Annotated in this window: 108 protein-coding genes, 1 tRNA gene, 1 pseudogene and 1 riboswitch; of the genes and pseudogenes, 52 read left to right on the top strand and 58 right to left on the bottom strand. The window is 60.1% G+C overall.

Annotation, left to right across the window (positions count from 1 at the left end):
- From ACIOYV_RS08815 to dapA, 3 genes are all read right to left on the bottom strand, one after another.
- On the bottom strand, positions 1-689 hold a 689-nt coding region (locus ACIOYV_RS08815), incomplete at its 3' end, for an MBL fold metallo-hydrolase (protein WP_401322937.1).
- A gap of 6 nt (positions 690-695) precedes the next feature.
- Positions 696-1,811: an outer membrane protein assembly factor BamC gene (gene bamC, locus ACIOYV_RS08820; protein WP_401322940.1), complete on the bottom strand. Its 1,116-nt coding sequence runs from the start codon at positions 1,809-1,811 to the stop codon at positions 696-698.
- Between the two features lie 17 nt (positions 1,812-1,828).
- Positions 1,829-2,707 (bottom strand): 4-hydroxy-tetrahydrodipicolinate synthase, encoded by an 879-nt coding sequence (gene dapA, locus ACIOYV_RS08825; protein WP_054046701.1) that lies wholly within the window; start codon positions 2,705-2,707, stop codon positions 1,829-1,831.
- A 328-nt stretch (positions 2,708-3,035) separates the two neighbouring features.
- Between dapA and ACIOYV_RS08830 the strand changes: the two genes are divergently transcribed.
- On the top strand, positions 3,036-3,596 hold the full coding sequence (locus ACIOYV_RS08830; protein WP_054046705.1) for a glycine cleavage system protein R: 561 nt from the start codon (positions 3,036-3,038) through the stop codon (positions 3,594-3,596).
- A 10-nt stretch (positions 3,597-3,606) separates the two neighbouring features.
- Positions 3,607-4,080 carry a peroxiredoxin gene (locus ACIOYV_RS08835; RefSeq protein WP_401322944.1) on the top strand — a complete coding sequence of 158 codons (474 nt, stop codon included), beginning with the start codon at positions 3,607-3,609 and terminating at the stop codon, positions 4,078-4,080.
- A gap of 126 nt (positions 4,081-4,206) precedes the next feature.
- Here ACIOYV_RS08835 and ACIOYV_RS08840 read toward each other — a convergent pair whose 3' ends face one another.
- Together ACIOYV_RS08840 and ACIOYV_RS08845 are read right to left on the bottom strand one after the other, a co-directional pair.
- Positions 4,207-5,277, bottom strand: a complete 1,071-nt coding sequence (locus ACIOYV_RS08840) for an AI-2E family transporter (RefSeq protein ID WP_163908934.1) — start codon at positions 5,275-5,277, stop codon at positions 4,207-4,209.
- 31 nt (positions 5,278-5,308) lie between these two features.
- Positions 5,309-5,548, bottom strand: a complete 240-nt coding sequence (locus ACIOYV_RS08845; protein WP_054046711.1) for a sulfurtransferase TusA family protein — start codon at positions 5,546-5,548, stop codon at positions 5,309-5,311.
- A 98-nt stretch (positions 5,549-5,646) separates the two neighbouring features.
- Between ACIOYV_RS08845 and ACIOYV_RS08850 the strand changes: the two genes are divergently transcribed.
- Entirely contained in the window at positions 5,647-7,080 is a 1,434-nt protein-coding gene (locus tag ACIOYV_RS08850; RefSeq protein ID WP_401322949.1) for a M48 family metalloprotease, read from the top strand.
- Positions 7,081-7,154: 74 nt separating this feature from the next.
- Here the strand turns inward: ACIOYV_RS08850 and ACIOYV_RS08855 are convergent, their stop codons facing one another.
- The 4 genes from ACIOYV_RS08855 to rpoE all read right to left on the bottom strand — a co-directional run bounded on the left by ACIOYV_RS08855 (position 7,155) and on the right by rpoE (position 10,993).
- Entirely contained in the window at positions 7,155-8,579 is a 1,425-nt protein-coding gene (locus ACIOYV_RS08855; protein WP_401322952.1) for a DegQ family serine endoprotease, read from the bottom strand.
- Positions 8,580-8,825: 246 nt separating this feature from the next.
- On the bottom strand, positions 8,826-9,785 hold the full coding sequence (locus ACIOYV_RS08860; RefSeq protein ID WP_401322955.1) for a MucB/RseB C-terminal domain-containing protein: 960 nt from the start codon (positions 9,783-9,785) through the stop codon (positions 8,826-8,828).
- 8 nt (positions 9,786-9,793) lie between these two features.
- Positions 9,794-10,381 (bottom strand): sigma-E factor negative regulatory protein, encoded by a 588-nt coding sequence (locus tag ACIOYV_RS08865; protein WP_123507596.1) that lies wholly within the window; start codon positions 10,379-10,381, stop codon positions 9,794-9,796.
- 30 nt (positions 10,382-10,411) lie between these two features.
- On the bottom strand, positions 10,412-10,993 hold the full coding sequence (rpoE, locus tag ACIOYV_RS08870) for an RNA polymerase sigma factor RpoE (RefSeq protein ID WP_007944079.1): 582 nt from the start codon (positions 10,991-10,993) through the stop codon (positions 10,412-10,414).
- Positions 10,994-11,552: 559 nt separating this feature from the next.
- On the opposite strand from rpoE, the gene nadB reads away from it, so the two are divergent.
- Entirely contained in the window at positions 11,553-13,169 is a 1,617-nt protein-coding gene (gene nadB / locus ACIOYV_RS08875) for an L-aspartate oxidase (protein ID WP_163908931.1), read from the top strand.
- On the opposite strand, the gene ACIOYV_RS08880 is transcribed toward nadB, so the two are convergent.
- Both ACIOYV_RS08880 and ACIOYV_RS08885 read right to left on the bottom strand, forming a co-directional pair.
- Positions 13,138-13,590 (bottom strand): protein YgfX, encoded by a 453-nt coding sequence (locus tag ACIOYV_RS08880; RefSeq protein ID WP_401322959.1) that lies wholly within the window; start codon positions 13,588-13,590, stop codon positions 13,138-13,140. The genes nadB and ACIOYV_RS08880 overlap by 32 nt on opposite strands.
- Positions 13,574-13,828 (bottom strand): succinate dehydrogenase assembly factor 2, encoded by a 255-nt coding sequence (locus tag ACIOYV_RS08885; RefSeq protein WP_007944081.1) that lies wholly within the window; start codon positions 13,826-13,828, stop codon positions 13,574-13,576. Before ACIOYV_RS08885 ends, ACIOYV_RS08880 begins: the two co-directional genes overlap by 17 nt.
- A gap of 148 nt (positions 13,829-13,976) precedes the next feature.
- Here ACIOYV_RS08885 and ACIOYV_RS08890 point away from each other — a divergent pair, with 148 nt between their 5' ends.
- Both ACIOYV_RS08890 and ACIOYV_RS08895 read left to right on the top strand, forming a co-directional pair.
- Positions 13,977-14,918, top strand: a complete 942-nt coding sequence (locus ACIOYV_RS08890; RefSeq protein ID WP_401322962.1) for a YgfZ/GcvT domain-containing protein — start codon at positions 13,977-13,979, stop codon at positions 14,916-14,918.
- A 36-nt stretch (positions 14,919-14,954) separates the two neighbouring features.
- A complete protein-coding gene (locus tag ACIOYV_RS08895) occupies positions 14,955-15,776 on the top strand; it encodes an HDOD domain-containing protein (protein WP_401322964.1) in 822 nt (273 codons plus the stop codon).
- 89 nt (positions 15,777-15,865) lie between these two features.
- On the opposite strand, the gene ACIOYV_RS08900 is transcribed toward ACIOYV_RS08895, so the two are convergent.
- Both ACIOYV_RS08900 and ACIOYV_RS08905 read right to left on the bottom strand, forming a co-directional pair.
- The gene (locus tag ACIOYV_RS08900) at positions 15,866-17,254 is read right to left on the bottom strand and encodes a sensor histidine kinase (protein WP_054046729.1); all 1,389 of its coding nucleotides are present in this window, start codon (positions 17,252-17,254) and stop codon (positions 15,866-15,868) included.
- Positions 17,247-17,918 (bottom strand): response regulator, encoded by a 672-nt coding sequence (locus ACIOYV_RS08905; protein WP_054046730.1) that lies wholly within the window; start codon positions 17,916-17,918, stop codon positions 17,247-17,249. The genes ACIOYV_RS08900 and ACIOYV_RS08905 overlap by 8 nt, the downstream gene beginning before the upstream one ends.
- 390 nt (positions 17,919-18,308) lie before the next feature.
- Here ACIOYV_RS08905 and ACIOYV_RS08910 point away from each other — a divergent pair, with 390 nt between their 5' ends.
- The 4 genes from ACIOYV_RS08910 to ACIOYV_RS08925 are packed head-to-tail and all read left to right on the top strand — an operon-like array spanning position 18,309 to position 22,350.
- Positions 18,309-19,286, top strand: a complete 978-nt coding sequence (locus ACIOYV_RS08910) for a tripartite tricarboxylate transporter substrate binding protein (protein WP_163908927.1) — start codon at positions 18,309-18,311, stop codon at positions 19,284-19,286.
- A 59-nt stretch (positions 19,287-19,345) separates the two neighbouring features.
- Entirely contained in the window at positions 19,346-19,804 is a 459-nt protein-coding gene (locus ACIOYV_RS08915) for a tripartite tricarboxylate transporter TctB family protein (protein ID WP_054615871.1), read from the top strand.
- 1 nt (position 19,805) lies between these two features.
- On the top strand, positions 19,806-21,320 hold the full coding sequence (locus ACIOYV_RS08920) for a tripartite tricarboxylate transporter permease (protein ID WP_054046736.1): 1,515 nt from the start codon (positions 19,806-19,808) through the stop codon (positions 21,318-21,320).
- Positions 21,313-22,350 (top strand): AbrB family transcriptional regulator, encoded by a 1,038-nt coding sequence (locus ACIOYV_RS08925; protein WP_401322968.1) that lies wholly within the window; start codon positions 21,313-21,315, stop codon positions 22,348-22,350. Before ACIOYV_RS08920 ends, ACIOYV_RS08925 begins: the two co-directional genes overlap by 8 nt.
- Before the next feature lie 87 nt (positions 22,351-22,437).
- Here the strand turns inward: ACIOYV_RS08925 and ung are convergent, their stop codons facing one another.
- On the bottom strand, positions 22,438-23,130 hold the full coding sequence (ung, locus tag ACIOYV_RS08930; protein WP_163908925.1) for a uracil-DNA glycosylase: 693 nt from the start codon (positions 23,128-23,130) through the stop codon (positions 22,438-22,440).
- Between the two features lie 132 nt (positions 23,131-23,262).
- Between ung and ACIOYV_RS08935 the strand changes: the two genes are divergently transcribed.
- Positions 23,263-24,375, top strand: a complete 1,113-nt coding sequence (locus ACIOYV_RS08935; protein ID WP_401322971.1) for an enoyl-CoA hydratase/isomerase family protein — start codon at positions 23,263-23,265, stop codon at positions 24,373-24,375.
- Between the two features lie 63 nt (positions 24,376-24,438).
- Here the strand turns inward: ACIOYV_RS08935 and ACIOYV_RS08940 are convergent, their stop codons facing one another.
- Both ACIOYV_RS08940 and ACIOYV_RS08945 read right to left on the bottom strand, forming a co-directional pair.
- Positions 24,439-24,828 carry a hypothetical protein gene (locus tag ACIOYV_RS08940; RefSeq protein WP_401322974.1) on the bottom strand — a complete coding sequence of 130 codons (390 nt, stop codon included), beginning with the start codon at positions 24,826-24,828 and terminating at the stop codon, positions 24,439-24,441.
- 200 nt (positions 24,829-25,028) lie between these two features.
- Positions 25,029-25,295 (bottom strand): hypothetical protein, encoded by a 267-nt coding sequence (locus ACIOYV_RS08945; protein WP_290027559.1) that lies wholly within the window; start codon positions 25,293-25,295, stop codon positions 25,029-25,031.
- 273 nt (positions 25,296-25,568) lie between these two features.
- A riboswitch (guanidine-I (ykkC/yxkD leader) is annotated at positions 25,569-25,669 on the top strand.
- 63 nt (positions 25,670-25,732) lie between these two features.
- On the opposite strand from ACIOYV_RS08945, the gene ACIOYV_RS08950 reads away from it, so the two are divergent.
- From ACIOYV_RS08950 to ACIOYV_RS09005, 12 genes are all read left to right on the top strand, one after another.
- Positions 25,733-26,800, top strand: coding sequence for a putative urea ABC transporter substrate-binding protein (locus ACIOYV_RS08950; protein ID WP_401322977.1), 1,068 nt, complete (start codon positions 25,733-25,735; stop codon positions 26,798-26,800).
- Positions 26,801-26,816: 16 nt separating this feature from the next.
- The gene (locus ACIOYV_RS08955) at positions 26,817-27,632 is read left to right on the top strand and encodes an ABC transporter permease (RefSeq protein WP_054046747.1); all 816 of its coding nucleotides are present in this window, start codon (positions 26,817-26,819) and stop codon (positions 27,630-27,632) included.
- Positions 27,629-28,417 (top strand): ABC transporter ATP-binding protein, encoded by a 789-nt coding sequence (locus tag ACIOYV_RS08960; protein WP_265043821.1) that lies wholly within the window; start codon positions 27,629-27,631, stop codon positions 28,415-28,417. The genes ACIOYV_RS08955 and ACIOYV_RS08960 overlap by 4 nt, the downstream gene beginning before the upstream one ends.
- A 13-nt stretch (positions 28,418-28,430) precedes the next feature.
- Positions 28,431-29,156, top strand: a complete 726-nt coding sequence (locus tag ACIOYV_RS08965) for an urea amidolyase associated protein UAAP1 (RefSeq protein WP_054046751.1) — start codon at positions 28,431-28,433, stop codon at positions 29,154-29,156.
- Between the two features lie 11 nt (positions 29,157-29,167).
- Positions 29,168-29,809, top strand: a complete 642-nt coding sequence (locus ACIOYV_RS08970; protein ID WP_054046753.1) for an urea amidolyase associated protein UAAP2 — start codon at positions 29,168-29,170, stop codon at positions 29,807-29,809.
- Positions 29,810-30,117: 308 nt separating this feature from the next.
- On the top strand, positions 30,118-33,747 hold the full coding sequence (uca, locus tag ACIOYV_RS08975; protein ID WP_401322981.1) for an urea carboxylase: 3,630 nt from the start codon (positions 30,118-30,120) through the stop codon (positions 33,745-33,747).
- 24 nt (positions 33,748-33,771) lie between these two features.
- A complete protein-coding gene (gene atzF, locus ACIOYV_RS08980) occupies positions 33,772-35,544 on the top strand; it encodes an allophanate hydrolase (RefSeq protein WP_401322983.1) in 1,773 nt (590 codons plus the stop codon).
- A 192-nt stretch (positions 35,545-35,736) separates the two neighbouring features.
- A complete protein-coding gene (locus ACIOYV_RS08985; RefSeq protein WP_401322985.1) occupies positions 35,737-37,224 on the top strand; it encodes a diguanylate cyclase domain-containing protein in 1,488 nt (495 codons plus the stop codon).
- Positions 37,217-37,435, top strand: a complete 219-nt coding sequence (locus tag ACIOYV_RS08990; protein WP_401322987.1) for a cysteine-rich CWC family protein — start codon at positions 37,217-37,219, stop codon at positions 37,433-37,435. Before ACIOYV_RS08985 ends, ACIOYV_RS08990 begins: the two co-directional genes overlap by 8 nt.
- A 34-nt stretch (positions 37,436-37,469) precedes the next feature.
- Positions 37,470-38,162, top strand: a complete 693-nt coding sequence (locus ACIOYV_RS08995; protein ID WP_401322990.1) for a pseudouridine synthase — start codon at positions 37,470-37,472, stop codon at positions 38,160-38,162.
- 312 nt (positions 38,163-38,474) lie between these two features.
- Positions 38,475-39,359, top strand: coding sequence for an alpha/beta fold hydrolase (locus tag ACIOYV_RS09000; protein WP_054046765.1), 885 nt, complete (start codon positions 38,475-38,477; stop codon positions 39,357-39,359).
- A 172-nt stretch (positions 39,360-39,531) separates the two neighbouring features.
- Positions 39,532-39,605: transfer RNA gene (locus ACIOYV_RS09005), tRNA-Gly, on the top strand.
- 103 nt (positions 39,606-39,708) lie between these two features.
- Here ACIOYV_RS09005 and ACIOYV_RS09010 read toward each other — a convergent pair.
- Complete coding sequence (locus ACIOYV_RS09010; protein ID WP_401322993.1) at positions 39,709-40,167, bottom strand: hypothetical protein; 459 nt, start codon at positions 40,165-40,167, stop codon at positions 39,709-39,711.
- Between the two features lie 499 nt (positions 40,168-40,666).
- On the opposite strand from ACIOYV_RS09010, the gene ACIOYV_RS09015 reads away from it, so the two are divergent.
- The 3 genes and pseudogenes from ACIOYV_RS09015 (at position 40,667) to ACIOYV_RS09025 (ending at position 42,350) form a co-directional block, all read left to right on the top strand.
- Complete coding sequence (locus ACIOYV_RS09015; protein WP_054615884.1) at positions 40,667-40,930, top strand: hypothetical protein; 264 nt, start codon at positions 40,667-40,669, stop codon at positions 40,928-40,930.
- 70 nt (positions 40,931-41,000) lie between these two features.
- Positions 41,001-41,273, top strand: a pseudogene (locus ACIOYV_RS09020) (type II toxin-antitoxin system HicB family antitoxin); the annotation flags it as partial.
- Positions 41,274-41,621: 348 nt separating this feature from the next.
- The gene (locus ACIOYV_RS09025; protein ID WP_401322996.1) at positions 41,622-42,350 is read left to right on the top strand and encodes a class I SAM-dependent methyltransferase; all 729 of its coding nucleotides are present in this window, start codon (positions 41,622-41,624) and stop codon (positions 42,348-42,350) included.
- A 158-nt stretch (positions 42,351-42,508) separates the two neighbouring features.
- Here the strand turns inward: ACIOYV_RS09025 and tam are convergent, their stop codons facing one another.
- Entirely contained in the window at positions 42,509-43,279 is a 771-nt protein-coding gene (gene tam / locus ACIOYV_RS09030) for a trans-aconitate 2-methyltransferase (RefSeq protein WP_401322998.1), read from the bottom strand.
- 394 nt (positions 43,280-43,673) lie between these two features.
- Here tam and ACIOYV_RS09035 point away from each other — a divergent pair, with 394 nt between their 5' ends.
- The 3 genes from ACIOYV_RS09035 to ACIOYV_RS09045 all read left to right on the top strand — a co-directional run bounded on the left by ACIOYV_RS09035 (position 43,674) and on the right by ACIOYV_RS09045 (position 45,448).
- The gene (locus ACIOYV_RS09035) at positions 43,674-44,177 is read left to right on the top strand and encodes an inclusion body family protein (protein WP_163908912.1); all 504 of its coding nucleotides are present in this window, start codon (positions 43,674-43,676) and stop codon (positions 44,175-44,177) included.
- 123 nt (positions 44,178-44,300) lie between these two features.
- A complete protein-coding gene (locus tag ACIOYV_RS09040) occupies positions 44,301-44,852 on the top strand; it encodes an AidA/PixA family protein (RefSeq protein WP_401323444.1) in 552 nt (183 codons plus the stop codon).
- Positions 44,853-45,037: 185 nt separating this feature from the next.
- Complete coding sequence (locus ACIOYV_RS09045; protein ID WP_163908910.1) at positions 45,038-45,448, top strand: low affinity iron permease family protein; 411 nt, start codon at positions 45,038-45,040, stop codon at positions 45,446-45,448.
- A gap of 44 nt (positions 45,449-45,492) precedes the next feature.
- Here ACIOYV_RS09045 and ACIOYV_RS09050 read toward each other — a convergent pair whose 3' ends face one another.
- The 8 genes from ACIOYV_RS09050 to ACIOYV_RS09085 form a co-directional block, all read right to left on the bottom strand.
- On the bottom strand, positions 45,493-45,996 hold the full coding sequence (locus tag ACIOYV_RS09050; protein WP_401323001.1) for a DUF4142 domain-containing protein: 504 nt from the start codon (positions 45,994-45,996) through the stop codon (positions 45,493-45,495).
- 74 nt (positions 45,997-46,070) lie between these two features.
- Entirely contained in the window at positions 46,071-46,229 is a 159-nt protein-coding gene (locus ACIOYV_RS09055; RefSeq protein ID WP_082356627.1) for a KGG domain-containing protein, read from the bottom strand.
- 116 nt (positions 46,230-46,345) lie between these two features.
- Positions 46,346-47,695, bottom strand: coding sequence for a diguanylate cyclase domain-containing protein (locus ACIOYV_RS09060; RefSeq protein ID WP_401323004.1), 1,350 nt, complete (start codon positions 47,693-47,695; stop codon positions 46,346-46,348).
- Between the two features lie 102 nt (positions 47,696-47,797).
- Positions 47,798-48,436: a LysE family translocator gene (locus ACIOYV_RS09065; protein WP_163908907.1), complete on the bottom strand. Its 639-nt coding sequence runs from the start codon at positions 48,434-48,436 to the stop codon at positions 47,798-47,800.
- A 34-nt stretch (positions 48,437-48,470) separates the two neighbouring features.
- On the bottom strand, positions 48,471-48,911 hold the full coding sequence (gene fos, locus ACIOYV_RS09070; protein WP_401323008.1) for a fosfomycin resistance glutathione transferase: 441 nt from the start codon (positions 48,909-48,911) through the stop codon (positions 48,471-48,473).
- Positions 48,912-48,917: 6 nt separating this feature from the next.
- Positions 48,918-49,646: a hypothetical protein gene (locus ACIOYV_RS09075; RefSeq protein ID WP_401323009.1), complete on the bottom strand. Its 729-nt coding sequence runs from the start codon at positions 49,644-49,646 to the stop codon at positions 48,918-48,920.
- Between the two features lie 26 nt (positions 49,647-49,672).
- A complete protein-coding gene (locus ACIOYV_RS09080) occupies positions 49,673-50,407 on the bottom strand; it encodes a hypothetical protein (RefSeq protein WP_401323012.1) in 735 nt (244 codons plus the stop codon).
- 256 nt (positions 50,408-50,663) lie between these two features.
- Positions 50,664-51,581 carry a LysR substrate-binding domain-containing protein gene (locus ACIOYV_RS09085; protein WP_401323015.1) on the bottom strand — a complete coding sequence of 306 codons (918 nt, stop codon included), beginning with the start codon at positions 51,579-51,581 and terminating at the stop codon, positions 50,664-50,666.
- A 78-nt stretch (positions 51,582-51,659) separates the two neighbouring features.
- Here ACIOYV_RS09085 and ACIOYV_RS09090 point away from each other — a divergent pair, with 78 nt between their 5' ends.
- The gene (locus ACIOYV_RS09090) at positions 51,660-52,148 is read left to right on the top strand and encodes a DMT family transporter (RefSeq protein WP_290027538.1); all 489 of its coding nucleotides are present in this window, start codon (positions 51,660-51,662) and stop codon (positions 52,146-52,148) included.
- Between the two features lie 78 nt (positions 52,149-52,226).
- Here ACIOYV_RS09090 and ACIOYV_RS09095 read toward each other — a convergent pair whose 3' ends face one another.
- From ACIOYV_RS09095 to ACIOYV_RS09110, 4 genes are all read right to left on the bottom strand, one after another.
- Entirely contained in the window at positions 52,227-53,558 is a 1,332-nt protein-coding gene (locus ACIOYV_RS09095) for an MFS transporter (RefSeq protein WP_401323017.1), read from the bottom strand.
- A 189-nt stretch (positions 53,559-53,747) separates the two neighbouring features.
- Entirely contained in the window at positions 53,748-54,674 is a 927-nt protein-coding gene (locus ACIOYV_RS09100) for a hydroxymethylglutaryl-CoA lyase (protein ID WP_401323020.1), read from the bottom strand.
- The gene (locus ACIOYV_RS09105; protein WP_054046798.1) at positions 54,671-55,864 is read right to left on the bottom strand and encodes a CaiB/BaiF CoA-transferase family protein; all 1,194 of its coding nucleotides are present in this window, start codon (positions 55,862-55,864) and stop codon (positions 54,671-54,673) included. The genes ACIOYV_RS09100 and ACIOYV_RS09105 overlap by 4 nt, the downstream gene beginning before the upstream one ends.
- A 229-nt stretch (positions 55,865-56,093) precedes the next feature.
- Positions 56,094-57,002 (bottom strand): LysR family transcriptional regulator, encoded by a 909-nt coding sequence (locus ACIOYV_RS09110; RefSeq protein ID WP_401323023.1) that lies wholly within the window; start codon positions 57,000-57,002, stop codon positions 56,094-56,096.
- 202 nt (positions 57,003-57,204) lie between these two features.
- Here ACIOYV_RS09110 and ACIOYV_RS09115 point away from each other — a divergent pair, with 202 nt between their 5' ends.
- Both ACIOYV_RS09115 and ACIOYV_RS09120 read left to right on the top strand, forming a co-directional pair.
- On the top strand, positions 57,205-58,440 hold the full coding sequence (locus ACIOYV_RS09115; protein WP_401323026.1) for an aminotransferase class I/II-fold pyridoxal phosphate-dependent enzyme: 1,236 nt from the start codon (positions 57,205-57,207) through the stop codon (positions 58,438-58,440).
- A gap of 16 nt (positions 58,441-58,456) precedes the next feature.
- A complete protein-coding gene (locus ACIOYV_RS09120) occupies positions 58,457-59,623 on the top strand; it encodes an MFS transporter (protein ID WP_401323029.1) in 1,167 nt (388 codons plus the stop codon).
- Here the strand turns inward: ACIOYV_RS09120 and yiaY are convergent.
- The gene (gene yiaY / locus ACIOYV_RS09125; protein WP_054046805.1) at positions 59,620-60,768 is read right to left on the bottom strand and encodes an L-threonine dehydrogenase; all 1,149 of its coding nucleotides are present in this window, start codon (positions 60,766-60,768) and stop codon (positions 59,620-59,622) included. The genes ACIOYV_RS09120 and yiaY overlap by 4 nt on opposite strands.
- A 157-nt stretch (positions 60,769-60,925) precedes the next feature.
- On the opposite strand from yiaY, the gene ACIOYV_RS09130 reads away from it, so the two are divergent.
- Positions 60,926-61,945, top strand: coding sequence for a DUF4917 family protein (locus tag ACIOYV_RS09130; RefSeq protein ID WP_401323032.1), 1,020 nt, complete (start codon positions 60,926-60,928; stop codon positions 61,943-61,945).
- Between the two features lie 93 nt (positions 61,946-62,038).
- On the opposite strand, the gene ACIOYV_RS09135 is transcribed toward ACIOYV_RS09130, so the two are convergent.
- Positions 62,039-62,581, bottom strand: coding sequence for a helix-turn-helix domain-containing protein (locus ACIOYV_RS09135; RefSeq protein WP_054046809.1), 543 nt, complete (start codon positions 62,579-62,581; stop codon positions 62,039-62,041).
- Positions 62,582-62,740: 159 nt separating this feature from the next.
- Between ACIOYV_RS09135 and ACIOYV_RS09140 the strand changes: the two genes are divergently transcribed.
- Together ACIOYV_RS09140 and ACIOYV_RS09145 are read left to right on the top strand one after the other, a co-directional pair.
- Complete coding sequence (locus tag ACIOYV_RS09140; RefSeq protein WP_163908893.1) at positions 62,741-63,523, top strand: aldolase; 783 nt, start codon at positions 62,741-62,743, stop codon at positions 63,521-63,523.
- Positions 63,524-63,552: 29 nt separating this feature from the next.
- A complete protein-coding gene (locus ACIOYV_RS09145) occupies positions 63,553-64,440 on the top strand; it encodes a dihydrodipicolinate synthase family protein (protein WP_401323035.1) in 888 nt (295 codons plus the stop codon).
- Positions 64,441-64,571: 131 nt separating this feature from the next.
- Here ACIOYV_RS09145 and ACIOYV_RS09150 read toward each other — a convergent pair whose 3' ends face one another.
- On the bottom strand, positions 64,572-64,916 hold the full coding sequence (locus ACIOYV_RS09150) for a YegP family protein (protein WP_265043781.1): 345 nt from the start codon (positions 64,914-64,916) through the stop codon (positions 64,572-64,574).
- Between the two features lie 167 nt (positions 64,917-65,083).
- On the opposite strand from ACIOYV_RS09150, the gene ACIOYV_RS09155 reads away from it, so the two are divergent.
- From ACIOYV_RS09155 to ACIOYV_RS09165, 3 genes are all read left to right on the top strand, one after another.
- Positions 65,084-65,620: an RNA polymerase sigma factor gene (locus tag ACIOYV_RS09155; RefSeq protein WP_054046817.1), complete on the top strand. Its 537-nt coding sequence runs from the start codon at positions 65,084-65,086 to the stop codon at positions 65,618-65,620.
- A complete protein-coding gene (locus ACIOYV_RS09160) occupies positions 65,617-66,576 on the top strand; it encodes a FecR family protein (RefSeq protein WP_401323038.1) in 960 nt (319 codons plus the stop codon). The genes ACIOYV_RS09155 and ACIOYV_RS09160 overlap by 4 nt, the downstream gene beginning before the upstream one ends.
- 121 nt (positions 66,577-66,697) lie before the next feature.
- The gene (locus tag ACIOYV_RS09165; protein ID WP_401323041.1) at positions 66,698-69,256 is read left to right on the top strand and encodes a TonB-dependent hemoglobin/transferrin/lactoferrin family receptor; all 2,559 of its coding nucleotides are present in this window, start codon (positions 66,698-66,700) and stop codon (positions 69,254-69,256) included.
- 143 nt (positions 69,257-69,399) lie between these two features.
- Here the strand turns inward: ACIOYV_RS09165 and ACIOYV_RS09170 are convergent, their stop codons facing one another.
- Both ACIOYV_RS09170 and ACIOYV_RS09175 read right to left on the bottom strand, forming a co-directional pair.
- Positions 69,400-69,705, bottom strand: coding sequence for a ribbon-helix-helix domain-containing protein (locus ACIOYV_RS09170; RefSeq protein WP_290027526.1), 306 nt, complete (start codon positions 69,703-69,705; stop codon positions 69,400-69,402).
- A gap of 14 nt (positions 69,706-69,719) precedes the next feature.
- Positions 69,720-70,301 carry a DJ-1/PfpI family protein gene (locus ACIOYV_RS09175; RefSeq protein WP_401323045.1) on the bottom strand — a complete coding sequence of 194 codons (582 nt, stop codon included), beginning with the start codon at positions 70,299-70,301 and terminating at the stop codon, positions 69,720-69,722.
- Between the two features lie 339 nt (positions 70,302-70,640).
- Here ACIOYV_RS09175 and ACIOYV_RS09180 point away from each other — a divergent pair, with 339 nt between their 5' ends.
- Complete coding sequence (locus tag ACIOYV_RS09180; protein WP_401323047.1) at positions 70,641-71,531, top strand: DMT family transporter; 891 nt, start codon at positions 70,641-70,643, stop codon at positions 71,529-71,531.
- Between the two features lie 132 nt (positions 71,532-71,663).
- Here the strand turns inward: ACIOYV_RS09180 and ACIOYV_RS09185 are convergent, their stop codons facing one another.
- From ACIOYV_RS09185 to ACIOYV_RS09205, 5 genes are all read right to left on the bottom strand, one after another.
- Positions 71,664-72,878 (bottom strand): class I SAM-dependent methyltransferase, encoded by a 1,215-nt coding sequence (locus tag ACIOYV_RS09185; RefSeq protein ID WP_401323049.1) that lies wholly within the window; start codon positions 72,876-72,878, stop codon positions 71,664-71,666.
- A gap of 267 nt (positions 72,879-73,145) precedes the next feature.
- Positions 73,146-73,763, bottom strand: a complete 618-nt coding sequence (locus tag ACIOYV_RS09190) for a TPM domain-containing protein (protein ID WP_401323050.1) — start codon at positions 73,761-73,763, stop codon at positions 73,146-73,148.
- Positions 73,764-73,794: 31 nt separating this feature from the next.
- Positions 73,795-74,550, bottom strand: coding sequence for a TPM domain-containing protein (locus tag ACIOYV_RS09195; protein WP_401323053.1), 756 nt, complete (start codon positions 74,548-74,550; stop codon positions 73,795-73,797).
- Between the two features lie 33 nt (positions 74,551-74,583).
- A complete protein-coding gene (locus ACIOYV_RS09200) occupies positions 74,584-75,537 on the bottom strand; it encodes a TPM domain-containing protein (protein ID WP_401323055.1) in 954 nt (317 codons plus the stop codon).
- The gene (locus ACIOYV_RS09205; RefSeq protein WP_401323058.1) at positions 75,537-76,145 is read right to left on the bottom strand and encodes a LemA family protein; all 609 of its coding nucleotides are present in this window, start codon (positions 76,143-76,145) and stop codon (positions 75,537-75,539) included. The genes ACIOYV_RS09200 and ACIOYV_RS09205 overlap by 1 nt, the downstream gene beginning before the upstream one ends.
- A 248-nt stretch (positions 76,146-76,393) precedes the next feature.
- Here ACIOYV_RS09205 and bglX point away from each other — a divergent pair, with 248 nt between their 5' ends.
- A complete protein-coding gene (gene bglX, locus ACIOYV_RS09210; protein WP_401323060.1) occupies positions 76,394-78,685 on the top strand; it encodes a beta-glucosidase BglX in 2,292 nt (763 codons plus the stop codon).
- A gap of 406 nt (positions 78,686-79,091) precedes the next feature.
- Here bglX and ACIOYV_RS09215 read toward each other — a convergent pair whose 3' ends face one another.
- The 5 genes from ACIOYV_RS09215 to ACIOYV_RS09235 all read right to left on the bottom strand — a co-directional run bounded on the left by ACIOYV_RS09215 (position 79,092) and on the right by ACIOYV_RS09235 (position 83,554).
- Entirely contained in the window at positions 79,092-80,249 is a 1,158-nt protein-coding gene (locus ACIOYV_RS09215; RefSeq protein ID WP_401323062.1) for a phosphatidylserine/phosphatidylglycerophosphate/cardiolipin synthase family protein, read from the bottom strand.
- A gap of 1 nt (position 80,250) precedes the next feature.
- Positions 80,251-80,841: a YceI family protein gene (locus tag ACIOYV_RS09220; RefSeq protein WP_401323064.1), complete on the bottom strand. Its 591-nt coding sequence runs from the start codon at positions 80,839-80,841 to the stop codon at positions 80,251-80,253.
- 252 nt (positions 80,842-81,093) lie between these two features.
- Positions 81,094-81,417, bottom strand: coding sequence for an amidase (locus tag ACIOYV_RS09225; RefSeq protein ID WP_401323067.1), 324 nt, complete (start codon positions 81,415-81,417; stop codon positions 81,094-81,096).
- A complete protein-coding gene (locus tag ACIOYV_RS09230) occupies positions 81,414-82,508 on the bottom strand; it encodes a serine hydrolase domain-containing protein (protein ID WP_401323070.1) in 1,095 nt (364 codons plus the stop codon). The genes ACIOYV_RS09225 and ACIOYV_RS09230 overlap by 4 nt, the downstream gene beginning before the upstream one ends.
- A gap of 158 nt (positions 82,509-82,666) precedes the next feature.
- Positions 82,667-83,554 (bottom strand): acyl-CoA dehydrogenase, encoded by an 888-nt coding sequence (locus ACIOYV_RS09235; RefSeq protein WP_401323072.1) that lies wholly within the window; start codon positions 83,552-83,554, stop codon positions 82,667-82,669.
- Between the two features lie 154 nt (positions 83,555-83,708).
- Between ACIOYV_RS09235 and olsB the strand changes: the two genes are divergently transcribed.
- Both olsB and ACIOYV_RS09245 read left to right on the top strand, forming a co-directional pair.
- On the top strand, positions 83,709-84,464 hold the full coding sequence (gene olsB / locus ACIOYV_RS09240; RefSeq protein ID WP_054046852.1) for an L-ornithine N(alpha)-acyltransferase: 756 nt from the start codon (positions 83,709-83,711) through the stop codon (positions 84,462-84,464).
- A complete protein-coding gene (locus ACIOYV_RS09245) occupies positions 84,464-85,258 on the top strand; it encodes a lysophospholipid acyltransferase family protein (protein WP_401323075.1) in 795 nt (264 codons plus the stop codon). Before olsB ends, ACIOYV_RS09245 begins: the two co-directional genes overlap by 1 nt.
- Before the next feature lie 101 nt (positions 85,259-85,359).
- On the opposite strand, the gene ACIOYV_RS09250 is transcribed toward ACIOYV_RS09245, so the two are convergent.
- Positions 85,360-85,929, bottom strand: coding sequence for an ACP phosphodiesterase (locus ACIOYV_RS09250; protein ID WP_290029877.1), 570 nt, complete (start codon positions 85,927-85,929; stop codon positions 85,360-85,362).
- A 168-nt stretch (positions 85,930-86,097) separates the two neighbouring features.
- Between ACIOYV_RS09250 and ACIOYV_RS09255 the strand changes: the two genes are divergently transcribed.
- The 3 genes from ACIOYV_RS09255 to ACIOYV_RS09265 are packed head-to-tail and all read left to right on the top strand — an operon-like array spanning position 86,098 to position 88,662.
- Positions 86,098-86,418, top strand: a complete 321-nt coding sequence (locus ACIOYV_RS09255) for a helix-turn-helix transcriptional regulator (protein ID WP_054046859.1) — start codon at positions 86,098-86,100, stop codon at positions 86,416-86,418.
- Between the two features lie 2 nt (positions 86,419-86,420).
- Positions 86,421-87,590, top strand: coding sequence for an MFS transporter (locus ACIOYV_RS09260; RefSeq protein ID WP_054046861.1), 1,170 nt, complete (start codon positions 86,421-86,423; stop codon positions 87,588-87,590).
- Positions 87,591-87,612: 22 nt separating this feature from the next.
- Positions 87,613-88,662, top strand: a complete 1,050-nt coding sequence (locus ACIOYV_RS09265) for an alkene reductase (RefSeq protein ID WP_054046862.1) — start codon at positions 87,613-87,615, stop codon at positions 88,660-88,662.
- 268 nt (positions 88,663-88,930) lie between these two features.
- Here ACIOYV_RS09265 and emhR read toward each other — a convergent pair whose 3' ends face one another.
- Positions 88,931-89,563, bottom strand: a complete 633-nt coding sequence (gene emhR, locus ACIOYV_RS09270; protein ID WP_163908873.1) for an efflux system transcriptional repressor EmhR — start codon at positions 89,561-89,563, stop codon at positions 88,931-88,933.
- A 265-nt stretch (positions 89,564-89,828) separates the two neighbouring features.
- Here emhR and emhA point away from each other — a divergent pair, with 265 nt between their 5' ends.
- The 5 genes from emhA (at position 89,829) to ACIOYV_RS09295 (ending at position 98,375) form a co-directional block, all read left to right on the top strand.
- Positions 89,829-90,983, top strand: coding sequence for an efflux RND transporter periplasmic adaptor subunit EmhA (gene emhA / locus ACIOYV_RS09275; RefSeq protein ID WP_054046869.1), 1,155 nt, complete (start codon positions 89,829-89,831; stop codon positions 90,981-90,983).
- A 3-nt stretch (positions 90,984-90,986) separates the two neighbouring features.
- Positions 90,987-94,136 (top strand): efflux RND transporter permease subunit EmhB, encoded by a 3,150-nt coding sequence (gene emhB, locus ACIOYV_RS09280; RefSeq protein WP_401323081.1) that lies wholly within the window; start codon positions 90,987-90,989, stop codon positions 94,134-94,136.
- Positions 94,133-95,593 (top strand): efflux RND transporter outer membrane subunit EmhC, encoded by a 1,461-nt coding sequence (gene emhC, locus ACIOYV_RS09285; RefSeq protein ID WP_401323083.1) that lies wholly within the window; start codon positions 94,133-94,135, stop codon positions 95,591-95,593. The genes emhB and emhC overlap by 4 nt, the downstream gene beginning before the upstream one ends.
- A 433-nt stretch (positions 95,594-96,026) precedes the next feature.
- Entirely contained in the window at positions 96,027-97,286 is a 1,260-nt protein-coding gene (locus tag ACIOYV_RS09290; protein ID WP_401323086.1) for an OprD family porin, read from the top strand.
- Positions 97,287-97,559: 273 nt separating this feature from the next.
- The gene (locus ACIOYV_RS09295) at positions 97,560-98,375 is read left to right on the top strand and encodes a methyltransferase domain-containing protein (protein ID WP_401323089.1); all 816 of its coding nucleotides are present in this window, start codon (positions 97,560-97,562) and stop codon (positions 98,373-98,375) included.
- A gap of 180 nt (positions 98,376-98,555) precedes the next feature.
- Here ACIOYV_RS09295 and pcaC read toward each other — a convergent pair whose 3' ends face one another.
- From pcaC to pcaR, 11 genes are all read right to left on the bottom strand, one after another.
- Entirely contained in the window at positions 98,556-98,948 is a 393-nt protein-coding gene (pcaC, locus tag ACIOYV_RS09300; protein ID WP_163908866.1) for a 4-carboxymuconolactone decarboxylase, read from the bottom strand.
- 10 nt (positions 98,949-98,958) lie between these two features.
- Entirely contained in the window at positions 98,959-99,765 is an 807-nt protein-coding gene (gene pcaD, locus ACIOYV_RS09305; protein WP_401323093.1) for a 3-oxoadipate enol-lactonase, read from the bottom strand.
- A gap of 11 nt (positions 99,766-99,776) precedes the next feature.
- A complete protein-coding gene (locus ACIOYV_RS09310) occupies positions 99,777-101,141 on the bottom strand; it encodes a 3-carboxy-cis,cis-muconate cycloisomerase (RefSeq protein WP_401323096.1) in 1,365 nt (454 codons plus the stop codon).
- A 45-nt stretch (positions 101,142-101,186) separates the two neighbouring features.
- On the bottom strand, positions 101,187-102,491 hold the full coding sequence (locus ACIOYV_RS09315; RefSeq protein ID WP_163908863.1) for an MFS family transporter: 1,305 nt from the start codon (positions 102,489-102,491) through the stop codon (positions 101,187-101,189).
- A gap of 261 nt (positions 102,492-102,752) precedes the next feature.
- Complete coding sequence (gene pcaG, locus ACIOYV_RS09320) at positions 102,753-103,319, bottom strand: protocatechuate 3,4-dioxygenase subunit alpha (RefSeq protein WP_401323098.1); 567 nt, start codon at positions 103,317-103,319, stop codon at positions 102,753-102,755.
- 1 nt (position 103,320) lies between these two features.
- Positions 103,321-104,025, bottom strand: a complete 705-nt coding sequence (gene pcaH / locus ACIOYV_RS09325; protein ID WP_054615929.1) for a protocatechuate 3,4-dioxygenase subunit beta — start codon at positions 104,023-104,025, stop codon at positions 103,321-103,323.
- Between the two features lie 35 nt (positions 104,026-104,060).
- The gene (gene pcaF, locus ACIOYV_RS09330; protein ID WP_401323101.1) at positions 104,061-105,266 is read right to left on the bottom strand and encodes a 3-oxoadipyl-CoA thiolase; all 1,206 of its coding nucleotides are present in this window, start codon (positions 105,264-105,266) and stop codon (positions 104,061-104,063) included.
- The gene (locus ACIOYV_RS09335) at positions 105,263-106,042 is read right to left on the bottom strand and encodes a CoA-transferase subunit beta (RefSeq protein WP_265043751.1); all 780 of its coding nucleotides are present in this window, start codon (positions 106,040-106,042) and stop codon (positions 105,263-105,265) included. The genes pcaF and ACIOYV_RS09335 overlap by 4 nt, the downstream gene beginning before the upstream one ends.
- Positions 106,042-106,899, bottom strand: a complete 858-nt coding sequence (locus ACIOYV_RS09340; protein WP_054046891.1) for a CoA transferase subunit A — start codon at positions 106,897-106,899, stop codon at positions 106,042-106,044. Before ACIOYV_RS09340 ends, ACIOYV_RS09335 begins: the two co-directional genes overlap by 1 nt.
- A gap of 271 nt (positions 106,900-107,170) precedes the next feature.
- Complete coding sequence (locus ACIOYV_RS09345; protein ID WP_054046893.1) at positions 107,171-108,517, bottom strand: MFS transporter; 1,347 nt, start codon at positions 108,515-108,517, stop codon at positions 107,171-107,173.
- A 184-nt stretch (positions 108,518-108,701) separates the two neighbouring features.
- Positions 108,702-109,544 (bottom strand): pca regulon transcriptional regulator PcaR, encoded by an 843-nt coding sequence (pcaR, locus tag ACIOYV_RS09350; protein WP_054046895.1) that lies wholly within the window; start codon positions 109,542-109,544, stop codon positions 108,702-108,704.
- A gap of 659 nt (positions 109,545-110,203) precedes the next feature.
- On the opposite strand from pcaR, the gene ACIOYV_RS09355 reads away from it, so the two are divergent.
- Complete coding sequence (locus ACIOYV_RS09355) at positions 110,204-110,404, top strand: hypothetical protein (RefSeq protein ID WP_007903846.1); 201 nt, start codon at positions 110,204-110,206, stop codon at positions 110,402-110,404.
- A gap of 376 nt (positions 110,405-110,780) precedes the next feature.
- Positions 110,781-112,256, top strand: a complete 1,476-nt coding sequence (locus ACIOYV_RS09360; RefSeq protein WP_290027476.1) for an inorganic phosphate transporter — start codon at positions 110,781-110,783, stop codon at positions 112,254-112,256.
- Positions 112,257-112,502 lie beyond the last annotated feature (246 nt).

Below are 112,502 nucleotides of genomic sequence, written 5' to 3' on the forward strand. Positions count from 1 at the left end.
AGGGTGTCGACAAAACATTGCCGGGCCAGCTGCGGCAGGTTGTTCTTGCTGCTCAGATGGGCCAGGACCAGGTGTTGCAGGCCTTGCCAGCCCAACTCAGACACCAGGAATGCCGCCTGGTGGTTGTTCAAATGTCCCAGTTCACCGCCCACCCGCTGCTTCAGGAAGTAGGGGTAGTGACCGCGAGCCAGCATGTCACGGCAATGGTTGGACTCGATCATCAACGCATCGAGGTCCCGATAGCCGTCCAGCACCTTGTTGCAATACGAGCCCAGGTCGGTCAACAGGCCGAAGCGCCGCTCACCGTCATTGAAAACGTACTGGGTCGGTTCCTGTGCATCGTGGGCCACGGCAATGACTTCGATGTTCAGGGCGCCGACTTGCAATTGCTCGCCGCCGGCCAGGAAGCCCGCGGGTTCGATCGGTTTGCGCATCCCGCGCAGGGTCCCGCGACTGAGGTAGACAGGCAGATTGTAGCGCCGAGACAGCAAACCCACGCCATGCACGTGGTCGGCATGTTCGTGGGTCACGAGTATCGCGCTCAGCTGCGCCGGGTTTACCCCAAGGCGCAACAGGCGTTTTTCGGTTTCCCGCAGGGAGAAACCACAATCCACCAGCACATACGTATCAGCGCTGGCTATCAGCGTGCCGTTCCCTTGGCTACCGCTGCCGAGAACGGCAAAACGCATGTGATATCAGCCCAGGTTGTCCTGAATCACGCTCAACACTTTGCGGGCCACTTCGGCTGGCGCAACGGTGTTGATGTTTTTCTCGACGGTGACCTGGACGTTCTCGCCAACCTTGCTCAGGCGAACCTGATAACGCTCGGCACGGGCTTCAACTTCTTCCTTGGACGGCGCACTGCCGAACAGGCTGCTGAAGAAACCAGGCTTCTCGTCTTTCTTCTCGGCTTTTTCAGCCAGGTTGATGTAGTACAGGCCCAGGCTGCGGTTGATGTCTTCAACGCGCCATTCGCCTTGTTCCAGTGCACGACCGACGCTCGACCAGGCGCGATCCAGATCAGGACCGACGTTCAGGACCGGGTTGCCGCTGCCGTCTTCGCTCAGGCTGACGCGATTTGGCGTATCGAAATCACGCGAAGCCAGCATGGAGACCGAACCGCCCTTCTCTGCCGTGCGGCTCATGCTCGCGAGCAGGTCGTCCACCAGTGCCGCGTCCAGGCCAGTGTTGACCGAACGGTTGGTGAAATCGACGTCGGCGGTGCTGCCCGAAGGACGCTGGGCGCTGACCACGTAGACTTCACTGGTATTGCGCTGCACGCCTGGCTCGATGCGGACCCGCACGCGGGTTTCGCTGTCGGCGCTGATGCCGGCCGCGCTCAGGCGCTTGGCCATGGCTGCGGACAGTTCGTCGGAATGCTGCCAGGTCGTGGTGAATTCGCCGGTTTGCGGGCGTTGCTCATCCAGACGGAAACCGTTGTCCTGGAAGAACTGTACCGCCACTGGCCAGACTTCGGCCGGTGGGTGCTGGCCCATGACCCAGCTCGAATCACCGCTTTTTTGCAGGGTGTAGTCGCTGGCGTCAGCAATCGCCGACAGCGGCTGCGGACGCGGCACGATGTATTCGCCCTTCGCGGTGTCATCGGCCACGTTACGCGGGATCGGCAACAGCGGATCCAGACGTTTGGCGGTGCTGACGTTCGGTGGCAGTTGCATCGGTGCAGTCTGTTGCGCTTCCAGGTAATCGCTACCACGGTCACGGAAGTAACCTTCCGGGCCCCAGACCCATCCGCAGCCACTGGTGCTGGAGATAATCAAGGCAAGTGCGGAAAGTCCGGCCATTCGCTTCATGCGTTGTACTTCCTCAATTAAACCAGGACGCCGGACTGGCGCATGGCCTGCCGCAGCGGTTCGTGACAGGCAGCGCTGAGCCAGGTGAGCGGCAGACGGATACCGTCCGGCATCAAGCCCATTTCATGCAGTGCCCATTTCACGGGAATAGGGTTGGATTCGATGAACAGTGTCTTGTTCAGCGGCATCAGTTTTTCGTGGAGGGCACGAGCGGTCACGGCGTCGCCTTTGAGGGCGGCGTTGCACAGGTCGGCCATGTCACGCGGGGCAACGTTGGCGGTCACCGAGATGTTGCCTTTGCCGCCCAGCAGGATCAGCTCGACTGCGGTGGCGTCGTCACCGGAGATCACCAGGAAGTCTTTGCTGACACCGTCGATGATCGCCTTGGCACGGCCCAGGTCGCCGGTTGCTTCTTTGATGCCGATGATGTTTTTTACGGTCGACAGACGGATAACGGTGTCGGCCAGCATGTCGCACGCGGTGCGGCCAGGCACGTTATAAAGGATCTGCGGGATATCGACGGCTTCGGCGATGGCCTTGAAGTGCTGGTACAAGCCTTCCTGGGTCGGCTTGTTGTAATAAGGCGTGACCAGCAGGCAGGCGTCGGCGCCGGCGCTCTTGGCGTTGGTGGTCAGCTCGATGGCTTCGCGCGTCGAGTTCGCACCGGTACCGGCGATAACCGGGATGCGCCCTGCAACCTGCTTGACCACGTAACGGATCACTTCGATGTGCTCGTTCACGTCTAGCGTGGCCGATTCACCTGTCGTGCCGACCGCCACGATGGCGTGGGTGCCGTTTTGCAGGTGAAAGTCCACCAGTTTGCTCAGGCTGTCCCAGTCGAGACGACCTTGTGCATCCATGGGTGTGACCAGTGCCACCATACTGCCCGCAATCATGCAACCGCTCCTGCCGGAAAAAGAGAGCCGTAATGGTACTGGCGCCAAGATGCTTGTACAAGCGAAGTACTGCGCTGCTGCCATTCCCCTTGGCGCTGCTTTTCGCTACCCTTCAGACTTTGATCGGTACTGATAAGCTCGTACGCCGGGTTCCAGCCTCCATTTTCGGCATCACAAGCCCCGATCCAGCGTTGCCACCCCTCGCTCCCGCCACTCTGGAGCACGTTGCAACCTTCGGCTCGGGTTTTTTGAATTCGTCTGCGCAGGGTCGCCCCCGGTAAAAAAAGCCCGTAGAAGTATCGACCGCTCATCGCTTTAGGAATGCTGCATGTCCACCCCCACAGTTCGCGAACAATTCCTTGTCATCAGTGCCCTCGGCGCCAACCCCATGGAGCTGACTAACGTCCTGTGCCGCGCCAGCCATGAAAACCGCTGCGCCGTGGTCACCTCTCGCCTGACCCGTCATGGCGAGTGCAGTGCCCTGATCCTCGAGATCTCCGGTAGCTGGGACGCCCTGGCTCGTCTGGAAGGCAGCCTGCCGATCCTCGCCAAGAAGCACGCCTTCACGGTCAATGTGGTGCGTAGCGCGGCCCTGGAGAATCGTCCCCAGGCCCTGCCGTACGTCGCCTATGTCAGCTCGGCCTATCGCTCAGACATCATCAACGAGCTGTGCCAGTTCTTCATGGACCACAACGTCGAGCTGGAAAACCTGACCTGCGACACGTATCAGGCACCTCAGACCGGCGGCACCATGCTCAACGCCACGTTCACCGTGACGCTGCCGGCCGGCGTGCAAATCAGCTGGCTGCGCGATCAGTTCCTGGATTTCGCCGACGCGCTGAACCTGGACGCCCTGATCGAACCGTGGCGCCCACAAAACCCAATGTAAGGAAGCTTTCATGGCCGTTGCTATCGACCAACCGGTTACCGACTTCGAAGCACCCGCCACCAGCGGGCAGACCGTCAGCCTCGCGAGCCTCAAGGGCAAGCAGGTGGTGATTTACTTCTATCCGAAGGACAGCACGCCGGGCTGCACGACCCAGGGCCAGGGCTTTCGCGATCAATTGGAGGCTTTCAAAGCTGCCAACACCGAAGTCTTCGGCGTGTCCCGCGACAGCCTGAAATCCCACGAGAACTTCAAAGCCAAGCAGGCCTTCACCTTCGAGCTGATCAGCGACAAGGAAGAAGCGCTCTGCCAGCTGTTCGACGTGATCAAGCTGAAAAAGCTCTACGGCAAGGAATACATGGGCGTTGATCGCAGCACCTTCCTGATCGACAAGGACGGTGTGTTGCGTCAGGAATGGCGCGGCGTGAAGGTGCCGGGTCATGTGGATGCGGTTTTAGCTGCGGCTCAGGCGCTGAACAAGGGCTGATTCCTACGGCGTCTGTTCTGACGCAATCGCGAGCAAGCTCGCTCCCACAGGTTTTTCGCAAACCTTGTGGGACCGAGCTTGCTCGGGATGAGGCCTTCAGCCTCACCGAATAATCAGGATCAACAGTTAAAGCAACGGCGCCACCACCGGCTCCTTGCGCGGCCACGCATCGAGCACTGCCTTGAACAGCGTCGCCAGGGGAATCGCAAAGAACACTCCCCAAAAGCCCCACAACCCGCCAAACAACAACACCGCGCAGATGATCGCCACCGGGTGCAGGTTGACCGCCTCCGAGAACAGCAGCGGCACCAGCACGTTGCCATCCAGGGTCTGGATGATCCCGTAGACCGCCATCAGGTAGATGAACTGATCACTCCAGCCCCACTGGAACAACGCGATCAACATCACCGGCACGGTCACCACCACGGCGCCGACGTAAGGCACCACCACCGACACGCCCACCAGTAACGCCAGCAGTGCCGCGTAGTTGAGCCCCAGCACGACGAAACCGATGTACGTCACCCCACCGCAGATGAAAATCTCGATGACCTTGCCGCGAATGTAGTTGGCGATCTGCCGGTTCATTTCATGCGCGACACGAGTAATCAGCGCCCGCTCACGTGGCAAGTAGCCGCGAACCCACTGCCCGATCATTTCCCGGTCTTTCAGGAAGAAGAACACCAGGATCGGCACCAACACCAGGTAGATCATGATGTTGACCAGCAGCGGCAGGCTCGACAACGAAAAGGTCAGCGCCCACTGACCGAACTTGCCGATCTCGCCCCGGGCCACTTCGATGGCCTGCAGCACCTGCTCGTCGGACACCAGATGCGGGTAGCGCTCAGGCAGCAACAACAGCAGCGACTGCCACTTGGCGAGCATGCCGGGCAACTCGTTGAACAAGGTGATCAGTTGATGCCAGAGCAACGGCACCACGACCACGATGAACACCAGCAACACCCCCATGAACAACGCGAACACCAGCCCCACGGCCACGCCACCGGGCACACGCAAGCGTTCGAGGGTGACGACCAGCCCCTGCATCAGATACGCCAGCACCATCCCCGCCAGAACCGGCGCGAGCATGCCGCCCAAGGTGAGCACGGCGGTAAACCCCAGAAACAGCAGCACCGCCAACACCACGGCTTCTTCATCGGAGAAATAGCGCTGAATCCAGTCGCGTAACACTTTGAACATCAATAATCCTTAGTAACGAACGCAGCAGGTTTCAGGCTTTTTTCAACCAATAGCGGTAAACGCCTGACTCGTCTTCTTCAAGCAGCAGCGTATGACCGGCCAATCGGGCAAAGGTGCGGAAGTCGCGCTGGGAGCCCGCGTCCGTGGCGATTACCTTGAGTACCGCGCCGCTGGCCATTCGATTGAGCTCCAGCTTGGCCTTGAGCAATGGCAACGGACAATTCAAGCCACTGGCGTCCAGTTCAACGTCATGGGCTACAGCATCGGTCATTGCATCACTCCGGATCAGGTGGTTGAGCGGCCTAGAATATCTGGTCCCAAGCCCACTGTCCGGCTACAGTAAGGTCTTTGTCGACTAAGGCTTTGTGCATGACTTTTTTGCGCCCTACCCTGCTGACGCTCGCTTGCCTGCTCGCCTCACCAGGCTTCGCCGACGACCTGCCGTCACTCGGTGATGCCAGTTCTGCCATTGTCTCGCCACAACAGGAACACCAGTTGGGCCGCGCATGGCTGGCGATGTTGCGTAGCCAGGTCCAGCAGTTGAGCGACCCGCAGCTCAAGGATTACGTCGAATCCAGCGTCTACAAGCTGGTGGAGACCAGCCAGGTCAGTGACCGACGCCTGGAATTCATCCTGATCAACAGCCCGGAGCTGAACGCCTTTGCCGCGCCGGGCGGGATCGTCGGGGTCAACGGCGGCTTGTTCCTCAATGCGCAGACCGAGGGCGAATACGCGTCGGTACTCGCCCACGAATTGGCTCACTTGTCGCAACGCCACTTCGCCCGCGGCGTTGAAGCCTCGCAACGCATGCAGGTGCCGATGATGGCCGCCCTGCTCGCCGGGATCGTGATTGCCGCTGCTGGCGCCGGTGATGCCGGGATCGCCACCATTGCCGGTACACAGGCGGCAGCGATCCAGGAACAACGGCGCTTCTCGCGCCAGAATGAGCAGGAAGCCGACCGGATCGGCATCATCAATCTGGAAAAGGCCGGTTACGATCCGCGCTCGATGCCGAATATGTTCGAACGCCTGATGCGCCAGTACCGCTACGACGCCAAGCCGCCGGAGTTCCTGCTGACTCACCCGGTAACCGAATCGCGTATCGCCGATACCCGCAACCGTGCCGAACAAGCCAAACAGGGTGGCATCGAAGACAGCATGCGTTATCAGCTGATTCGCGCACGGGTGCAGCTGATTTATGAAGAAACCCCAGGCCTGGGCGCCAAACGCTTCCGCGCCCAACTCGATGAAAACCCGAAAAACGATGTCGCCCGATATGGCCTGGCCATTGCCCAGATCAAGGGTGGCCAGCTGAATGAAGCGCGGGAGAATCTCAAGCTTCTGTTGGCCACGGCACCCAACGAAATCATCTACAACCTGGCCCAGGTTGATCTGGACATAACCAACAATCGGCTGCCGGACGCCCAGACTCGGGTCGACCGATTGCTAACCCAGTTTCCGGGTAACTATCCGCTGAACCAGGTAAGGGTTGATCTGCTGCTGAAACAGAACCGCACTGCCGATGCGGAAAAAGCCCTGGAGAATCTGCTCAAGTCCCGCCCTGACGATCCGGACGTCTGGTACATGGTGGCGGAAACTCGCGGGCTGTCGGGCAACATCATCGGCCTGCATCAGGCGCGCGCCGAATACTTCGCGCTGGTCGGCGACTACCGCCAGGCCATACAGCAGTTGGACTTTGCCAAGCGCAAGGCCGGCGGCAACTTCCCCTTGTCATCGCGGATCGATGCACGGCAACGGGAGCTGATGGAGCAGGAACGAATGATCAAGGACATGATGGGCTGATGCTTGTTTCATAAAATCCGGACACAAAAAAACCGCCTCTTTCGAGGCGGTTTTTTATTCAGCCAACAACCGGTTTATTCAGCCAGTTTGAAGGTGATGAAGCTGGCACGACCTTGACGCAGAACCCGCATCGACACCGAGCGGTTCTTAGGCAATGCCTTGGCGATGTCGGAGAACTCCTTGGAGGAGCCAATCGCCTGGTTGTTCAGATGAGTAATGACGTCGCCAGGCTGCAAGCCAATCAGCGAAGCAGGACCGTCCTGAACATCCTTGATCACCACACCACCCTTGAGGTCGTAGGTTTTCTTCTGTTCATCAGTCAGCTCGGTCACGGAAACACCCAAGCGGTTGCTGCTGCCCTCGACACCGGATTTCGGCGCGCCGTCCAACTCCTTGCCTTCTTCCGGGATCGCACCGACGGTCAGCTCGACATTCTTGCGCTTGCCCTCGCGGATCACTTCAAGATTGGCCTTGGAGCCTGCCTTGAGCGCGCCAACCAGATGCGGCAGATCAGCAGACATGACGATCGGTTGACCGTTCATGGTCAGGATCACGTCGCCCACTTGCAGGCCACCCTTGGCCGCCGGGCCATCGTCCTGGATCTGAGCCACCAGCGCACCGGCCGGTTTTTCCAGGCCGAACGATTCAGCCAGGTCCTTGTTCACTTCCTGAATCACCACGCCCAGCCAGCCACGACTGACCTTGCCGCCGCTTTTCAACTGATTGGAGACGTCCATGGCCACGTCAATCGGGATCGCGAACGACACGCCCATGAAGCCGCCGGAACGGGTGTAGATCTGCGAGTTGATCCCGACCACTTCACCGTTCAGGTTGAACAGCGGACCACCGGAGTTGCCCGGATTGATCGGCACGTCGGTCTGAATGAACGGGACATAGTTCTCATTCGGCAGGCTGCGCCCAATGGCGCTGACGATGCCTTGGGTCACGGTGTGGTCAAAGCCGAACGGCGAACCGATGGCGACAACCCATTGACCGGCCTTCAGGTCCTGGGATTTGCCGAGTTTCAAAACCGGCAGGTCCTTGCCTTCGATTTTCAGCAGCGCCACGTCGGAACGCGGGTCAGTGCCGACCAGCTTGGCTTTCAACTCACTACGGTCGGCCAGGCGGACAAGAATTTCGTCGGCGTCGGCGATGACGTGGTTGTTGGTCAGGATGTAGCCATCCGGCGAGATGATAAAACCCGAGCCCAGGGATGTGGCTTCGCGTTGACGATCACCACGTGGCGAACGCTGTTGCGGCATGCCGCGCTCGAAGAACTCGCGCAGTGCTGGCGGCAAGCCTTCAAGATCCGGCATCTGGCCTGACACTTTGCGATCCGGCAGTTTTTGCGTGGTGCTGATGTTCACCACCGCAGGCGAAGCCTGTTCGACCAATTGCGTAAAGTCAGGCAATTCGGCCGCTTGGGCAGGGACCGCCTGACCGAGCACTAGCACGGTGGCAAAAATGGAAAGATAAGACTTCAAGCGTGGTATCGACATACGGCTCCCGTTACGACGAGCATGGTTAAGCGATATGGAGCAAGGAACACCGGGAACGATACGCCGGTATTTTTGTTCCGGGAACAAAAAACAAGGCCAGAGCCGAGAGGCTCTGACCTATAGAAAAATTCAGGGGTATTTGCAAATGAAAATGCTCACCAAACATTTCGACATCTCAACGGCGGGATAGGCATTACTGACCTCTCGCACAATCAAATCGCCGATCCGTGAGCATCGTAATTCAGCTCACTGTTTGGCCGTAGCAGCATTGTTGCGCATGGACAGCGCAATCCGTTCGGCGGTACCGATGGGAATTTCACCGACTACGGTGACCATCATCTCGCCTTGGGGTGTGGTCAAGCGTCGGGAAACGGCAACGGTCGGCCCCAACTGGGTACGCGTATCGGTGACCGTAGCGCCATTCAGCGGCTCTAGGAACACAGAGAAGCGAGCCAGGCCGTCGTCGTACATCAGACTGCTGACTTGGGTTTTGGTCTCGGGGTCTTTGCGCGAGGAGCTGCTACTGAGTTCGAAACCTGGCGGCAGCCAGTCCGAATGCCAGACCTCGGCGGTTTTCACAGCCGTAGCCTTGTCAGTGTCGAGAGTGAGCGCCTTGCAATCAGGACCTGCCAGCAAATCTCTGTCCGACGGAACATCGACGGTATCTAGTTGTGTGAACTGGAAGCGCTCGAGCAACTGCCCTTTGTCATTGAGCAGCAATGACTTCAGGGGCAAGCCCGTTTCTTTGTCCAGGTGTAATTCAAAACCGTAACGATGCTGATCGCGCGGCGTCAGTGAAACAATCACTGCCGCACGCCCAGCCACACGCGACTTGCCGATAACGGCAAGGTCGTACCAATTCTTGAGCTTTTGTGGATCGAGTGCACGAGCGGCAGAGTTGGGAGAGTCCCCCAGCCCTGCGATCAGGGTGCCGCTGACGCATTGAGTATGTCCATCAATGCGCACGACTTCCTGTGCCGAGCCGTCGAGCTGGAGTAAACGCTCGCGGACCTTGCCATCCTGGACGCGGTGCCAGATGTTATGGGTAGAAAAACTACCGTTACGCTCGTAAACAAAAGTGCCGTGAAAGCTTTGCTGTTGCTCGGCCTGGCCCAGACGTGTCAACCAGTCCTGGGCTTCGTCGGCATGGGCTGGAACAATGAACCAGCCACCGAGCAGAAGCGAAAGTAAAGGTATGGCGCGCATGATCCTCCTTAGCGGTTTTCCAGGCTTGCTGCACGAGCGTAAGGCAGAGCGCTTTCAGTGCCTTTCAGTGCAGCCTGTTGAGCATGTTGGCGCAAGTAGCTTGGCAGACGCTGATCGTGCCAGCCCGGCTGACCTTGCAAAACGCCGTTGGCCATAGGACCAGTGGCTTCCGAACTCTCACTATAGCCTGCTAATACAGCTGGACCCTTGACCTGTGGAACGGCCAGAGTGGACTGCGTGGATTGCTGAGCCAATTCGACCCCGGCAATTTCGTCCTGGTTGTAAAGACGAACACCCGCCAGTACAGCCACGGTTACCGAAGCAGCGACGGCCAAACGACCCAGGCTGCGCCATGGACCACGAGATGCCTTGGCCGGGACGGCTTCATCTTCCAGCGCAGCAGAGACTGCCGCAGCGATGTCCAGACGTGGAAGCAACAGATCCTTATGCATGACTGCCCGAGCGATCTGGTAACGAGCCCAGGTTTCGCGGGTTTCAACATCGTCAAAGGCATTCAGTACCCGACGCAATTCCAGCTCGTCCGCTTCGTTATCCATCACTGCGGACAGCGATTCCTGCAGGGCTTCACGACTCATGGCGTTCCTCTCTTGGCTGTCGCCGCTGTCTCAGTTTTCCTGCAACAACGGCTGCAGGGCTTTATCGATGGCTTCCCGAGCCCGGAAAATCCGGGAGCGCACGGTACCCACCGGGCATTGCATGACGGCTGCAATGTCCTCGTAACTCAGACCATCGAATTCACGTAAAGTTAAGGCCGTACGCAAATCTTCTGGAAGTTGCTGGATGGTTCGATGGACGGTGCCTTCGATCTCATCCCGCAGTAATGCGCGTTCTGGCGACTCGAGATCCTTGAGGCCATGATCGCCGTCGTAGAACTCTGCGTCTTCGGAACTGACATCACTATCCGGCGGCCGACGGCCGCGTGAAACCAGATAGTTTTTCGCCGTGTTAATGGCGATGCGGTAAAGCCACGTGTAAAACGCGCTGTCTCCGCGGAAATTACCAAGTGCACGGTACGCCTTGATAAAGGCTTCCTGTGCGACATCCTGGGCTTCATGGGTGTCGTGCACGAAACGCACGATCAACCCGAGAATTTTGTGCTGATATTTCAGCACTAGCAGATCGAAAGCTCGCTTGTCGCCGCGTTGAACGCGCTCAACCAGCTGCTGATCCTCTTCCTGGGTTAGCATGAACACTCCTCGATAAGCTCGAAGGAGGCTTGCATAACTAAACGACCAGACTTGCAAACATAGACTCGGGCTTTTCGCAAAAGTTCTCCCCCTCCAAGCAAGTTTCCTGCGGGCTCTGATTTGGCACGCACGAAAAGCGCAGCTCGGGTTAACCCGGCTGCGCGAATAATCTTGTCATCGGATTCGCCGGCAAGGACCAAACCGCAGATCCCGCTCCGAAGCCGACACTGTCCCCTTGATTCGGGCAACCAGCTATTGATCTTGGGCCTTTGGCAAAAGTTCCAAATATTTATAGCCGGGTGCAACCGACATTGTGCAACCGTGGAGCGAAAAAGACTGTTAAATCCACGATACAGTCGTCTTGTCGCCGAACCGGCGAAAAAAACATCCGACGAAGCGCGCGGTCTTTTCCGTCACAGTAGTTTCACAATGCCATGTAGGCCCGGCTATTGTGCCGATCCCCCCCTCTATATACTAGTGGGCTGTGTGGCTGCCTGACTCGCCGATCCAGGTGTCTTGCGCCAACCCCGACCCGGGTCGCTTTGAGCGGAATCCTGAAATGAGCCAACAGTTTCAACATGATGTCCTGGTGATTGGCAGCGGCGCTGCCGGCTTGAGCCTTGCGCTGACCCTACCCGGTCACCTGCGCATCGCCGTACTGAGCAAAGGCGACCTCGCCAATGGCTCGACGTTCTGGGCCCAGGGCGGTGTCGCCGCCGTGCTGGATGACACCGATACCGTTGAGTCCCACGTCGATGACACCCTCAATGCCGGCGGCGGGTTGTGCCATGAAGACGCCGTGCGCTTCACCGTCGAGCACAGCAAAGAAGCCATCCAGTGGTTGATCGACCAAGGCGTCCCGTTTACCCGCGATGAACAGTCCGGCACTGAAGACGGTGGTTTCGAATTCCACCTCACCCGCGAAGGTGGCCACAGCCATCGGCGCATCATCCACGCCGCCGATGCCACCGGCGCGGCGATCTTCAGAACCTTGCTCGATCAGGCCAAGAAGCGCCCGAATATCGAACTGCTGGAACAGCGGGTCGCAGTCGATCTGATCACCGAAAAGCGCCTGGGCCTGGAAGGCGATCGCTGCCTCGGCGCCTATGTGCTCAATCGCGCCAGCGGCGAAGTCGACACCTACGGCGCACGCTTTGTGATTCTCGCGTCCGGCGGTGCCGCCAAGGTCTACCTCTATACCAGCAACCCCGATGGCGCCTGCGGTGATGGCATCGCCATGGCCTGGCGTTCGGGTTGCCGGGTGGCGAACCTGGAGTTCAACCAGTTCCACCCCACTTGCCTGTATCACCCGCAGGCCAAGAGTTTCCTGATCACCGAAGCCCTGCGCGGCGAAGGTGCGCACTTGAAGCTGCCGAACGGCGAACGCTTCATGCAGCGCTTCGACCCACGGGCCGAACTGGCGCCACGGGACATCGTCGCCCGGGCCATCGACCACGAGATGAAGCGACTGGGTATCGACTGCGTCTACCTGGACATCAGCCACAAGCCCGAAGCGTTCATCAAGACCCATTTCCCGACGGTGTACGAACGCTGCCTCGAGTTTTCCATCGACATCACCAAGCAACCGATCCCGGTGGTGCCGGCGGCGCACTACACCTGCGGCGGCGTGATGGTCGACCAGCAGGGCCGCACCGATGTGCCGGGGCTGTACGCCATTGGCGAAACCAGCTTCACCGGCCTGCACGGCGCGAACCGCATGGCCAGCAACTCGCTGCTGGAATGCTTCGTCTATGCGCGCTCGGCAGCGGCGGACATTCTCCAGCAGTTGCCGCAGGTATCGATCCCCATCGCCCTGCCCGTCTGGGATGCGAGCCAGGTCACCGACTCTGACGAAGACGTGATCATTGCGCACAACTGGGATGAACTGCGGCGTTTCATGTGGGACTACGTCGGCATCGTGCGCACCAACAAGCGCCTGCAACGGGCCCAGCATCGGGTGCGCCTGCTGCTGGACGAAATCGATGAGTTCTACAGCAACTATAAAGTCAGCCGGGACTTGATCGAATTGCGCAACCTGGCCCAGGTGGCCGAGCTGATGATCCAGTCAGCGATGGAACGCAAGGAAAGTCGCGGCCTGCATTACACCCTCGACTACCCGAACCTGTTGCCAGAAGCCCTGGACACTATTCTAGTGCCGCCCACCTACGTCGACTGAACGTCAAACGGACCCGCAGGCGTCGGTGCAGATCCGCCGTCTGCGAATCCCGAGGCACGCAAATCGTGCTGACCCGCCGCTCGCCCCGCCGACGAAAGCGCAACACCACGACCAAAGGTAGCGCCAGGCTGTCCGGCCGTAACTGCACCGGTTGCCAACCCTGGGCCTGACTCCACAATTGCCAACCATCGGCATCGCGGCGCAGGCCGCGAATTGCCTGAGGATGTGTCAGCAGAATCTGGCGCGGCAATGCCCAAAAACCGTGGGCCACGCACAGCAACATGCCGAGCGCGTAAGCCCAGGCCGGTATGGAAAGAAGAAACAACGAGCCCAGCGTGAACAGCTGGGCCAAACCGTAAGCCGCCAGCAACTGCCGCGAGGCATGCCAGCGGCATTCGAACGTGTTACTTGGGCTGGACACGATCCAGGATCATGCGAACCATGCGCTGAAGCTCCGGATCTTCGGATTCGGCGCGCTCCATGAACCAGCCGAACATGTCCTGATCTTCGCATTCGAGCAGCTTGCGGTAGCAGTCGCGGTCGACATCATTGAGGTGCGGATAGACCTCTTTCACGAACGGCACCAGCAACACGTCAAGCTCAAGCATGCCGCGGCGGCTGTGCCAGTAGAGGCGATTCAGTTCAACATCTTCGACCATGGAGCGCTCCTCAAATAGGCGGCAAGTATACAGCCCAAAGCCGGAGCGAACAGTCGGCTTTGGTCGGGCCTCCTGTCCTTTTGTGAACTACCCATTTCATGGGCGCCCCCTTATGATGTCCTCCAGACTCTTTACCCTGCGATGACCCATGGCCGATTCTGCTTTTTTCTGCACCCTGTCACACGAAGGCGTTCTCGCGGTTCGCGGCGCGGATGCCGGCAAATTCCTGCAGGGCCAACTGACCTGCAACCTCAACTACCTGAGCGACACCCAGGCCAGCCTCGGCGCCCGCTGCACCCAGAAGGGCCGGATGCAGTCGAGTTTCCGCATTCTGCTGCAAGGCGACGGCGTGCTCCTGGCCATGGCCAGCGAACTGCTGGAGCCGCAACTGGCGGACCTGAAAAAGTACGCGGTGTTTTCCAAATCCAAACTGACCGATGAAAGCGCCGCCTGGGTTCGCTTCGGCCTCGAGCATGGCGATGCGGCACTGCGCAGCCTCGGCCTTGAGTTGCCGGCAGACACCGACAGCGTTGCACGCAATGACGACTTGATCGCCATTCGCGTCTCGCCTGAGCGCGCCGAACTGTGGGTCGCTGCCGACCAGGCCGACGTTATCAAGGCCAAGCTCTCCGCCGCTCTGGCAGAAGGCGAGCTGAATCAATGGCTGCTGGGCCAGATCCGCGCAGGCATCGGCCAGGTCATGCCGAGCACCCGTGAGCTGTTCATTCCGCAGATGCTCAACCTGCAAGCCGTTGGCGGCGTGAGTTTCAAGAAGGGCTGCTACACCGGCCAGGAAATCGTCGCGCGGATGCAATACCTGGGCAAACTCAAGCGTCGCTTGTATCGCCTGAAGCTGGACGGCAGTGAATTGCCGGAGCCCGGCACCCAGCTGTTTGCCCCGAGCCACAACAGTTCGATTGGCGAAGTGGTGATTGCCGCTCGCGGCGAGCAAAACATTGAACTCCTGGCCGTGCTGCAAGCCGAAGCAGCAGAGACAGGCGACATCCACTTGGCGGCGCTCGAAGGCCCTGCCTTGCACTTGCTCGACCTGCCCTACGCACTGGATCGCGATAAAGAAATCCAGCGCTGAGCGCAGTATTTTTATGCAAGACCCTAGAGAACAGAAATGAGTGAGCTGGCGGATAAGGTCCAACAGGATTTGGTTGAGGCCATCGATAACGATGACCTGGTTCTGCCAACATTGCCGGAAGTGGCCCTGCAGATTCGCAAGGCCGCTGAAGATCCGGAAATCAGCGTTAGCACCCTGAGTAAAGTGATCGGTCGCGATACCGCGTTGTCGGCGCGCCTGATCAAAGTGGTCAACAGCCCGTTGCTGCGGGCGACTCAGGAAGTCACCGACCTGCACACCGCCATCACCCGACTGGGGGTGAACTACAGCAGCAACCTGGCCATTGGTCTGGTGATGGAACAGATTTTCCACGCCCGCTCCGAGGTGGTGGAACAGAAAATGCGCGACGTGTGGCGCAAAAGCCTCGAAATCGCCGGGATCAGCTACTCGCTGTGCCGCAGCTACACCCAACTCAAACCTGATCAGGCGGCGCTGGGCGGGCTGGTGCATCAGATTGGTGTGTTGCCGATCCTGACCTACGCCGAAGATCACTACGAACTGCTCTCGGACCCGGTCAGCCTCAATCATGTGATCGACCGCATTCATCCGCTGCTTGGCGACAAACTGCTCAGCGTCTGGGAGTTTCCAGAAATGCTGGTGAAATTGCCGGGGCAGTACCTCGACTTCAAGCGTGATTCCGCACGGGTCGATTATGTTGACGTGGTGCAGGTCGCCTGCCTGTATTGCCACAAAGACACTGACCATCCGCTAGCCCGAATCGATGCGTTCAATGTGCCGGCGTTCAATAAGCTGGGGATTGATCCTGAGAACGAAGCAATGTGCAGGGACCTGGAAGAGTCGCGGTCGATGTTTTATTAAGAGCTTCGCGGGCAAGCCTCGCTCCTACAGGTTCTGTGCGATCCCTGTAGGAGCGAGGCTTGCCCGCGAAGAGGCCCGCAAAAACACCCTCACTCCCCCGCAATAAAACTCACCCGAACCTTCAACCCCGCCCGCTCCCCGTCATGCAAACTGATTTGCGCCAAATGCGCGCGGCAGATCTCGCCAACAATCGCCAAGCCTAACCCTGATCCCGCGACCTGCTGGTTGCGTCGATAAAAGCGCTCGAACACCCGATCGCGCTCTTCCAGGGGGATCCCCGGCCCATCGTCCTCGACCTCCAGCACCGCTGGCGCCGTCACGCGCAGGATCACATTGCCCCCCGGCGGCGTGTGCGCCAGAGCGTTGTCCACCAGATTGCTCAGCAACTCGTTCAACAACGTCGGCTCGCCGCGCAGCCACACCGGTTCCTCTGCCTCCAGCGCCAGCGCCACGCCTCGTGCGTGAGCCAACGGCGCCATGGCCATGCCCAATTCCCGGGCCAACTGGCTCAAGTCCAGCAACTGCGCGCCGCCCTCGGCAATCGCTCGCGCGCCGTTTTCGACCCGGGCCAGCGACAGCAACTGATTGGCCAAGTGCGTCAGGCGATCGGTGCCCTGAGCGGCAGTTTCCAAGGTGCTGCGCCAGGTTTGCGGCTCGCTGGAGCGCAAGCCCAATTCGAGCCGCGCCTTGAGCGCCGCCAGTGGCGTGCGTAATTCATGGGCCGCATCGGCAATGAACTGCGCCTGACGCTCGAACTGCCCGCGCAAACGCTCGGTAAAGTGATTGAGCGCCCGCACCAGCGGCCACAATTCATGCTGCACTTCCACCAGCGGCAAAGGACGCAAGTCGTCCGATTGCCGCTCCTCCACCGCCGTGCGCAGACGCTCCAGCGGACGCAGCGCCGCACTCACTGCGAACCAGACCAACAGCAGCGCGCCAATCGCCAACATGCCCAGTCGCAGCAACGTATCCGCCGCCAGACTGCGGGCCATGCTGACCCGCGCCTCATCGGTTTCCGCGACACGGATTTCCGCCATGCCATTCATGTTCGGTTCGCTCACCGGTTTGAGCAGGCTCACCACGCGCACGTTCTGCCCGCGATAAACGGCGTTGTAGAAACGCGCCAGCGCCGGATAGTCATCGGTGCGCGGCGTCCCTGGCGGCGGTGGCGGAAGATTTTCGTAACCGGAGATCAGGTTCTGGTGAATGTCGTTGACCAGATAAAAAATGCGCCCGGCGCTGTCGTAGGCAAAGGTGTCGAGCGCCACGTAAGGCACATCGGCGCTGAGAGTGCCGTCGCGCTGGGAAACCCCGGCGGCAATGGTCCGCGCCGAGGCCAGCAAGGTGCGGTCGTAAGCGGTGTCGGCGGCTTCGCGACCGTTCCAGTACGCGCTCAAACCGCTGGCCAACATCAACACCACCAGCAACGACGCCAGGTTCCACAGCAACCGCCAACGCAGGCTGCTGGGCTTATGCATCGCGGCTTTCCAGCAAATAACCAAGACCGCGGAAGGTCACGATCGCCACCGGTTGGCCGTCGAGTTTCTTACGCAAGCGGTGGACGTAGATTTCGATGGCGTCGGGGCTGGCTTCTTCGTCCAGGCCAAACACCTGGGAAGCCAGTTGCTCCTTGCTCATCACCCGACCGGGACGCGCAATCAGTGCTTCAAGCACCGCTTGCTCGCGAGAAGTCAGCGTCAGTAATTCTTCGCCGAGGGTGAAGCGCCGGGTGTCCAGGTCGTAGGCCAGCACGCCGCAACGTTGCTGACGCTCGCCACCCAACACACTGCGCCGCAGCAAGGCTTTGACCCGGGCTTCAAGTTCGGTCAGTTCAAACGGTTTGGCCAGGTAATCGTCGGCGCCCAGATTCAGGCCGTGGACCCGGTCCTTGACGTCGCTGCGGGCGGTCAGCATCAACACCGGCAGGTTCTTGCCCCGGGCCCGCAAGCGCGCCAGCACTTCGAAACCATCCATGCGCGGCAGGCCGACATCGAGGATCGCCATGGCGTATTCCTCGCTGCTCAAGGCCAAGTCGGCCGCCACGCCGTCGTGCAAGACATCCACGGTCAACCCGGTGCTCTTGAGCGCCTGGGCGACACTTTCGGCGAGCTGCAGATGGTCTTCGACGAGCAGGACACGCATGGATATTCACCTCATTCAGGGATGGTCGACGCCATTCTTTGGCGCGGAGTTTACATCCGCATCCGCCGCTGTGAAGCCCGAAAACCGTGAAAGCCAGCTGAAAGGTTAGCGAAAGGTTCGACCGTTAGAGTCGGCCACGGATGGTTTCGACTGCAGGCCATCGAATCGTGCTTTGAAATGTAGCTCCCGAAAAACGCCTTGATGCGTTTTCGCCAATAAGAACAATAACGAGGTACTGCACCATGCTGTCCATACAGCTCCAGGTTTGCCCGCTCCACCCCTTTTCCCGATCCCTATCGTTTACGCTTGCCCGCGCGCTGACCGGCTGCGCGACGCGAAACTGCCGCTTCTGAAACATCCCCAAAAACAATAACTCCCGTGGAGACACTTATGAATCGATCACTGCGCCGTTTCGCCCTTGCCGCCAGTTGCATGCTGTTCGCCGGACAACTCATGGCCGAGCCCAAGCGCCCGGAATGCATCGCCCCGGCCTCCCCCGGCGGCGGTTTCGACCTGACCTGCAAACTGGCGCAAAGCGCGCTGGTTAACGAAAAGCTGCTGACCAAACCGATGCGCGTGACCTACATGCCCGGCGGTGTCGGCGCAGTGGCGTACAACGCGGTAGTCGCCCAGCGCCCGGCCGATGCCGGCACGTTGGTGGCGTGGTCCAGCGGTTCGCTGTTGAACCTGGCCCAAGGCAAGTTCGGGCGTTTCGATGAGACCAACGTGCGCTGGTTGGCAGCGGTCGGTACCAGCTACGGCGCGATCGCGGTGAAAAGCGATTCGCCCTACAAGACCCTCGACGATCTCGTTCAAGCATTGAAGAAAGATCCGAGCAAAGTGGTGATCGGTTCCGGCGGCACCGTCGGCAGCCAGGACTGGATGCAAACCGCGCTGATCGCCAAGGCCGCCGGGATCAACCCGCGTGACCTGCGCTACGTCGCCCTCGAAGGCGGCGGTGAAATCGCCACCGCCCTGCTCGGCGGTCACATCCAGGTCGGCAGCACGGATATTTCCGACTCCATGCCGCACATCCAGAGCGGCGACATGCGCCTGTTGGCAGTGTTCTCCGAGAAACGCCTCGACGAACCGGAAATGAAGGACATCCCGACCGCGAAAGAGCAAGGCTACGACATCGTCTGGCCAGTGGTTCGCGGCTTCTACCTCGGGCCAAAAGTCAGCGACGAAGACTACGCCTGGTGGAAAGACGCCTTCGACAAACTGCTGGCTTCCGACGAGTTCGCCAAGCTGCGCGATCAGCGTGAACTGTTCCCGTTCGCCATGACCGGCCCGGAGCTGGACACCTACGTGAAGAAGCAAGTCGCGGATTACAAAGTGCTGGCCAAAGAGTTCGGCCTGATCCAGTGATCGTCTCTGTCTAGCGGCTGCGGCCTCGCTTGCGCGGGGTCGCGGCACAGGAGTTCCTCATGCTCTTACAACGCATTTTTGCTTCGGTGCTGCTGGCGATCTGTGTCGGCCTGGCGCTGATGGCATGGCCGTATCAAGCGGCTTTTTCCTACGAACCCGTGGGGCCTCGGGCCTTTCCGCTTTTGATGCTCGGGCTGATGGGCCTGGGGTTGCTGTACATGCTGTTTCGCCCGACGCCCATCGTGCACAGCGATGACGACCCGAAACTCGACCGCGAAACCCTGAACAAAATCGGCATCTGCATCGTCTTGCTGCTGATCTTCGCCGGGCTGTTCGAACCGTTGGGCTTCATTCTCAGCAGCATCCTGATCGGCATCCCGATGGCGCGCCTGTACGGCGGTCGCTGGGTGCCCAGCATCGTCGTCACCACGCTGATGAGCATTGGTCTCTACCTGCTGTTCGACAAGTTGATGGACGTGCCGCTGCCCCTGGGCCTGCTCGACGTTCTGGAGAACTGATATGGATACTTTTGGTTATTTGGGCCAGGGTTTCGGCGTCGCGCTGAGCCCATACAACCTGGTGACCGCGCTCTGCGGCACGCTGATCGGCACCGTCGTCGGCCTGCTGCCGGGCCTGGGCCCGATCAACGGCGTGGCGCTGTTGATCCCGATTGCCTTCGCCCTCGGTCTGCCGCCGGAATCGGCGCTGATCCTGCTGGCGGCGGTGTACCTGGGTTGCGAATACGGCGGGCGGATCAGCTCGATCCTGCTGAACATTCCGGGCGAAGCTTCCACTGTAATGACCACCCTCGACGGTTACCCGATGGCCCGCAAAGGCCTGGCCGGTGTGGCGTTGTCGCTGTCGGCGTGGAGTTCGTTCATCGGCGCGTTCATCGCCACTTGCGGCATGGTGCTGTTCGCCCCGTTGCTGGCGAAATGGGCGATTGCCTTCGGCCCCGCGGAATATTTCGTACTGATGGTGTTCGCGATTGTCTGCCTCGGCGGCATGGCCGGTGATCGTCCGCTGAAGACCTTTATCGCGGCGCTGATCGGCCTGTTTCTGTCGAGCGTCGGGATCGATGCCAACAGCGGCGTGTACCGCTTCACCGGGGACAACATCCATTTGACCGACGGTATTCAGTTCGTCGTGTTGGTGCTGGGCCTGTTCTCCATCAGCGAAATCCTCCTGCTGCTGGAAAAAACCCATCGCGGCCAGGAAGCGGTGAAAGCCACCGGGCGCATGATGTTCAACTTCAAGGAAGCGTCTTCGGTGTTCGTGGTGAACATCCGTTGCGGCCTGTTGGGCTTCATCATGGGCGTGTTGCCCGGTGCCGGCGCAACCCTCGCCAGCGCCGTGGCCTACATGACCGAGAAACGCATCGCCGGTGCCAAAGGCACGTTCGGTCAGGGCGACATGCGCGGCCTCGCGGCGCCGGAAACTGCGATCGGCGCGTCGGCCTGTGGCGCATTGGTGCCGATGCTGACCCTCGGCGTTCCGGGTTCGGGCACCACGGCGGTGATGATCGGCGCGCTGTCGCTGTACAACATCACGCCGGGCCCGCTGCTGTTCCAACAGCAACCCGACATTGTCTGGGGCCTGATCGCTTCGTTGTTCGTCGCCAACATCATGCTGGTGATCCTCAACATCCCGATGATCCGCATCTTCACCCGCATCCTCGCCGTGCCGAACTGGGCACTGGTGCCGGTGATCGCGATCATTACCGGGATCGGCGTCTATGCGGTGCACGCGACTACGTTCGACCTGTTCCTGATGGTCGGCATCGGTATCTTCGGCTACATCCTGCGCAAACTGGACTTCCCGTTGTCGCCGGTATTGCTCGGGTTCATCCTCGGCGGCTTGATGGAGCAGAACCTGCGGCGCGCCCTGTCGATTTCCAACGGGGCACTGGAAATCCTCTGGTCGAGCCCGATCACGTTTGGTGTCTGGGTGCTGACTGCGCTTATGCTGCTGATGCCGATCCTGCGGATCTGGCGTAAACGTTCGGTTGCGAGGCGCGCCATTGCCGATGTCTGATCGTCCCTTCAAAACCTGGTGGGGAACACCGCTGGTCGGCCTGCTCGGCGGTTACCTCGCCAGCCAGGTCGGCTGGCCGCTGCCGTGGATGGTCGGCTCGTTGTTGGCGATCATCCTGGTGCGCTGCCTGACGCCCTGGCAATTGGCGGAAATCCCTGGCGGGCGCAAATGCGGCCAATGGATCGTCGGCATCGGCATCGGCCTGCACTTCACCCCGGTGGTGATGGAGCAGGTATTGAGCCACTTCGGTTTGATCTTCTTCGGTGCGTTGGTTACCAGTCTGTCCAGTGTGGTCGGGGTCTGGTTGATGCGGCGCACCGGGGAGGACCGCGCCACCGCGTTCTTCTCGAGCATGCCGGGCGGTTCCGGCGAGATGGTCAACCTCGGCGCACGTAATGGCGCGGTGCTTAGCCGGGTCGCGGCGGGGCAAAGTTTGCGGGTGCTGGTGGTGGTGCTGTGTGTGCCGGCAGCGTTCAAGTATTTACTGGGGGACGGCACGCCGATCTCGCATGCCACGGCGGTTGATTGGCGTTGGCTGGCGATTCTATTCCCAGCGGGCGCCCTGCTCGCTTGGGGCTGGCAGCGGTTGCGCCAGCCCAATCCGTGGCTGTTCGGGCCGTTGCTGGTGAGCGCGGCGGTCAGTATCAATTGGGATTTGCACATCGGTTTGCCTAATGGCGGCAGCCAGATCGGTCAATGGCTGATTGGCAGCGGTTTGGGTTGTCACTTCAATCGGCAGTTCTTCCGGCGCGCACCGTCCTTTATGGGGCGGACATTGATTGGCACGGTGCTGACCATGTTGATCGCCACGGCGGCGGCGCTGGGGTTGAGTGCGCTGACGCATCTGGATTTGCGTTCGCTGACGTTGGGCATGATGCCCGGCGGGATTGCGGAGATGAGTTTGACGGCGGAGACCCTGCAATTGTCGGTGCCGCTGGTGACGGCGATGCAGGTAATGCGGCTGTTGTTTGTGTTGTTTCTGGCGGAGCCGTTGTTCAAGTATTGGAATCGGCAGCCGGAGTCAGTCTGATAGACCGAAGTGTCTTTTTCGCGGGCAAGCCTCGCTCCTACAGGAGCTCTACTGTCCTTGTAGGAGCGAGGCTTGCCCGCGAAGCTTTTAGACCGGCGGCAACCGCCACTCGATCGGCGCCTCGCCATTCTGTTCCAGAAACTTGTTGGTCCGACTGAAGTGCCCGCAACCGAGGAAGCCGCGATAGGCGGACAACGGCGACGGATGCACCGAGGTCAGCACCAGATGCTTGGTCGCATCGATCAGCTTCTGCTTGCTCTGGGCATGCGCGCCCCACAGCATGAACACCAGATGCGGCTGATGCGCGCTGACCACCTCGATGATCCGATCAGTAAAGAACTGCCAGCCCTTGTCCTTGTGCGCATTAGCATTCGCGCGCTCGACGGTCATGGTGGTGTTGATCATCAGCACGCCCTGATCAGCCCAGCTTTGCAGGTAGCCATGGCTCGGGATGTCGATGTTCAGGTCGCGTTTCAACTCTTTATAGATGTTCACCAGCGACGGCGGCGCCGGCACGCCCGGTTGCACCGAGAAGCACAAGCCATGCGCCTGGCCCGGGCCGTGATACGGGTCCTGGCCGAGAATCACGACTTTGACCTTGTCCAGCGGCGTCGAGTTGAGCGCGTTGAAAATCATTGGGCCTGGCGGATAGATTTCCTTGCCGGCCGCGCGCTCCTGTTGCAGGAATGAACGCAACTCTGCCATGTAGGGCTGGTCGAATTCGTCACGCAGCGCTTCCTTCCAGCTCGGTTCGAGTTTGATACGGTCGTCAGCAGTCATGGTCATACCCGGCAAAAACAATGGGGCGAACCCTAGGAAAGCTGGGCAGGCTTGTCAATTGATCTGACACAGAACCGGCACTTTCCTGCAATGCGATCATACTGAACGCTCAAATTCCCAATCGAGGTCACGATGAATCTGCACTTCGAAGAACTCACCGGCACCGACGGCGCCCGCATCGGCATCGCCAGCCTGGATGCCGAAAAGTCGTTGAATGCCCTCTCCTTGCCGATGATCAACGCCCTGCGCGACCAGATGGACGCCTGGGCCAAGGATCCGCAAATCGTCTGCGTTTTGCTGCGCGGCAACGGCGCCAAGGCCTTCTGCGCCGGTGGCGAAGTACGCAGCCTGGTCGAAGCCTGTCGCCAACATCCCGGAGAAGTGCCGCCCCTGGCCGCGCAGTTCTTCGCGGCGGAATACCGTTTGGACTTCAAGTTGCACACCTACCCCAAACCGCTGATCTGCTGGGGCCACGGTTACGTCCTCGGCGGCGGCATGGGCCTGCTGCAAGGCGCGAGCATCCGGATTGTCACGCCGAGCAGCCGTCTGGCGATGCCCGAGATCAGCATCGGTTTGTACCCGGACGTCGGCGCCAGTTGGTTCCTGTCGCGGCTGCCCGGCAAGCTCGGGTTGTTCCTCGGCCTGACTGGCGCGCATATGAATGCCCGGGATGCGATCGATCTGGATCTGGCGGACCGCTTTCTGCTCGAAGGACAACAGGAAGAACTGATCGAAGGCCTGCTGCAACTGAACTGGCAGGAACAGACCTCGATGCAGCTCAACAGTCTGCTCAAGGCCTTGCAGCAAGAAGCCGTCGCACAGATGCCCGAAGCGCAATGGCTGCCGCGCCGCCAACAGATCGACGAATTGCTGGATGTCAGCGACGTGCGTTGCGCCTGGAAAGCCATCAGCCATTTGCGCGACTCCACTGATCCGCTGCTCAGCCGGGCCGCGAAAACCATGACAGAGGGTTCGCCGGTGACCGCTCATCTGGTCTGGGAGCAAATCGCCCGGGCCCGGCATCTGTCATTGGCGGAGGTCTTTCAGATGGAATACACCCTGAGCCTTAACTGCTGCCGTCACCCGGAATTCAGCGAAGGCGTGCGGGCGCGGTTGATCGACAAGGATCAGAAGCCGCACTGGCACTGGCCGGACATTAATAATGTGCCGGACGCGGTAGTGGAGGCGCATTTTCATAAGGTGTGGGAAGGTCGGCATCCCTTGGCGGATTTATCGGATTACTAAAATCCGGGCACAAAAAAAGCGGCGCTTAATGCGCCGCTTTTTTGTTGCTGGCTGTTGGAAATATCAGCGGTGACCACCCCGGCCTCCGCGACCATCGCGACCATCGCCACGTCCACCCCGATGATCACGTCCATCGTGACCACGGGAGTTGTCCCAGTTGCCCCGATTGCGGCCATCCCAACCGCCTCGGTCATGTCCCTGCCAGCCACGGTTGTGGGACTGGTAGTAGCGCGGTTGCGCCTGGTAATAACGCGGAGCCGGCTGATAGTAACGCGGTGCTGGTTGGTAATAGCGTGGAGCCGAGTAGTAGCTGCCACCGCCCGAGTAGTAAGCCGGCGCGGGGGACGAGTAGACCTCAGAACTGTAGTAGCTGCCTCCATCTCCGTAGGAATAGGGAACGCATGCACCAAGGGAAAAACTCAACACGACCAGCAGAAGAATTCGGCGATACATGGCGGCCTCCTGGACCGCGAGTAGCCACACCAGCGACGCTGGCAGGCGACAGCTAATTGTTTGCGACTGTCGAAAGATCAGACATCGATTTCGGAATCTGGTGCGCTCTTGAAACACATTGATACAAGTCGCCGATGAAAGGTTTTTCATCTTCGCCATAAAAAAACGGCGCTTCCTTATCAGTGGGAGCGCCGTCGTGATCAGTGGCGACCGTAACGGCCACCACCGTGGTAATAACCCGGTCCGCGACCGCCGTAATAGCCGTGGCCACCGTAGTAATAGTAGCGATAGCGCCCGTAATACCGGGGGTAGGAATAACCGTAGTAATAAGGCGAGTAGTAATAACCGGGGTAGTAATACGGCGTTGCGTAAATATCGGCGGTGCCAGCGTAGTAGTAGCAACCCGACAGACCCAAGCCCAGCACCCCGCCCAGCAATAATCGACGAAGCCATTTTTGATAAACCATGGCGGCCTCCTGAAAGACCCGCGACAGCAGTCGGCACTGGCCGACTCACACCTGGTTTGACTGTGAAACCTTGATCAAGTGCGCGATGGCAAAAACCTTCGGATCAGCGGCCCATTGCGGTGCGCCGGCGCACCATGACAAGGCAATCACGCGCCCTCTTCCATCGGCCAATCGGCGTCATCCCCCGGCCCAGACGCCTCGTAGCGACTTGGCACGGCTCTCGCTTTAGTAAAGGCGTGCAGGAGTCATCACAGGTTCGCGGCACCACAATTTGCAATGGCTGACTAGGGTTCCGGCTCGCTTAGGCGAGTGGCTGGTCCGAGAGTTGGCGACCTCCAGTTGAGGTTACACGGCGGGACAAAAGCCCGGGAGACAAGCCACCGTTCGCGGTGCCGCGTTGACTCCTGCCCGCCCTTGATCAACTGGAGAACCATCCCATGACCCGACTTCGTTTACCCGCCCTGCTCGCCGCCGCATTCGCCGCCCTCGTCAGCGTTTCGTCCCACGCCGCCCAGAAAGATCACTTCAGCGTGTGCTGGACCATCTACGCCGGCTGGATGCCCTGGGAATATGCTGGTAGCCAAGGCATCGTCGACAAATGGGCGAAGAAGTACGGCATCAAGATCGATGTGGTGCAGCTCAACGACTACGTCGAATCCATCAACCAATACACCGCCGGCCAGTTCGACGGCTGCACCATGACCAACATGGATGCGCTGACCATTCCGGCGGCCGGTGGCGTCGACAGCACCGCGCTGATCGTCAGCGATTTCTCCAATGGCAACGACGGCATCGTGCTTAAAGGCGAAGGCAAGAAAGTCGCCGACCTCAAGGGCATGGACGTCAATCTCGTCGAACTCTCGGTTTCCCACTACCTGCTGGCACGCGCGCTCGATTCGGTCGATCTCACCGAGAAAGACCTGAAAGTCGTCAACACCTCCGACGCCGACATCTCGGCCGCTTTCAACACCGATCAGGTCAACGCCGTTACCACCTGGAACCCGATGCTCTCGGACATCAAGGCCAAGCCCGGCGTGACTGAAGTCTTCAACTCCAGCCAGGTGCCCGGCGAAATCATGGACATGATGGTGGTCAACAGCGCCACCCTCAAAGACAACCCGGCCCTCGGCAAAGCGCTGACCGGTGCCTGGTTCGAAGTGGTCGAGTTGATGAACGCCAAGAACGCCGCGAGCAAAGCCGCCCTCGAACACATGGCCAAAGCCTCCGGCACCGACCTGGCCGGGTTCCAGTCGCAACTCGACACCACCAAGCTATTTGCTACTGCGCAGGAGGCGCTGGCGTTTTCCACCAGCAAGCAATTGCCGGAAACCATGCGCAAGGTCGCCGAGTTTTCCTTCCAGCACGGTTTGCTCGGTGAAGGCGCCAAGGACACCAGCGCCGTCGGCATGGCGTTCGCCAATGGCGTGACAAGCGGCGACAAAGGCAACCTCAAGCTGCGCTTCGATCCGAGTTACGTGCAGATGGCCGCCGACGCCAAGCTGTAAACAGGAGGACCTGGCCATGCGCCTGATCAATCGCCACCCGGATCGCCCGAGTCGCTTGCTGTTGGTGATCCTGCCGTTCGCCCTGGTGCTGCTCGCCTACTTCCTGGGCTCGGCCGAGCGGCTGACGGAAAACCCTAACGACAAGTTGCTGCCCAGCGCCGTGCAAATGACCGACGCGGTAAAACGCCTGGCGTTCGTCGCCGACAGCCGCACCGGTGACTACCTGCTCTGGCAAGACAGCGCCTCCAGCCTGCGTCGGCTGGCCATCGGTCTCGGCATCAGCGCGCTGGCCGGGCTGTGCCTGGGCATGGCGGCCGGCACCTTGCCGCTGTTTGGCGCGCCGTTGTCACCGCTGCTGACGGTGTTGTCGATGGTGCCGCCGCTGGCGATCCTGCCGATTCTGTTCATCGTCTTCGGTTTGGGCGAGTTGTCGAAAGTGATGCTGATCGTGATCGGCATCACCCCGGCGCTGGCCCGTGACCTGGAACAGCGCGCCCGGGAAATTCCCGTCGAGTTGCTGATCAAGGCCCAGACCCTCGGCGCCTCGACCTGGACCTTGATGCTGCGGGTGGTGCTGCCGCAATTGCTGCCACGGCTGTTGATCTCGTTGCGGCTGATGCTCGGTTCGGCGTGGCTGTTCCTGATCGCCGCCGAAGCCATCGCGTCCACCGACGGCCTCGGCTACCGGATTTTCCTGGTGCGTCGTTACCTGGCGATGGATGTGATCCTGCCCTACGTGGTGTGGATCACCCTGCTCGCCTGGCTGATGGATTGGGGGCTCAAGCGCCTGACTCAACGTGCGTTTCCTTGGTACGAAGGAGCCCGCGCATGAGCTTCATCACGGTGAAAAATGTCTGGCAGCAGTACGCCGATCAAGTGGTGCTCGAAGGCTTGAATCTGAACGTCAATGAAGGTGAGTTTTGTACCTTGGTCGGCGCTTCCGGTTGCGGCAAATCGACCTTCCTGCGTTTGCTACTGGGTCAGGAAAAAGCCAGTCGCGGCGAGATCCTGCTCGACGGCCAGGCCCTGGCCGGCGAACCGGACTCAAGCCGTGGCGTGGTGTTCCAGCGCTACTCGGTGTTCCCGCATTTAACCGTGCTGGACAACGTCGCCCTCGGCCTCGAATTGCCGCGTTCGCCACTGCTCGGACGCCTGTTCGGCAGCGCGAAAAAAGACGCCCGCGAACAAGCCTCGGTGCTGCTGCACAAAGTCGGCCTCGGCCACTCGCTGGACAAGTACCCGGCGCAGCTCTCTGGCGGCATGCAACAACGATTGGCCATCGCTCAGGCGCTGATCATGAAGCCGCGCGTGTTGCTGCTCGACGAACCGTTCGGCGCCCTCGATCCGGGCATCCGCAAAGACATGCACGTCCTGCTGCTGGAGCTGTGGCGCGAGACGCAACTGACGGTGTTCATGGTCACCCATGACCTGTCCGAAGGTTTCAGCCTCGGCACACGCTTGCTGGTGTTCGACAAGGTCCGCGTCGACCCGCACGCCCCCGGCGCCTATGGCGCACGCATCACCTACGACATCCCGTTGAACAGCGACCGCCGCGCCACTCGCGCCGCCGTCGATGCCTTGCCGGCTGAGCTGGCAGGCACGCTTCGCACCGCTTAAGAGGACTTTGCACATGACTGATTCGACCCAACTGTTCCCGCCCTTCGCCGAAGAAATGCTCCCCGGCGGCGGCCATCGCTCCTTCGTATTGAAACGCGGCCAACTGCTGCGCCTGACCGACCTGCGCGGCGGCGCCAACGTCAGCCTGACGCTGCTCAACGCCAACGAAAAAACCGAACGCCTGAACCTGCCCGACAGCCTCAAATGCCAACACACCGCCAAGCTCACCGCCGGCCATTGTTTGTACTCGGACATGGGCCGCGTATTGGCCGCGATCACCGCCGACACCTGCGGCTGGAGCGATAGCCTCGGCGGTGTGCTGTGCGCTGAAGAAGTCGCGGAAAAATACGGCGCCGGCCGCTATCAGGAACTGCGCAACGGCTTCTTCCGCAACGGCACCGACAACCTGTTGGTGGAGCTCGGCAAGTGGGGTCTGGGACTTTCGGATTTGCTGATGACCCTCAATTTGTTCAGCCGCGTGAATGTCGATGAGGCCGGGCGCTTTCACTTCGTCGAGGGCAACTCCAAGGCGGGCGACTACATCGAGTTGTACGCGCCAATGGACACGCTGGTGGTGCTCACCGCGCTGCAACATCCGATGGACCCGTCGCCGGAGTACGCACCGAAACCGCTGAAGCTGAGCTGGATGAACGCCGACGCCAGCGTCGCCGAACACTGCCGCACATCACGCCCGGAAAACGAGCGCGGCTTTATCAACACCGACCGTTTGTTCGCCTGAGGATCGCTGCCATGTCACTTGCCATCGCTACTGCCACCCAGCAGCCAGAAACCGCGATCTACCGCGCCACCATCCCCGCCGGCGAACCCTGGCTGATGGAGGTCAAGGCCGGCCAGACCCTGCGCATCCTCGACCTGGAAGGCAACCAAGCCGTCGATACCTTGTTCTACAGCGTCGCCAACCCGAAGGAACGCTACGACGTGCAACGCACGTTGCGTCGGCAGAACAGCGTCTACCTGAGCACCGGCAGCGTGCTGTATTCCAACCTCGGCAAACCGATGCTGACCATCGTCGCTGACACTTGCGGGCGCCACGACACCCTCGGCGGTGCCTGCGCGCAAGAGAGCAACACCGTGCGTTATGCGCTGGAAAAACGCTACATGCACAGCTGCCGCGACAACTACTTGCGGGCCTGTGTGCATGACGGGCGATTGGGAAAAGGAGACATCGGGCCGAACATCAATTTCTTCATGAATGTGCCGGTTACGGCTGATGGTGGACTGACCTTTGAAGACGGGATTTCGGCACCAGGGAAATACGTGGATCTGCGGGCGGAGATGGACGTGATTGTGCTGATTTCCAACTGCCCGCAGCTGAACAACCCGTGCAATGCCTACAACCCTACGCCTGCGGAGTTGCTGGTATGGAACTGAAATTAGTGCAGTTGCGGCGGTGGTTGTTTGCCCTGTGCCAGGCGCGTTCGGGGCAGTGCCTCAAAAAGTAAGAACACCACAAATACCAATGTGGGAGCGAGCCTGCTCGCGAAAGCGGTGCATCAGACAACATCAATGGTGGATGTGCTGACGCTTTCGCGAGCAGGCTCGCTCCCACAGGGGTTCGATGGTGTTTTTAAGAGAAGTGATTTTGCCGTCGGGGACGACCCCGGCGCCTTTCGAAAAACTGCGGGACGGCCCGCATCCCAGGTCGAGGCTGATGCGTTATCGCCTCCGGGGGTTTTGCCATGTTCGAAAAAGTCCTGATTGCCAACCGTGGCGCGATTGCCTGCCGCATCTTGCGCACCTTGGGTGAATTGCAGGTCAAGGGTGTCGCCGTCTATTCCGAAGCCGATGCCGCGAGCCTGCACATTTTGCAGGCTGATGAAGCCCACAGCCTCGGTGAAGGTGCCGCCGTCGGCACCTATCTGGCGGTGGATAAAATCCTCGCCATCGCCCAAGCCTCCGGCGCCACGGCGATCCATCCCGGCTACGGTTTTCTCTCGGAAAACGCTGCATTTGCCGAAGCCTGTGAAGCGGCCAACATTGCCTTTATCGGCCCGACGCCAGAGCAACTGCGGGTGTTCGGCCTCAAGCACACCGCCCGCGCCCTGGCCAAGCAACACGGCGTGCCGATGCTCGAAGGCACCGAGCTGCTCGACAGCCTCGACGCGGCGCTGATTGCCGGTGAACAAGTCGGCTACCCGGTGATGCTGAAAAGCACCGCGGGTGGTGGCGGTATCGGCATGCGCGTGTGCCGCAGCGCCGCCGAGTTGAGCGAATCCTTTGAAGCGGTCAAACGCCTGGGCCAGAACAATTTCAGCGACGCCGGGGTGTTCATCGAGAAGTACATCCAGCGCGCGCGGCATCTGGAAGTGCAGGTGTTCGGCGACGGTCGCGGCGAGGTGATTGCCCTCGGCGTGCGCGACTGCTCGGTGCAGCGGCGCAACCAGAAAGTCCTCGAAGAAACCCCGGCGCCGAACCTGCCCGAGGGCATGGCGGAGGAGCTGTGCCTGGCAGCGATCAAACTCGCCAAAGCGGTGAATTACCGTAGCGCGGGCACGGTGGAGTTTGTCTTCGACAGCGCAGACCAGCGCTTCTATTTCCTGGAAGTGAACACGCGATTGCAGGTTGAGCACGGCGTCACGGAACAGGTGTGGGGCGTGGATCTGGTGCGCTGGATGGTCGAACTGGCAGCCGGTGATTTGCCGCCGCTGCATGAATTGAGCAGAGGTTTGAAAGCGCAGGGTCATGCGATTCAGGCGCGGTTGTATGCGGAAGATCCGGGCCGGGATTTCCAGCCGAGTCCGGGCCTGCTGACGGCGGTGAACTTCCCCACTGCCGATGGCAAAAAACTGCGCATCGATACGTGGGTCGAAGCCGGTTGCGAGATCCCGCCGTACTTCGATCCGATGATTGCCAAGGTCATCAGCTGGGCGCCGACCCGCGATGAAGCGGCTGCCGATCTGCATCAAGCCTTGGGCGACAGCCTGCTCTACGGGGTGGAAACCAACCGCGATTATCTGCGGCAGATTTTGCTCGATGCGCCCTTCGCCAGCGGTCAGCCATGGACGCGTTGCCTGGAAGGTCTGGTGTATCAGGCGAACACCTTTGAAGTGCTCAGCGCAGGTACGCAAACCAGCGTTCAGGATTATCCGGGGCGCCTCGGTTACTGGGCGGTCGGCGTGCCGCCGTCGGGGCCGATGGACAGTCGGGCGTTGCGTTTGGGGAACCGTTTGCTGGGTAATGACGAAGGTTTGGCCGCGCTGGAAGTCACCATGAGCGGGCCGTTGTTGCGCTTTAATTGCGAGGCGGTTGTGGCGGTGACCGGTGCGGTGATTCCGCTGACGTTGAATGGCGAAGCTGTGCCGATGAACACCGCATTGCTGATTCCCGCAGGTTCTACGCTAAGCCTCGGCACCATAGCAGGCGCTGGCGCCCGCAGTTATCTGTGCCTGCGCGGCGGGCTGCAAGTGCCGGATTATCTGGGCAGCAAAAGCACCTTCACCCTTGGCCAGTTTGGCGGGCATGGCGGGCGAGCGCTGCGGGCCGGGGATGTGTTGCACGTGCCGGGCTTGAGTGATCGCAGCGTCGGGGCGCAATTGGCTGAACTCGCCGAGTTGCCTGCTGTGCGGCAGATTCGGGTGATCTATGGCCCGCATGGCGCGCCGGAATACTTCACCGAAAACTACATCGGCACTTTCTTTGCGACGCAGTGGGAAGTGCATTTCAACTCCAGCCGTACCGGCGTGCGATTGATCGGGCCGAAGCCGGAATGGGTGCGGGCCGATGGTGGTGAAGCGGGGCTGCATCCGTCGAATATTCATGACAATCCGTATGCGATTGGGGCGGTGGATTTCACTGGGGATATGCCGGTGATCTTGGGGCCGGATGGTCCGAGCCTGGGTGGGTTTGTGTGCCCGGTGACGGTGATCGAGGCGGATCTTTGGCAGTTGGGACAGCTTAAGGCTGGGGATAAAATTAAGTTCCTTCCGGTTGATTTGACGACTGCCCGCAACCTCGCCCTGAAATGGGATAACCCCTGTGGGAGCGAGCCTGCTCGCGAAGGGGACAGATCAGACACCGCATCAACTTCTTCGCGAGCAGGCTCGCTCCCACAGGGGGTTGAGTCGCCTGTGGCTTTGGATATTGGGCAGGACGATACGCGGTTGGTCGCGAGGCTGTCGGGGGACACGCATCTACTGCTTGAGATCGGTGCCCCCGAGCTCGATCTGGTCCTGCGCTTCCGTGCCCACGCCTTGATGCAGGCCCTGGAAAGCAAACACCTGCACGGCGTGATCGACCTCACGCCCGGTATCCGCTCCCTGCAAGTCCACTACCAACCCGAACAACTGCCACTCGCCGATTTGCTCGGCATCATCGCCGGTGAATGGGACGCCGTGTGCGCCGCCAAGGACTTGCAAGTGCCGTCGCGCATCGTGCATCTGCCGCTGTCCTGGGACGATCCGGCGTGTCAGTTGGCGATCGAAAAATACATGACCACCGTGCGCAAGGACGCACCGTGGTGCCCGAGCAATCTGGAGTTCATCCGCCGCATCAACGACCTGCCGAACCTCGACGAAGTGCAGCGCACGGTGTTCGACGCCAGCTATCTGGTGATGGGTTTGGGCGACGTTTACCTCGGCGCACCGGTCGCCACCCCGCTCGACCCGCGCCATCGTCTGGTGACCACCAAATACAACCCGGCGCGCACCTGGACCGCCGAGAATTCGGTGGGCATCGGTGGCGCGTACATGTGCGTGTACGGCATGGAAGGCCCCGGCGGTTATCAGTTCGTTGGCCGCACGTTGCAGATGTGGAATCGCTACCGCGAAGTCGCGGCGTTCGACAGTAAACCGTGGCTGCTAAGGTTCTTTGATCAGATTCGCTTCTACCCGGTGAGCGCCGATGAGTTGCTGCGCATTCGACGTGATTTTCCTCTCGGGCGCTTCGAGCTGAACATCGAGCACAGCCAGTTGAACCTGGCGGACTACCAAGGGTTTCTGGCCAAAGAAGCCGAGAGCATTGCCGCGTTTCGGGATCAGCAGAAAGGCGCGTTCAACGCCGAGCGCGAACGCTGGATCGCCAGCGGCCAAGCGCATTTCGACAGTGAGGAACTGGTCCCCGAAACCACCGAAGACGCGCCGCTGGCCAGCGGTCAACAGAGCGTCGATAGCCACATCGCCGGCAATCTTTGGCAGGTGCAGGTTGAGACCGGCGCGCGGGTCGAGGCCGGGGATGTGTTGGTGATTCTGGAGTCGATGAAGATGGAAATCCCATTGCTCGCGCCGATGGCCGGAGTGGTGCGGGAGATTCGTGTGCAACCGGGTTCGGCGGTGCGCGCCGGGCAGCGGGTCGTGGTGCTGGACCTCGACTGAACTCATTTTGAAAAGGATCGAATCATGAATTTCAATCTGCAACTCGACGCCCTGCGCAGCGCTTATCGCGACGGCCAGACCACGCCTCGGCAACTGCTGCTTAGCCTGCGCGACAAAGCCGCGGCGCTGAACCCGGATTATCACCTGTTCATCCATTTGCTCAGCGTCGAAGAACTGGAACCGTACCTCGCCGCGCTCGACGGGCGTGATCTCGACAGCCTGCCGCTGTACGGCGTGCCGTTTGCGATCAAGGACAACATCGACCTCGCAGGCATTCCTACCACTGCCGCGTGTCCCGCGTTTGCTTATGTGCCGGAGCGTTCGGCGACCATCGTCGAGCAGTTGCTGGCGCTGGGGGCGATTCCGCTGGGCAAGACCAATCTCGACCAGTTCGCTACCGGCCTGAACGGCAGTCGCTCGCCGTATGGCGCGTGCCCGAACAGCGTGTTGCCGGAGTATCCATCGGGTGGTTCCAGTGCCGGGTCATCTTTGGCGGTGGCCCTCGGCGTGGCGAGCTTTTCTCTTGGGACCGATACGGCGGGCTCCGGTCGGGTGCCGGCGGCGCTGAATAATCTGGTGGGTTTGAAAGCCACCAAAGGGCTGATTTCCACCGGCGGCGTGGTGCCGGCCTGTCGCACGCTGGATTGCGTCACGACCTTCACCGCCACTGCTCGCGAAGCCAGTCAGTTGCTGGCGCTGACGGCGCGTCTTGATCCACGGGACGCCTACAGCCGCAGCAATCCGTTGTGGAACGACGGGTCGGCATTCGGTGCGCCTCGGCCCTTCCGTTTCGGCGTGCCCCGCGCCCAGGATCTGGAGTTTTTCGGCTGCCCGGAAGGCCCGCTGCTGTTCGGTGATGCCATCGACCAGCTCAAAGCCATGGGCGGTGAAGCGGTGGAGCTGGATCTGTCGCCGTTCCTCGAAGCCGCGCAGTTGCTTTATGAAGGCCCATGGGTGGCCGAGCGCTACAGCGTGGCCGGCGAGTTGATGGAGCAAAACCCGCAAGCGGTGCTGCCGGTGATTCGTGCGGTATTGGCCAAGGCCCCGGCGGTGACCGGCGTGCAGACCTTCCGCGCGCAGTATCGACTGCAAACCTTGAAGGCCCTTTGCGACCAGGCCCTGGAAGGTCTGGATTGCGTGCTCACGCCGACCATCGGCCGCCCTGTCACGCTGGCGGAATTGGCAGCGGAACCGGTGTTGCGCAATTCGGAACTGGGTTACTACACCAACTTCATGAACCTGCTCGACTACGCCGCCGTCGCCGTGCCCAGCGGGTTCATGGGCAACGGCTTGCCGTGGGGCGTGACGTTGTTTGGCCGGGCGTTTACCGATCAATATTTGTTGAGCGTGGCGGATGGATTGCAGCGTCAGCAAGGTTCGCCTGCGCCGACGGCAGTTGCCCGCAATGACCGTGCACGGCTGGTGGTGTGCGGTGCGCATCTGGAGGGGTTGGCGTTGAACTGGCAACTCAAGCAGCGTGGAGCGCGGTTGGTCGAATCGACGTTGAGTTCGCCGGACTATCAGTTGTACGCGTTGGCCGGCGGCCCACCGTTTCGTCCGGGGATGGTGCGGGTGAAAGACGGTGGCGTGGCGATTGCGGTGGAGGTCTGGGAATTGCCGAGTAGTGAATTGGGCTCGTTCCTGACCGGGATCCCGGCACCGCTGGGGCTGGGCAAGGTGCAACTGGCGGATGGACGGTGGGAGAGCGGGTTTATTTGTGAGGCGTATGGGCTTGAGGGCGCGGTGGATATCAGTCATCTCGGCGGGTGGCGGGCTTATCTGACAGATCGGCGTTGATCTTTCGATTCGCGGGCAAGCCTCGCTCCTACAGGATTACGCGCCCCCTGTAGGAGCGAGGCTTGCCCGCGAAGGCGCCAGTACAGGCACTACCGCCTCTGATCCTTGCCGATTCACCCCACAAATCCCGCAGTTATTTCCCCGCCATCCCACTAGAATGCATGCCATCGGGTCATCGCCAACGGAACCACCATGCCGCTTCGCTCGCCGCTGTATTCCCAACGTTCGTTGGTCCTCACGCTGATTGCGTTATTGGGCGCCGGTTTCCTCGCCACCTCGTTTCTCAGCTACTACGCCTCGCGAGCGTCGATCCGCGACAACATCGTCAACACCGAACTGCCGCTGACTTCCGACACGGTTTATTCGGAAATCCAGAAAGACCTTGTCAGACCAATCCTGATTTCCTCGATGATGTCCCGCGACACCTTTATGCGCGATTGGGTGGTCAACGGCGAGCACGACCCCGACCAGATGACCCGCTACCTCAATGAGGTCATGACCCACTACGGCGCCTACACCGCGTTTTTCATCTCCAACAGCAGCCTGACCTACTACCACGCCAAAGGCGTGCTCAAACAGGTCAGGATCGATGAGCCGCGGGACGCCTGGTATTTCCGCGTCCGCGACATGAAAGAACCCTACGAGATCAACGTCGACCCGGACCTGGCCAACAAGGACAACCTGACGTTCTTCATCAACTACAAGGTCTACGACTACGAGGGACGCTTCATCGGCGCGGCCGGCGTCGGCCTGACGGTGGATGCGGTGATCAAGCTGATCGACAAGTATCAACAGCGCTATCAACGCAGCGTGTACTTCGTCGATACCTTTGGCCGACTGGTGCTTACCGGCGCCGAGGGCGGTCCCGAAGGCGCGCGGGCCGGCCGGAGCCTGGGCGATCTCGACAGCATGAAAGGCCTGGTCAGCCAGTTGCCCAAACCCCACAGCGGCAGCTACGAATATTCTGTCCATGGCCAGGGACATTTCCTCAACGTGCGGTTTATTCCGGAGCTGAACTGGTACTTGTTTGTCGATAAACGCGAAGACGGCGCCCTCAGTGAAATCCGCCAGTCGCTGTACCTCAACTTGCTGATCTGCCTGCTCGTCACCTCGATTGTGCTGGTGCTGCTGAACCGGGTAATCAAACGCTATCAGGGCAAGATCCAGGCCCAAGCCATCCTCGATAGCCTGACCGAACTGCCCAACCGCCGCGGCTTCGATTTGTTGGCGGCGCAAGCCATGCACGAAGCCCAGCGCGAACCGAAACCACTGACGGCCCTGCTGCTGGACCTTGATCATTTCAAAGTGTTGAACGACACCCACGGCCACCTCGCCGGTGATCAGGTACTGATCGGTTTCGCGCGGGACCTGGAAAGCTGCCTGCGGCATTCCGACATCGTCTGCCGTTGGGGCGGCGAGGAATTTATCGTGCTGCTCAAGGACACCGACGGTGAGACCGGTCAGAAAATCGCCGAGAAAATTCGCCAACATGTGGAAAAACAGCGTTATGCCTACAACGGCAAGGAACTGCAGCTGACAGTCAGCATCGGTCTGACCACCCTGCAACCGGATGAGACCTTGCATACGTTGCTGTCCCGGGCCGATCATGCGATGTACCGGGCCAAACAAGCCGGCCGCAACCGCACCTGCGTGGAAATGCCTCACTCTGTTTATGAATAAGCCACAACTATGCCCGGCCTGCGGCGCCCCCAACGACTGCAGCCTGGCCGACCCACGAACCGCCGACCGCGCTTGCTGGTGCTACGGCGTCAGCATCGACCCGGCGGTCCTTGAAGCACTGCCGGCGGAACTGCGCGACCTCTCCTGCCTGTGCCCGCGTTGCGCCCAGGTCGAGGCGCAGCTGCAAGCAGCCGCCCGGTCGATCACGTAAGATGCGCGCCCCTTCTCCGTCCGATTTCTGACCGATGCGTGTAGACCGTTTCCTCAGCAACCTGCCGCGCTTCAACCGTAAGCAAGTTCGTCTGTTGCTGGTGGAAAAACGCGTGCGCATCGACGGAAAAGTCGTCAGCGATCCTCATACCGAAGTGCTCGAATTCAGTTGCGTCGAAGTCGACGACGAAGTGCTGCAAGTCGGCAAACCGGCGCGCTACTTCATGCTGAACAAGCCGCCCGGCTGCGTCAGCGCAACCCGCGATCCGCAACACCCGACCGTGCTCGACCTGATTCACGAACCGGACAAGGATGACCTGCACATCGCCGGGCGCCTCGACTTCAATACCACCGGCCTGATGATCATCACCAACGATGGCAGTTGGTCGCGACGCCTGACCCAACCGCAAACCAAACTGCCCAAGGTCTATTACGTCGAGACCGAACAAGACATCGGCCCGGAGTATGCAGTCACCTTCAACGAAGGGCTGTACTTCGCTTTCGAGGATCTCACCACGCAACCCGCCGAACTGGTGGTGCTCGGGGCAAAAGCGGCGCGGCTGAGCATCGTCGAGGGTCGTTATCACCAGGTGAAGCGCATGTTCGGCCATTTCGACAACAAGGTGCTGCGCTTGCACCGGGAAAGCATGGGCCCGCTGCTGCTCGATAACGCGCTAAAACCGGGCGAGTACCGCCCTTTGCGCACCGAAGAGATTCAATTGATCTAAGCAGGCGACCGCTCAGCAGAAGTTGTCGAACAATTTACGAATGACACTTGCGCGATGCCGTCGCCCCTGCTTGAATCAGGACGTCGGCCAGATTGTGACCGATGAGTCACAACATACTTCTAAGAAACTTTTTGCCGGTCAGGAGCCCTCAGGTTCCGCATTCCACCGGCAGACTGCCCGCCAATAACAATACCCGTCGACCTGCATTACCGGATCGACATGGGCCTCCAAATTCCAGGCGTATGCCTACCTGTCACAAAGCTCGTGCAATCTCATTTGCGCGCATACCCGCTTGCTCAGGAGTCTTATGACATGAGGCCAGAAATCGCTGTGCTGGATATACAGGGTCAGTATCGGGTTTACACGGAGTTCTATCGCGCAGACGCCGCAGAGAAGACCATTATTCTGGTCAACGGCTCGATGGCCACGACTGCGTCGTTTGCTCAGACCGTGAAAAACCTTCATCCGCAGTTCAATGTGGTGTGCTACGACCAGCCCTACGCGGGCAAGTCAAAAGCCCACAACCTGCACGAGAAATTGCTCACAAAGGAAGTCGAAGGACAGATCCTCCTTGAGCTGATCGACCACTTCGCCGCCGAACACGTGCTGTCGTTTTCCTGGGGTGGCGCCGCGACCCTGGTCGCCCTCGCCCAACGGCCACGGCGCATCGAAAAAGCCGTGATCAGCTCGTTCTCCCCGGAGATCAACGAGCACATGCGCGACTACCTGGAACGTGGCGTCGATTACCTCGGCAGCCGCGACGGCGACCGGGTCGGCAACCTGGTGAACAGCACCATCGGCAAACACCTGCCGTCGCTGTTCAAACGCTTCAACTATCGCCACGTCAGCAACCTGGCCGAACACGAATACGGGCAGATGCATTTCCACATCAGCGACCTGCTGCACAGTGATCGCCAGTGCTTCCTCAAGGCTGCCGAGAAAATCGACGTGCCGGTGCTGTTCATGAACGGCGAATGGGACGAATACACCGCCGCCGACGGCGCCCGGCTCTTCGCCAACCACGTGCAACACGCCACCTTCAGCACCCTGCAAGCCACCGGGCATTTTCTCGACATGGAGCACAAAGCCGCCTGCCGAGACAGCCAAAACGCACTGCTGGGCTTCCTGAAACCCGAGCAATACGCCAGCCGACCGCGTTACCACTACGTCCAGGACCACCATGCACTGGCAATCTGAAACAGAGTCATCGCGAGCAAGCCCACTCCCCAGCGCATCTGTAGGAGCAAGGCTTGCCCGCGAATGGCCATCACGCGGTCCATGCCTTCGTGTCACCCCGTGCTAAATGCAGCGCGCATAAAGAAAAACTTCAAATCCACGCGCACATCTGGTACAAAGTCAGCCGCTCTGAGCGGGTGTCGTATAATGGCATTACTCCAGCTTCCCAAGCTGATAACGAGGGTTCGATTCCCTTCACCCGCTCCAATCGAATTGTGGTCTCACGTTGAGGTTTTTTGACGGGGGATGTAGAGATAGAAAAAAACCGGTCTTGGTGGCCGGTTTTTTTGTGGGCGGGATTTGGGGAGCGTTACTCAGCAAACACCGAGATATTCGTTCCACCACCGTCTCGGGCAAACGCCTGGCATTCAATCGCCAGCCCTCTCTGTTCAACTGTTGCGATCTCTCCACTGTCCTTAATTGCCTGCTGACGGCATTGCTTCGAAAACTTAACGACGTCAGCCGCAGATCGCGACGAAACCAAACTGCCAATGCGACCGACCAACTCATAGAACTGCTGATCGGGATTTGGGCCGTCCCACAATACGTACACATTAGGCTTACCGAGCGCGCAATTGACGGACAGCGTGATATTCGGGCCATCTCGATATTCAGTATTTTGTTTATCGACTGCCTGTTTGATTTGAGTTAAGTGGCGCTCCTGCTTGAGTGCAGCAAGGATCGTTTCACAGGACTCGGCAAGGACTGCCGTGGAAAACATCAGCAGGACCACTACGAGGTAGATTTTTGGTCGAAATTCAATCTTCATAGTGGTACTCAATTGAATCCTGGATATGCATCATAACCGGGGCGGGGTGGGTGAAATGCTTAAGAGCTCTCCACGCCAGTCGATAGAATGCTTAGTTCTTTATATAACTGTGTGATTTTTTACTCACGATTCGCACCCTCCCCCCCTATTCAGCTACCTCTTTCTCAGTCGCTTTTTCGAAAAAGCAACGTCCTACACTACTCTAGGAATTGTCCGTAGACTTGCGGATTGCTGTGTCTTTGTCATGAGCTCTATAGTCGATCCGCGCCCAAATGGCGTATCGGGTTTGGCGACTCGATGACAACGACCCAGAGAGCTCCGAGATTTTTCAGAGCCTTCTGACCGCAATTTGCTGCGCTTTTTTTGGTGGCTGTGCGTGGGAGATCTTCGGGTCTGCCGGTTTTACCGTTGTCCGGTTCGCCAACCCGCGTACAGCTACCACCCTTTTGTTTGGCGACGATTGAGTGGTAGGTCTTTAACCTACAACCGGTAATCACTCATGAACGAATACATGGCTTTAACCAGCAACGCCGACGATCTACCTTCCCTGTTTGTCAACACGACACAACCGCTGCACTCCCTGCTCAGCACCGCCAGTTACAGAATCCGGGCCGTGACACAGCTTCTGGAAAACCTCGCAATGCGCGGTGACATTACGTCAGATTCGGTGGTCCTCAGCGATTTCGCATTGCTCTGCTGCGTGCCGTTGCGCGATGGTTGCGATGTGCTGGACGTGATTGCTCGACGCTTGGATGCGGAATAGTTCTGACGGTCAGATTGGGCGCCTTTTGCGGCGCCCTTTTTCGTTTCCGGGTCCAGTGAAGACAATGAATATGTTTTATCCAATTGCGATTTCTACGGGTGATGATGAACACGCCTGGGGTGTGGAAGTGCCGGATATTCCTGGCTGCTTTTCCGCAGGGGAAAATCTGGATGATGCGATTACCATGGCGCGTGAAGCCATTCAGGGTCATTTGGAAGTACTGGTTGAAGTCGGTTTGCCTATTCCGCCAGCAAAAACAGTTGCCCTATATACAGCTAATCCACAGTACGCGGGATGTGCCTGGGGAATGGTGAAGATCAACATGGCCAAGTACATCGGCGAAACATAGAAATACCGATGTGTAGCAGCTGGCGTAGCCTGCGTTCGGCTGCGCAGCAGTCGTAAAACCTGAATTCGCGGTCCTTCAGATACACCGCATCGCCTGATTTCACGACTGCTGCGCAGCCGAACGCAGGCTACGCCAGCTGCTACAGAGAGTGGGTTTGTCCTTGGTTACATATCCATAACGCACATCCCGTTTCGCCTCTGCGCCCAACCCGCTAGCATTCCCTCACCTGCAACCACCCTCCCCCTGCGCGGCCATCAACGAATACGCGCCACAACTCTTCGAGGGAAACCAATCGGCGGCAACTCGTGCCGCTCGTGACGAACTCAACAGAGCAATTCGGAAATGACGCAGAATATTTACGACGATCCGGAGTTTTTCCAGGGTTATAGCCAGATGGGCCGCTCCATTGGTGGCTTGGATGCCGCGCCTGAATGGCCGGCGCTTCAGTCCATGCTGCCGCCGATGAAAGGTTTGAAGGTGGTGGATCTGGGCTGTGGTTACGGTTGGTTCAGCCGTTGGGCGAGTGAGCAAGGCGCTCACAGCGTGCTCGGTCTTGATGTGTCGGAGAAGATGCTGGAGCAGGCGCGTAACACGACCTCCGCCGCCAACATCCGATATGCCCGAGCCGATCTGGAGCAACTTGATCTGCCCGCTGGCAACTTCGATCTGGCCTACAGCTCTCTAGCGCTGCACTACATCAAGGATCTGCCCGGCCTGTTCAAAAATATCCACGCAGCCTTGAAACCCGGTTCGCGTTTTGTGTTTTCCATCGAGCATCCAATCTTCATGGCGCCGCGTAATCCGGGCTGGTTGATCGATGGCGAAGGTCGCAAGCGTTGGCCGCTGGACAGTTATCAGCTGGAAGGCGAGCGGGTGACTCATTGGCTAGCTGAGGGTGTGATCAAGCAGCACCGCACGGTGGGGACTTTGTTGAATGCGTTGATTGCGGCGGGGTTCACGATTCAGCATGTGAATGAATGGGGGCCGACGGATGCACAGGTGACAGCGCAGCCGGCGTTGGCGGAGGAGCGTGAGCGGCCGATGATGATGTTGGTTGGCGTTGGGCGTTGATACTTAGTTAAACCGAACACTGATTACTCTGTGGCGAGGGGGCTTGCCCCCGTTGGGTTGCGAAGCGACCCCAAAATAGGGCCTGCTGTGCAGGCCAGCGGGGGCAAGCCCCCTCGCCACAAGATCAGTGCTCGCCGCATGCTTGATTCACTCAGCTTTCACCGCGTTGCGACGATGAACAACCGCGGAAATGGCAACAACACCGTCCCATCCTCAAGCGCCGGATAAGCCTGCTCAATCGCCGCCAGATACTGCTTCAGATACTCCGCTCGCTCGCCCTCATCCAGCGGATCAAGAAACGGCCGCAACCCACTTCCCTTGAACCACTCCACCACGCCCGAAGCCCCACCCGCCAGCGGATGATGGTAAGTCGTGCGCCACACATCGACCCGCTTGCAGTGCGGTCGCAGCATCGAGTAGTAAGCGCTGGCACTGGCCATCTCCGTGCGCTGCCCGGCAGCGTCCGCCAGTTTGCTGGCCCACGGACCATTGGCGGCGACTTCGCGCATTAAGCGATGGGAAGGTTCATTGAGGTTGTCGGGCATCTGGATCGCGAGGCTGCCGCCCTTGGTCAGTCGGGATGCCAGCGAAGGCAACAGTGCAGCGTGATCAGGCAACCACTGCAGCACCGCGTTGGCGAATATCACGTCGAACGGGCCGCTATCGTTCCAGGTTCCGATGTCAACGGTGTCGAACTGCACGTCAGGCAAGCGCTTGCGGGCGGCGTCGATCATGTCGGTCGAACTGTCTACGCCACGCACCAATGCATTGTCGAAACGCTCTACCAGCAACTCGGTGGAGTTGCCGGGGCCGCAGCCAATGTCGACGGCTGTGCGCGCGTCAACGGGCGGGATCGCTGCGAGCAGATCGCGGGCCGGGCGGGTGCGTTCATCTTCAAAAGCGACGTATTGTTTGGCGGACCAACTCATTGCGTTCTCCTGTCGAGGGATTGTCCAGGCCTGGGCCGACAATCGGTTCGCTACGATACCTCGACCCGCGTGCAAGCCCTATTCGACTTATGTAACACGGTGGATCTGAAGCGGGATTTTCTTATCGCCAAATCATCGGAAATCATAACCAAATCGACCGTTCGTCGAGCGAACCGCCAAGCAATTTTGACAGCCTATGTTTCGCATCTATAGTCCTAATCGCGGCCAGTCGGAAGGAACCCGACCTGTCAATTTGCACGCATGGAGCAAGGCCTGTTCAAGCCTCGTGCATGGTGGGTTCCGCCCGTAGTGTTTCAGCAACGGCCGTAAGGCAAGCAAGCGTTGTCATGCCTGGAAAGTTGCCGGGCAATCACTATGAACAAGGAGCTTTACTATGTCTCGAGTCACGGATGTGCTGGTCTCAATCGACACCGAAACCATTCTGAAAAACTACCCGAACATCAGCAAGAATCCCGCGTCGCCAACGATGATCGACGTCAATCATGTGTACATGGTGACTAACCGGGACAACGTGATCAATGGTCAGGCCGGTGGCGAACTCAACTTGAAAGCCCAGGTAGGCGACTTGATTCGCTGGCGTGAAACCAGCCTGTCGCAAAGCTTCGAGACGGCGGTGATTTTCTACAAATTCATCGGTAACGTCGGCAACGAACTGATCTCCACGCCCACACCACGCAAGGCTACGGCCTGCGTCGCCGTTCCTAACACCAGCAACCCATCCGTGCCGAGCTGCCAGAAAGTCGACAACCATTACTGGTCTTCGGAAACCCTGTCGAGTGGTAGCGTGACCTACCACTTCCATTTCCTGATCGTCGATCGCGACTGCAAAGTCGTCGGCTGCTGCTCGTGGGATCCGTTCATCACCATCCGCAACTGACGAAGGCTGGCCCCTTGGCGACAAGGGGCCTACCCCGTTCGTTGCCGTTTCGGCAGGAACAGGATGTCTAGCATGAACCGAAGCGGCTGCCGTCTTGTGCCAACATCATGAAAGGAATCCATGATGACTTCCGAACCGATCAAATCGCCTTCATCCAGTGTCGCTACGGCCAACAATGTGTTGCTGGTGGTTGATGCTGAGTCGCTGCTTGCAAAGTATCCAACCCCCAGCCTAGACGCGGAAAACCCGACGACTGTCAGCGATGAATTTATCTACATCGCCAGCGGGACTGATACCGTTAAAAATGACAGTAAATTGACATTTACCACCAGTAACGGAAAAACCTTCCATATTCGTGGCAGGACCGTGAGCCTGATCGCCGAACACAGCGTGGTTTTCTACGACATGACCGTGGGCGATTCCCAAGTGTTGTCGCCGCCAAAACTGCAAGTCAGCAGCGGCCTCACCGTCCCAGCCCCTGACCCGGAAAACCCGACCCAACCCGGCAGCCACCTGGCCGATGATCACTATTGGGAATGCACGCACCTGAACCCGGGCGTTGCAGCCTGCGAATTGAGTTTCATGCTGGTGAATCAAAGCTGCGAAGTGGTGGGGTATTTCAGTTGGGAGGTTGAGGTGACACTTTCTGCCGGAGAACCCAGTCTTAAAAGTTAATCGCACACCCTGTGGGAGCGGGCTTGCTCGCGAAGAGGCCATCCCATCCGGCATCCATGTGGGCTGACCCACCGCTTTCGCGAGCAAGCCCGCTCCCACAAGATCGCGGCGTCATCAGATCAATAGAATTTTCAGCAAGCCGTCGCTGTCTGAATTTCAGGCGCATCCCTATAAGGAACACGGCAATGAAATTCGCAAAGATCTCCCAGAAGCTTGCCTTGTGGGCCGGCAGTCCGACGACGTTTTTGATCGCGATCATTCTGATTGTTGTGTGGGGATTGACCGGGCCGATCTTCGGCTACAACGACACCTGGCAGCTGATCATCAACACCTCGACCACCATCATCACGTTCCTGATGGTGTTCCTGATCCAGAACACCCAGAACCGCGATACCGATATCTTGCACTTGAAGATCGATGAGTTGCTGCGGGTAACGAAAGACGCGCAGAACGCGATGCTGGGGCTGGAGGCGCTGGATTTGAAGCAGTTGGAAGAGTTGCGTAAGCAATATCGCAAGATCGGCGAAGGCGAAACGATTGCCATGGACGTCGCCCCGAGTGGCGACAAGCCGAAACCAAAGTTCGACCAATGCTGAGACGCCTGTCGCGGGTGACTTCGGTCACCCGCGCCGCGTAAGGGCTAGCGGCTGGCTTGCAGGGCCTTGGCCATCTGCAGGTGATTTTGCAGTTTGGGCAAGGTTTCTTCGGCAAACGCTTTGATTTCCGGAACGTCGGTGGTCTGCGCTTCTTGCTCGATCTGTGCGATGGCTTCCTGGGTGGTTTTCACCTGACTGGCCGCGTAGGCCTGGTCGAAGGTCGGGCCATCCTTCACTTCCGGGATCATCGTCTTGGACTTGTCGATCACTTCTTCCCGAGGCGCCACAGGCAACTCGAGCTTCTTGGCGATTTTAGCCAGGTGCTGGTTGGCGGTGGTCAGGTCGTTGATGACCACGACGGTGTAGTCCTTGACCTCTTTGGATTCGGTTTTCTGGTGTGCCAGGCGACTGGCTTCGATGTCGGCCATGCCTTTGGCGGAGGCATCGTTAATGAAGTCGGCAGGCGACTGGGCAAAGGCGCTGCTGGCAAACAGGCCCAGCAACGTGACAAAACTGGCATTGCGTAAACGGGTGGCCATCCGGCTCATGGTCGCGCCCTCCTCGAAATAAAATTCAAACGGGAGCTTGCGCCCCCGTCTCTCAATCAAAACTACTTACGCCACTACCGAGATTTCTGACCACCTTTGCGGCCCATGTCGGTTTTCGCAGGGTCTTTCTCGACAGTCGTAGTGGTAGTTTTCCCACCTTTGCGACCGGCTTCAGACGCCTTCGTTCGATCGTTGGCGAAGTTTCCCGAGTTAGAGTTTCTTGAAGTAGGCATGATTCTCATCCTCTTGGTGTTGATCGCGGCGAGCAAACGTCCGCATAGGATCAGAATTCTCATCCGGCCAAAGGTTTAGAAAAACTGCGGATGCTGCGACGAACGGCAGCGAACGTTCAGACTTCAAGCGGCCGATTGCGCAGGCGTTTGACGGCGTACATCGCCTCGTCGGCGTGGCGGAACAATTGCTTTTCCTCCAGGCCATGCTCAGGGTAAAGCGCGGCACCGATGCTCGGTTCGATGTTCAGGCTGTGACCATCCAGGCGCAGCGGTTGCCCCAGGACTTGACGGATTTTTACGGCGACGCTTTCGGCATCTTCTGCGGCATGAATGCTGTGCAGCAGCACCACGAACTCATCGCCACCGATGCGCGCCACCGTGTCGGTGTCCCGCACACAACCTTTGATTCGATTGGCCACCGCTTGTAGCAGCATGTCGCCGACCGCATGGCCGTGGGTGTCGTTGACCTGTTTAAAGCGGTCGAGATCGACATACAGCAACGCCATTCGTCCGCCTTCGGAACGCGCCAGCGCTAGTGACGCCTTGAGCCGATCACGCAATAACTCGCGGTTGGGCAACTGGGTGAGTTGATCGTACTGGGCCATGCGCTGCAGCCGCGCGTGCAATTGTTTGCGCTCGATGGCGGTCGCCACTTGGGCGCAGACGAATTGCAGCAGTTCTTTGTCCTGCTCGGTGTAGCGTTCACCGCCCGCCTCGCTTTTGACGATCAGCGCGCCGATGGTGCCGTTTTGCGAGTTCAGCGGCACGCCGAGCCAGCAGGGTGAATCCTGCCCCGCCACCAGCACTTCGAAGCCCTCGGGCAGTTCGCTCTGGTCCGGGGTCAGCAGGATCGGCTGGCCGCTGCGGATGACCTCGGCGCACAAACGTCCGGTGACTGTGCCGGGCAGTTCGGGCTGATGCTCGCGATCATCGACGTGATAGGGGAAGTTCAGCTGCGCGCAGTGCTCGTCGTACAGCGCGACGGAAAAATTCAGCGCCGGCAGCCATTCGCCGATGATCGTGTGGATGCGTTTGAACAGCGCCAGCAAGTCTTCCGCCGCGTGGGCCGCTTCGGAAATCGCATACAGCGCCGCTTGTCGCGACTCGGCCTGCTTGCGCTCGGTGATGTCCCGGGCGACGGCGATGCGCAGTTGATCGACTTCCGACCAGCGCGCCGACCAGAGGATGTGCACCACCCCACCGTCCTTGCGCAGGTAGCGGTTTTCGAAGTTGAGCTTGGGTTCGCCGCCCATGATTTCCCGCGCGGCGTCGAGGGTGCGCTGGCGGTCGCCGGGGTGCACCATGTCGATCATCGGCTGGCCGATCAATTCGTCCGGGGTGTAGCCGAAAATACGCTCGCAGGCCGCACTGACAAATACAAAGCGACCCTGTTTATCCACCGCACAAACGGCGTCCAACAACAGGTCGATGTAGCTCGCCAAAGGCGCGGAATTTCGGGTTGCCATGGTGCAGGGCGCGTGTCCGGACAATGCAGCGATAAAAAACCGTCCCTGACCGGTCAACGCCTGAGCGCTGACTGTGCGACTGACGCCTCCCTGCGTTCAGTCTCAAGCCTTGTTTGTCACCAACCCCGGCAGCGCATGCGCCAGGGCGTTGATGGCGAAACCGATGAACATCACCCCGCACAACCGCGTGATCAACAACTCATGACGTTGATACACGGTGCGCACTCGCCGCGCACCGACAATGCCTATGAGAATAGCGTACGCCAGCAATCCGCCCACGAAGCTCAGGGCAATCAGCCACGGCAACATCGACCAATGCAGCAATTCGGCGCGGCTGGACAGCAGCGCGGTAAATGTCGCCACCGCCACCGGGTAGGCTTTCGGGTTGGTCAGACCGAACAGAATGCCGTGCCAGAACGGCTGCCGCGCCGGCCCTTGCGGCGTATCGGCGCTGCTGCGGCGAGCTCGAATCGCGCGCAGGCCGAGCCAGAACAGATACAGCCCGCTGAGCACGCCCAGCACATCAAACGCCGTGCTGCCGATTTCCCGGGCGCCGACAATCGCGATCAACGCCGTGCTGCACCAGACCACGTCCCCGAGCAAATGCCCGCACAAGAACCCCGCACCCGCCCGTCGACCGCGCGCCGCGCCAATTCCGAATACCGCCAGCACGCCCGGGCCGGGGGTAATGCCGTAGATGAAGCCGGAGGCGAGAACGGCCATTAGCAGCGATGGGGTCATGGGAAAGTCCTGTTTGTGGCGATTGCTCGCAAGTCTATCGCAGGTCCTGGGGTTCAACTGACTGATCGTCGAAGAACTTCATTCCTGCGTAGGGCTTTTGCCGACAGGCGTTTAACCGAGAGGCCAGATCACCGACATGGACTTCGAGCTTGTGGCCATCCGGGTCGAGGAAGTAGAACGACGCGCCTTCGCTGCGGTTGTCGCGCCATTCCTTCACGCTGGCAGATCGCAGGCGTTCGACAAATGGCAGGAAATCCGCAGCGCTGAGGGTGAAGGCGTAATGGGTGTAGTCGGCGGCGGGTTCTGCGTTGCGCAGTGGGTCGAGGGACAGGCACAACCACAGGCCCGGTAGCGAGAGGTAGGCGCCGGTGTCCCAGGTTGCGTCTAGGCGCAGTTGCAGCAGGTTTTGATAGAACGCCACGCTGCGGTTCAGGTCTGTGACGGCGAGGGTCAGGTGGTTGAGGCCGGTGAGCATGGGCAATTAACCTTTGAGCGCTTCTGGCACGACGTATTGCTTACCGTCGTAGGTCAGGGTGACCCGAGAGGGTTTCAACTTTTTGGACTTGCTTTCGCACTTTTCGCCGACGACGAAGTTTTTGGTTTCCGTCACCGTGGAACTGACCACCAGATCAGCAAAGCCGTTATGCATTGTTTTGCCAATATCGACGGTTCTTTGAGTTCGATCGCCCTGCCCCGCGCAGTTGCCGTCCCATTCACCCCGGCCCATAGCAATAACCAGCCCTTCCAGCACAGGGCGCAATGCGTCGCCATCCTTGAGATACAGGGCCAGTTCGGTTTTGTGGTACGGACTTACGCTTGAGCCGTGTTCAAACTTCGATCGAATACCAAATGCGCGATCATCCGGCGTCAGTTTGTACCGCGCCGTATCAATGGCCAGCCCTTCGTAAGCCACGGCATCCGAATAATAGGCGTCTTTCTTGCGATAAGTGGCCAGGGGTTTCGAGCTTGCCGAATGAATAACCGATAATTCCAGATCGACGTTTCCGCCATCATTGTTGCCGTCTGCGGAATCCGGCTTGTATATCGATGTGGCGACGATGGTCTGGTCATCGTACGCCGGCCAGACTTTGCAAATAGTGAACGATAGCGTGCTGAAGGGGGGGTCTTCGCAACTGGCTTGTGCCTGACTGGCAGCAGTCATCAAGCCGAGTATGGCGAGTGAGTTCAGCAGTTTCTTTGTGGTCATCATGTTCTTCCCTGATCGATACGCCGTCGTTAGACGCCTTTGAAGTCGCCTGGCAGCACGTAGTTTTTGCCGTCATAGCGAAGTGTGGTCACGACAGGTTTGCTGGTAGTCGATTTGACGTCACAGGCCTCACCTTCTCCTTCCCCAACCATGCCGGTCGTTACCGACTTGACGATCAAATCCGCGTAGCCATGGGAGCTGGTTTTACCGATTTCGATGGTTCGAACAGTGTTTGATCGTTCACCGGCGCAGCGGGTATCCCATTCGCCGCCGTATGCATACACAACCAGGCGTTCCAATACCGGACGCAGTTTGTTGCCTTCTTTTACATAGAGCGACAGCCAGGATTCGTCCATAGGATTGGCGCTGGATGATCCTTTGAACCTGACTCGCACACCAAAGGCCCGCAGCTCAGGCGTGAGCTTGTAGCGCGCGGTATCGAGTTCCAGGTCTTCAAAAACTATGGCATCCGACTCAAAAGCATCTGACTTGTGATACGTCGCCAACGGCTTCGACTCACCCGCCGAGACAACGGCCAGATCGAGATCATATTTCCCCTCAGGCCCGGAGCCGCTTGCCGAAAATCCCGATTCAAACTGCGACATCGCCGTAATCGACAGCCCCGGATATGCCGGCCAGTCTTTGCACGTCGAATGACCGAAATCGCCATACAACGTTGGTTTCTCACACTCAGCAAACGCCTGCGTCGTCATCACCAAACCGCACAGCGCCGCACACCCCATCAACCCAGACTTCAATGTCATTCCCTGTTCCTTGTGTGTATCAATAAATATCAGACGAATTCAGCCGCGCACTATCCTCGGCAAGAAGCGTCCGTTCAACCAATTGTTACGACCGTAACGCCCCCTGTAGCAGCTGGCGAAGCCTGCGTTCGGCTGCGTAGCAGTCGTAAAACCTGATCGCGCGGTCTTCCTGAAACACCGCGCTGACTGATTTCACGACTGCTGCGCAGCCGAACGCAGGCTTCGCCAGCTGCTACAGGGTGTGTATTTCCTGAAATTAATCAGCGACTGGTTTTATTCCCTGCTCAATCCGCCCATTCAACCAATTCAACGCCTGATCCCCACCCCGCCGCTTATGCCAGACCAACACAAAACTAAACGACGGGATATGAAACGGCGGCGCAACGACAATCAGCGACTCCTCATCAATCCCGCGCAACCCACGGGAAGCCACGGTCAGGATCAAATCTGTCCCGCTGATAAATTCCGGCGCCACGCTCCAGTGCGGCAGGCTGATGGCTACGCGGCGGCGCTCTCTTAACGCAGTCAATGCCCGTTCGATTTCCGGGGTGCCGCTGCCGCGCATTTCCAGCAGGACGTGGGGGCGGGAAAGGTAGGTTGGGAGGTCTAGCGTGCCGTCGGCGGGCAGGCTGTGGCGGTCGACGAGGCAGGCGTAGTGCTCGTCGAACAGCGGCGTGCTGCGCAATTCGTTGGGCAGTTCGGGAAACACGCCCGCCGCCACGTCGATGTCACCGTTGAGCACGCCATCGAGCATGCCTTCGCGGCTGGCGTGGCTGATTTGCAGGTCGATGCCCGGTGCTTCCCGGCGCAGTGTGCGGATCAGGCCCGGCAGGACGATGGCGGCGCCGTAGTCGGACATCGCGAGGCGAAAAGTGCGCTTGGCGGTTGCCGGATCGAAGGTGTTGGGCGCCAGCAGCGATTGCACCTGGGCCAGGGCTTCGGCCAGTGGCGCGATCAGCTCCAGCGCTCTCGGGGTTGGTACCAGACTGGCACCCGCGCGCACCAGCAACGGATCGCCGAGCAGGTCGCGCAAACGTCCCAACGCATGGCTGACCGCCGGCTGACTCAGGTGCAGCCGCTCGGCGGCGCGGGTTACGTGCTGTTCGCTGAGCAAGGCGTCGAGGATGACCAGCAGGTTCAAATCGATACGCCGAAGATCATTCATCTGATGCATGTTCCGGATAGCAAAACGGAATTTAAATCTGCGCGACGAATACTCTACAGTCCAGCAAAACCTGTTGGAGACATGATCATGAGTACGTTGCAGTGGGCCGGTCTGTTGTTGCTGGCGGTGATTGCCGGGGCGGTGGTGCCGTTTCAGAGTGCGATCAACGCCAATCTGAGTCGCGGCCTCGGGCATCCGCTATGGGCGACACTGGCTTCGTTGCTGGTGAGTTTGCTGGTGCTGTTGCCGATCATCCTCGCCCTGCGTTTGCCGCTACCCTCGGTGGGTTTTATCAGCAAGGCGCCGCTGTGGATGTGGGCGGGTGGCGTATTCGGGGTGTGCTTTGTGGCGCTGGCGGTGATGTTGCTGCCGAAACTCGGTGCGTCGGGCTTTGTGGTGCTGGCGCTGGCCGGGCAAGTGATTGCCTCGATGGTGCTCGACCATTTCGGGTTGTTCGGGTTGCTGGAGCGGCAGTTGACCTTGCCTCGGGTGTTTGGCGCGGTGTTGCTGGTGGCGGGGGTGGTGTTGATTCAGTTCAGTGATTCACCTGCGAAAGCGGTGATTGCGGCCTCTTAAAAAACAAAAGATCGCAGCCTCCGGCAGCGCCTACGGGGATGCGTGGTCCCTGTAGGAGCTACCGAAGGCTGCAATCTTTTAAAACTTGTCGAGCGTGCGCAGTTTTTGCGGCAACCCCCACAACAGCAGCGCAGCAGCAATCAGCGCGGCGACACCGATGACGTACAGCGCCGGGGTGGTGCTGCCGGTCAGGTCTTTAATCCGCCCTACCATCACCGGGCTGACGATGCCGCCAAACTGCCCGAGGGTGTTGATCACCGCGATCCCGCCCGCCGCACCGGCACCCGCACCGGCCAACAGTTTTGGCGGCAGGGTCCAGAAGCTCGGGATGCAGGCAATGATCCCGGCACCGAGCAAGCCCAGCGCGACAATCAGGAAGGTCGTGTGGTTGGCGAAGATCCCGGCGCAGAAGAATCCGACCGCGCCCAGCGTCACCAGGCCGGCGACAAACTTGCGCCGCTCACCGGTCGAGTCCGACAATCGCCCGATCACCACCATGCTGATCGCGCCGCAGATATAAGGGATCGCCGTCAGCAAACCGATCATCACCGGGCTTTCTGTACCGGCGCTGCGGATCAATTGCGGGGCCCAGAAATTCAAGCCGTAGGACGCGACCTGGATCAGGAAGTAGATCAGCCCCAAGGTCAGGAACCCCGGAATCCGCAATGCCGCGAGCAATGAACCGCCGCCCTTGTGTGGCTCATGGTGAGCAATGCGACTGGCCAGCAACGTCTTCTCCAAAGGCGTCAGCCAATGCGCGTCTTCAATGCGGTCCTTGAGCAACTTCAGTACCAGGAAACCGAGCAGGATGCAGGGCACGCCGCCGAGCAGGAACAGCCAGTGCCAGCCGCGCATGTCCATCACGCCATCAAGGTGTTGCAGCACCAGACCGGAGAACGGAGCGCCGACCAGCCCGGCAAACGCCGAGGACAGAAACAGCATCGAAGTAATGCGCCCGCGATAGTGCTGCGGGAACCACAGCGTCAGGTAATACAGGACGCCTGGCGCAAAACCGGCCTCCATCGCGCCGATCACAAAGCGCAGCGCGTAGAACTGCCATTCGCTGTTGACGAAGACCATGGCGGCGGTGGCAACGCCCCAGGACATCATGATCCGGGCGATCCAGCGCCGGGCGCCGACCTTGTACAGCATCATGTTGCTCGGCACTTCGAACAGCACGTAACCGACGACGAACAGGCCGGCGCCGAGACCGTAGGCGGTGTCACTCAGGCTCAGGTCGGTCTGTAGCTGGAACTTGGCGAAGCTGATGTTGATGCGGTCGAAAAACGCGAACAGGTAGCAGACCATGATCAGCGGCATCAGGCGCCAGGCCACTTTGCTGACCAGGGCTTTTTCGACGTCGTGGCTAACGGACGGGCTCGCGCCCGCCTCCAGTACATTGAGGCTCATGTGGGTTTCTCCAGGCGGACTTCCCGTGGGTGTCCGATTGTTTTTGTTGTCTGGTTGAGGTGCGTTGATGCGCGCTTTTTGTAGGAGCGAGGCTTGCCCGCGAAGGCGGTGTGTCAGTCTCCATCGATGTTGAATGGGAGACCGTTTTCGCGGGCAAGCCTCGCTCCTACAGGGGGTTATTCGGTGTGCTTAGGACGGGGTCGGGTGCAGGTCGCAATTGCGTCCGGCCTTGGCGAGTTGACCGGGCACTTCATGGCCCAGCAGCGCCGGCAAGCCTCGGGACAGTTTCAGCAGCAGCGGCAAATCGATGCCGGTGTGGATGCCGATTTCATCGCACAGGTTGACCAGGTCTTCGGTGCAGATATTGCCCGAGGCCCCCGGTGCAAACGGGCAACCGCCAAGCCCGCCCAGCGCGGCGTCGAAGCGTCGGGCACCGGCCTCGTAGGCAGCGAGGACGTTGCACAGGCCCAGGCCACGGGTGTTGTGGAAATGCAGTGTCAGGTCCGCCGGCGCAACCCGTTGCAACACCCGACGCACCAGTCGATCTACCTGTCGTGGATTGGCCATGCCGGTGGTGTCAGCCAGGGTGATGCCTTGAATGCCGAGTTCTTGATAGGCCTCGACGATCTGCAACACGCGATCCTCATCGATCTTGCCCTCGAACGGGCAACCGAATGTGGTGGCGACGCTGCCGTTAAGTCGCACCTGCGTGCCACCAACGTATTGCACGATCTCGCCGAACGCCGCCAACGAGTCTTCGCAACGCATGCGCATATTGGCGAGGTTGTGGGTCTGGCTGGCGGACATCACCAGGTTCAACTCATCAGCCTGTGTCGCCAGCGCCCGTTGCGCGCCTTTGAGGTTGGGGATCAGCGCGACATAGATCACGCTGGGCTGCCGGGTGATGCCCTTGAACACCAGCTCACCGTCACGCAGCGCCGGAATAGCTTTCGGCGAGACGAACGAACCGGCCTCGATGCGGCTGAACCCGGCCAGCGACAGTTGATCGATCAGCGCAATCTTGTCGACGGTTTCAACCCAGGTCGGCTCGATCTGCAAACCGTCGCGCGGCGAGACTTCCTGGACGATCAGCGTCTCGGAAAAGTCAGTGATCATTGCACCACCCCTTCGGCTTTCAGCCGTTCGATGTCAGCACCGGTCAGGCCCAACCCGGCGAGGATGCCGTCAGTGTGCTGGCCCAGTTGCGGCCCGGACCAGTTCACACCGCCGGGGGTTTCCGAGAGTTTCGGCACGATGCCCGGCATCTTCACCGTGGCGCCGCCGGGCAGGTCGGCGTTGAGCAGCATGTCCCGCGCCTGATAGTGCGGATCGGCAACGATGTCGGCCACGGAATAGATGCGCCCGGCCGGAACTTCGGCGGCTTCGAGGGCCGACAGCACGTCGTTGATCGGCAGGCTGCTGGTCCAGTGCGTGATCGCGGCGTCGAGTACATTGCTTTTCAAGGCACGCCCGTCGTTGTGGGCGAATTCCGGCGCGTCGGCCAGATCGCTGCGACCGATCACATTCATCAAGCGCTTGTAGATCGGGTCGCTGTTGCCGGCGATCACCACGTAAGCACCATCAGCGGTGAGATAGGTATTGGACGGTGCGATGCCCGGCAGCGCGCCGCCACTGCGTTCGCGGATATGGCCCTGCATGTCGTATTCCGGTACCAGGCTTTCCATCACGTTGAACACGCTTTCGGCCAGTGACACATCGACCACTTGCCCGCCGCCCTGCCCGGTCTTGACCCGCAGCAACGACATCAGCGCGCCGATCACCGCGTGCAACGACGCCAGGGAATCACCGAGGCTGACACCGACCCGGGCCGGTGGCGAACCGGGGGTGCCGGTGGTGTAGCGAATCCCGCCCATGGCCTCGCCGATGGCGCCGAACCCCGGACGGTCGCGGTAAGGGCCGGTCTGGCCGTAACCGGAGATGCGTACCAGCGTCAGGTTGGGGTTGAGGGCGTGCAGCACGTCCCAGCCCAGGCCGAGTTTTTCCAGGGCACCGGGGCGCAGGTTTTCGATCAGCACGTCGGCGCTGGTCGCCAGTTGCTTGACCAATTCGATGCCTTCAGGGGATTTCAGATTCAGCGCCAGGGACTTCTTGTTACGCGATTGCAGGTACCACCACAGCGAGGTGCCCTCGTGCAGCTTGCGCCATTTGCGCAGGGGATCGCCCTGGCCCATGGCTTCGATCTTGATCACCTCGGCACCGAATTCGGCGAGCATGCGCGCGGCAAACGGCGCAGCGATCAGCGTGCCGATCTCGATTACTTTGATTGCACTCAAGGGGGCAGTCATCGCGGGGTACCTCTTGTTCTTGGAATATGTGCCAAGGCTAGAGGACCGGGGGGTGGGGAATCCAACCTTCAGTTGGCAAGGGGTGTTCGTGAAACGCGAACGCTCGGTTGAAGATTGTCGCGACCTCAGGTCAGCCTTCGCGGGCAAGCCTCGCTCCTACAGGGGCGGCGCAATACTTGTAGGAGCGAGGCTTGCCCGCGAAGAGGCCGCCCCATTCAACAAAGATTTATCAGACCTGGCCACGCAACTGCTCAAACAACATCCGACTCACCGGCGACAACCCCGCCTCATCCCGCACCACCAGAATCAACGCCCGATCCGACCAGTCGTCCGTCAACGGCACCGCATGCAACCCCAGCGCGCGCCCGAACAATTCATAGGCTTTGTGCGGCAAAATCCCGATGCCCATGTTCGCCTGGACCATCCGGCACATCGCATCAAACCCCGGCACATGGATCCGCAACCGCAGCACTTTGCCCGCCTTGCGCGCCGCCGCGTGGGTGCGCATGTTGATCGAACTGGCGGCATGCAAACCGACATAGTCGCTGCCCAGCGTGTCGGCAAACGCCAGGGTTTCGCGGCTGGCCAGGGGATGATCCGCCGGCATCAACACCACCAGTTTGTCCTGGCGATACAGCACTCTGTGCAACCCCTTGACGTCGCTGTCGCTGGAGCAAATCCCGAGGTCCGCCACGCCGTCGAGCACGCCTTGAATCACCCCGCTGCTGGGCCGCTCTTCAAGATCAGTCTTCACTTGCGGATGACGCTCAGAAAAGTCCCGCAGGTCTTCCGGCAGGAACTGAATGATCGCCGACAGATTCGCCAGCATCCGCACATAACCGCGAATTCCGTGGCTGTGCTCGCCCAGCTCAAGGCCCATTTTCTCGACATTGAACAGCATCTGCCGAGCATGGTGCAGCAAGGTTTCCCCGGCCGCCGTCAGGGTCATGCCCTTGGCCTGGCGCACGAATAGACTGATGCCGAATGCTTCCTCCAACTCCATCAAACGCTTGCTGGCCGCCGACACCGCGATGGTTTCACGGGTGGCGGCACGGGTCAGCGTGCCCTCTTCGTGAACGGCAACGAACAGTTGGAGGGTGATCAGGTCGAGACGGCGGATCAGGCTTTTTTGCAGCATGGGAGGCTCGATGACTTGGGTTCGGCTGAGTCGGCAGGATAGCCCGATTTTGGCCTACAGCCTCACAACACACCTTCCTACACATAAATCTCTTGAAACACTCAACCCTGCCGGAATCGGCCGATTCATTGCTTCCGCCGCCCTCTGTAAAGTCTGGAAACACACACGGACCGCTTCATCACCCAAGGAAAGGCACGCTCACATGGACCAGACAACGCACACGCAAAACCCCTTTACCAACTATCGAAAACTGATCGCGCTGGCGGATCACGATTGGGAAACCGCCGAAGCCGGGAAAGTCGCCGGACTCAACGTCGACATCCGCAGCGCCAACCGCATGGTTGATCAATACGGGCGGGTATTTCATCACTTCTGCACCACCTCTTACCTGGGCCTGGATCACCATCCCGATCTGCTCAAGGGCGCCATGAGCACATTGTGGGAAACCGGCACCCTGCGCGTCGCCAACTCGAAAAATCGCTGCAAACTGGCGATTCTGGAACAGTACGAAACCGAGCTGTCCGAGCTGTTCGGCACCCGTTGCCTCAGTACCCTGTCGTGCAGCGCAGCGAGCGCCGGGATCCTGCCGTTGCTGGCCAGCGGCGTCTTCACCGAAAACCGTCCTCCTGTCATGATGTTCGACCGTTTGGCGCATTACTCGATGAATCACCTGAAAGCTGCGTGTGCGGACGAAACCAGAGTTGTGACGTGTCCGCATAACGACATGGATTTCCTGGAACAACAGTGTCAGCAAAACACCACTGTCGCGTACGTGGCCGATAGCGCCTACAGCATGGGTGGGGTGGCGGACATGGACAGTCTGTTGTACCTGAAGGATCGCTATGGGCTGTTTCTCTACCTGGACGATTCCCACGCCCTTTCCGCTGTCGGAAAACTCGGCGCCGGTCTGGCACGCCCCCGGTTTCAGGCCCTTGATGATGACTGCCTGATCGTCGCGTCACTGGGCAAGTCGTTCGGTGCCAGTGGCGGCGTGGTCATGCTCGGCAGCGAACGCCAGAAGAAGCTGATTCACCGTTACGGTGGCCCGAGCAATTGGTCGCAGAGCCTCAACAGCGCTGCCATCGGTGCCGGCCGGGCTTCGATCAAGCTGCACCGCACCGCTGAATTCGCCGCGTGGCAGGAAAAACTTCAGGTTAATATCCAGCTCTTTGACAGCCTGATCCGCACCGAACAGCACGGCAGCAACATGGCGATCCGCCTGATCCGCTGTGGTGAAGCAGCGCTGGCCAACAGCCTGGCGACCGAACTGGCCAATCTCGGTTTCTTCACCTCGGCGGTGTTTTTCCCGGTGGTTGCGCAAGGTCAGGCGGCGATCCGGATTACGTTGCGCGCCGATATGGAAGCCACGTTGATTCGCCACTTTTGTGAACTCATCACCGAGCTTTTGCGCACTCACGGCCGGGACGTCAACGGCTGAACCCAGGGAAGATTCCATGAAAAGCACCACCACCCTCCTCGTCACCTGCAGCACGGTTTTTCTCGCGCAGTTGGGCATGAGCATTTACCTGCCGGCGCTGCCGGAGATTGCCCGGCATTTGTCCGCCGAGGCATCGCAGGTGTCCTGGGGGTTGGCGGTGTACCTGATCGGCATGGCGCTGCCGATGTTGTTCTGGGGCAGCCTTGGCCAGCGAATCGGGCGTAAACCGGTGTTGCTCGCGGCACTCGGCATCTATGGCCTGGGCAACCTGGCCTTGCCCTTGAGCCAGACGCTGGAGTCCTTCCTGTGTTTTCGACTGATTCAGGGCATTGGCGCCAGCGGAATTTCGGTGATGGCCCGGGTGTTGATCCGCGACAGTTTTCGCGGTGATCTGCTGGCCAAGGCGCTGTCCTGGATTTCGATTTCCTTCGTGGTGGCGTTGGGGATTGGCCAGTATTTGGGGTCGATCATTCAAGTGACGCTGGGCTGGCCGGGGATCTTTTATCTGCTGGGAAGCGTGAGCCTGGCAATGGCGCTGATCGTGTCACGGGTCGCCTTCCCGGTGCTGACAGAAGAAAATGCGCAGTCCTCCGCATGGCCAATTTACTGGCGCATTTTGCGCCATAGAGCGTTCCTGCTGCCGGCCCTGGCTGGTGGCCTCGGTTACGGGGTGATCATCGCATTTAACAGCGCAGCGCCATTGATTCTGCAGGGACCGTTCAACTGGTCCGCCGTGGAATATGGATTGCTGGGCTGGCCAATCAGTGCAGCGTATTTCCTCGGAGCGCTGGGGGTGAATCGCTTCGTGCTGCGCACTGGTCAGCATTGGCTGATGACCCTGGGTGTGGGGCTGGTGTTGGCCGGCTGCGGAGTGATGTTGCTGGGGAGTCTGGCGGGGACATCGGTGGCGCTGCTGTTCTGGCTGCCCTACTGCTTTGCGGTGCTCGGCCAGTCGCTGAATTATCCGATCAGCCTGTCGCTGGCCAACGACGGCTCACCGGTCGGCGGTGCCTATGCGATGGCGTTGAGCGGTTTCATTCATCAACTGATGGCCGCCGTCATTGGCGGCATCGCCAGCCTGATCGCCAGTCAGCAGGCGTGGCCGTTGTCGTTGCTGTGCACCTTGCTGGCCCTGGGCGCGATGCTCTGCGTGAAGCTCGCGCCGGGTCGCAAAACCGTTTAGAACGCGCTGCGGAAAATCTCCTCGATCTGCCGTTGATCCGCCGCGCGGGGGTTGGTCAGGCCACACGCGTCTTTCAGAGCGTTGGTGGCGAGGATCGGGATGTCGTTGAGCTTGGCGCCAAGGTCACGCAAGCCGCCGGGGATTTCCACGTCCCGGGCCAAACTGCGAATCGCCGTGATGGCCGCTTGCGCGCCCTCTTCCGGGCTGAAACCACGAATATCGGCGCCCATGGCGTGGGCCACATCGGTCAGGCGATCCGCGCAGACCAGCGCGTTGAAGCTTTGCACATGCGGCAACAACACTGCGTTGCACACGCCGTGGGGCAAGTCGTAGAAACCGCCCAGTTGGTGGGCCATGGCGTGGACATATCCCAGCGAAGCGTTGTTGAACGCCATGCCGGCGAGGAACTGCGCGTACGCCATGTTTTCCCGAGCCGCCATGTCGCTGCCATCGCGCACGGCCAGACGCAGGTTGTTGCTGATCAGGGTGATGGCTTTCAGTGCGCAGGCGTCGGTGATCGGGTTGGCGGCGGTGGAAACGTAGGCTTCGATGGCGTGGGTCAGCGCGTCCATGCCGGTAGCGGCGGTCAAGCTTTTGGGCATCGCGACCATCAGCGCCGGGTCGTTGACCGACAGCAACGGCGTGACGTTGCGGTCGACGATGGCCATTTTTACGTGGCGCGATTCGTCGGTGATGATGCAGAAACGCGTCATCTCGCTGGCGGTGCCGGCCGTGGTGTTGATCGCGATCAGCGGCAGTTGCGGCTTCTCGGATTGATCGACGCCTTCGTAGTCGCGGATCTGCCCGCCGTTGGTCGCGCACAGGGCGATGCCTTTGGCGCAGTCGTGGGGCGAACCGCCGCCCAGCGACACCACAAAATCACAGCGACTTTCCTTGAGCAGGCCCAAGCCACGCTCAACATTGGCGATGCTCGGGTTAGGCCTGGCGCCATCGAAAATCACCGAGTCGATGTCCAGCACCGCCAGTTTTTCGGCAATCATCGCCGCCACGCCGGCCTTGGCCAACCCGGCGTCGGTGACGATCAGCGCCTTGCGAAAACCGTACTTGCGGATGGCATCCATGGCTTCGTCGAGGCAACCGATGCCCATGATGTTCACGGCGGGGATGAAAAACGTGCTGCTCATGAGCGAATCTCCTGCGAGGGGCCGAATCGATAGCTCCAATTCAGCGGATGAGCACAGGATCGACCGATCGGTCACGGCGCATGTTGATCTGGCTCAACCCCCGGTCGTGATAAAGTCGCCGCCCATCAGACCTTTCGCTTTTGAGACGACCAACGCAATGACCGATTTCCAGGATGTTGATGCCCAACTTGAAGACTGGAACGCCTTGCGCACCACCGCTTCGTTCAGCGGCCTGCTGCTGGGCAACGGCGCCAGCCGCGCGGTGTGGGATGACTTTGGCTACGACTCGTTGTTCGAAAATGCGCGCACTGTCGAAGAAAAACCCCTGAGCCAGTCCGAGTTGAGTGTGTTCGATGCCTTGCAGACCCGCAGTTTCGAGCAGGTCCTCAGCGCTCTGAAAATCACCAGCCGCGTCAACAAGGCCCTGGCCGTCAGCTCCGCCGCGCCGCGCAATCGCTACTACGCAATCAAGGAAGCGCTGATCAACACCGTGCACGCGGTGCACATTCCTTGGCGACTGGTGGTGCCGTCGACGTTGGCGACGATCAACCGGGAACTGGCCAACTATCAGACGGTGTTCACCACCAATTACGATTTGCTCGGCAACTGGGCGATCCAGCACCAGCCTGATGCGATCACCGACCTGTTTCACGGCACGGAGCCTAGCTTCGACTTGAGCGCCAGCGCGACCGACAAGCCGCGTTTGCTGTACCTGCACGGTGGCCTGCACCTGGTGCGCAACCAGGACGGCACCGCACGCAAATTGATGTCGACCGAGGGCACATTGCTCGGCAGTTTCGCGATCAACAACACGATCAAGACGCTGGATGACGTGCCGCTGTTCGTCAACGAAGGCTCGGCCCAGGACAAACTCAAGACCATCCGCAGTTCGGATTATTTGTCGTTTTGCTATGACCAGTTATTGGGGCATGGCGAGGGGTTGTGCATCTTCGGGCATGCGCTGGGCGAGCAGGACAGCCACATCATCCACGCGTTGCGCCAGGCAAAACCGAAGGTGGTGGCGGTGTCGATTTACCCGCGAACCAAGGCGTTTATCCAGCACCAGAAGCGGCATTACGCGAAGGTGTTTGAGGGGACGGGGGTTGAGTTGCGGTTTTTTGATTCCAAGACACATGCGCTTGGTAGCCCGAAGCTGACGGTTCCGGTCGAGGTTTAGCGGCGCCACTTTCGCGAGCAGGCTCGCTCCCACAGGGGGAATGCATTCCAATGTGGGAGCGAGCCTGCTCGCGAAGGCGTCAGCCCAGTCAACTCATTCTTCGCTGCTATGCACCACCACCAGCAACTGCGCCTGCACCTCCCCCACTGACCGGATCCGATGCGGTTTCTGCGCATTGAAGTGCAGCGCATCGCCGCGATTGAGCAGCACCCGCTCGTTCATGAAGTCCACTTCCACCTGCCCTTCGTGGACAAACAGAAACTCTTCTCCAAGGTGTTCCTTGAAGGTCTTGTCGGTGAATTCGTTCGGCGGGTAGATGATGAACGGCAACAGGCTGCGTTCACTGACCTGATGCGCCAGCACCGCGTAGCCGGGGCTGTGATCGTTGGCGGCCAGTGATTGGCGCTCGTCGCTGCGCACCAGGCTGTAGCTGTCGAGGCTGATGTTGTCCTCGGAGAACAACTCCTCGACCTTCACGTTCAGCGCCTTGGCCAGTTTCAGCGCAGCCGCGATCGACGGGGTGTTCAGCCCGCGCTCGACTTTCGACAGATAACTCTTGGTCATGCCGGACTTTTCGGCCAGGGCCTCCAAGGTCACGCCAAGTTTTTTCCTGAGTAATTTCAAACGGATAGACATGCGAAGCGATTAATCCATCAAGGAGCCGACGATTTGTGCTTGCCAATGACACAACGTGTCATATAGCCTCTTTAGTGTCATTTGCATTCACCCACGACCTTGCAAGCAACGGGTAAAACGCAAACCCGACGTCCGTTGAACCAGCCAAAGGACACCGATATGGCCAAGACCTTAGCACTCCCCAAAGACCAACTGGTCAAGCAAGCGCTGATCCAGATGCAAAACACCCTGGCGGATAATACGTGGACCGACCGGCAAAAGCTGGCCCTGACCTGCCGCATCCTGTTCGAGAATGGTCACGACTCCGGCCTGGCCGGGCAGATTACCGCTCGCGGCCCGCAACCTGGCACCTATTACACTCAGCAATTGGGCCTGGGTTTCGATGAAATCACCGCCGGCAATCTGTTGCTGGTCAACGAAGACCTGGAAGTGCTCGAAGGCCACGGCATGCCGAACCCGGCCAACCGTTTCCACAGTTGGGTGTACCGCGCCCGGCCGGATGTGAACTGCATCATTCATACGCACCCGACCCATGTGGCCGCGTTGTCGATGCTTGAAGTGCCGTTGCAGGTTTCGCACATGGACCTGTGCCCGCTCTATGAAGATTGCGCGTTTCTCGAAGCCTGGCCCGGAGTGCCGGTGGGCAATGAAGAAGGCGACATCATTGCCGGCGCGCTCGGCGACAAACGCGCGATCCTGCTTTCCCACCACGGCCAGTTGTCCACCGGCGCGAGCATCGAAGAAGCCTGTGTGATTGCGCAACTGATCGAACGCGCGGCGAAGTTGCAGCTGCTGGCCATGAGCGCCGGGACGATCAAACCGATCTTGCCGGAGCTGGGTCGCGAAGCCCATGACTGGATTTCCAAGCCCAAGCGCCACGCCGCCGCGTTCAACTATTACGCTCGGCAGAACCTGCGCCAACACGCCGATTGCCTGAACTGATCTCATTCATTTTCAAAAGGAGCGATCCCATGTCGACCCCAAACATTCACGGCATCATCGGCTACACCATCACCCCGTTTACCGCCAATGGCGAAGGTGTCGATCTGCAGGCGCTCGGGCGTTCCATCGACCGCCTGATCGACAGCGGCGTCCACGCCATCGCGCCGCTGGGCAGCACTGGCGAAGGCGCTTACCTGAGCGACGCGGAGTGGGATCAGGTCAGCGAATTCAGTATCCAGCATGTGGCGAAACGCGTGCCGACCATCGTCAGCGTGTCCGACCTGACCACCGCCAAAGCGGTGCGCCGCGCGCGTTTCGCCGAGGCCCATGGCGCCGATGTGGTGATGGTGCTGCCGGCGTCCTACTGGAAACTCAGCGAAGCGGAAATCCTCGCCCACTACCGCGCCATCGGCGAGAGCATCGGCGTGCCGATCATGCTCTACAACAATCCGGCCACCAGCGGCACGGACATGTCGGTGGAGTTGATCCTGCGGATTTTCAACGCCGTGGAAAACGTCACGATGGTCAAGGAAAGCACCGGCGACATCCAGCGCATGCACAAGCTGCAACTGCTCGGCGAAGGTCAGGTGCCGTTCTACAACGGCTGCAATCCACTCGCGCTGGAAGCGTTTGCCGCCGGGGCGAAAGGCTGGTGCACGGCGGCGCCGAACCTGATCCCGCAGCTCAATCTGGATTTGTATGCAGCGGTGCTGGCCAATGATATGGGCAAGGCGCGTGAGTTGTTCTATCGCCAGTTGCCGCTGCTGGACTTCATCCTCAAGGGCGGTTTGCCGGCGACGATCAAGGCCGGGTTGCGCATGACCGGGCTGGAAGTGGGTGATCCACGGTTGCCGGTGTTTCCGCTGAGCGAGGCGGGTTTCGGGCAGCTTCAAGGATTGCTGAAAGCACTGCGCTGATTTCAACACATACATAGAACCAATGTGGGAGCGAGCCTGCTCGCGAAAGCAATCTGACATTCAACATATTTGTCGAATGTTAAGCAGCCTTCGCGAGCAGGCTCGCTCCCACAGGGGATTTGTGTTGGGGTTCAAAGCACCGGCAACGTCTTGTCCTTGATCACCGTGGTCGGCCCGTTCGCCTTGACGCTGGCGATGCCCTTCTCCCGCGCAGCGTCCGAGGAATATGCCTCGCTGCTGCCAATCACCTCGTGATTACCCGCCTTGAGGTTGAAGTAAGGATGACCATCCTTGGTGGTCTTTTTCTCGTAGCGTTCATCCAGCGGGCTGTTTTTCTGCACGGCGGCAATCCCGCCCTCGGCAGCGGCGCGGGTGGTGTAGTGCTCGCTGTTCAGAATGATTTCGGCATTCGCCGCTTTCAGCACAAAGCGAAACTGCCCGATGCTGGTTTTGCTCAGTTCATACCATCCAGACATGGTGCTTCTCCTGTCGATTGATCCAGTCAAAGTTGCCTGACAGTAAAGACCCTCCACACGGTTTAGCCACTTCTTGAGATGAGTCCTCACGTGCCAGAAGACAAATAGCAATAATTCTCGATATCATCCGCGACTTTCTGCACCGCGCTTCGTCAAGAAGGATATCCATGCCTCGCCTCACGCCCGACCCGTTGTCGGCTGACTCCTTTCGCCGGTTCTACGGGGACATCCTGCATTACCTGCGCAAACGCACGGATAACCCCAGCGACGCGGCGGACATGACCCAGGACGTGTTCACCCAATGGCTCGACTACGGCGACCGCGCCAAGGTCGAACAACCACGGGCATTTCTGTTCCAGATGGCACGTAACCTGCTGCGCGATCACTGGCGTCGGCAGAAGGTGCGACACATCGTGCAGCCCCATCACGAGGCAGACCCGGAACCCGTTTCCGACGACCAGCATGACCCGTTGGCCGGCGCGCAACGCCTGCAACGTCTGGAGCAACTTAAAGGTGTTCTCGCCGAACTCTCGCCGCGCCGTCGAGAAGCCCTTATGCTGCACCGCTTTGAAGGCCTGAGTCAGGCACAGATTGCCGAGCGCATGGGCATTTCCTTGAGCATGGTGGAAAAGCACATCGCCTTCGCCCTGTTGCATTGCAAGCAACGCCTGGACCACAAGAACGGCACGGAGCAGCCAGAATGAATCCCCGACACGAGATCGACAGCGATCTGCCGGATGACGGCATCGATGCCCAGGCCGCGAGCTGGTTTGTGCGCAATCGCCAGGAAGACGGCAACGCCGATCGCCAGGCCTTCGAGCTGTGGATGAACGAGCCTGAACACGCCAAGGCCTACCGGGCGTTCGAAGAATTGTGGGCCGACCTCGCTGAACTCCAGCAACAGAACAAACCGGTGCCGCTGATTGTGCAGCGCAAACCGAATGCCTGGCGCCCGGCCCTGGCTGTTGCGGCGGCACTGGTGTGTGCGGTGCTGGCGTTCAGCCTCGGCACGCCCCATGGCGTCTATCAAGAACAGATTGCGGCCCAGGCCAAAGGCGCGCGCACCTTCAATCTGCCCGACGGCAGCACCTTGTCGGTCAACGCCAACACCCGGCTGCGCATCGCGTTCGACGGCCAGCAGCGGCAGATTTATCTGGATCAAGGCCAGATCTACCTCGATGTGGCGCCCGACAAAGAGCGCCCACTGTGGGTGCACACCGGCGAATCGACGGTGCGGGTGGTCGGCACCGGTTTTGATGTGCGGCGCACCGACAAGCAAGTGGTGGTAAGCGTCGCCCATGGCCAGGTCGCGTTTGCGCCGGACAGCAAGACGCAAACCCTGCTCGGTGCGCAGCAACAGGCCTCGCTTGACCTTGCCAGCGGCACACTGCAACAACAATCCCTGACTGACGGGCAAGTCGCGGACTGGCGCAGCGGACACCTGTCGTTTCGCAATCGCGAACTGGCCAGCCTGATCGACGAGTTGAATCTTTATCGTGCGCGTCCGGTGTTGTTGGCCGAGGGAAAACTCGGACGTTTCAAAGTCTCCGGCAACCTCGATGTGAATGATCCCGATGCCTTGCTTAACGCGCTCCCGGCGCTACTCCCGGTGAAAACCGTCGCCCTGGCCAACGGTCAGATACGGATCGAAGCGCGCTGAAAAACCACACATGAGAATATTTTTCATTCGCATGTGAGGTTTTTTTTGCCTGCCGCGTCTTCCTCCGGTCTGCGTTGTGTACGCAGACCTTTTTGGCCTTTTCGCCGCCCTGGGGGATTCAATGTTTCGCGTGTCTTCGTCCTATCCGCTCGTCTGCCTTCGCCCGACCCTGCTCGCCGCCTGCCTGTCGCTGAGCCTGCAAGCCCACGCCGAATCGATCAATCTGCACCTGCCGGCGCAGTCGCTGGCCACGTCGTTGAGCCAGATTGCCCGGCAGGCGAACATCCAGTTACTGTTCGACGAAGCGCAATTGCGCAACCTCAAGGCCCCGGCCATTGATGGCGATTACAGCGCCGAAGCGGCGATCCGGCAGTTGCTCGGCAACAGCCAATTCGGCCTGATCAAGATCAATCAGACCTACGTTGTGCGCCCCGAAGAACCGGTGACCAGCAGCAGCGACGGGATTCAACTCGACGCCTTGAGCGTGATCGGCAGCGGCACCGAAGTCGATTCCAGCACCGTCGGCCGTTCGACCCTGACCCAGGCCGACATCGACCGCCACCAGCCAAGCAACATCCCCAGCCTGCTGGCGACCCTGCCCGGCGTGAGCATGGGCGGCTCGATGAAACCTGGCGGCCAGACCATTAATATCTGGGGCCTGGGCGATGCAGAGGACGTGCCGCTGACCGTGGACGGCGCGACCAAAAGTGGCTTCGAGCGCTACCAGCAAGGCACGATTTTCATCGAGCCGGAGCTGATTAAACGCATCGAAGTGGAGAAAGGCCCGCACTCGATGCTCACCGGCAACGGCGGTTTCGGCGGCACCGTGCACATGGAAACCAAGGACGCCCCGGACCTGTTGCAAGAGGGCCGCAACAGCGGCGCGATGATCAAGTACGGCTACGCCAGCAACGATCATCAACAGACTTACAGCGGCGCGGTGTTTGGCCGTACCGACGATGGTCGCGCCGATGCGCTGGTGTACCTGACCAAGCGCGATGGCGACGACATGAAACTCGCCGGCACCCCGCCGGATCCGGACCACAGCTACCCGATCAATCCCAAGCGCCTGCCCAACAGCGCCCAGGATCTGGACGGCCAGTTGCTCAAATTCAACCTGCACCTCAATGATGAACACAGCGTCGGCCTGTCGTATTCGCGCTCCCAAAGCGAGCGCTGGACGCCCTTCTCGTCCGCCAGTTACCCGACGCCGCCGACCCAGTCGAATATCAAACAGTACGGTTACGAAAATGCCTTGCGGCGTTTTCTGGCCAATCGCGAAACCATCGACACCACCTGGTCGACCAAGTACCAGTACCAGCCGCTGGACAACCGCTTGATCGACTTCAAGCTCAGCTACTCGGAGTCCAACACCGACCAGACCGACGAGCGCGATGCCACGGCGTTTTTCCAGACCGCCACCGGCGGGCGCAAGATGGACACTGCCTACAAGGACCGGATTGTCGAGGCGAGCAACATCAGCCTGTTCGACACCGGCGTCCTGGCGCACGCGGTGACCAGCGGCATCCAGATCCGCAAGCACAGCCGCGACACCGAGATGTGGATGCCGGGAAAAACCTACGACGTGCCGAAGTACAACTACGGCTATTTCCAGCCGAGCTTCATGCCCCAGGGCAAAGTCGATACCCACAGTGCTTACCTGCAAGACGCGATCACGCTGGGGGATTTCACCCTCACGCCGTCCGTGCGCTACGACCATGTGCGCAACCGTGGCGAGGCCAACGACGCGCCGTATTACAACAACCCGGACCCGGCGATCGGCCACGATTACAGCGACCGCACCTACACCGGTTGGTCGCCACGGCTGTCGGCGTTCTGGCGGGTCACGCCGGACGTCGGGTTCTTCGTCGACTACAGCAAAACCTGGCGCGCGCCGGTGATCGACGAGCAGTACGAAGTCCAGGGACTCGGCAGCCGCACCGCCACCAGCGTCGACCTCGATCCGGAACGCATCACTGGTTGGCGCGCCGGTAACATCAGCAACTTTGCCAACGTGTTCCAGGACCACGACAACGTACAAATCCGCACCACGCTGTTCCGCAACAAGATCGACGACGAGATCTTCAAGGCCACCGGCGTCGGTTGCGAAAACCAGGCGATCAAGGGCGGCACCATCGCCACGGACTGCCAGGGCTCGGGCGCGATGAGCAACTACCGCAATATCGGCGGGCTGACGATCAAGGGCTTCGAAGTCGAAAGTTTCTACGACTCGACGTACCTGTTCGGCTCGCTGTCCTACTCGTGGATGACCGGCAAACACGAAGGCGCCTACACCAATCCTTGGGGCCCGGACGTTTGGGTGCGCGACGTGCCGCCGCCGAAATGGATCGCCGTATTAGGCGTGAAGATCCCGAGCTGGGATGCGCAGGTCGGTTGGCAGGGTGAGTTTGTGCGCAAGTCTGACCGCTTGCCGAGTGACAACTATGGTTCGGGCAAAAATACGGTGGGTGATGTGTTTTACGACCAGTACGCCAACGATCGCTACAACGTGCAGGGGTTGTTTGCGAATTGGAAACCGCAGCAGGCTTATCTGAAAGGGACGGAGGTGAATCTGACCGTCGATAACCTGTTCAATGAGGATTATCGACCGGCGTTGAGTGGGGATCGGGCGTATAGCCAGGGGAGGAATGCCAAGGTGAGTGTGACGCGGTTCTTCTGATCCAGAATAGATGTCGCCTGGCCTGGCGCCTTCGCGGGCAAGCCTCGCTCCTACAGGGTTTTGTGTGTCTGTGAAACTTTCAAACACCACATAATCCTGTAGGAGCGAGGCTTGCCCGCGAAGAGGCCCGCAAGGTCAACGAGCTATTTGGCAGCCGTGCGCACCACCGACAACTCCGGCGCAACCACCCGCCGCTGACTCAAATACCGCATACAACTCACCCGCAGGAACGAAGCGAAATTCACCACTTCCCCGCGATAGTCCATCACCTCTTCATACAGCTTGGCGATCAATTGGTTGGTGGTCATGCCGTCAACTTCGGCGATTTCGCTGAGGATGTCCCAGAACTGATTTTCCAGCCGCAGGGTGGTGACCACCCCGCAGATGCGCAGCGAGCGGGAGCGCGATTCGTAGAGGATCGGATCGGCTTTGACGTAGAGCTCGCACATGGAAACGTCCCTCGTTACAGCGTGATTTTGGTGCCCAGCAAGCCGAGGAAACCGGCGAGCCAGTTCGGGTGCGCCGGCCAGGCTGGAGCAGTGGCCAGATTGCCTTGAACGTGGCCTTCCGTCACCGGGATATCGATGAACGTACCACCGGCCAGACGAACTTCCGGCGCGCAGGCCGGGTAGGCACTGCATTCGCGACCTTCAAGAATCCCCGCCGCAGCGAGCAATTGCGCACCGTGGCACACGGCGGCGATCGGCTTGCCGGCCTTGTCGAAATCTCGTACCAGTTCCAGGACTTTTTCGTTCAGTCGCAGGTACTCCGGCGCGCGACCGCCGGGCACCAGCAGCGCGTCGTAGTCGGCGGCTTTTACCTTGGCGAAGTCGAAGTTCAGGGCAAACAGGTGACCGGGTTTTTCGCTGTAGGTCTGGTCGCCTTCGAAGTCATGGATCGCGGTGCGCACGGTCTGGCCGGCGCTCTTGTCCGGGCACACGGCGTGCACGGTGTGCCCGACCATCAGCAGCGCCTGGAATGGCACCATCACTTCGTAGTCTTCGACGTAATCGCCGACCAGCATCAGAATTTTCTTGGCCGCCATGGGGAGGACTCCTCTGGGAATACGTGGGCGTGCAGGAGTATTCAAGGTAGTCCTTATCCGCGGGGTCGGGTAATAACCAGCTACTACGGCCAACATGGTTTTTTTGTGGCGAGGGGGCTTGCCCCCGTTGGGCTGCGAAGCGGCCCCTGCATTATTTCCAGCCATACAGTGCAAGCAGGGTTTGCGACTGCTGCGCAGCCGAACGGGGGCAAGCCCCCTCGCCACAGAGACCGAGGCAAACTGTACGGATAACTCCGCGCCTAGCTGTAACAGAGCAAACCCCGCGATTTATGGCTAGATGAAGCCACGTCCAATCATCCCTGAATCCTGGTTACCCTCATGTCCTCGCGCGAAAACACCGGCATGGCCCTCGGCCTGCTTGGCGTCGTCATTTTCAGCCTCACCCTGCCCTTCACACGCATCGTCGTGCAAGAAATCCATCCACTGCTCAATGGCCTGGGCCGTGCGTTGTTTGCGGCGGTGCCGGCGGCGTTGTTGTTGCTGTGGCGACGAGAGAAGTGGCCGACCTGGAAACAGGTCAAGGGCCTGACGCTGGTGATCGCCGGGGTGATTCTCGGTTTCCCGGTTTTATCAGCCTGGGCGATGCAAACGTTGCCAGCGTCCCACGGTGCGCTGGTCAACGGCTTGCAACCGCTGTGCGTGGCGCTGTACGCCGCGTGGTTATCGCATGAACGCCCGTCGAAAGCCTTCTGGGCCTGCGCCGCGCTGGGCAGTGCGTTGGTGCTCGGTTATGCATTGATCAGCGGCGCCGGCAGCATTCAGGCCGGTGATTTGCTGATGCTCGGGGCGATTGCCGTGGGTGGCCTGGGTTACGCCGAGGGTGGCCGATTGGCGAAAGAGATGGGCGGCTGGCAGGTGATCTGCTGGGCGCTGGTGCTGTCGACGCCGCTGCTGATCGGCCCGGTGACGTACCTGGCGTTGCAGCATCAGGGCGAGATTTCGGCCAAGACCTGGTGGGCGTTTGGCTACGTCTCGCTGTTTTCGCAGTTCATCGGTTTCTTTGCCTGGTACGCCGGGTTGGCGATGGGCGGGATTGCGCGGGTCAGTCAGATTCAGTTGCTGCAGATCTTCTTCACGATTGCGTTTTCGGCGTTGTTCTTCGGCGAACACATCGAGCCGATTACCTGGCTGTTTGCGGCCGGGGTAATCGTGACGGTGATGCTGGGCCGCAACACCGCGGTCAAACCTGCGCAGGTGGCTACAGCATAAACCTGTAGGAGCCAGGCTTGCCGGCGAAGGCGATTTTGAAGATGCCTTCGCGAGCAAGCTTTGCTCCTACAGGCGAAGGCGATTTCGAAATCGCCTTCGCCGGCAAGCCTGGCTCCTACAGGGGTGTGGCGATCAGAGGTAGCCGTCAGCCCGCAGCAACGTTTCCAGGCAATGCTCGGTGATCTGATAGAAATCCTTCAATTCCTGAATCTTCACCAACAACTGCGCCGGGTCCACCGGTTCGGCGCGTTTGACTGCCAGGATCATTTTGTTCTTGTTGGTGTGGTCCAGTGAGATGAACTCGAACACCTTGGTCTCGTAGCCGCAGGCCTCAAGGAACAACGCGCGCAGGCTGTCGGTGACCATTTCCGCCTGCTGGCCCAGGTGCAGACCGTATTGCAACATCGGCTTGAGCAGTGCCGGGCTCTGGATTTGCAGGCGGATCTGTTTGTGGCAGCACGGCGAGCACATGATGATCGAGGCGCCGGAACGAATACCGGTGTGAATCGCGTAATCGGTGGCGATGTCGCAAGCATGCAGGGCGATCATCACGTCCAGCTCGCTCGGCGCCACGCTGCGCACGTCGCCGCACTTGAACACCAACCCCGGATGTTCCAGCTTCGCCGCAGCGGCGTTGCACAGGTTGACCATCTCTTCGCGCAGCTCGACGCCAGTGACTTCGCCTTCAGCGTTCAGGGTGTTGCGCAAGTAGTCGTGGATCGCGAACGTCAGGTAGCCCTTGCCCGAACCGAAATCCGCCACCCGCACCGGTTTGTCCAGCGCCAGCGGTGAGGTGGTCAGGGCATGGCTGAAGACTTCGATGAACTTGTTGATCTGCTTCCACTTGCGCGACATCGCCGGGATCAGCTCGTGCTTGCTGTTAGTCACGCCCAGGTCAGCGAGGAACGGCCGGCTCAGGTCGAGGAAACGGTTTTTCTCGCGGTTATGCTCGGCGGACGGCACTTCGCGCAATTGCTGAGGTTTGCTCTTGAACAGCGAACTCTTGCCCTTTTTGCTGTATTCGAGCTGGGCTTCGTCAGTCAGGGATAGCAAATGCGCATTTTTGAACGACTCGGGCAACAGCGTGGCGATGGTCGCCACGCCTTCGGCCAGCGGGAAGTTCTTGGTGATGTCACGGGTCTTGTAGCGGTAGACGAAGGACAGGCAAGGCTGATCCTTGACCGTGAGCTGCTTGATGATCAGCCGCTGCAAATCCACTTCGGCGCCGACGTATTTGGCCAGCACCAGTTTGATGAAGGCGTTGGCGTCGAGGCTGGTTTGCAGCAGGTCGATGAACTGGGCGTGGTGATCCGGCGCGAGGCTGGCGGGAGTGGCGGTAACGGACATGGGCAAAACGGCCTCGGGCGGTGCGAATCGGGGAATGGCGGGTATTTTAGGGGGGATGGGGTGCGAGGGCACGGGTAATTTCCCGAACGGTGCGAATCCGGAGTCGAAGTGAGATCCCTGTGGCGAGGGGGCTTGCCCCCGTTCGGCTGCGAAGCAGTCGTAGACCTGCCGACTCGGTATGGCTGAAAGAATGATGGGAGCGCTTCGCACTCCAACGGGGGCAAGCCCCCTCGCCACAATAATGTGTGTCAATTCGGGGGGGTGAAATCAGCCCAACACCACCAACCGATTCGGCAATTCGTTCCTCACCTGCGTCACCGGCACATGCACCTTGAGCAACTCGCCGCAGGCCTCGATACAGGTCACAAACCCTTGCAACGTCTGCCCCTGCTTCACCTGCTGGGTGAACGACGCGACGATCGCCTCCCAGCTCTTGTTATCCAGGCGCTTGGAAATCCCTTCATCCACCAGGATTTCCACATAGCGCTCAGCCTCGCAGACAAAAATCAGCATGCCCGTGCTACCGACAGTGTGGTGCAGGTTCTGCTCCAGAAACTGCCGCCGCGCCAGGTTCGACGCACGCCAATGGCGAACCCGGCGCGGGACCAGATGGGTGGTGACTTTGGGAATGCGGAACACCAGGCACAGCACGATAAAACTGGCCCACTGCACCAGCAACAGGCTGTGCATGGTCAGCACACCGGTCAGGTAGTGCACGACACCCGGTACCACCAGCGCCAGCAAACTGGCCCACAGCAATGGAATGTACGCGTAGTCGTCGGCGCGGGCCGCGAGCACGGTGACCAGTTCGGCATCGGTATCGCGCTCGACCCGGGCAATCGCCTCGGCGACTTTGCGTTGTTCGTGTTCAGTCAGTAATGCCATGTTTAGGAATGCCTGCTCATTGTTATTGTCATCACCAGCCGCCCGACGAACCGCCGCCCCCGAAACTGCCCCCGCCGCCGCTGAAGCCACCACCGCCTCCACCGCCGCCAAACCCTCCACCGCCGAAACCGCCGCTTGAACCACCGGAACCGCCTCGGCCGGTCGGCAGGATACCGAGCATCTGGCAGATGAAAATAGTCAGGATGAACAACATCACCAGAAAGATGAACACGCCGGGATGCCGCGAAATGAAATCGCTGTCCTCATCACCTCGCGGCTCATAGACAGTCGACGGTTCGTCCAGCGGACTGCCGCCCAACACCACCAGCATCGCCGCGACCCCGTCGCTGATGCCCTTGCTGAAATTGCCGGTCTTGAACGCCGGGGTGATCACCTGATTGATGATCACCGAACTCTGGGCATCGGTCAGGCGATCTTCCAGGCCATAACCGACTTCGATCCGCAGCTTGCGCTCATCCCGAGCGACGATCAGCAGCGCGCCGTTGTTCTTGTCTTTCTGGCCGATACCCCAGGCGCGCCCGAGTTGGTAACCGAAATCGGCGATGTCGGTGCCCTGCAAATCCGGCAGCGTCACCACCACCAATTGCTCGCCGGTCGCGGTTTCGTGGGCCTGGAGTTGCTGGCTCAGTTGCTCGCGCACCGATGGCTCGATCATCTGCGCGTTGTCCACCACCCGCCCGGTCAGCGGCGGGAACTTCAACTCGGCCTGGGCCATGACCGCAACGACCCAGAGCAACAGCACCAGGCCGGATTTGAAGATTCCCATCAGCACCTCTTCCTTAATGATTCACCCGGCGCACTACCAACTGCCGGAAGCCCCGCCACCGCCAAAGCTGCCACCGCCGCCCGAGAAACGGTCCGAGTCCGAATCGGAACTCGAACTGCTGCTGGAATCGTCAGAGCTGCTGGAGCTGCTGCTCCAACTCCAACTCGACTCCTGATCAGCCTTCGGTTCCCGTCGCGGCGGGCTGTCATCTTTGGCTGGCACGTATTTGTCAGACTCGGACGGGAAGTATTCCTCTTCTTGCCAAGACCGGAGAAACCCCACGATGGGAAACCCCAGGAAGACACCAAAGAACACAAGCTTTACCCACCACATCCAGTCAATCGAATCCATCCAGCTCCTTTCCACGGAACGATTGACCACCCTCGGCAAATTGGCTGACCCCAGCATCCTTACGATCGAGGTAGTCCCGGCAATGATCCCTGAGGAGTACAGATCATCCTTGAAATAGGGAACGATCGATTCATTGATGATAAAGCCGGCCCACATGTCATTGATCTGCGCCTCAAGCCCGTACCCTACTTCAATCCGCACCTTACGGTCATCGCGCGCCACCAGCAGCAGGACACCATTGTTCTTGTCCTTCTGCCCGATGCCCCAATGCCGGCCCAGTTGCACGCCGAACTCCTCGATGCTGTAGCCCCCCAAGCTCGGGACCGTGACCACCACCACTTGATCGGTCGTGGCCTGTTCCAGCCGCTCAAGCATTTGCTGAAGGTAAACCACCGCCGAAGGCGTCAAGAGTCCCGCAGTGTCGACGACTCGTCCGGTGAGCTTGGGAAACAGACTTTCCAGGGAGGCTGCCGTTGCAGTGGCCGGTGCTGGCTCGACCTGCGAAACGGGCTGCGCTTGACGCAACGCTAACCCGTCCGTGGGTGTTGGAGCCTGTTGCTGCGCCATCACGGCGCAACTGGTTACCAGCCACAGCGACAGCAGCGTGCCTCGCAGCACGCGCTGTACGCCGCCCATCAGAATTTGACTTGTGGCGCTTTATCGGCGTCCGGGCTGGTGGCTTCGAAGGTTTCGCGGATCGGCAAATCGCTGTACATCACGCTGTGCCACAGGCGACCGGGGAAGGTGCGGATTTCGGTGTTGTACTTCTGCACCGCGAGGATGAAGTCGCGGCGGGCCACGGCTATGCGATTTTCGGTGCCTTCAAGTTGCGATTGCAGCGCCAGGAAGTTCTGGTTGGCCTTGAGGTCCGGGTAGCGCTCGGACACCACCATCAGGCGGCTCAGGGCACCGGACAGTTGATCCTGGGCTTGCTGGAACTGTTTGAGTTTTTCCGGGTTATCCAGCGTGTTGGCATCGACCTGGATCGACGTCGCCTTGGCCCGGGCTTCAATTACCGCGGTCAGGGTGTCTTCTTCGTGCTTGGCGTAGCCCTTGACGGTCTCCACCAGGTTGGGGATCAGGTCGGCGCGGCGCTGGTACTGGTTCTGCACCTGGCCCCAGGCAGCCTTGGCCTGTTCGTCGAGGGTCGGAATGTTGTTGATGCCGCAGCCAGCCAGCAGTGTGGTCAGCAGCATCAGGGCTGCGACTTGCAGGCTCGAGCGATAGTTGAGTCGTACATTCATGTAGTGGGTGCTCCCGTGCACATTCCGTTGAAAAACAACCTGCGGCCTTCAAACCCGGCGGATGAGGCATAATCTGCCGCCACCACTGGATTGCATCGGGCCAATGGGCTAAAAGATGCCCTGCGCGAAAAAGAGTTCAGAAGTGTGCTGCATTTTCCTGAACAACGCCCGAACAACAATAGTCGCTCCCTAAATTTTGGCTGACCGGCGCGTATTCACTGCCGTTTAGGCCTTTGAGAAAACTATTCATGAAGAAGCTGTGTTTGCTGGGCCTGTTCGTCAGTCTGGCCAGTCATAACGTACTGGCCGCCACGACCCCCGCACCCCTGGAGAACAAGGACGCCTTCATCAGCAACCTGATGAAGCAAATGACCCTCGATGAAAAGATCGGCCAGTTGCGCCTGATCAGCATCGGCCCGGAAATGCCGCGTGAGCTGATCCGCAAGGAAATCGCCGCCGGCAACATCGGGGGCACGTTCAACTCGATCACTCGCCCGGAAAACCGTCCGATGCAGGACGCGGCGATGCGCAGCCGGTTGAAGATCCCGATGTTCTTCGCCTATGACGTGATCCACGGCCACCGGACCATTTTCCCGATCCCGATTGCCCTGGCCTCGAGCTGGGACATGGACGCTATCGGGCGTTCCGGGCGCATCGCTGCCAAGGAAGCCGCGGCTGACAGCCTCGATATCACCTTCGCGCCGATGGTCGATATCTCCCGCGACCCGCGCTGGGGTCGCACGTCTGAAGGTTTTGGCGAAGACACCTATCTCGTCTCGCGGATTGCCGGCGTAATGGTCAAGGCCTTCCAGGGCCAGGGCGCCAATGCGGCCGACAGCATCATGGCCAGCGTCAAGCACTTCGCCTTGTACGGCGCGATCGAAGGCGGTCGCGACTACAACGTGGTCGACATGAGCCCGGTCAAGATGTACCAGGACTACCTGCCGCCGTACCGTGCCGCGATTGATGCCGGCGCTGGCGGGGTGATGGTTGCACTGAATTCGATCAACGGCGTACCGGCCACCGCCAACACCTGGCTGATGAACGACCTGTTGCGCAAGGAATGGGGCTTCAAAGGCCTGGCGGTCAGTGACCACGGGGCGATTTTCGAGCTGATCAAGCACGGCGTCGCGGCGGATGGTCGTGAAGCAGCGAAGCTGGCGATCAAGGCCGGCATCGACATGAGCATGAACGACACCCTTTACGGCAAAGAGCTGCCGGGGCTGTTGAAGGCCGGCGAGATCGAGCAGAAAGATATCGATAACGCCGTGCGTGAAGTGCTGGCCGCCAAGTACGACATGGGCCTGTTCAAGGACCCGTACCTGCGCATCGGCAAAGCCGAGGATGACCCGGCCGACACGTATGCCGAAAGCCGCATGCACCGCCCTGAGGCCCGCGACGTTGCGCGCCGCAGCCTGGTGTTGCTGAAAAACCAGAATGACACCCTGCCGCTGAAGAAGACCGCGAAGATTGCCTTGGTCGGTCCGCTGGCCAAAGCGCCAATCGACATGATGGGTAGCTGGGCAGCCGCCGGTAAGCCGGCGCAATCGGTGACCCTGTTCGACGGCATGAACGCCGCCGTGGCCGACAAGGCGACGCTGATCTATGCGCGGGGTGCCAACATCACCAGCGACAAGAAGGTCCTCGATTACCTCAACTTCCTCAACTTCGATGCCCCGGAAGTGGTGGATGATCCGCGCTCGGCCCAAGTGCTGATCGACGAAGCGGTGAAAGCCGCCAAGGACGCGGATGTCGTGGTAGCAGCGGTGGGCGAGTCCCGTGGCATGTCCCACGAATCGTCGAGCCGTACCGACCTGAACATCCCGGCCAACCAGCGCGAGCTGATCAAGGCCCTGAAAGCCACCGGCAAACCGCTGGTATTGGTGTTGATGAACGGCCGTCCGCTGTCGATTCTCGAAGAGAAAGACCAGGCTGACGCGATTCTGGAAACCTGGTTCAGCGGCACCGAAGGTGGCAACGCCATCGCCGACGTGCTGTTCGGCGACTACAACCCGTCGGGCAAACTGCCGATCACCTTCCCGCGTTCGGTGGGCCAGATTCCGACCTACTACAACCACCTGAGCATTGGCCGGCCGTTCACACCAGGCAAACCGGGCAACTACACCTCGCAGTATTTCGATGACACCACCGGGCCGCTGTTTCCGTTCGGTTTTGGCTTGAGCTACACCACGTTCAGCGTGGACGACATGGCGCTGTCGTCGACCACCCTGAACAAGACCGGCAAGCTCGACGCCAGCGTCATGCTGAAAAACACCGGCAAGCGTGACGGCGAAACCGTGGTGCAGTTGTACATCCAGGACGTGACCGGCTCGATAATCCGCCCGGTCAAGGAACTGAAGAACTTCCAGAAAGTAATGCTCAAGGCCGGCGAACAGAAAGTCGTGCATTTCACCATTACCGAGGACGACCTGAAGTTCTACAACGCCCAGCTCAAGTACGGCGCCGAACCGGGCAAGTTCAACGTGCAGATCGGCCTGGATTCCCAGGACGTGACGCAGCAGAGCTTCGAATTGCTGTAATTATCCAAACGCCACAAAACCTGTGGGAGCGAGCTTGCTCGCGAAAGCGGTCTGACATTCAACTGATGTGTTGAATGTTCAGCAGCCTTCGCGAGCAGGCTCGCTCCCACAGTTGTTTCGGGTAGCCATCAAATCTTGTGCTCGACACCAATCCCCCTGTAGGAGCAAAGCTTGCTCGCGAAGAGGCCGTCACATTCAACATCTTTGTTGACTGTCAGGCCGCTTTCGCGAGCAGGCTCGCTCCCACAGTTGTTTCGGGTTGCTATCAAATTCTGTGCCCGACACCAATCCCCCTGTAGGAGCGAAGCTTGCTCGCGAAGAGGCCATCACATTCAACATCTTCGTTTAATGGGATGCCGCCTTCGCGAGCAAGCTTCGCTCCTACAGGGGGATGCGGTGTGGATGATTAGCCGCGTCGATCCAGCAGGTTGACCACCAGCCGATCCACATATCCCCAAATCCTTTGCTTGACCCGTCGCCACAGCGGTCGGCGTTGCCAGGCCTCCAGGCTGACTTCCTGGCTCTGGGCAAAGTCTTTCTCGAAACTCGCCACCACTGCCGCCGTCAGCTTGGGGTCCAGCGCTTCAAGGTTGGCTTCCAGGTTGAAGCGCAGGTTCCAGTGGTCGAAGTTGCACGAACCGATGCTCACCCAATCGTCCACCAGCACCATTTTCAGGTGCAGGAAACACGGCTGGTACTCGAAGATTTTCACCCCGGCCTTGAGCAGTCGCGGGTAGTAACGATGCCCCGCGTAGCGCACCGACGGGTGATCGGTACGCGGTCCGGTCAGTAGCAGGCGCACGTCGATGCCGCGCGCAGCAGCCTTGCGCAGCGAGCGGCGGACTTTCCAGGTCGGCAGGAAATACGGCGTCGCCAGCCAGATACGTTTCTGGCCGCTGTTCAACGCGCGGAACAGCGACTGCAGAATGTCCCGGTGCTGGCGGGCGTCAGCATAAGCGACCCGGCCCATGCCCTCGCCCATGGACGGTACGCGGGGCAAACGTGGCAGGCCGAAGTGCGACGCGGGTTTCCAGGCGCGACGGTGGCGGTTGGCGATCCATTGGCGGTCGAATAGCAACTGCCAGTCGAGCACCAGCGGGCCGCTGATTTCCACCATCACTTCGTGCCAGTCGCTGGTGTCTTTGCCCGGCGTCCAGAATTCATCGGTGACACCGGTGCCACCGACCACCGCCAGGCTCTGGTCCACCAACAGCAGCTTGCGGTGATCGCGATAAAAGTTGCCGACCCAACGCCGCCAGCTCAGGCGATTGTAGAAACGCAGTTCCACACCCGCCGCCATCAAGCGTTGACGCAGATTCAGCGTGAACGCCAGGCTGCCATAGTCATCGAACAGGCAGCGCACCCGCACACCACGTTCGGCGGCTTGCACCAGCGCCTGGACCATCGCCTCGGCGCAGGCCCCCGCTTCCACCAGATACAGCTCCAGTTCGACCTGTTCTTCTGCGCGGGCAATCGCCACCAACATCCGCGGAAAGAACTGCGGACCGTCGATCAGCAATTCGAAATGGTTGCCTTCACGCCACGGAAATACGGCACCGGCCATGTCAGCGGGCCGTGAAAATCAGCACCGCACTCACCGGCACCGACAGACTGATGGCCGACAAACCGGCGACCTTGCGCAAACCTTCCAGCCCTGGGGCCAGGTCAAAATCTTCAGCGTTGATCACCAGCGGCTCCAACGTCACCACTTGAAAGCGCCGGTCATCGAGGCGGGTCGCCAGCAGCTCGGCGGTGTATTCGTGTTGTTTGCCGTGAAGGCTGACGGTCAGCGGCAAACGCAATTCCAGCTGCGCGCCAGGGGCCAGGTCGTTGATCGGACGCAGGTCGATCTGTGCGGTGATCAGCGCTTCGGGGAAAGTCTGGATCTCGAACAGGTCCTTGCGCATCCGCTCGTCACGCAGCGGGATGCCGCTGTTCACCGAGTCCATTTCAACTTCCACGCGCGCCAGGCCTGTCGGCTCGACCTTGCCGTGCAGCACCAGAAAGCGCTGCACTTCGGCCATATTGGTGTTTTTGGTGCTGATGAACGACAGCCGCGAAGACTCGCCGTCGAGGTACCAATCGGCGTGGGCCGACAGCGTGGCGCCCGCCAGCAGCAGGAAGGCGAGGGTTTTGCAGAGGACGCGGTTGAACATAGTTACTCAGGGGGCAGATAAACCTGAGCGAACCTTAACCGGGCGGAGACGGGTTGCAAACCATCAGTCGCTGACACCCTGCATTTTGTGGTGAGGGGGCTCGCCCCCGTTGGAGTGCGAAGCACTCCCAAAAACAGACAATGATTTCTTCCAGACAGATCGCGTGTACAGGTTTTGCGACTGCTTCGCAGCCGAACGGGGGCAAGCCCCCCCGCCACAGCAAGCTCCCTCGCCACAAAAGCATTATCGCCATCAGGGTTGCAGGCGGCAGCCCTGGCGCTCGCCAATCCACTGCGCGCTATTGCTGCGCCCCATGCCGCTGACGGTCACGCGCTTGCTTGCTTCGTCATCGGTAAACCCGCTGAAGGGCAGCCACTGCTTCACATACCCACGGCAGTATTCAGCGTCGTTGTTCATCACGTAACGACACGAGCAATATTCCTTGGCGGTGTAGGCGCTGATGATGTCCGGGAACGCCCACAACGCGACTCGCTCCTGCCAGACCCAGCCGAGCAACACCACCAGCAGCAATAACAGGGCACTGGTAAAGGGCCGACGACGAATAAAACGGCTCATGGCTGCACCTTCCCGGCAAACGCCTTCAGTGCAAGCTTGAGCAATTCGTTGTGCCGGTAGCTGCCGTCTCGATCATCGCCATAACGCACGATCACCAGGTTTTCACTCGGAACTACATACAGCGCCTGCCCCCAATGCCCCAACGCCGCAAAAGTATCGGCGGGCGCATCGGGCCAGGGTTGCGCCGCGCCGTCTACCGCACGATTGAGCCACCACTGGCCGCCGGGTACCGCCTCGTCCTGATGAGCACGATACCCGGCAAACGGTTCGCGATTGAACGCGACCCAGTCCTTGGGCAGCAATTGCCGATCGCCCCAACGACCGTCGCGAGCCATCAACAAGCCGACCCGCGCCAGATCCCGGGCGGTGAGGTAGGCGTAGGACGAAGCGACAAACGTGCCGGTGGCATCGGTTTCCCAGACCGCATGACGAATCCCCAGGGGTTCGAACAACGCGGTCCACGGATAATCCGGATAACGACTCGCGCCGACGATATTTTTCAGTGCCGCCGCCAGCAGGTTGCTGTCGCCGCTGGAATAGCGGAACGCCTGGCCCGGCGCTGCATATTCATCATGCCCGGCGGTGAACGCCGCCATGTTCGAATGCCCACGGGTGTAGAGCATGGCCACCACCGAGGATTTCAGCGGCGCGTATTCGTAGTCTTCCTGCCAGTCCAGGCCGGACGCCCAGTGCAGCAGGTCGGCCAGGGTGATCGCCGGGTGATTCTCCAGCGCCGGGTAAAACTTCACCGCCGGGTCCTGCAACGTGAACAAGCCTTCGCCATACGCCACGCCAAGCACTGCGGCCATCAGGCTTTTGCTGATGGACCACGTCAGGTGCGGGGTGTCGGCGGTGGTCGCGCCGGCGTAGCGTTCGTAGATCAGTTGGCCGTCGCGGATCACCAGCAAGGCGTCGGTGCGGATGCCGGTTCGCGTGGCGTCATCGCGGGTTGGGAAGGCGTAGGTTTCCAAAGCTTCGAGGGTCGGGCCGGTGATTTTGGGGCCTTGTGACCATTGTTCGGCGGGCCAGTTTTCGGCGTGGGCCGTCAGGCTGAGCAGGAGCATGAAAAGCAGGGGCACGCCTTTGAACATGGTGAGGGCTCGGGGGGATGGAACTGCTGAGACTAGTTGAGGTTGGTTACAGTTTTGGGGTTTGTGTCGGCCATGATGGCGCCTTCGCGGGCAAGCCTCGCTCCTACAGGTTCAGCGCAATCCTCTGTAGGAGCGAGGCTTGCCCGCGAAGAGGCCCATCAGCCGGACAAAGATCCCGCTAAAGCCTTGGCCAACCGCTTCCCCCGCGCCCCCGCCGCCAGCCCCATCACCGCTTGATCGCGCTGCCACATCGCCGCCCACAACGGCGGCCCACCGGCCAACGCCTGATCCACCTCAGCCTTGAGCCCCTCAAACTGCGCAAACAAGCCACCGAGCACCACATGCCCGGCCGCGCTACCCGGGGCCTGGCGACTGACCTCCGCACACCCGGCCAACAGCGCCAACAAACGCAGTTGCAGGGTTTGCGGCCAGTCACTGTCCTGACCGACGCCATACAACCACGCAGTCATGGCGCTCAGCACATAGATGTCTTCCAGGGTGCGGAACGGTTTGACGTAGGCATCCCAGCCATCCCCTGCCAGCAACTCGCAGAAGGCGTTATCGAGAAACACTCGACCGTGACTGATGTCCGGCATCAACGCGATGGCCGGGAGTTTTTCCAGGCGCACGCCCGGCTCGCCGGGATACACCACCGCCAGGCTCAGTCGCGGTTTCTCGCCGAGTTCCTCGCTGCGGGCAGCGATCAGCAGCCAGTCAGCCGCATCACCAGCGGTGACGAAATCCTTGCGTCCATTCAGGCGCAGGTCCTTGAGACGGGTCTGCATGTCGGCCGAGCGCAAGCTGCGTTGTTCGGTCGCGCACAAGGCGCCGAGGCTCTGCGGCGCGCTCGGCCAGAGCGCGCGCAACGCCGCCTGATAACCCACCAGAAACGCCAACCCCGGCGTCGCCATCAAGCGTGCGCCGGCCACCGCCAGTTCGAACGGCGTGACCGTGCCCAACTGATGCAACAAGGTCGCAAAGCCTTCGGCCAGGTCAACATTGGCGGGTAGGCGTTCGCTGCGACTGAGCAGGGTTTGCCAGGGCATAAGAGGCTCCTTGTGGGCTGTCATATAAGCATCACCAAAGCTTCATGGCGATGACACCGGGGCTACATAGCCTGACTTTGCACAACACGGCTGCATAAAGAAAGTCGATCGGCTGCAACCCACGACGGGTGCCCGGCCCGTACGGAGATTCACAATGACTCAGATCGCCCGCATCAGCGACACCGGCAATGAACGCCGCCTGCAAGCCGAACGCCTGATCGGCAGCGAGGCATTGCAAGAAGCCCAGGCCTTGCGCTTCAACGTGTTCAGCGGCGAATTCAACGCCAAGCTGAAAGGCGCGGAACGCGGTCTGGACATGGATGACTATGATGTTCACTGCGCCCACATCGGCGTGCGTGACTTGAACACCGGCCGTTTGGTGGCGACCACCCGATTGCTCGACCACACCGCCGCCAGCAGCCTGGGCAAGTTCTACAGCGAAGAAGAATTCAGCCTTCATGGTCTGGTTTCTCTGAAAGGCCCGATCCTGGAAATCGGTCGCACCTGCGTCGACCCGGCCTACCGCAACGGCGGCACCATCGCCGTGCTCTGGGGTGAACTGGCCGAAGTCCTCAACCAGGGCGGCTACAGCTATTTGATGGGCTGCGCGAGCATTCCAATGCAGGACGGCGGCATCCAGGCCCACGCGATCATGCAGCGTCTGCGCGAACGTTATCTGTGCACCGAACACCTGCGCGCCGAACCGAAGAAACCGCTGCCAACCCTGGATATTCCTTCGAACGTGATCGCCGAAATGCCGCCACTGCTCAAGGCCTACATGCGTCTCGGCGCGAAGATCTGCGGCGAGCCGTGCTGGGACGAAGACTTCCAGGTCGCCGACGTGTTCATCCTGCTCAAGCGCGACGAACTCTGCCCGCGTTACGCCAAACACTTCAAGGCGGCCATGTAATGAGCCGTCTTCGGGTATACGCGCGAATTGCGCGAGTGCTTTTTGTGGTCGCGTTGGGATTGACCATGGCCAGTGTGTTCGGCTTGTTCGAGCGCGCGGGGATTGCCCATTCGATGGTTCGTCGTCAGCGCTGGTCGCGGTTTTTCATGGCGCGACTGAGCAACGCCCTGCCCTTTCGCGTAACGGTTCACGGTGAGTTGCCGAAGACGCCGATGCTCTGGGTCAGCAATCATGTGTCCTGGACCGATATTCCGCTGCTGGGGATGGTCACGCCGCTGTCGTTCCTGTCCAAGGCCGAAGTGCGCACCTGGCCGGTGGCCGGCTGGTTGGCAGCCAAAGCGGGTAGCCTGTTTATCCGCCGGGGTTCGGGCGACAGTCAGTTGATCCGCAAACAGATGACCCGTCACCTGGAGCAACAACATCCGTTGCTGATGTTCCCGGAAGGCACCACCACCGATGGCCGTTCGTTGCGTACCTTCCATGGTCGTCTGTTGTCAGCGGCGATTGATTCCGAAGTGAAGCTGCAACCGGTGGCGATTCGTTATTTGCGCGACGGGGAAATCGATTCGCTGGCACCGTTTATTGGCGACGACGATTTGCTCTCGCACCTGATGCGTTTGTTCGCTAATGATCGGGGGGATGTGGAAATTCACTTGCTCAAGCCGATTGCGTGCGAAGGTCGCGAGCGTGCGGCGCTGGCGTTCGAAGCGCAGCAGGCGGTGCAGAAGGTGTTGTTTGGCGAAGTGGCGAAACCGGCAGAACCACGGCGTAGCGGCGAACTGATCGCCGCGTAATGCTTTTTGTAGGAGCGAGGCTTGCCCGCGAAGGGGACGCCGCGGTGTAACTGATGTACCGCGTTATCGTTCTTCGCGGGCAAGCCTCGCTCCTACAGGGGTCAGCGGTTTTTTACGAAATCCTGAAGCTGCGGATAGAACACTCTGAAGTCATTACTCAACGGCTCATACAACACCCGCAATTCCTGCATCGCCCCCGCCAGTTCCTCAGGCTTGGTCAAGCGCCGGGAAATCCCCCGCAGCACCTGCGCCAGCACTTCGAAATCTTCGTAAGAACCCAACCAGTCATTCGCCACCATGTGCGGCGCGATTTGCGCCAGGCGTTCCGGCAGTTGCGGCTCGCTGGACAGCACCCGGTAAACGTCCGAAGTGAACAGCGCCAGCGGCTGATCCGCGTAAAGCGTCCAGTCCCGCGCCAGGCAATGGTCGAAAAACACGTCGAGGACGATTCCGGCATAACGCCGACGCGTGACGGAAAACCGCGACAACGCGATGTCCACCAACGGATGGCGGTCGGTAAATACGTCGATGCTGCGATGCAGCTGGATGGCGGCTTCGATCTCCGGGTCAAACTGCCCTTGCAGCCGTCCCTTGACGAAATCGCCATACAGGCTGCCGAGCAATTGACCGGGGCGCTGGCCACCGAGGTGCAGATGTGCGAGATAATTCATGGGCGCAGCTTAGCACTGCGCATTCGTATCGACACCCAACGTATCGTTATAACCCGATATACCGATTTACTCGGTCGTCAGACCAAAATCATATTGGTATATCGGGATATACCGATTTAAAGTTCGCCCCATCGCGATATAGCGTTTTACTCATCACGAGCCCACACCATGACCCTAGACCTCGACGAAATAATAAAAGCCCTGGCACACCCAGTACGCCGAGACATCCTCATCTGGCTGAAAGACCCCAAGGTCCAGTTCCCGGAACAGATCCACAACCACGAGTACGGCATTTGCGCCGGGCAGATCGATCAACGCTGCGGCCTGTCGCAGTCGACTGTGTCCGCGCATTTGGCAACGCTGCAACGTGCGGGTCTGATCAGCAGCCAGAAAGCCGGTCAATGGCACTTCTTCAAACGCAACGAGGACGTGATCCAGGCAGCCCTCGACGCCATCGTCAAAGAGCTCAGCGCTCCGACAAGGAATTAACAATGCCCCTCTCGCTACTCATTCTGGCCCTGAGCGCCTTCGCCATCGGCACCACCGAGTTCGTCATCATGGGGCTGCTGCCCGATGTGGCGGCCGACCTCGGTGTGTCGATCCCTGGCGCCGGCTGGCTGGTGACCGGTTACGCCCTGGGCGTAGCCATCGGTGCGCCGTTCATGGCGCTGGCCACCGCCCGCTTGCCGCGCAAAGCCGCGTTGGTAGCGTTGATGGGGATTTTCATCATTGGCAATCTGCTGTGCGCCCTGGCCAGTGATTACAACGTACTGATGTTTGCCCGGGTGGTCACCGCCCTGTGCCACGGTGCGTTCTTCGGTATCGGTTCGGTGGTAGCGGCAGGCCTGGTGCCCGCCAACAAACGCGCTTCGGCCGTGGCTTTGATGTTCACCGGGCTGACCCTGGCCAATGTGCTCGGCGTGCCGTTGGGAACCGCGCTCGGTCAGCAATATGGCTGGCGTTCGACTTTCTGGGCGGTAACCGTCATCGGCGTGATCGCACTGATCGGCCTGATCCGCTTCCTGCCGGCCAAGCGCGACGAAGAAAAACTCGACATGCGCGCCGAACTGCGCGCCCTCAAGGGCGCCGGGATCTGGCTGTCGTTGAGCATGACCGCGTTGTTTGCCGCCTCGGTCTTCACCCTGTTCACCTATGTCGCGCCGCTGTTGGGCGAAGTCACCGGTGTCTCGCCGCGCGGCGTGACCTGGACCCTGATGCTCATCGGCCTGGGCCTGACAGTCGGCAACATCATCGGCGGCAAGCTCGCGGACAAAGGCATGGCGGCCACGCTGATCGGTGTGTTCATCACCATGGCAGTGGTTTCTACCGTGCTGACCTGGACCAGCGTTGCTGTGATCCCGACCGAAATCACCCTGTTCCTCTGGGCCACCGCATGTTTCGCCGCCGTACCGGCCCTGCAAGTGAACGTGGTGACCTTCGGCAAAGCGGCACCGAACCTGGTGTCGACCCTGAACATCGGCGCGTTCAACGTCGGCAACGCACTCGGTGCCTGGGTCGGCGGCAGCGTCATCGCCCACGGCTTCGGCCTGACCAGCGTGCCGCTCGCGGCTGCCGCACTGGCGGTACTCGCCCTGCTGGTGACCCTGATTACTTTCCGTCAGAGCGGCGATCCCGAACTGGCCCCTGCAACTACTAATTGATCTTCAAAAGAGAGCTATTTCAATGACGACTATTTTCGATCCGATCAAACTGGGCGACCTCGAGTTGGCCAACCGCATCATCATGGCCCCGCTGACCCGCTGCCGCGCCGACGAAGGCCGTGTGCCGAACGCGCTGATGGCCGAATACTACGTACAACGTGCCTCGGCCGGCCTGATCCTCAGCGAAGCCACTTCGGTCACGCCGATGGGCGTCGGTTACCCGGATACTCCAGGCATCTGGTCCAACGATCAGGTGCGTGGCTGGGCCAACGTGACCAAAGCGGTCCACGCGGCTGGCGGCAAGATTGTCCTGCAACTGTGGCACGTCGGTCGGGTTTCCCACCCGTCGTACCTGAACGGCGAAGCACCGGTTGCACCGAGCGCCATTCAGCCGAAAGGTCACGTCAGCCTGGTTCGTCCGTTGGCCGACTACCCAACCCCACGTGCCCTGGAAATCGAAGAAATCGCTGACGTTGTCGACGCTTACCGCGTCGGTGCCGAAAACGCCAAGGCTGCCGGTTTTGACGGCGTGGAAATCCACGGCGCCAACGGTTACCTGCTCGACCAGTTCCTGCAAAGCAGCACCAACCAGCGCACCGACAACTACGGCGGCTCCCTGGAAAACCGTGCCCGCCTGCTGCTGGAAGTGACGGATGCCGCGATCGAAGTCTGGGGCGCCGGCCGTGTCGGTGTGCACCTGGCACCGCGCGCTGACTCGCACGACATGGGCGACGACAATCTGTCAGAGACCTTCACTTACGTGGCTCGCGAACTGGGCAAACGTGGCATCGCCTTCATTTGCTCCCGCGAGAAAGAAGCCGGCGACAGCCTGGGCCCACAATTGAAAGAAGCCTTCGGCGGCCCGTACATCGCCAACGAGCGCTTCACCAAGGACAGCGCCAACGCCTGGCTGGCCGAAGGCAAGGCCGACGCGGTTGCGTTCGGCGTGCCGTTCATTGCCAACCCGGACCTGCCTGCACGCTTGAAAGCCGACGCGCCGCTTAACGAAGCGCGTCCGGAACTGTTCTACGCCAAGGGTCCAGTCGGCTATATCGACTACCCAACGCTGTAAGAATATCGCCGACATTAAAAAGCCCCGACTCGAAAGAGCCGGGGCTTTTTAGTGTGCGCCGTTCATAAAATGGTCAGATTCAGGTGCATTTGCGGGTTTATTTACAGGCGTTCACACGCACGAAACAAAATCACTACAAATTACGTAGCTCGCTACCTATCAACCTGCTACTAGTCCGTATATAAAAGCACACCATGTTTCGAAGGCGAGCAAAGCAGATCCGCCGCCTCGAGTGTTGACACAACCTGTTCCAATTACGCATTTTGTTTCATTTGCGCAGGCTGGGGCTCAAGCGCAGCATATCCAACCCTGTATCGACCCACCGCTCGGCTTCGACGTGCAGCTCAAAGCTGTCCGGCGCCAGCAACCACTGATACAGGATGCCGTCGATGTAAGCATGCAGGCTGATCGCCGCGCGGGCCGTATCGAGATCTTCCGGCAACTGTCCCCGGTTCACGGCATTGGTCAGGGCCAGGGCGATTCGCACATTGCAGTCGAGGCTGACCGTCCGGCGTTGCTGGCGCAGGTCACACATTTCATCGGTGAATTCGCACTTATGAAAAAGAATCTCGTTGATGCGTCGGGTCTTCGGGTCCAGGGCAACTTGATGAAACAAATGAGTCAGCAGCTTGCGCATGCAACCCAGCGGATCGAGTTCGTGCTCGCTCTCGCTGGCCTTGGCCATTTCATCCAGTGGCTCATGCAGGCTATCAAGCATCGCCTGCACCAGGTCCGCCTTGTTGCTGAAATGCCAGTAGATAGCCCCGCGAGTGACGCCAGCCAGGGTGGCGATGTCCGACAGCGTCGTGCGCGCCACGCCCCTTTCATAAAAGGCCTTCTCTGCCGCTTCGAGTATCTGGCTACGGGTTTCTTGAGCTTCCTCTTTGGTACGACGGACCATGGCAGTACAACCTCAATCAGGATGCCTCAGCGATGTCTGAACAACCGCTGAATAAAAGTGGGGCGAACGCTCTTGGGAGTCGTCCCCGGCCTACAATTCAAACCTTCGAACGGCTTTTGTAACGGTGTGGGTACGCAGCCAAGGTATTTACAAACAACCATGAACGTAAGTATATTCCTTAGCAAGCTACTTATCCACTCAGCGCACATTTTTTAACCTTCCACATTTCTAGTGCGCATCTTGCGCGCCTGACCCGAGGATTTTCATGCAATTCAAGCCAGCTGTTACCGCTCTGGTCACCGCCGTCGCCCTCGCATCGCTGCTCAGCGGATGTAAAAAGGAAGAGGCACCTCCTGCCGCTCCCACCCCTCAGGTCGGCGTCGTAACCCTGCAACCCCAAGCCTTTACCCTGACATCCGAGCTTCCAGGCCGTACCAGCGCGTACCGCATTGCCGAAGTCCGCCCTCAGGTCAACGGCATCATTCTCAAGCGCCTGTTCAAGGAAGGCGGCGACGTCAAGGCTGGCCAGCAGCTCTATCAGATCGATCCGTCGGTCTATGAGGCCACCCTGAAAAGCGCCGAAGCCAACCTGCAACAGACCAAGTCGATCTCTGATCGCTACAAGCAACTGGTCCAGGAGCAAGCCGTCAGCCGTCAGGAATACGACACCGCCACGGCTAATCGCCTGCAATCGGAAGCGTCCCTGCAATCGGCTCAGATCAACGTGCGCTACACCAAGGTCTACGCACCGATCACCGGTCGTATCGGCCGTTCTTCGGTGACTGAAGGCGCGCTGGTCACCAGCGGCCAGACCGATGCGATGGCCGTGATTCAGCAACTGGACCCGATCTACGTCGACGTGACCCAGTCTTCGGTCGAGCTGCTTGAACTGCGCCGCGAACTGGAAAGCGGTCGCCTGCAAAAGGCTGGCGACAACTCGGCCGCGGTCAAGCTGACCCTGGAAGATGGCAGCCAGTACAAGCAGGACGGCAAACTGGAGTTCTCCGAAGTCTCGGTTGACCAGACCACCGGTTCCGTCACCCTGCGCGCCGTATTCCCCAACCCTGATCACACCCTGCTGCCTGGCATGTTCGTACACGCCCAGCTGCAATCCGGTGTGAACAGCGCAGCGATCCTGGCCCCGCAACAAGGCGTGACCCGCGACCTCAAAGGCACCCCGACCGCACTGGTCGTCGGTCCCGATAACAAGGTCGAGCTGCGTCAGCTCAAAGCCAGCCGTACCGTTGGCAGCCAATGGTTGATCGAAGACGGTCTCAAGGCAGGCGATCGCCTGATTACCGAAGGACTGCAATTCGTCAAACCAGGCGTTGAAGTCAAGGCCACGGAAGCAACCAACGTTGGCAAGAACCCGGCCCCCGCTCAGACAGCTGACAAGGCTTACAGCGGCAAAGGGGAGTAAACCATGTCGAAATTTTTTATCGACCGTCCGATTTTCGCCTGGGTAATTGCCCTGGTGATCATGCTGGTCGGGGCTCTATCGATCCTCAAACTGCCGATCAACCAATACCCGAGCATTGCGCCTCCGGCCATTGCGATCCAGGTGACCTACCCAGGCGCGTCCGCACAAACCGTGCAGGACACCGTGGTGCAGGTCATCGAGCAACAGCTCAACGGTATCGATAACCTGCGTTATGTCTCGTCGGAAAGTAACTCCGACGGCAGCATGACCATTACCGCGACCTTCGAGCAGGGCACCAACTCCGATACCGCGCAGGTTCAGGTCCAGAACAAACTGAACCTGGCCACCCCGCTGCTGCCGCAAGAAGTGCAGCAACAGGGGATCCGCGTGACCAAGGCAGTGAAAAACTTCCTGTTGGTTATCGGCGTAGTATCGCAAGACGGCAGCATGTCCAAGGACGACTTGTCCAACTACATCGTGTCGAACATGCAGGATCCGATCTCCCGGACCGCCGGTGTCGGTGACTTCCAGGTCTTCGGTGCCCAGTACGCGATGCGCATCTGGCTCGACCCGGCCAAGCTGAACAACTTCAACCTGACCCCGGGCGATGTCAGTGCCGCGATCTCGGCGCAGAACGTTCAGATTTCCTCCGGTCAACTCGGTGGCTTGCCGGCCATGCCTGGCCAGCAACTGAACGCCACGATCATCGGCAAGACCCGTCTGCAAACTGCCGAGCAGTTCAAGGCGATCCTGCTGAAGGTCAACAAGGATGGCTCGCAAGTGCGTGTCGGTGATGTCGCCGATGTCGGTCTGGGTGGCGAAAACTCCAGTATCGCGGCGCAGTTCAACGGCAAACCGGCTTCCGGTCTGGCAGTGAAACTGGCCAACGGTGCCAACGCCCTCGATACCGCCAAGGCGCTGCGTAAAACCATCGACGATTTGAAGCCGTTCTTCCCGCAAGGGATGGAAGTGGTATTCCCGTACGACACCACGCCGGTGGTGACCGAATCGATCAAGGGTGTGGTTGAAACCCTGGTCGAAGCGATCGTCCTGGTGTTCCTGGTGATGTTCCTGTTCCTGCAAAACTTCCGCGCCACCGTCATCACCACGATGACCGTGCCAGTGGTATTGCTGGGTACGTTCGGGATCCTCGCGGCGTTCGGTTTCAGCATCAACACCCTGACCATGTTCGGTATGGTGCTGGCCATCGGATTGCTGGTGGACGATGCCATCGTCGTGGTGGAAAACGTCGAGCGGGTGATGAGCGAGGAAGGCCTGTCACCCAAGGAAGCCACCAAGAAATCCATGGGGCAGATCCAGGGTGCACTGGTCGGTATCGCGCTGGTGCTGTCGGCGGTACTGCTGCCGATGGCGTTCTTCAGCGGTTCCACCGGTGTGATCTACAAGCAGTTCTCGATCACCATCGTCTCGGCCATGGCCCTGTCGGTATTGGTTGCCCTGATCTTCACCCCGGCGCTCTGCGCCACCATGCTCAAGGCGATTCCGAAAGGCGAGCACGGGACTCCGAAACGCGGCTTCTTTGGCTGGTTCAACCGCAACTTCGACCGTGGCCTCAGAAGCTACGAGCGCGGTGTCGGCAACATGCTCAAGCACAAGATCCCGTACCTGCTGGCGTACCTGCTGATCATCGTCGGCATGATCTGGCTGTTCACCCGCATCCCGACCGCGTTCCTGCCGGAAGAAGACCAGGGCGTATTGTTCGCCCAGGTGCAAACCCCGGCCGGCTCCAGTGCTGAACGCACCCAGGTTGTGATCGACGAGATGCGTTCCTACCTGCTGGAGAAAGAATCCGGCGCGGTAGCCTCGGTGTTCACCGTGAACGGCTTCAACTTCGCCGGTCGCGGCCAGAGCTCCGGCTTGGCGTTCATCATGCTCAAGCCATGGGGCGAGCGTAACGCTGACAACAGCGTGTTTGCCCTGGCAGGCCGTGCCCAGCAGCACTTCTTCACCTTCCGCGATGCGATGGTGTTTGCCTTCGCACCGCCGGCGGTACTGGAGTTGGGTAACGCCACCGGTTTCGACGTGTTCCTGCAAGACCGCGCCGGTATCGGTCACGAAAAGTTGATGGCTGCACGTAACCAATTCCTCGGCATGGCGGCACAAAGCAAGGTGCTGTATCAGGTGCGTCCGAACGGCCTGAACGACGAACCGCAATACCAGCTGGAAATCGATGACGAGAAAGCCAGCGCCCTGGGCCTGACCCTCTCCGACATCAACAGCACGCTGTCGATCTCCTTCGGTAGTAGCTACGTGAACGACTTTATCGACCGTGGTCGGGTGAAGAAGGTTTACGTACAAGGCAAACCAGGTTCGCGGATGAGCCCGGAAGACTTGAAGAAGTGGTATGTGCGCAACAGCGCGGGCACCATGGTGCCGTTCTCCGCGTTCGCCAAAGGTGAGTGGGTCTACGGTTCGCCGAAACTGGCCCGTTACAACGGCGTAGAAGCGATGGAGATTCTCGGGGCTCCGGCGCCGGGCTATTCCACCGGTGAAGCCATGGCCGAAGTCGAAGCCATTGCCAAGAAACTGCCGGCGGGTGTGGGCATTTCGTGGACTGGTCTGTCGTACGAGGAACGCTTGTCCGGCTCCCAGGCGCCAGCGCTTTACGCCTTGTCGCTGCTGATGGTGTTCCTGTGTCTGGCGGCCTTGTATGAAAGCTGGTCGATTCCGATCGCGGTCATGCTGGTGGTGCCGCTGGGGATCATCGGTGCGCTGATGGCTACCAGCCTGCGCGGGTTGTCCAACGACGTGTACTTCCAGGTGGGTCTGTTGACAACCATCGGTCTGGCATCGAAAAACGCCATTCTGATCGTCGAGTTCGCCAAGGCGCTGCACGAACAAGGCAAGTCCCTGCGCGAGGCCGCCATCGAGGCCTGCCGCATGCGTCTGCGACCGATCATCATGACGTCGCTGGCCTTCGTGCTCGGTGTGGTTCCGCTGGCGATCTCCACTGGCGCCGGTTCGGGTAGCCAGCATGCGATCGGTACCGGGGTAATTGGCGGTATGATCACCGCCACGATCCTGGCGATCTTCTGGGTCCCACTGTTCTTTGTCACCGTGTCGTCCATCGGCCAACGCAAAAACGCCGACCAGGATGATGCCAATGAAACTCCTAAAGAGGCTGGCCAATGAGCAAGTCGCTACTCTCCCTAGCTGTTGCCGCTTTCGTGCTCGGTGGCTGCTCGCTGATTCCTGACTATCAGCAGCCCGCGGCACCGGTGGCGAACCAGTTCCCGCAAGGTCCGGCGTATTCGCCGGCCCAGGCGCCGAGCCAGGCTGCGGCCGAGCAAGGCTGGAAGCAGTTTTTCCATGACCCGGCATTGCAGCAGATGATCCAGGTCGCCCTGGAAAACAACCGCGACCTGCGTGTTGCGGCCCTGAACATCGACGCCTTTGCGGCGCAGTACCGCATCCAGCGTGCCGATCTGTACCCGGCGATTTCGGCCACTGGCAGCGGCAGTCGTCAGCGTATGCCGGCGGACATGTCGCAAACCGGTCAGGCTGGCATCACCAGTTCCTATTCGGCCACAGTCGGCATCAGCGCTTATGAACTCGACCTGTTCGGTCGGGTTCGCAGCCTGAGCGAAGAAGCCCTGCAGAAATACTTCGCCACTGAAGAAGCACGCCGCAGTACTCAGATCAGCCTGGTGGCCAGTGTGGCCAACGCCTACCTGACCTGGCAGGCCGACAAGGAACTGCTGAAACTGACCCAGGACACCCTCGGCGCGTTCGAGGAAAGCTTCAAGCTCACCTCGCGCAGCAACGAAGTCGGTGTCGCCTCGGCGCTGGACCTGGCGCAGTCGCGTACCTCGGTGGAAAACGCCCGGGCGCAACTGGCCAAGTACACCCGTCAGGTCGCCCAGGATGAAAACAGCCTTGTGCTGCTGCTCGGCACTGGCGTCCCGGCCAACCTGCAAGCGGGCAAGCCTCTGTCTGACGACCTGCTGAGCGACGTACCGCCTGGCCTGCCGTCGGACTTGCTGCAACGTCGTCCGGACATCCTCCAGGCCGAATACAACCTGAAGGCCGCCAACGCCAACATCGGCGCGGCACGTGCAGCGTTCTTCCCGAGCATCAGCCTGACCGCCAATGCCGGGACCTTGAGCCCGGACCTGTCCGGTCTGTTCAAGGGTGGTTCGGGGACCTGGCTGTTCTCGCCGCAGATCAACCTGCCGATCTTCAACGCCGGTAGCCTGCGCGCCAGCCTGGATTACTCGAAAATCCAGAAAGACATCGGCGTGGCGAACTACGAGAAGTCCATTCAAACGGCCTTCCAGGAAGTCGCCGACGGCCTGGCCGCGCGCCAGACCTACACCGAGCAGTTGCAAGCCCAGCGCGATTTCGTCGCCGCCAACCAGGACTACTACCGTCTGGCCGAGCGTCGCTACCGCATTGGTGTCGACAGCAACCTGACCTTCCTCGATGCCCAGCGCCAGCTGTTCAGTGCCCAACAGACACTGATCACCGACCGTCTGGCGCAGTTGAACAGTGCCGTGAATCTGTACAAGGCACTGGGTGGTGGCTGGAACGAACAAACGGCGAAGAACGAGCCGTTGAAAGAAGAAGCGCCGAAGTTGAAGTTGTTCTGATAGCGCTTTGAATACAAGAAGCCCACCGATTGGTGGGCTTTTTGTTGGCTGCCGGAAAGTATGCGTTGTCTGGTCTGGCGCCTTCGCGAGCAGGCTCGCTCCCACATTCGACTGCGTTCGTTCAGGGAGAACGCGGTCACCTGTGGGAGCGAGCCTGCTCGCGAAGAGGCCAGCCAACCCACCACAAAACCCAAGCCAATCTTGCGTTCGATAATCGCCCAAAACCCGCTTCCCCCAATTGAATCCCCCCGCTCATCCCCCGCACCATTTGCCCCACAAAACCAATAACAACAGGTTCGACACCATGCCCCCGCGCCCTGCCCTGTCCGGCTGATCTCGCCCGTTTCGCCCCCGGTTCCAACCCCTTGTGTCTGCGCCCCCAGGTTGCGGCAGCGCCCCGTTTCACCCCTAACAATTAGAGAGACCCGAGCCCATGAAGCCTTCCACCGCGCAGTACATGTTTCCCAGCCTCATCGCCGCCGCATTGGCGGCCAGCGCCCTGCCGGCTGTCGCCGAGGAGTCGGGTTTTGTCGAAGGGGCCAAGGTCAACCTCAACCTGCGCAACTTCTACATCAACCGCAACTTCACCAACCCGACCAAGGCCCAGGGCAAGGCTGAGGAATGGACGCAAAACTTCATCCTCGACGCCAAGTCCGGTTTCACTCAGGGCACGCTCGGGTTCGGCATGGATGTGCTGGGGCTGTACTCGGTGAAGCTCGATGGCGGTAAAGGCACCGGCGGTACGCAGTTGCTGCCGCTGGATCACGACGGGCGCCCGGCGGACAACTTTGGCCGCACCAACGTGGCGTTCAAAGCCAAGCTGTCCCAGACCGAAGTGAAGGTCGGCGAGTGGATGCCGGTGCTGCCGATCCTGCGTTCGGACGACGGCCGCTCCCTGCCGCAAACCTTCCGTGGCGGGCAGATCACCTCGAAGGAAATCGATGGCCTGACGCTCTACGGCGGCCAGTTCCGCGCCAACAGCCCACGGGACGACAGCAGCATGAGCGACATGTCGATGGTCGGCAAAGCGGCGTTCACCTCCGACCGTTTCAACTTCCAGGGCGGCGAGTACGTGTTCAACGACAAGCACACTCAGATTGGCCTGTGGAACGCTGAACTCAAGGACATCTACAGTCAGCAATTCATCAACCTGATCCACACGCAGCCCCTCGGCGACTGGACTTTGGGCGCCAACCTCGGTTTCTTCTACGGCAAGGACGACGGCAGTGCGCGGGCCGGCGAGCTGGACAACAAGACCTGGTCCGGGATGTTCTCGGCCAAGTACGGCGGCAACACCTTCTACGTCGGCTTGCAGAAACTCACCGGCGACAGCGCCTGGATGCGCGTCAACGGCACCAGCGGCGGGACCCTGGCCAACGACAGTTACAACAGCAGCTACGACAACGCCCAGGAACGCTCCTGGCAACTGCGCCACGACTACAACTTCGTCGCCCTCGGCATTCCCGGCCTGACCCTGATGAACCGCTACATCAGCGGTGACAACGTGCACACCGCCACCACTACCAACGGCAAGGAATGGGGTCGCGAGAGCGAACTGGGCTACACCGTGCAAAGCGGCACGCTCAAGGATCTGAACTTCAAATGGCGCAACTCGACCATGCGCCGGGACTTCAGCAATAACGAGTTCGATGAAAACCGGTTGATTGTCAGCTACCCGATCAGCTTGCTGTAAGTCAAAGACGCCTTCGCGGGCAAGCCTCGCTCCTACACAGGGATGCGATTTCCTGTAGGAGCGAGGCTTGCCCGCGAAGAACGATAACGCGGTACTCCTGTCACCACCCGTCAGCCCAAGTGGCACTTTGCCGCCCATCTATTACAGTGAAAAAACCTGACAGGACTCAGGCGTTTTTCAACCCTCCTCGACTTCCGTTATCTGTTGTTGTGGGTCCCAGGACTTAGCCAGGCTGTCATCGGAAGACACCGCTGATCACCAGAGGACCACCTCATGATCACTCGACCCAACCCCGCACCGGGCAATAACCGGTGGGATGCCAAGGCGTACCAGCAGTTTTCCAGGCTCAGGCAACGACCGGTCAATGAATTGCTCGACCGCGTTCAGCTCAAACACCCCAAATGCATCTATGACCTGGGCTGCGGCACCGGGATTGCCACCCAGCTACTCGCCAAACGCTGGCCCCGGGCGCGATTGATGGGCGTCGACAGCTCGGAGCAAATGCTTTCCGAAGCCCGGAGCCTGCCGATCAAGGCGATGTGGAAACACTGCGATCTGCTGGACTGGCAACCGGAACAACCCGCCGATTTACTGCTCGCCGCCGCTGTGCTGCACTTTGTCACCGGCCATGAACAGTTGCTGCCAGGGCTGCTCGGCCAGCTCAATCCGGGCGGTTGCCTGGCGGCGCACATGCCCGACTGGCGCGACGCGTTGTGGTATCAACTGATGCTCGAAACCCTCGAAAGCGGCGGCCCGGATGGCGCCCCGCTGGGATCACTGGAACTGCGCCAGAGAATGGCCGCGCGACCGTTACTGTCACTGGAAGACTATTACCGGCTACTCGCACCGATCACCCGCACACTGGACATCTGGGAAACCGAACAGCTGCAGGTGGTGGACGGCAAGTCGCCGATCTATGACTGGGTCAAGGTCTCGGCACTACGGCCGGTGATGCAGGGGCTCAAGGATGACGAACTGACACGCTTCATTTATCACTACCTGATGCGCGTTCATAAGCATTACCCGCCAGAGCATGACGGGCGCACGTTGTTTCCATTCAAGCGGATTTTCATCGTCGCCACGGTCTGAAGCCACCAGTTCCCCCTGTGGGAGCGAGCCTGCTCGCGATGGCGGTGTGTCAGGCAAGATTTATATCGACTGATACTCAGCCTTCGCGGGCAAGCCTCGCTCCTACAGGAAATAGAGTTCCTCTGTAGGAGCGAGGCTTGCCCGCGAAGGCGTCAGCTCAAACACCGCAAACGTCAAAGATCACTCCCGCGACTCAACCCCCAACTCATCCCACACCGATTCCGCCAGGTGGAACGTGGCGTTCGCTGCCGGGATTCCGCAGTAGATCGCGCTTTGCATGATCACTTCCTTGATCTCGCCACGGGTCACGCCGTTGTTGGCGGCGGCGCGCAGGTGCAGTTTGAGCTCTTCGTTGCGGTTCATGCCGATCAGCATGGCGATGGTGATCAGGCTGCGGGTATGGCGCGGCAGGCCCGGGCGGGTCCAGATATCACCCCAAGCGTGGCGGGTGATCATTTCCTGGAACTCCGAATTGAACTCGGTCAGGGCATTCAGGCTGCGATCGACATGTGCGTCGCCAAGCACTGCACGGCGAACTTCCATGCCTTCGTCGTAACGTTGTTTCTCGTCCACAGAAATCCCCTCAATGATTCGCCAGAAACGCCAGGACTCGCTCGCTGAACGCGGCGCCGGCCTGGACGTTGGACAGGTGCGCGGCATAGAACTCGGCGTACTCGGCGCCCTGCACGTGTGCCTGAATAAAGTGCCCACCGGACGGCGGCGTGACTGCGTCGTCGCTGCCGGCGATCACCAGCAGTGGCACCTTGATCGAGGACAACTGATCGCGGAAATCGGCATCGCGCACGGCGGCGCAATTGGCCGCGTAACCTTCAGGCGAAGTGGCGGCGAGCATGTCGGTGATCTTCTTCGCCGCCGCTGGATTGGCTTCGGCAAAGTCCGGAGTAAACCAGCGTGCAATCGATGCATCACGCAAGGCAATCATCGCCGCCGGACCGTCACGCAGCACGGTTTCGATTCGCGGGTTCCACACCGACGGATCGCCGATTTTTGCCGCGGTGTTGCACACGATCAGCTTGTTCAGCCGCTCGCCGGCATTGATCCCCAACCATTGCCCGATCAGGCCGCCCATGGACAGACCACAGAAATGCGCACGCTCGATGTGCAGCGCATCCAGCAGCGCCAGCACGTCGTGGCCCAGTTGTTCGATGGTGTAAGGCCCCGGCGTCACCAGCGACTGGCCGTGGCCACGGGTGTCAAAACGCAGCACCCGGAAATGCTTGGTGAACGCCGCCATTTGCGCGTCCCACATGTGCAGGTCGGTGCCCAACGAGTTGGACAGCACCAGCACCGGCGCATCCTCCGGGCCATCGAGTTGCGGCCCTTGAATTTGATAGTGCAGTTCGCCCTCGGCGAGTTGTACGAATGCCACAGCAGCCTCCTTCAGGCAGTCAACGCAAAATGTTCAGCCACCGCGCGCTCGACCCAGGTATGGGCCTGGCCGAGGTAATGGGCAGGGTCGAGCAATTGATCCAGTTCAGCGTCCGACAGTTGCGCCGTCACTTGCGGCTCGTCACCGAGGACCGCACGCAGATGACGCTGTTCGGCCACCGCGCGTTTGCAGCAATGTTCCAGCAGATGATGCGCGGTATCGCGGCCGACCCGTTGCGCGAGGACGATGCTCACCGCTTCGGCCAGCACCAGGCCCTGAGTCAGGTCGAGGTTGCGCGCCATGCGTGTCGCGTCGACTTCCAGACCGTCGGCCAGCAGCAACGCTTGTTGCAAGCTGCCGGACACCAGGCAGCAAATTTCCGGCAGGGTTTCCCACTCGGCATGCCACAAGCCCAGGCTGCGTTCGTGTTCTTGCGGCATGGCGCTGAACAGGGTCGAAAGCAAGCCCGGCACCCGGGTCGCCGCGCCGATCAACACCGCCGCGCCCACCGGATTGCGCTTGTGCGGCATGGTCGAGGAACCGCCCTTGCCCGGTGCCGCAGGTTCAAAGACTTCAGCAGCTTCGGTTTGCATCAGCAGGCTGATGTCGCGGCCGAATTTGCCGAGGCTGCCGGCGATCAGGCCAAGCACCGCGCCGAACTCCACCAGTCGATCGCGCTGGGTGTGCCAGGGTTGTTCCGGCAATGTCAGTTGCAGTTCTTCGGCCAAGGCGTTGGCAATCGGCATGGCCTGTTCGCCGAGGGCCGCGAGGGTCCCGGAAGCGCCGCCGAATTGCAGCACCAGCAAGCGCGGCTTGAGTTCGCGCAGACGCTGACGACTGCGGGTCACCGCGCCCAGCCAACCGGCGATCTTCATGCCGAGGGTCACCGGCGTCGCGTGTTGCAACCAGGTGCGTCCGGCCAGCGGCGTGGCCACGTAGCGCCAGGCCTGGGTCGCCAGGGTTTCCCCCAGTTGCGCCAGATCGCTTTCGATCAGCTCCAGTGCCCGGCGCAGTTGCAGCACCAGACCGGAATCCATCACGTCCTGACTGGTCGCGCCCAGATGCACATAACGCTCGGCCTCGACATCGTTCGCCGCGATCTGTTTGCCCAAGGCCTTGACCAGTGGAATCGCCGAATTGCCCGCCGTGGCAATCGCTTCACCGAGGGCGGCGAAATCGTAATGCCCGGCCTGACACGCGGCCTCGATGGACGCGACAGCGCTGTGCGGAATCAACCCGACCCGCGCTTCGGCCCGGGCCAACGCCGCTTCGAAATCGAGCATGGCCTGGACCCGGCCCTGATCGCAGAACACGTCGCGCATATCACGGGCAGTGAAATAGGCATCGAACAATTGATTGTTCGGTCGCTGGTTCATAAACAATCCTTGAGGGCGTGGGCCACTGGGGCCCACGGGTAAAGATCAAAGGTCGTGGTGCAAATACTTCGCTTGCTTGGGCAGACGCAGGCTGAACAGGAACGCCACCGCCATCATCACCGTGACGTACCAGTAGAAGGAGTTTTCCATGCCCACGGCTTTGAGGCTCAGGGCCACGTATTCCGCCGAACCACCAAAGATCGCGTTCGCCACCGCATACGCCAGGCCAACGCCCAGTGCGCGTACTTCGGGTGGGAACATTTCGGCTTTTACCAGGCCGCTGATCGAGGTGTAGAAACTGACGATCGCCAGCGCCACGGTGATCAGCACAAACGCCAGGAAAGGACTGCTGACGCTTTTCAGGCTGAGCAGGATCGGCACGGTGAACAGCGTCCCCAAGGCACCGAACCAGAGCATCGAGTTACGTCGGCCAATCTTGTCCGCGAGCATGCCGAACAACGGCTGCATGCACATATAAAGGAACAGCGCGCCGGTCATGATGTAACTGGCGGTCTTGGCGTGCATACCGGCGGTGTTCACCAGGTATTTCTGCATGTACGTGGTGAAGGTGTAGAAAATCAGCGAGCCGCCGGCGGTGTAGCCGAGCACGGTGATGAACGCGGCTTTGTGGTCGCGAAACAGCGCCATGATGCTGCCGGCGTCCTTGTTTTCGCGCATTTCCTTGCTGGTGGTTTCCTTGAGTGAGCGACGCAGGAACAGCGAGATCACCGCCGCCACCGCACCGACCACGAACGGGATCCGCCAGCCGTAGGCACGCAGGTCTTCTTCAGTGAGGAACTGTTGCAGGATCACCACCAGCGACACCGCCAGCAATTGCCCGCCGATCAACGTCACGTACTGGAACGAGGCGAAGAAACCGCGCTGGCCCTTGAGGGCGACTTCGCTCATGTAGGTCGCGGTGGTGCCGTATTCGCCACCCACCGACAAGCCCTGAAGCAGGCGCGCGAACAGCAACAGGATTGGCGCCCACACGCCGATGTCTTTGTAGGTCGGCAGGCACGCGATAAGCAACGAGCCAAAGCACATCATCAGAATCGAAATCAGCATCGAATTCTTGCGCCCGTGCTTGTCCGCCACACGGCCGAAAATCCAGCCACCGATGGGCCGCATCAGGAACCCGGCAGCGAACACGCCGGCGGTGTTAACCAATTGCACCGTCGGGTTATCGGAGGGGAAAAAAGCAGGCGCGAAGTAGATGGCGCAAAAGGCGTAAACGTAAAAGTCGAACCATTCGACCAGGTTGCCGGACGAAGCGCCGACAATGGCGAAGATGCGCTTGCTGCGCTCTTCCCCGGTGTAGTGCTCTGTAGAAGCAGTGGTAGTTGTCATTGTTTTTCACTCAATGGGGACAGTGAGAGTCTAGACACACTTCGCAACAGTCCCGTTCCGCATGAACATTCTGTGACGACATTGAGGACGCCTTCGCGGGCAAGCCTCGCTCCTACGGTTTTAGGCCGGCCGCAGGATATTGATCGACGGAAACCTGTAGGAGCGAGGCTTGCCCGCGAAAGCGGTGTGTCAGGCAACATTGATGGTGACTGATACGACGCCTTCGCGAGCAGGCTCGCTCCCACAGTTGGACAGCGTTACTTAGTAATCGAAGAACACCGTCTCCGCATCAGTGCCCTGCAAAATCACATTCCACTGGTAAACACCCGCCGCATCAGCCTTCGCCAGCAACGTGCTGCGGCGTTCAGCCGGCACGCATTCGAGCAACGGATCCGCCACATTCGCAGGCTCCCCGTCAAAGTAAATCCGCGTCAGCAGGTGCTTCACCAACCCGCGCGCAAACACCAGCACCACCAAGTGCGGCGCCTGGGTCGTGCCGTTCAAACCTTCCACCGTACCGGGCTTGATCGTGGTGAAACGAAAGCGCCCTTCGGCATCCACCGGCACCCGGCCAAAGCCTTCGAAGTTCGGGTCCAGGGGTTTGTCCTGTTCGTCTTCGGGGTGGTCGTACTTGCCGGCGGCGTTGGCTTGCCAGACTTCCAGCATCGCGTCGTTGACGAAATCGCCATTGCCATCGACGACTTGCCCGGTGATCGCCACGCGCTGGCCCAGGGTTTGTTCGACGGTCAGGTCTTCGCGGTTCAGCCAGGTCAGGCCGATGTGGTAATACGGCCCGACGGTGTGGGACGTGGTCGCGTTCAGCGTCATCTTATTTCTCCATCGGCGTGGCTTCGCGGCCGCGCAAGACGATGTCCCAGCGATAACCGAGGGCATAGGAAGGAATGGTTTTTTCCAGGTCGAAACTGGCGATCAAACGCTCTTTGGCGCTGGTATCGGGCACGCAGTTGTAGATCGGGTCATAGGCCAGCAACGGGTCACCCGGGAAATACATCTGCGTCACCAGGCGCGTCAGAATACTCGGCCCGAACAGTGAGAAATGGATGTGCGCCGGGCGCCAGGCGTTGTGGTGGTTGCCCCACGGATAGGCGCCGGGCTTGATGGTCTGGAACTGATACCAGCCATCGGCATCGGTCACGGTGCGACCGGTGCCGGTGAAGTTCGGGTCCAGCGGCGCGTCGTGCAGGTCGCGCGCGTGGTTGTAGCGACCGGCGGCGTTGGCCTGCCAGATCTCCACGAGAATCCCCGGCACCGGCAAGCCGTCTTCATCCAGCACGCGGCCGTGAATGATGATGCGCTCGCCCAATGGCTCGCCGTTGTGCTGGGCGGTCAGGTCGTTGTCCTGCTCATTGATGCGCTCGGCGCCAATGGTCGGGCCGGTGATTTCCGACAGCGAATGCGGCAAAAACACCAATGGCTTGGACGGCGCGCGACGGTTGGTGGATTGATAGGTCGGGTGCAGGTATTCCGGCTGGGTGCCTTCCTTCGGACGACGGTAACCAGGCTTGTCAGTCATTTCGCTTTTCCTCTGTTCTTATTAGTCGGCGGCGGTCAGACGCGTTCGATCGCGAGTGCCAGACCTTGGCCGACGCCGACGCACATGGTTGCCAGACCTTTCTTGCCACCGGTCTTTTCCAGCTGGTGCAGCGCGGTCAGCACCAGCCGCGCACCGCTCATGCCCAGTGGATGACCCAAGGCAATCGCGCCGCCGTTCGGGTTGACCTGGGCTGCATCGTCGGCGATCCCCAGTTCACGCAACACCGCCAACCCCTGGCTGGCGAAGGCTTCGTTGAGTTCGATCACGTCAAAATCGCTGACGGCCAGACCCAGACGTTCGGTGAGCTTGCGCACCGCCGGCACCGGGCCGATGCCCATCACACGCGGCGCAACGCCGGCGCTGGCCATGCCGAGCACTTTAGCGCGGGCAGTCAAACCGTGTTTCTTCACCGCTTCGGCGGACGCCAGAATCAGCGCCGCCGCGCCGTCATTCACACCAGAAGCATTGCCGGCGGTGACGGTTTTGTCCGGGCCGTTGACCGGTTTCAGTTTGGCCAGGGTTTCCAGGGTGGTGTCGGCGCGTGGATGTTCATCCTGCGTCACCACCGTTTCGCCTTTCTTGTGGGCAATCCGCACTTCAACGATTTCTTCAGCGAAAAATCCTGCGGCTTGCGCGGCAGCCGTGCGCTGCTGACTGCGCAGGGCGAAAGCGTCCTGATCCTCGCGAGACACTTCGTAGTCGTCCGCCACGTTGTCGGCGGTTTGCGGCATCGCATCGACGCCGTACTGGGCTTTCATCAACGGGTTGATAAAACGCCAGCCGATGGTGGTGTCTTCCAGCTTCATGTTGCGCGAAAACGCCGCATCAGCCTTGCCCATCACGAACGGTGCGCGGGACATCGACTCGACGCCGCCGGCAATCGCGATCTCCATTTCGCCGCTGGCAATCGCGCGAAACGCGGTGCCGATGGCGTCCATGCCCGACGCACAGAGGCGATTGAGCGTAACGCCGGGAATGCTTTCCGGCAGGCCCGCCAGCAGCAGCGCCATACGCGCCACGTTGCGGTTGTCTTCGCCGGCCTGGTTGGCACAACCGAGGAACACCTCGTCTACTGCATTCCAGTCCACCGACGGGTTGCGTTCCATCAAGGCCTTGATCGGCACGGCGGCCAGGTCGTCGGCGCGAACCGCTGACAGGCCTCCGCCGAAACGGCCGATGGGCGTGCGAATCGCGTCGCAGATATAAACCTCACGCATCACGCTTCTCCGGGTGCTTGGCCGTGGGCCGCAGCGGTGCGGGCTTCCAGATCCCGCAGCGCCTTGAGTTCAATCTCGCTGGGCTCGGCGGTGTTTTCAACGTGCTCGGCAAAACGAATCGCCCAACCGGTGGCCGCGACCACTTGCTCGCGGGTCACGCCCGGATGCAGCGCGGTGACCACGAATTCATGCGTCCCGGCTTCCGGCTCCATGATGCACAGGTCGGTGATGATCCCGACCGGACCGGCGCCCGGCAGCCCCAGACGCTTGCGCGAATCGCCGCCCTCGCCATGGCCGACCGAGGTAATGAAGTCGAGTTTGTCGACAAACGATCGCGCCGACTGTTTAAGGATGATCAACACGCTCTTGGCCGAACCGGCAATCTCCGGAGCGCCACCGGCACCCGGCAGGCGAACTTTCGGCTGGTGGTAATCGCCCACGACCGTGGTGTTGATATTGCCGAAGCGGTCAACCTGCGCCGCGCCGAGAAAACCGACGTCGATGCGCCCGCCCTGCAACCAATAGCGAAAAATCTCACCGGTTGGCACGACAGTGTCAGCGGTTTCCGCCAGCTCGCCGTCACCAATCGACAGCGGCAACACGCTCGGCTTGGCACCGATCGGACCCGATTCGTAGATCAGGACTACGTCTGGCGAAGACGTCAGCCGCGCCAGGTTGGCGGCTTTCGACGGCAGGCCGATGCCGACGAAGCACACCGAACCGTTCTTCAGACGGCGGGCGGCGGCGACGGTCATCATTTCATTGGTGGTGTAAGTCATTACTTGGCCTCCGAAGCAGCGGCCAGCTTGGCCTGGAACTCGCTGAAGTCAGCGCAGCCGTGGATGTACTCGTTGATCCACGCGGTGAAGGTGTCGCGGTCCCGGGCGATCGGGTCCCAAGCCTGGTAGAAACGGTTGTCGCGCTCGTTGTAACCGTGGGCGTAGGACGGATGCGCGCCGCCAGGCACATGGCAGACCGCGCTCAAGGCCCAGGTCGGCAGCACACAGGAGTTCATCGGTGCATTGAGGTCATCGACGATTTCTTCGACGGTGACGATGCAGCGCTTGGCGGCCAGCGCCGCTTCTTTCTGCACACCGAGAATGCCCCACAGCAGCACGTTGCCTTTACGGTCGGCTTTCTGCGCGTGAATCACGGTGATGTCCGGGCGTACAGAAGGCACGGCGGCCAGCACTTCGCCGGTGAACGGGCAGGTGACGGTTTTGATCAGCGGGTTAACCTTCGGCAGATCAGAACCGGCGTAGGCACGCAGCACCGCGAACGGTAGGCCGGAAGCACCGGCGACGTAGGCATTCGCCAAGTCGGCGTGGCTGTGTTCTTCGATTTCCAGTGGATGCGGCCACTGTTTCTCGACCGCGTCACGCAAACGGTGCAGCGAACCCACGCCAGGGTTGCCACCCCAGGAGAAAATCAGCTTGCGAGCACAACCGGCACCGATCAACTGGTCGTAGATCAAGTCAGGCGTCATCCGCACCAGCGTCAGATCTTTCTTGCCCTGGCGAATGATTTCATGACCCGCCGCCGTCGGAATCAGGTGAGTGAAGCCTTCGAGCGCGACGGTATCGCCGTCGTTGACGAATTGCTTCACCGCGTCATGCAGCGAAAGGATTTCAGCCATGGGGCAGGCTCCCGTTTTGTTGTTTACCGACAGTGGAAGAAAAAGGCGCGAGGTTCAGCGCCGAAGTCACTGAAGAGTAAGCCGCAGAAAATGGCCAAACAATCCGATAATCGACTGAGTGTTCGTTTATCGAACAGATTGTTGTTTGGCTATCGACCTTTAAAAGCTTCGCGGGCAAGCCTCGCTCCTACAGGGCTATGCATATTCCTGTAGGAGCGAGGCTTGCCCGCGAAGAGGCCCTCAAATCCAACGAAAACCCTGAAACGTGCCCTCAGGTCGCATCCGCATGACTGACCATGCCCTTGATCACCACCGCCGTGGTCGCCAGCGCCGCCGGAATCACCAGCGCCGTCAGCACCTGTTCGAAGTTCCAGCCCAACCCCAGAAGCGTCGCGCCCATCCACGCCCCGAGAATCGCGCCGAAGCGGCCAATCCCGAGCATCCACGACACACCGGTCGCCCGGCCCTGGGTCGGATAGAACCGCGCCGCCAGCGAAGGCATCGCCGATTGCGCACCGTTGACGCACATCCCCGCCACCAGCACCAACGTCGCCAGCAGCGTGATGTGCCCCAGGCTCTGCCCGACCGCGTAGGCAAACACCCCGGCCAACAGGTAGAAAGTGCCGATCACCTTGTGCGGATTGAACCGGTCCATCGCCCAGCCAACACCGACCGCGCTCAACACCCCGCCAAACTGGAACAGCGCACCGATGAACGCGGCCTGCTCCATACTCGCGCCGCTGTCACGCATCAGCGTCGGCAGCCAACTGGTCAACAGGTAAACGATCACCAGGCCCATGAAGTAGGTCAGCCACAGCAGCAAGGTGCCAGTGCTGTAAGTGCCGGAGAAAATCACCGCGAACACATTGCGTGCCTTCACGGTTTTCTGTTCCGGGACGCTGAAACTGGAGGCCTGGGCGACCACCACCGGATCAATCGGCGCCAGGGTTTTGCGCACTTTGTCGGTGCCACGGTTACGGACGACAAGGAAACGCGCCGATTCCGGCAGCCAGAACAGCAATACGACGGCAAGGATCAGCGGCAGAATCCCACCGATCAACAGCAGGCTGTGCCAGCCGAACGCCGGGATCAGCTTGGCGGAAATGAATCCGCCGCCGGCCATGCCGAGGTTGAAGCCGCAGAACATGCTGGTCACCAGCAGGGATTTCTTGCGCTCGGGGGTGTATTCCGACAGCAGCGTGGTGGCGTTCGGCATGCCCGCGCCCAAGCCCAGGCCGGTGAGGAAACGCAGCACCAGCAATTGATCGACGTTGCTGCTGTAGGCCGAGGCCAGGCTGAAAATGCCGAACAGAAATACCGCGCCCACCAGGACGACTTTTCGTCCGAAGCGGTCAGCCAATGGCCCGGAACCGAGTGCGCCGAAGACCATGCCGATCAGCGCGGCACTCATCACCGGACCGAGGCTGGCGCGGTCGATGCCCCAGTCCTGGGACAGGGCCGGCGCGATGAAACCCATGGCCGCGGTGTCGAGGCCATCGAGGAAGACAATCAGGAAACACAGGATCACCACTCGCCATTGGTAGCGCGAGATGGGTTGGGCGTTGATGAAGGACTGCACGTCGAGGCAGTTTCCTACAGCAGACTGAGGCTGATTCATTATTTTTATTCCACGCCAGGAGCGCGTGGCCTCTTCTCATTATTATTGGGGGGTCGTCATCCAGCATGACCGAGGGTCAACAGCGCCGGATGACGCTGCCGCGACATTAATGATCCGAGGGAAACAGCGTCAATTCGATAAACGCGACTCTGTGCGTTTATCGAACAGCTTAGGTGAGGACTGCTTAGGCAAACAACTGCGCACTGAGGTCGCGGCTGGCGCTCAGCAAACCGGGGAGGAAGCGTTGTTCCAGTTCATTGCGGCTGACGCGCCCGGCGTGGGTGCTGACATTCAGCGCCGCCACCACTTGGCCGGACGCGTCGTACACCGGCACGGCGATCGAGCGCAGGCCTTGTTCCAGTTCCTGATCGACGATGCACCAGCCTTGTTGCCGCACCTCTTGCAGGCATTCGAGCAACGCCTCGGGGGTGTGCAGGGTGCGGCTGGTCTTGGCTTGAAACTCCGCATGATCAAGGTATTCGCCCAGCGTCGTGTCATCCAGCGCCGCGAGCAGGATCCGGCCCATGGACGTGCAATAGGCCGGCAGGCGCCCGCCCACCGACAGGTCCACGGAAATCAGGCGCTGGGTCGTTGCCGAACGGGCGATGTATAGAATGTCATCGCCTTCCAGGGTCGCCATGTTGCACGCCTCATGCAGTTGCTCGCTCATACGGTCGAGGTACGGCTGAGCAGACACCGCCAATGGCGTCGACGACACGTAGGCATGACCCAGGGTCAGGACTTTGGGCAACAACGAATAGGTGCGGCCGTCGGTGGTGGCGTAACCGAGTTTGATCAGGGTGTGCAGGCAACGTCGCACGGCAGCGCGGGGAATTTCCGTGCGGTGGCTGATCTGGGCGATGGTCAGGTGGCGCTTGCGTTCCTGAAACGCTTGCACCACCGCCAGGCCACGAGCCAGGGAGGTCATGAAGTCCGGGTCGCCGGTCATGGCCTGGATTCGCTTGGCCGGCGAGGCCACGATCGGCGGCGCCACTGAAGCGAAGGAGTTGCGCAGTTGATCGTTCATATCAGGTCCTTTCCCTACGGATCAGTGGGTATTACAAGCGGCTACTGGCCGGGACACAAGCCACCGGCAGCAAGATTGGGCGATTATCGAACCATCGACCGATAATCGCAATCGGCGACCGAGTCGCGCGAGACTGTTGTTCTTACTCATGAGTGGTGCAGACTTAGAGATAACTGTAACGGTTAGAACTTGTCCGACTTGTTGGCGCCAGAAACAGATCGCTGAAAAGTGGCCACCTCGGAACACTCTAATTACCCGTAAAAGTTACGAGTAACAAAATCATCACACACCACGAACCACTTTTAACTCTTCGGAGATAGTGTTCTTCGAATCGACCGCTATAATGCACCTCAGTGGCCAGCCGGTTTTTTTACTTGCCGATTACGCCACCCGGAGCGCGATGTCCCATCGCCGCCGCCCGCAGCAAGCGCCTGACGCTCATTTGATATGCACCGCCAACGCGCGCGCTGAAACTGGATACTGAAGCTACGTCAGCTGTTTTTCTCTGGTGCCGTGGCCGCCTGCAACATGGAAGTGTTGATTATTGTGTCGTTAAAAAGTCGATGCCCTTTCAGGTATTGTCCTTTCGACGAACGTGGTCAATAAATTCGATGCAGCGCGTTTCACCAGAATTTATCTCAACTCAAACAGGTAGCACTGTGACGAAAGACGAACTGCGCGCGGAACTTGAGCGCCAGGAACAACGTTACAAGGAAGTTTACGGCGGGGAAGTCACCACCTACGCCGCCCAGCCCGAACCGGAGCGCAAGCCCTGGCGTAAACGCGCCACCGTTCAGGATCAGGCATTCAGCCAAGAACTGCAGAAGATGGAAAAGGAACTCAAAGCCGAAGAGCCTTGACCGGTCCGGCCTGAATCCTTCAAGGGTCTGCGTCTGCATCCGCTAAAAGCGCGGTGTATCGACCATGCCTTTCGCGCCCGCTACAAGCGGGCAGCGGCCACCTCACCCACCGGATGAGGCAAATGGCGCATGTCCGACCCTCTTCTCAGATATTTCACACAAGCGTTTTAGCCTCTCGTGTTCTCGAGAGAAATCCTTGTGGCCATTCACTTTTCAAAGAAAATCAACGAGTTGCAAAACCCAGTAAAAACCTGGGGCTTAGGGCTTTGCTACAAACTAATTCGTTGAAGAATGTTACCGATGAGCAGCTAGTGCATCGATTTCCAGTCTTTTCTGGCATAATCGCGCCCCCTTACGACCGGGTCAGAAAACCTTCATGATCGATTTATTCAGCGGACTAGATGCTTGGGTGCTTGTGAGCCTCTTGCTCGCCCTGGCCTTTGTCCTCGCCTTCGAGTTCATCAACGGCTTTCATGACACTGCAAACGCGGTGGCCACTGTTATCTACACCAAAGCCATGCCGCCTCATCTGGCGGTGTTCTTTTCCGGTGTGTTCAACTTTCTCGGCGTTCTGCTGGGCGGTGTGGGTGTGGCGTACGCCATCGTCCATTTGCTGCCGGTAGAGCTGCTGATCAATGTGAACACCGGACACGGACTGGCCATGGTGTTCTCGTTGCTCGCCGCCGCCATCACCTGGAACCTGGGCACCTGGTACTTCGGTATCCCTGCCTCCAGCTCCCACACGCTGATCGGTTCGATCCTCGGTGTCGGCCTGGCCAACGCCCTGATCAACGATATTCCGTTGGCCGATGGCGTGAACTGGCAGAAAGCGATCGATATCGGCGCGTCCCTGGTGTTCTCGCCAATGGCCGGCTTCATCGTGGCCGCGCTGGTGTTGATCGGCCTTAAATGGTGGCGTCCGCTGTCGAAGATGCACAAGACGCCGGACCAGCGCCGCAAGCTCGACGACAAGAAGCACCCGCCGTTCTGGAATCGCCTGGTGCTGGTGATTTCGGCCATGGCCGTGAGCTTCGTGCACGGTTCCAACGATGGCCAGAAAGGCATTGGCCTGATCATGCTGGTGTTGATCGGTATCGTGCCGGCCCAGTTCGTTCTCGACCTGAGCAGCACCACTTACCAGATCGAACGCACCCGCGATGCGACCCTGCACCTGAGCCAGTTCTACAAGCGCAACGCCGACACACTGGGTGAGTTCCTGGCCCTGGGCAAAAGCGTTGAAGGCGATCTGCCGGAGAAATTCCGTTGCAACCCGCAACAGACCGAACCGACCATCAGCGCCCTGCTCGACACCCTTAAAGGTGTAGCCGACTACCATTCGTTGCCGGCAGAAAGCCGCATCGAAGTGCGTCGCTACCTGCTCTGCCTGGACGACACCGCGAAGAAAGTCAGCAAGTTGCCAAGCCTGGCCGCCCGTGAAAAGGCTGACCTGGACAAGCTGCGCAAAGACCTGACCACCACCACTGAATACGCCCCGTTCTGGGTGATTCTGGCGGTCGCCCTGGCCCTGGGCCTGGGTACCATGGTCGGCTGGAAACGCGTGGTGCTGACCATCGGCGAGAAGATCGGCAAGCAAGGCATGACCTACGCACAGGGCATGTCGGCGCAGATCACCACCGCGTGCATGATCGGGCTGGCCAACATTTTCAGCCTGCCAGTGTCCACCACCCACGTCCTGTCTTCGGGCGTGGCTGGCACCATGGTCGCCAACAAAAGCGGCCTGCAAGGTGGCACGGTCAAAACCATCCTGCTGGCCTGGGTCCTGACCCTGCCCGCCACCGTCGCCCTGTCGGCCGGCCTGTTCTGGCTGGCATCGAAGGCGCTGGGTAGCTGATCCATCGCTGCAACGAAAAAGGCGCGTTCCGTAAGGTTCGCGCCTTTTTCATGTCTGCTGATTTCCGCGAATGCCCACCTGTAGGAGCGAGGCTTGCCCGCGAAAGCGGCGGAACATCCAACATTGATGTTGCCTGACACACCGCTTTCGCGGGCAAGCCTCGCTCCTACAAGGGGTTGGTGTTTTTACAGGCAAAAAAAAGGGCAACCGAAGTTGCCCAAAATGCCTTGCGTGCTCATTGCTCTG

Source organism: Pseudomonas sp. NPDC087342 (genome assembly GCF_044744265.1).
Lineage (GTDB): Bacteria > Pseudomonadota > Gammaproteobacteria > Pseudomonadales > Pseudomonadaceae > Aquipseudomonas > Aquipseudomonas nunensis.

Coding starts and splice junctions, on each gene's coding strand:
- ACIOYV_RS09065 (WP_163908907.1), bottom strand. CDS start 48,436: ATGACCCCATCGCTGCTAATGGCCGTTCTCGCCTCCGGCTTCATCTAC.
- ACIOYV_RS09115 (WP_401323026.1), top strand. CDS start 57,205: ATGGACCAGACAACGCACACGCAAAACCCCTTTACCAACTATCGAAAA.
- yiaY (WP_054046805.1), bottom strand. CDS start 60,768: ATGAGCAGCACGTTTTTCATCCCCGCCGTGAACATCATGGGCATCGGT.
- ACIOYV_RS09045 (WP_163908910.1), top strand. CDS start 45,038: ATGAAATTCGCAAAGATCTCCCAGAAGCTTGCCTTGTGGGCCGGCAGT.
- ACIOYV_RS08920 (WP_054046736.1), top strand. CDS start 19,806: ATGGATACTTTTGGTTATTTGGGCCAGGGTTTCGGCGTCGCGCTGAGC.
- ACIOYV_RS09050 (WP_401323001.1), bottom strand. CDS start 45,996: ATGAGCCGGATGGCCACCCGTTTACGCAATGCCAGTTTTGTCACGTTG.
- emhA (WP_054046869.1), top strand. CDS start 89,829: ATGCAATTCAAGCCAGCTGTTACCGCTCTGGTCACCGCCGTCGCCCTC.
- ACIOYV_RS08925 (WP_401322968.1), top strand. CDS start 21,313: ATGTCTGATCGTCCCTTCAAAACCTGGTGGGGAACACCGCTGGTCGGC.
- bamC (WP_401322940.1), bottom strand. CDS start 1,811: ATGAAGCGAATGGCCGGACTTTCCGCACTTGCCTTGATTATCTCCAGC.
- ACIOYV_RS09290 (WP_401323086.1), top strand. CDS start 96,027: ATGAAGCCTTCCACCGCGCAGTACATGTTTCCCAGCCTCATCGCCGCC.
- ACIOYV_RS08985 (WP_401322985.1), top strand. CDS start 35,737: ATGCCGCTTCGCTCGCCGCTGTATTCCCAACGTTCGTTGGTCCTCACG.
- nadB (WP_163908931.1), top strand. CDS start 11,553: ATGAGCCAACAGTTTCAACATGATGTCCTGGTGATTGGCAGCGGCGCT.
- ACIOYV_RS08940 (WP_401322974.1), bottom strand. CDS start 24,828: ATGTATCGCCGAATTCTTCTGCTGGTCGTGTTGAGTTTTTCCCTTGGT.
- ACIOYV_RS09295 (WP_401323089.1), top strand. CDS start 97,560: ATGATCACTCGACCCAACCCCGCACCGGGCAATAACCGGTGGGATGCC.
- ACIOYV_RS09025 (WP_401322996.1), top strand. CDS start 41,622: ATGACGCAGAATATTTACGACGATCCGGAGTTTTTCCAGGGTTATAGC.
- emhB (WP_401323081.1), top strand. CDS start 90,987: ATGTCGAAATTTTTTATCGACCGTCCGATTTTCGCCTGGGTAATTGCC.
- ACIOYV_RS08945 (WP_290027559.1), bottom strand. CDS start 25,295: ATGGTTTATCAAAAATGGCTTCGTCGATTATTGCTGGGCGGGGTGCTG.
- ACIOYV_RS08855 (WP_401322952.1), bottom strand. CDS start 8,579: ATGTCGATACCACGCTTGAAGTCTTATCTTTCCATTTTTGCCACCGTG.
- rpoE (WP_007944079.1), bottom strand. CDS start 10,993: ATGCTAACCCAGGAAGAGGATCAGCAGCTGGTTGAGCGCGTTCAACGC.
- ACIOYV_RS09100 (WP_401323020.1), bottom strand. CDS start 54,674: ATGATCACTGACTTTTCCGAGACGCTGATCGTCCAGGAAGTCTCGCCG.
- ACIOYV_RS09130 (WP_401323032.1), top strand. CDS start 60,926: ATGACCGATTTCCAGGATGTTGATGCCCAACTTGAAGACTGGAACGCC.
- ACIOYV_RS09135 (WP_054046809.1), bottom strand. CDS start 62,581: ATGTCTATCCGTTTGAAATTACTCAGGAAAAAACTTGGCGTGACCTTG.
- ACIOYV_RS08840 (WP_163908934.1), bottom strand. CDS start 5,277: ATGTTCAAAGTGTTACGCGACTGGATTCAGCGCTATTTCTCCGATGAA.
- ACIOYV_RS08965 (WP_054046751.1), top strand. CDS start 28,431: ATGACTGATTCGACCCAACTGTTCCCGCCCTTCGCCGAAGAAATGCTC.
- ACIOYV_RS09110 (WP_401323023.1), bottom strand. CDS start 57,002: ATGCTGCAAAAAAGCCTGATCCGCCGTCTCGACCTGATCACCCTCCAA.
- ACIOYV_RS09200 (WP_401323055.1), bottom strand. CDS start 75,537: ATGGGCGGCGTACAGCGCGTGCTGCGAGGCACGCTGCTGTCGCTGTGG.
- ACIOYV_RS09040 (WP_401323444.1), top strand. CDS start 44,301: ATGACTTCCGAACCGATCAAATCGCCTTCATCCAGTGTCGCTACGGCC.
- ACIOYV_RS09175 (WP_401323045.1), bottom strand. CDS start 70,301: ATGGCGGCCAAGAAAATTCTGATGCTGGTCGGCGATTACGTCGAAGAC.
- ACIOYV_RS09140 (WP_163908893.1), top strand. CDS start 62,741: ATGGCCAAGACCTTAGCACTCCCCAAAGACCAACTGGTCAAGCAAGCG.
- ACIOYV_RS09075 (WP_401323009.1), bottom strand. CDS start 49,646: ATGATGACCACAAAGAAACTGCTGAACTCACTCGCCATACTCGGCTTG.
- ACIOYV_RS09090 (WP_290027538.1), top strand. CDS start 51,660: ATGAGTACGTTGCAGTGGGCCGGTCTGTTGTTGCTGGCGGTGATTGCC.
- ACIOYV_RS09105 (WP_054046798.1), bottom strand. CDS start 55,864: ATGACTGCCCCCTTGAGTGCAATCAAAGTAATCGAGATCGGCACGCTG.
- ACIOYV_RS09335 (WP_265043751.1), bottom strand. CDS start 106,042: ATGACTTACACCACCAATGAAATGATGACCGTCGCCGCCGCCCGCCGT.
- ACIOYV_RS09315 (WP_163908863.1), bottom strand. CDS start 102,491: ATGACAACTACCACTGCTTCTACAGAGCACTACACCGGGGAAGAGCGC.
- ACIOYV_RS09235 (WP_401323072.1), bottom strand. CDS start 83,554: ATGCCCTGGCAAACCCTGCTCAGTCGCAGCGAACGCCTACCCGCCAAT.
- ACIOYV_RS08895 (WP_401322964.1), top strand. CDS start 14,955: ATGAGTGAGCTGGCGGATAAGGTCCAACAGGATTTGGTTGAGGCCATC.
- ACIOYV_RS09055 (WP_082356627.1), bottom strand. CDS start 46,229: ATGCCTACTTCAAGAAACTCTAACTCGGGAAACTTCGCCAACGATCGA.
- ung (WP_163908925.1), bottom strand. CDS start 23,130: ATGACTGCTGACGACCGTATCAAACTCGAACCGAGCTGGAAGGAAGCG.
- ACIOYV_RS09145 (WP_401323035.1), top strand. CDS start 63,553: ATGTCGACCCCAAACATTCACGGCATCATCGGCTACACCATCACCCCG.
- tam (WP_401322998.1), bottom strand. CDS start 43,279: ATGAGTTGGTCCGCCAAACAATACGTCGCTTTTGAAGATGAACGCACC.
- pcaG (WP_401323098.1), bottom strand. CDS start 103,319: ATGACGCTGAACGCGACCACGTCCCACACCGTCGGGCCGTATTACCAC.
- ACIOYV_RS09245 (WP_401323075.1), top strand. CDS start 84,464: ATGAGCCGTCTTCGGGTATACGCGCGAATTGCGCGAGTGCTTTTTGTG.
- ACIOYV_RS08910 (WP_163908927.1), top strand. CDS start 18,309: ATGAATCGATCACTGCGCCGTTTCGCCCTTGCCGCCAGTTGCATGCTG.
- ACIOYV_RS08970 (WP_054046753.1), top strand. CDS start 29,168: ATGTCACTTGCCATCGCTACTGCCACCCAGCAGCCAGAAACCGCGATC.
- ACIOYV_RS09095 (WP_401323017.1), bottom strand. CDS start 53,558: ATGAGCCTCAATGTACTGGAGGCGGGCGCGAGCCCGTCCGTTAGCCAC.
- ACIOYV_RS09160 (WP_401323038.1), top strand. CDS start 65,617: ATGAATCCCCGACACGAGATCGACAGCGATCTGCCGGATGACGGCATC.
- ACIOYV_RS08955 (WP_054046747.1), top strand. CDS start 26,817: ATGCGCCTGATCAATCGCCACCCGGATCGCCCGAGTCGCTTGCTGTTG.
- uca (WP_401322981.1), top strand. CDS start 30,118: ATGTTCGAAAAAGTCCTGATTGCCAACCGTGGCGCGATTGCCTGCCGC.
- ACIOYV_RS08950 (WP_401322977.1), top strand. CDS start 25,733: ATGACCCGACTTCGTTTACCCGCCCTGCTCGCCGCCGCATTCGCCGCC.
- ACIOYV_RS08995 (WP_401322990.1), top strand. CDS start 37,470: ATGCGTGTAGACCGTTTCCTCAGCAACCTGCCGCGCTTCAACCGTAAG.
- ACIOYV_RS09085 (WP_401323015.1), bottom strand. CDS start 51,581: ATGCATCAGATGAATGATCTTCGGCGTATCGATTTGAACCTGCTGGTC.
- ACIOYV_RS09190 (WP_401323050.1), bottom strand. CDS start 73,763: ATGGCATTACTGACTGAACACGAACAACGCAAAGTCGCCGAGGCGATT.
- ACIOYV_RS09215 (WP_401323062.1), bottom strand. CDS start 80,249: ATGGCCGGTGCCGTATTTCCGTGGCGTGAAGGCAACCATTTCGAATTG.
- ACIOYV_RS09230 (WP_401323070.1), bottom strand. CDS start 82,508: ATGTTCAAAGGCGTGCCCCTGCTTTTCATGCTCCTGCTCAGCCTGACG.
- ACIOYV_RS09340 (WP_054046891.1), bottom strand. CDS start 106,899: ATGGCTGAAATCCTTTCGCTGCATGACGCGGTGAAGCAATTCGTCAAC.
- fos (WP_401323008.1), bottom strand. CDS start 48,911: ATGCTCACCGGCCTCAACCACCTGACCCTCGCCGTCACAGACCTGAAC.
- ACIOYV_RS08900 (WP_054046729.1), bottom strand. CDS start 17,254: ATGCATAAGCCCAGCAGCCTGCGTTGGCGGTTGCTGTGGAACCTGGCG.
- ACIOYV_RS08885 (WP_007944081.1), bottom strand. CDS start 13,828: ATGGTCGAAGATGTTGAACTGAATCGCCTCTACTGGCACAGCCGCCGC.
- ACIOYV_RS09360 (WP_290027476.1), top strand. CDS start 110,781: ATGATCGATTTATTCAGCGGACTAGATGCTTGGGTGCTTGTGAGCCTC.
- dapA (WP_054046701.1), bottom strand. CDS start 2,707: ATGATTGCGGGCAGTATGGTGGCACTGGTCACACCCATGGATGCACAA.
- ACIOYV_RS08845 (WP_054046711.1), bottom strand. CDS start 5,548: ATGACCGATGCTGTAGCCCATGACGTTGAACTGGACGCCAGTGGCTTG.
- ACIOYV_RS09000 (WP_054046765.1), top strand. CDS start 38,475: ATGAGGCCAGAAATCGCTGTGCTGGATATACAGGGTCAGTATCGGGTT.
- pcaR (WP_054046895.1), bottom strand. CDS start 109,544: ATGAACGATCAACTGCGCAACTCCTTCGCTTCAGTGGCGCCGCCGATC.
- ACIOYV_RS09155 (WP_054046817.1), top strand. CDS start 65,084: ATGCCTCGCCTCACGCCCGACCCGTTGTCGGCTGACTCCTTTCGCCGG.
- ACIOYV_RS08960 (WP_265043821.1), top strand. CDS start 27,629: ATGAGCTTCATCACGGTGAAAAATGTCTGGCAGCAGTACGCCGATCAA.
- ACIOYV_RS09010 (WP_401322993.1), bottom strand. CDS start 40,167: ATGAAGATTGAATTTCGACCAAAAATCTACCTCGTAGTGGTCCTGCTG.
- ACIOYV_RS09225 (WP_401323067.1), bottom strand. CDS start 81,417: ATGAGCCGTTTTATTCGTCGTCGGCCCTTTACCAGTGCCCTGTTATTG.
- ACIOYV_RS09185 (WP_401323049.1), bottom strand. CDS start 72,878: ATGTCCGTTACCGCCACTCCCGCCAGCCTCGCGCCGGATCACCACGCC.
- emhC (WP_401323083.1), top strand. CDS start 94,133: ATGAGCAAGTCGCTACTCTCCCTAGCTGTTGCCGCTTTCGTGCTCGGT.
- pcaH (WP_054615929.1), bottom strand. CDS start 104,025: ATGACTGACAAGCCTGGTTACCGTCGTCCGAAGGAAGGCACCCAGCCG.
- ACIOYV_RS08890 (WP_401322962.1), top strand. CDS start 13,977: ATGGCCGATTCTGCTTTTTTCTGCACCCTGTCACACGAAGGCGTTCTC.
- ACIOYV_RS09265 (WP_054046862.1), top strand. CDS start 87,613: ATGACGACTATTTTCGATCCGATCAAACTGGGCGACCTCGAGTTGGCC.
- ACIOYV_RS09060 (WP_401323004.1), bottom strand. CDS start 47,695: ATGGCAACCCGAAATTCCGCGCCTTTGGCGAGCTACATCGACCTGTTG.
- ACIOYV_RS08935 (WP_401322971.1), top strand. CDS start 23,263: ATGAATCTGCACTTCGAAGAACTCACCGGCACCGACGGCGCCCGCATC.
- ACIOYV_RS08835 (WP_401322944.1), top strand. CDS start 3,607: ATGGCCGTTGCTATCGACCAACCGGTTACCGACTTCGAAGCACCCGCC.
- ACIOYV_RS09080 (WP_401323012.1), bottom strand. CDS start 50,407: ATGACATTGAAGTCTGGGTTGATGGGGTGTGCGGCGCTGTGCGGTTTG.
- ACIOYV_RS09180 (WP_401323047.1), top strand. CDS start 70,641: ATGTCCTCGCGCGAAAACACCGGCATGGCCCTCGGCCTGCTTGGCGTC.
- bglX (WP_401323060.1), top strand. CDS start 76,394: ATGAAGAAGCTGTGTTTGCTGGGCCTGTTCGTCAGTCTGGCCAGTCAT.
- ACIOYV_RS09345 (WP_054046893.1), bottom strand. CDS start 108,517: ATGAATCAGCCTCAGTCTGCTGTAGGAAACTGCCTCGACGTGCAGTCC.
- ACIOYV_RS09195 (WP_401323053.1), bottom strand. CDS start 74,550: ATGGGAATCTTCAAATCCGGCCTGGTGCTGTTGCTCTGGGTCGTTGCG.
- ACIOYV_RS09170 (WP_290027526.1), bottom strand. CDS start 69,705: ATGTGCGAGCTCTACGTCAAAGCCGATCCGATCCTCTACGAATCGCGC.
- ACIOYV_RS09120 (WP_401323029.1), top strand. CDS start 58,457: ATGAAAAGCACCACCACCCTCCTCGTCACCTGCAGCACGGTTTTTCTC.
- ACIOYV_RS08865 (WP_123507596.1), bottom strand. CDS start 10,381: ATGAGTCGTGAAGCCCTGCAGGAATCGCTGTCCGCAGTGATGGATAAC.
- ACIOYV_RS09150 (WP_265043781.1), bottom strand. CDS start 64,916: ATGTCTGGATGGTATGAACTGAGCAAAACCAGCATCGGGCAGTTTCGC.
- ACIOYV_RS09205 (WP_401323058.1), bottom strand. CDS start 76,145: ATGAATGTACGACTCAACTATCGCTCGAGCCTGCAAGTCGCAGCCCTG.
- emhR (WP_163908873.1), bottom strand. CDS start 89,563: ATGGTCCGTCGTACCAAAGAGGAAGCTCAAGAAACCCGTAGCCAGATA.
- ACIOYV_RS09310 (WP_401323096.1), bottom strand. CDS start 101,141: ATGAACCAGCGACCGAACAATCAATTGTTCGATGCCTATTTCACTGCC.
- ACIOYV_RS08830 (WP_054046705.1), top strand. CDS start 3,036: ATGTCCACCCCCACAGTTCGCGAACAATTCCTTGTCATCAGTGCCCTC.
- ACIOYV_RS09260 (WP_054046861.1), top strand. CDS start 86,421: ATGCCCCTCTCGCTACTCATTCTGGCCCTGAGCGCCTTCGCCATCGGC.
- atzF (WP_401322983.1), top strand. CDS start 33,772: ATGAATTTCAATCTGCAACTCGACGCCCTGCGCAGCGCTTATCGCGAC.
- ACIOYV_RS09250 (WP_290029877.1), bottom strand. CDS start 85,929: ATGAATTATCTCGCACATCTGCACCTCGGTGGCCAGCGCCCCGGTCAA.
- ACIOYV_RS08915 (WP_054615871.1), top strand. CDS start 19,346: ATGCTCTTACAACGCATTTTTGCTTCGGTGCTGCTGGCGATCTGTGTC.
- ACIOYV_RS09255 (WP_054046859.1), top strand. CDS start 86,098: ATGACCCTAGACCTCGACGAAATAATAAAAGCCCTGGCACACCCAGTA.
- olsB (WP_054046852.1), top strand. CDS start 83,709: ATGACTCAGATCGCCCGCATCAGCGACACCGGCAATGAACGCCGCCTG.
- ACIOYV_RS08990 (WP_401322987.1), top strand. CDS start 37,217: ATGAATAAGCCACAACTATGCCCGGCCTGCGGCGCCCCCAACGACTGC.
- ACIOYV_RS09015 (WP_054615884.1), top strand. CDS start 40,667: ATGAACGAATACATGGCTTTAACCAGCAACGCCGACGATCTACCTTCC.
- ACIOYV_RS08905 (WP_054046730.1), bottom strand. CDS start 17,918: ATGCGTGTCCTGCTCGTCGAAGACCATCTGCAGCTCGCCGAAAGTGTC.
- ACIOYV_RS09035 (WP_163908912.1), top strand. CDS start 43,674: ATGTCTCGAGTCACGGATGTGCTGGTCTCAATCGACACCGAAACCATT.
- ACIOYV_RS08860 (WP_401322955.1), bottom strand. CDS start 9,785: ATGCGCGCCATACCTTTACTTTCGCTTCTGCTCGGTGGCTGGTTCATT.
- ACIOYV_RS09165 (WP_401323041.1), top strand. CDS start 66,698: ATGTTTCGCGTGTCTTCGTCCTATCCGCTCGTCTGCCTTCGCCCGACC.
- ACIOYV_RS09220 (WP_401323064.1), bottom strand. CDS start 80,841: ATGTTCAACCGCGTCCTCTGCAAAACCCTCGCCTTCCTGCTGCTGGCG.
- ACIOYV_RS08850 (WP_401322949.1), top strand. CDS start 5,647: ATGACTTTTTTGCGCCCTACCCTGCTGACGCTCGCTTGCCTGCTCGCC.